The sequence below is a fragment of the Thermodesulfovibrio aggregans genome, from assembly GCF_001514535.1.
Classification (GTDB): domain Bacteria; phylum Nitrospirota; class Thermodesulfovibrionia; order Thermodesulfovibrionales; family Thermodesulfovibrionaceae; genus Thermodesulfovibrio; species Thermodesulfovibrio aggregans.
In genome coordinates this window covers 445,001-560,343 of sequence record NZ_BCNO01000001.1, presented here as the reverse complement: position 1 = coordinate 560,343, position 115,343 = coordinate 445,001, and the positions used below count along the sequence as shown (strand labels likewise).

At 34.6% G+C, this 115,343-nt stretch carries 118 protein-coding genes, 1 tRNA gene and 1 pseudogene (2 of these 120 running past the window's edge); 48 read left to right on the top strand and 72 right to left on the bottom strand.

What is annotated here, in order from left to right; translation table 11 throughout:
• Positions 1–646, bottom strand: the 5' portion of a protein-coding gene (gene phoU / locus TAGGR_RS02815; protein ID WP_059175844.1) for a phosphate signaling complex protein PhoU. Its footprint begins 59 nt before the window's first position; 646 of the gene's 705 nt are visible here — the first part of the coding sequence; its start codon is at positions 644–646; the stop codon falls past the left edge of the window.
• 171 nt (positions 647–817) lie between these two features.
• Between phoU and pstS the strand changes: the two genes are divergently transcribed.
• Positions 818–1,822: a phosphate ABC transporter substrate-binding protein PstS gene (pstS, locus tag TAGGR_RS02810; RefSeq protein WP_059175843.1), complete on the top strand. Its 1,005-nt coding sequence runs from the start codon at positions 818–820 to the stop codon at positions 1,820–1,822.
• A gap of 45 nt (positions 1,823–1,867) precedes the next feature.
• Here pstS and aroD read toward each other — a convergent pair whose 3' ends face one another.
• From aroD to TAGGR_RS02785, 5 genes are all read right to left on the bottom strand, one after another.
• Positions 1,868–2,548 (bottom strand): type I 3-dehydroquinate dehydratase, encoded by a 681-nt coding sequence (aroD, locus tag TAGGR_RS02805; protein ID WP_059175842.1) that lies wholly within the window; start codon positions 2,546–2,548, stop codon positions 1,868–1,870.
• Positions 2,549–2,639: 91 nt separating this feature from the next.
• The gene (locus tag TAGGR_RS02800) at positions 2,640–3,014 is read right to left on the bottom strand and encodes a response regulator (protein ID WP_059175841.1); all 375 of its coding nucleotides are present in this window, start codon (positions 3,012–3,014) and stop codon (positions 2,640–2,642) included.
• 10 nt (positions 3,015–3,024) lie between these two features.
• Positions 3,025–3,741, bottom strand: coding sequence for a metallophosphoesterase family protein (locus TAGGR_RS02795; protein WP_059175840.1), 717 nt, complete (start codon positions 3,739–3,741; stop codon positions 3,025–3,027).
• Between the two features lie 8 nt (positions 3,742–3,749).
• The gene (locus TAGGR_RS02790; RefSeq protein ID WP_059175839.1) at positions 3,750–4,919 is read right to left on the bottom strand and encodes a ceramide glucosyltransferase; all 1,170 of its coding nucleotides are present in this window, start codon (positions 4,917–4,919) and stop codon (positions 3,750–3,752) included.
• Between the two features lie 2 nt (positions 4,920–4,921).
• Entirely contained in the window at positions 4,922–5,611 is a 690-nt protein-coding gene (locus tag TAGGR_RS02785; RefSeq protein WP_059175838.1) for a PHP domain-containing protein, read from the bottom strand.
• 161 nt (positions 5,612–5,772) lie between these two features.
• Between TAGGR_RS02785 and TAGGR_RS02780 the strand changes: the two genes are divergently transcribed.
• The 4 genes from TAGGR_RS02780 to TAGGR_RS02765 are packed head-to-tail and all read left to right on the top strand — an operon-like array spanning position 5,773 to position 9,420.
• Entirely contained in the window at positions 5,773–6,516 is a 744-nt protein-coding gene (locus TAGGR_RS02780; protein WP_059175837.1) for an EAL domain-containing protein, read from the top strand.
• Complete coding sequence (locus tag TAGGR_RS02775; RefSeq protein ID WP_059175836.1) at positions 6,506–7,510, top strand: GGDEF domain-containing protein; 1,005 nt, start codon at positions 6,506–6,508, stop codon at positions 7,508–7,510. The genes TAGGR_RS02780 and TAGGR_RS02775 overlap by 11 nt, the downstream gene beginning before the upstream one ends.
• Positions 7,503–8,198: a sensor histidine kinase gene (locus TAGGR_RS02770; protein ID WP_153000424.1), complete on the top strand. Its 696-nt coding sequence runs from the start codon at positions 7,503–7,505 to the stop codon at positions 8,196–8,198. Before TAGGR_RS02775 ends, TAGGR_RS02770 begins: the two co-directional genes overlap by 8 nt.
• Positions 8,146–9,420: a glycoside hydrolase family 1 protein gene (locus TAGGR_RS02765; RefSeq protein WP_059175834.1), complete on the top strand. Its 1,275-nt coding sequence runs from the start codon at positions 8,146–8,148 to the stop codon at positions 9,418–9,420. Before TAGGR_RS02770 ends, TAGGR_RS02765 begins: the two co-directional genes overlap by 53 nt.
• A 16-nt stretch (positions 9,421–9,436) precedes the next feature.
• On the opposite strand, the gene TAGGR_RS02760 is transcribed toward TAGGR_RS02765, so the two are convergent.
• Entirely contained in the window at positions 9,437–10,039 is a 603-nt protein-coding gene (locus TAGGR_RS02760) for an IS256 family transposase (protein WP_059175833.1), read from the bottom strand.
• A 161-nt stretch (positions 10,040–10,200) separates the two neighbouring features.
• Here TAGGR_RS02760 and pstC point away from each other — a divergent pair, with 161 nt between their 5' ends.
• From pstC to pstB, 3 genes are read left to right on the top strand one after another with little or no spacing between them, the layout of a single operon-like run.
• The gene (gene pstC / locus TAGGR_RS02755) at positions 10,201–11,130 is read left to right on the top strand and encodes a phosphate ABC transporter permease subunit PstC (protein WP_059175832.1); all 930 of its coding nucleotides are present in this window, start codon (positions 10,201–10,203) and stop codon (positions 11,128–11,130) included.
• Positions 11,127–11,966, top strand: a complete 840-nt coding sequence (gene pstA, locus TAGGR_RS02750; RefSeq protein ID WP_059175831.1) for a phosphate ABC transporter permease PstA — start codon at positions 11,127–11,129, stop codon at positions 11,964–11,966. The genes pstC and pstA overlap by 4 nt, the downstream gene beginning before the upstream one ends.
• A complete protein-coding gene (pstB, locus tag TAGGR_RS02745; protein ID WP_059175830.1) occupies positions 11,963–12,721 on the top strand; it encodes a phosphate ABC transporter ATP-binding protein PstB in 759 nt (252 codons plus the stop codon). The genes pstA and pstB overlap by 4 nt, the downstream gene beginning before the upstream one ends.
• Here pstB and TAGGR_RS02740 read toward each other — a convergent pair.
• The 8 genes from TAGGR_RS02740 to TAGGR_RS02705 are packed head-to-tail and all read right to left on the bottom strand — an operon-like array spanning position 12,718 to position 18,634.
• On the bottom strand, positions 12,718–13,137 hold the full coding sequence (locus TAGGR_RS02740; protein ID WP_153000423.1) for a Tim44 domain-containing protein: 420 nt from the start codon (positions 13,135–13,137) through the stop codon (positions 12,718–12,720). The genes pstB and TAGGR_RS02740 overlap by 4 nt on opposite strands.
• A gap of 20 nt (positions 13,138–13,157) precedes the next feature.
• Positions 13,158–14,120: a DUF814 domain-containing protein gene (locus tag TAGGR_RS02735; RefSeq protein ID WP_059175828.1), complete on the bottom strand. Its 963-nt coding sequence runs from the start codon at positions 14,118–14,120 to the stop codon at positions 13,158–13,160.
• On the bottom strand, positions 14,113–15,108 hold the full coding sequence (rfaE1, locus tag TAGGR_RS02730; protein WP_059175827.1) for a D-glycero-beta-D-manno-heptose-7-phosphate kinase: 996 nt from the start codon (positions 15,106–15,108) through the stop codon (positions 14,113–14,115). Before rfaE1 ends, TAGGR_RS02735 begins: the two co-directional genes overlap by 8 nt.
• Complete coding sequence (gene hisS / locus TAGGR_RS02725) at positions 15,095–16,354, bottom strand: histidine--tRNA ligase (protein WP_059175826.1); 1,260 nt, start codon at positions 16,352–16,354, stop codon at positions 15,095–15,097. The genes rfaE1 and hisS overlap by 14 nt, the downstream gene beginning before the upstream one ends.
• Positions 16,344–16,817 (bottom strand): DivIVA domain-containing protein, encoded by a 474-nt coding sequence (locus tag TAGGR_RS02720; RefSeq protein WP_059175825.1) that lies wholly within the window; start codon positions 16,815–16,817, stop codon positions 16,344–16,346. Before TAGGR_RS02720 ends, hisS begins: the two co-directional genes overlap by 11 nt.
• Complete coding sequence (locus TAGGR_RS02715; protein WP_059175824.1) at positions 16,814–17,122, bottom strand: YggT family protein; 309 nt, start codon at positions 17,120–17,122, stop codon at positions 16,814–16,816. The genes TAGGR_RS02720 and TAGGR_RS02715 overlap by 4 nt, the downstream gene beginning before the upstream one ends.
• A 9-nt stretch (positions 17,123–17,131) precedes the next feature.
• Positions 17,132–17,920: a pyrroline-5-carboxylate reductase gene (gene proC / locus TAGGR_RS02710; RefSeq protein WP_059175823.1), complete on the bottom strand. Its 789-nt coding sequence runs from the start codon at positions 17,918–17,920 to the stop codon at positions 17,132–17,134.
• Between the two features lie 15 nt (positions 17,921–17,935).
• Positions 17,936–18,634, bottom strand: a complete 699-nt coding sequence (locus TAGGR_RS02705; RefSeq protein ID WP_059175822.1) for a YggS family pyridoxal phosphate-dependent enzyme — start codon at positions 18,632–18,634, stop codon at positions 17,936–17,938.
• Between TAGGR_RS02705 and TAGGR_RS02700 the strand changes: the two genes are divergently transcribed.
• From TAGGR_RS02700 to TAGGR_RS10800, 3 genes are all read left to right on the top strand, one after another.
• Complete coding sequence (locus tag TAGGR_RS02700; protein ID WP_236698887.1) at positions 18,625–20,064, top strand: sensor histidine kinase; 1,440 nt, start codon at positions 18,625–18,627, stop codon at positions 20,062–20,064. The genes TAGGR_RS02705 and TAGGR_RS02700 overlap by 10 nt on opposite strands.
• 3 nt (positions 20,065–20,067) lie before the next feature.
• Positions 20,068–21,453 carry a sigma-54-dependent transcriptional regulator gene (locus tag TAGGR_RS02695; protein ID WP_059175821.1) on the top strand — a complete coding sequence of 462 codons (1,386 nt, stop codon included), beginning with the start codon at positions 20,068–20,070 and terminating at the stop codon, positions 21,451–21,453.
• Positions 21,454–21,588: 135 nt separating this feature from the next.
• A complete protein-coding gene (locus tag TAGGR_RS10800) occupies positions 21,589–22,008 on the top strand; it encodes a hypothetical protein (RefSeq protein WP_059175820.1) in 420 nt (139 codons plus the stop codon).
• Positions 22,009–22,058: 50 nt separating this feature from the next.
• On the opposite strand, the gene TAGGR_RS02685 is transcribed toward TAGGR_RS10800, so the two are convergent.
• The 3 genes from TAGGR_RS02685 to TAGGR_RS02675 form a co-directional block, all read right to left on the bottom strand.
• Positions 22,059–22,442 carry a hypothetical protein gene (locus TAGGR_RS02685; protein WP_059175819.1) on the bottom strand — a complete coding sequence of 128 codons (384 nt, stop codon included), beginning with the start codon at positions 22,440–22,442 and terminating at the stop codon, positions 22,059–22,061.
• A 44-nt stretch (positions 22,443–22,486) separates the two neighbouring features.
• Positions 22,487–23,635, bottom strand: coding sequence for an MFS transporter (locus tag TAGGR_RS02680; protein WP_059176540.1), 1,149 nt, complete (start codon positions 23,633–23,635; stop codon positions 22,487–22,489).
• 77 nt (positions 23,636–23,712) lie between these two features.
• Positions 23,713–23,976 (bottom strand): hypothetical protein, encoded by a 264-nt coding sequence (locus tag TAGGR_RS02675; protein ID WP_059175818.1) that lies wholly within the window; start codon positions 23,974–23,976, stop codon positions 23,713–23,715.
• Between the two features lie 47 nt (positions 23,977–24,023).
• Between TAGGR_RS02675 and TAGGR_RS11130 the strand changes: the two are divergent.
• The 3 genes and pseudogenes from TAGGR_RS11130 to hisD form a co-directional block, all read left to right on the top strand.
• Positions 24,024–24,563, top strand: a pseudogene (locus TAGGR_RS11130) (cation:proton antiporter); the annotation flags it as partial.
• Positions 24,511–24,990: a universal stress protein gene (locus TAGGR_RS02660; protein WP_059175815.1), complete on the top strand. Its 480-nt coding sequence runs from the start codon at positions 24,511–24,513 to the stop codon at positions 24,988–24,990. The pseudogene TAGGR_RS11130 and the gene TAGGR_RS02660, both read left to right, overlap by 53 nt.
• A gap of 34 nt (positions 24,991–25,024) precedes the next feature.
• A complete protein-coding gene (gene hisD, locus TAGGR_RS02655) occupies positions 25,025–26,296 on the top strand; it encodes a histidinol dehydrogenase (RefSeq protein WP_082673529.1) in 1,272 nt (423 codons plus the stop codon).
• Here the strand turns inward: hisD and TAGGR_RS02650 are convergent.
• From TAGGR_RS02650 to cutA, 3 genes are read right to left on the bottom strand one after another with little or no spacing between them, the layout of a single operon-like run.
• Positions 26,289–26,471: a DUF6800 family protein gene (locus TAGGR_RS02650; RefSeq protein WP_059175814.1), complete on the bottom strand. Its 183-nt coding sequence runs from the start codon at positions 26,469–26,471 to the stop codon at positions 26,289–26,291. The two genes, hisD and TAGGR_RS02650, sit on opposite strands and share 8 nt — an antisense overlap.
• 14 nt (positions 26,472–26,485) lie before the next feature.
• Positions 26,486–26,791: a hypothetical protein gene (locus TAGGR_RS02645; RefSeq protein ID WP_059175813.1), complete on the bottom strand. Its 306-nt coding sequence runs from the start codon at positions 26,789–26,791 to the stop codon at positions 26,486–26,488.
• Entirely contained in the window at positions 26,788–27,102 is a 315-nt protein-coding gene (gene cutA, locus TAGGR_RS02640) for a divalent-cation tolerance protein CutA (RefSeq protein ID WP_059175812.1), read from the bottom strand. Before cutA ends, TAGGR_RS02645 begins: the two co-directional genes overlap by 4 nt.
• Positions 27,103–27,164: 62 nt before the next feature.
• Here cutA and TAGGR_RS02635 point away from each other — a divergent pair, with 62 nt between their 5' ends.
• The 3 genes from TAGGR_RS02635 to TAGGR_RS02625 are packed head-to-tail and all read left to right on the top strand — an operon-like array spanning position 27,165 to position 28,730.
• Complete coding sequence (locus tag TAGGR_RS02635; RefSeq protein WP_059175811.1) at positions 27,165–27,452, top strand: GYD domain-containing protein; 288 nt, start codon at positions 27,165–27,167, stop codon at positions 27,450–27,452.
• Position 27,453: 1 nt separating this feature from the next.
• Entirely contained in the window at positions 27,454–28,341 is an 888-nt protein-coding gene (locus tag TAGGR_RS02630) for a KaiC domain-containing protein (RefSeq protein WP_059175810.1), read from the top strand.
• 2 nt (positions 28,342–28,343) lie between these two features.
• Positions 28,344–28,730 (top strand): hypothetical protein, encoded by a 387-nt coding sequence (locus TAGGR_RS02625; RefSeq protein ID WP_059175809.1) that lies wholly within the window; start codon positions 28,344–28,346, stop codon positions 28,728–28,730.
• Here the strand turns inward: TAGGR_RS02625 and TAGGR_RS02620 are convergent.
• Complete coding sequence (locus TAGGR_RS02620) at positions 28,703–29,725, bottom strand: small ribosomal subunit Rsm22 family protein (RefSeq protein WP_161936158.1); 1,023 nt, start codon at positions 29,723–29,725, stop codon at positions 28,703–28,705. The genes TAGGR_RS02625 and TAGGR_RS02620 overlap by 28 nt on opposite strands.
• Positions 29,726–29,916: 191 nt before the next feature.
• On the bottom strand, positions 29,917–30,189 hold the full coding sequence (hbs, locus tag TAGGR_RS02615) for a non-specific DNA-binding protein Hbs (RefSeq protein WP_059175807.1): 273 nt from the start codon (positions 30,187–30,189) through the stop codon (positions 29,917–29,919).
• A gap of 95 nt (positions 30,190–30,284) precedes the next feature.
• Here hbs and TAGGR_RS02610 point away from each other — a divergent pair, with 95 nt between their 5' ends.
• Together TAGGR_RS02610 and TAGGR_RS02605 are read left to right on the top strand one after the other, a co-directional pair.
• Complete coding sequence (locus TAGGR_RS02610) at positions 30,285–31,418, top strand: metallophosphoesterase family protein (RefSeq protein WP_153000422.1); 1,134 nt, start codon at positions 30,285–30,287, stop codon at positions 31,416–31,418.
• A complete protein-coding gene (locus TAGGR_RS02605; RefSeq protein ID WP_059175805.1) occupies positions 31,411–33,420 on the top strand; it encodes an ATP-binding protein in 2,010 nt (669 codons plus the stop codon). Before TAGGR_RS02610 ends, TAGGR_RS02605 begins: the two co-directional genes overlap by 8 nt.
• On the opposite strand, the gene TAGGR_RS02600 is transcribed toward TAGGR_RS02605, so the two are convergent.
• The 5 genes from TAGGR_RS02600 to TAGGR_RS02580 are packed head-to-tail and all read right to left on the bottom strand — an operon-like array spanning position 33,413 to position 39,147.
• The gene (locus TAGGR_RS02600; protein ID WP_059175804.1) at positions 33,413–35,482 is read right to left on the bottom strand and encodes a thioredoxin domain-containing protein; all 2,070 of its coding nucleotides are present in this window, start codon (positions 35,480–35,482) and stop codon (positions 33,413–33,415) included. The genes TAGGR_RS02605 and TAGGR_RS02600 overlap by 8 nt on opposite strands.
• 6 nt (positions 35,483–35,488) lie before the next feature.
• Positions 35,489–36,202: a c-type cytochrome gene (locus TAGGR_RS02595; RefSeq protein WP_269083319.1), complete on the bottom strand. Its 714-nt coding sequence runs from the start codon at positions 36,200–36,202 to the stop codon at positions 35,489–35,491.
• An 8-nt stretch (positions 36,203–36,210) separates the two neighbouring features.
• Positions 36,211–36,897 (bottom strand): ABC transporter ATP-binding protein, encoded by a 687-nt coding sequence (locus TAGGR_RS02590; protein WP_059175802.1) that lies wholly within the window; start codon positions 36,895–36,897, stop codon positions 36,211–36,213.
• Complete coding sequence (locus tag TAGGR_RS02585; RefSeq protein WP_059175801.1) at positions 36,894–38,147, bottom strand: ABC transporter permease; 1,254 nt, start codon at positions 38,145–38,147, stop codon at positions 36,894–36,896. Before TAGGR_RS02585 ends, TAGGR_RS02590 begins: the two co-directional genes overlap by 4 nt.
• Positions 38,107–39,147 carry an efflux RND transporter periplasmic adaptor subunit gene (locus tag TAGGR_RS02580; RefSeq protein ID WP_059175800.1) on the bottom strand — a complete coding sequence of 347 codons (1,041 nt, stop codon included), beginning with the start codon at positions 39,145–39,147 and terminating at the stop codon, positions 38,107–38,109. The genes TAGGR_RS02585 and TAGGR_RS02580 overlap by 41 nt, the downstream gene beginning before the upstream one ends.
• Before the next feature lie 311 nt (positions 39,148–39,458).
• Between TAGGR_RS02580 and rpsO the strand changes: the two genes are divergently transcribed.
• The 3 genes from rpsO to TAGGR_RS02565 are packed head-to-tail and all read left to right on the top strand — an operon-like array spanning position 39,459 to position 43,068.
• Complete coding sequence (gene rpsO / locus TAGGR_RS02575) at positions 39,459–39,728, top strand: 30S ribosomal protein S15 (protein ID WP_059175799.1); 270 nt, start codon at positions 39,459–39,461, stop codon at positions 39,726–39,728.
• 17 nt (positions 39,729–39,745) lie between these two features.
• Positions 39,746–41,839 carry a polyribonucleotide nucleotidyltransferase gene (pnp, locus tag TAGGR_RS02570; protein WP_059175798.1) on the top strand — a complete coding sequence of 698 codons (2,094 nt, stop codon included), beginning with the start codon at positions 39,746–39,748 and terminating at the stop codon, positions 41,837–41,839.
• A complete protein-coding gene (locus tag TAGGR_RS02565; RefSeq protein ID WP_059175797.1) occupies positions 41,836–43,068 on the top strand; it encodes a M16 family metallopeptidase in 1,233 nt (410 codons plus the stop codon). The genes pnp and TAGGR_RS02565 overlap by 4 nt, the downstream gene beginning before the upstream one ends.
• A gap of 26 nt (positions 43,069–43,094) precedes the next feature.
• On the opposite strand, the gene qmoC is transcribed toward TAGGR_RS02565, so the two are convergent.
• The 9 genes from qmoC to TAGGR_RS02520 all read right to left on the bottom strand — a co-directional run bounded on the left by qmoC (position 43,095) and on the right by TAGGR_RS02520 (position 53,549).
• Complete coding sequence (gene qmoC / locus TAGGR_RS02560) at positions 43,095–44,246, bottom strand: quinone-interacting membrane-bound oxidoreductase complex subunit QmoC (RefSeq protein ID WP_059175796.1); 1,152 nt, start codon at positions 44,244–44,246, stop codon at positions 43,095–43,097.
• A gap of 11 nt (positions 44,247–44,257) precedes the next feature.
• Positions 44,258–46,492 carry an FAD-dependent oxidoreductase gene (locus TAGGR_RS02555; protein WP_059175795.1) on the bottom strand — a complete coding sequence of 745 codons (2,235 nt, stop codon included), beginning with the start codon at positions 46,490–46,492 and terminating at the stop codon, positions 44,258–44,260.
• Positions 46,493–46,495: 3 nt separating this feature from the next.
• A complete protein-coding gene (locus tag TAGGR_RS02550; protein WP_059175794.1) occupies positions 46,496–47,749 on the bottom strand; it encodes a CoB--CoM heterodisulfide reductase iron-sulfur subunit A family protein in 1,254 nt (417 codons plus the stop codon).
• Positions 47,750–47,889: 140 nt separating this feature from the next.
• Complete coding sequence (aprA, locus tag TAGGR_RS02545) at positions 47,890–49,878, bottom strand: adenylyl-sulfate reductase subunit alpha (RefSeq protein WP_059175793.1); 1,989 nt, start codon at positions 49,876–49,878, stop codon at positions 47,890–47,892.
• Between the two features lie 28 nt (positions 49,879–49,906).
• Positions 49,907–50,335, bottom strand: coding sequence for an adenylyl-sulfate reductase subunit beta (gene aprB / locus TAGGR_RS02540; RefSeq protein WP_059175792.1), 429 nt, complete (start codon positions 50,333–50,335; stop codon positions 49,907–49,909).
• Between the two features lie 24 nt (positions 50,336–50,359).
• Entirely contained in the window at positions 50,360–50,761 is a 402-nt protein-coding gene (locus tag TAGGR_RS02535; protein WP_059175791.1) for a DUF6955 family protein, read from the bottom strand.
• A 12-nt stretch (positions 50,762–50,773) separates the two neighbouring features.
• Positions 50,774–52,174 (bottom strand): sulfate adenylyltransferase, encoded by a 1,401-nt coding sequence (gene sat / locus TAGGR_RS02530; protein ID WP_059175790.1) that lies wholly within the window; start codon positions 52,172–52,174, stop codon positions 50,774–50,776.
• Positions 52,175–52,191: 17 nt separating this feature from the next.
• Entirely contained in the window at positions 52,192–52,839 is a 648-nt protein-coding gene (locus TAGGR_RS02525; protein ID WP_059175789.1) for an adenylate kinase, read from the bottom strand.
• 107 nt (positions 52,840–52,946) lie between these two features.
• Positions 52,947–53,549 (bottom strand): XTP/dITP diphosphatase, encoded by a 603-nt coding sequence (locus TAGGR_RS02520; RefSeq protein WP_059175788.1) that lies wholly within the window; start codon positions 53,547–53,549, stop codon positions 52,947–52,949.
• A 43-nt stretch (positions 53,550–53,592) separates the two neighbouring features.
• On the opposite strand from TAGGR_RS02520, the gene TAGGR_RS02515 reads away from it, so the two are divergent.
• Positions 53,593–53,666, top strand: a tRNA-Met gene (locus TAGGR_RS02515).
• A 1-nt stretch (position 53,667) separates the two neighbouring features.
• Here the strand turns inward: TAGGR_RS02515 and ftsY are convergent.
• Complete coding sequence (ftsY, locus tag TAGGR_RS02510) at positions 53,668–54,573, bottom strand: signal recognition particle-docking protein FtsY (RefSeq protein ID WP_059175787.1); 906 nt, start codon at positions 54,571–54,573, stop codon at positions 53,668–53,670.
• A complete protein-coding gene (locus TAGGR_RS02505; RefSeq protein ID WP_059175786.1) occupies positions 54,573–56,312 on the bottom strand; it encodes a hypothetical protein in 1,740 nt (579 codons plus the stop codon). Before TAGGR_RS02505 ends, ftsY begins: the two co-directional genes overlap by 1 nt.
• A 143-nt stretch (positions 56,313–56,455) precedes the next feature.
• On the opposite strand from TAGGR_RS02505, the gene TAGGR_RS02500 reads away from it, so the two are divergent.
• From TAGGR_RS02500 to nusB, 8 genes are read left to right on the top strand one after another with little or no spacing between them, the layout of a single operon-like run.
• Complete coding sequence (locus TAGGR_RS02500) at positions 56,456–56,863, top strand: RDD family protein (protein ID WP_059175785.1); 408 nt, start codon at positions 56,456–56,458, stop codon at positions 56,861–56,863.
• 52 nt (positions 56,864–56,915) lie between these two features.
• Positions 56,916–57,950 carry a rod shape-determining protein gene (locus tag TAGGR_RS02495; protein ID WP_153000421.1) on the top strand — a complete coding sequence of 345 codons (1,035 nt, stop codon included), beginning with the start codon at positions 56,916–56,918 and terminating at the stop codon, positions 57,948–57,950.
• Complete coding sequence (gene mreC / locus TAGGR_RS02490) at positions 57,947–58,711, top strand: rod shape-determining protein MreC (protein ID WP_059175783.1); 765 nt, start codon at positions 57,947–57,949, stop codon at positions 58,709–58,711. The genes TAGGR_RS02495 and mreC overlap by 4 nt, the downstream gene beginning before the upstream one ends.
• Complete coding sequence (locus TAGGR_RS02485; protein WP_059175782.1) at positions 58,708–59,193, top strand: hypothetical protein; 486 nt, start codon at positions 58,708–58,710, stop codon at positions 59,191–59,193. The genes mreC and TAGGR_RS02485 overlap by 4 nt, the downstream gene beginning before the upstream one ends.
• Positions 59,190–60,941 carry a penicillin-binding protein 2 gene (gene mrdA / locus TAGGR_RS02480; RefSeq protein ID WP_059175781.1) on the top strand — a complete coding sequence of 584 codons (1,752 nt, stop codon included), beginning with the start codon at positions 59,190–59,192 and terminating at the stop codon, positions 60,939–60,941. The genes TAGGR_RS02485 and mrdA overlap by 4 nt, the downstream gene beginning before the upstream one ends.
• Positions 60,928–62,055 (top strand): rod shape-determining protein RodA, encoded by a 1,128-nt coding sequence (gene rodA / locus TAGGR_RS02475; protein ID WP_059175780.1) that lies wholly within the window; start codon positions 60,928–60,930, stop codon positions 62,053–62,055. The genes mrdA and rodA overlap by 14 nt, the downstream gene beginning before the upstream one ends.
• 11 nt (positions 62,056–62,066) lie before the next feature.
• Entirely contained in the window at positions 62,067–62,531 is a 465-nt protein-coding gene (gene ribH / locus TAGGR_RS02470; protein ID WP_059175779.1) for a 6,7-dimethyl-8-ribityllumazine synthase, read from the top strand.
• A 20-nt stretch (positions 62,532–62,551) separates the two neighbouring features.
• Positions 62,552–63,019: a transcription antitermination factor NusB gene (nusB, locus tag TAGGR_RS02465; RefSeq protein ID WP_059175778.1), complete on the top strand. Its 468-nt coding sequence runs from the start codon at positions 62,552–62,554 to the stop codon at positions 63,017–63,019.
• A gap of 167 nt (positions 63,020–63,186) precedes the next feature.
• On the opposite strand, the gene TAGGR_RS02460 is transcribed toward nusB, so the two are convergent.
• The 11 genes from TAGGR_RS02460 to lnt all read right to left on the bottom strand — a co-directional run bounded on the left by TAGGR_RS02460 (position 63,187) and on the right by lnt (position 77,620).
• Positions 63,187–64,728: an IS1634 family transposase gene (locus TAGGR_RS02460; protein ID WP_439950933.1), complete on the bottom strand. Its 1,542-nt coding sequence runs from the start codon at positions 64,726–64,728 to the stop codon at positions 63,187–63,189.
• 143 nt (positions 64,729–64,871) lie between these two features.
• Positions 64,872–66,365 (bottom strand): phosphoenolpyruvate carboxylase, encoded by a 1,494-nt coding sequence (gene ppcA, locus TAGGR_RS02455; protein ID WP_059175776.1) that lies wholly within the window; start codon positions 66,363–66,365, stop codon positions 64,872–64,874.
• Positions 66,355–67,146 carry an indole-3-glycerol phosphate synthase TrpC gene (trpC, locus tag TAGGR_RS02450; protein ID WP_059175775.1) on the bottom strand — a complete coding sequence of 264 codons (792 nt, stop codon included), beginning with the start codon at positions 67,144–67,146 and terminating at the stop codon, positions 66,355–66,357. The genes ppcA and trpC overlap by 11 nt, the downstream gene beginning before the upstream one ends.
• Complete coding sequence (locus TAGGR_RS02445; protein WP_059175774.1) at positions 67,143–67,409, bottom strand: EscU/YscU/HrcU family type III secretion system export apparatus switch protein; 267 nt, start codon at positions 67,407–67,409, stop codon at positions 67,143–67,145. The genes trpC and TAGGR_RS02445 overlap by 4 nt, the downstream gene beginning before the upstream one ends.
• Complete coding sequence (locus tag TAGGR_RS02440) at positions 67,406–68,581, bottom strand: hypothetical protein (RefSeq protein ID WP_059175773.1); 1,176 nt, start codon at positions 68,579–68,581, stop codon at positions 67,406–67,408. Before TAGGR_RS02440 ends, TAGGR_RS02445 begins: the two co-directional genes overlap by 4 nt.
• Entirely contained in the window at positions 68,578–69,852 is a 1,275-nt protein-coding gene (gene serS, locus TAGGR_RS02435) for a serine--tRNA ligase (RefSeq protein WP_059175772.1), read from the bottom strand. The genes TAGGR_RS02440 and serS overlap by 4 nt, the downstream gene beginning before the upstream one ends.
• A gap of 8 nt (positions 69,853–69,860) precedes the next feature.
• On the bottom strand, positions 69,861–72,092 hold the full coding sequence (gene gyrB, locus TAGGR_RS02430; protein ID WP_059175771.1) for a DNA topoisomerase (ATP-hydrolyzing) subunit B: 2,232 nt from the start codon (positions 72,090–72,092) through the stop codon (positions 69,861–69,863).
• A 50-nt stretch (positions 72,093–72,142) separates the two neighbouring features.
• Positions 72,143–73,234 carry a DNA polymerase III subunit beta gene (dnaN, locus tag TAGGR_RS02425; RefSeq protein WP_059175770.1) on the bottom strand — a complete coding sequence of 364 codons (1,092 nt, stop codon included), beginning with the start codon at positions 73,232–73,234 and terminating at the stop codon, positions 72,143–72,145.
• 53 nt (positions 73,235–73,287) lie between these two features.
• Positions 73,288–74,604: a chromosomal replication initiator protein DnaA gene (gene dnaA, locus TAGGR_RS02420; protein ID WP_059175769.1), complete on the bottom strand. Its 1,317-nt coding sequence runs from the start codon at positions 74,602–74,604 to the stop codon at positions 73,288–73,290.
• 334 nt (positions 74,605–74,938) lie between these two features.
• Positions 74,939–76,052, bottom strand: a protein-coding gene (gene prfB, locus TAGGR_RS02415; RefSeq protein WP_439950931.1) for a peptide chain release factor 2 whose coding sequence is annotated in 2 segments (ribosomal slippage) — positions 74,939–75,982 and positions 75,984–76,052 — 1,113 coding nt in all. Because the reading frame shifts where the segments join, the coding sequence is not laid out codon by codon here.
• The gene (gene lnt, locus TAGGR_RS02410; protein WP_059175768.1) at positions 76,031–77,620 is read right to left on the bottom strand and encodes an apolipoprotein N-acyltransferase; all 1,590 of its coding nucleotides are present in this window, start codon (positions 77,618–77,620) and stop codon (positions 76,031–76,033) included. The genes prfB and lnt overlap by 22 nt, the downstream gene beginning before the upstream one ends.
• 32 nt (positions 77,621–77,652) lie before the next feature.
• Between lnt and kdsB the strand changes: the two genes are divergently transcribed.
• Together kdsB and pyrG are read left to right on the top strand one after the other, a co-directional pair.
• A complete protein-coding gene (gene kdsB, locus TAGGR_RS02405) occupies positions 77,653–78,426 on the top strand; it encodes a 3-deoxy-manno-octulosonate cytidylyltransferase (RefSeq protein ID WP_059175767.1) in 774 nt (257 codons plus the stop codon).
• The gene (gene pyrG / locus TAGGR_RS02400; RefSeq protein ID WP_059175766.1) at positions 78,405–80,066 is read left to right on the top strand and encodes a CTP synthase; all 1,662 of its coding nucleotides are present in this window, start codon (positions 78,405–78,407) and stop codon (positions 80,064–80,066) included. The genes kdsB and pyrG overlap by 22 nt, the downstream gene beginning before the upstream one ends.
• 45 nt (positions 80,067–80,111) lie before the next feature.
• Here the strand turns inward: pyrG and dsrP are convergent, their stop codons facing one another.
• From dsrP to TAGGR_RS02355, 9 genes are all read right to left on the bottom strand, one after another.
• On the bottom strand, positions 80,112–81,302 hold the full coding sequence (gene dsrP / locus TAGGR_RS02395) for a sulfate reduction electron transfer complex DsrMKJOP subunit DsrP (RefSeq protein WP_059175765.1): 1,191 nt from the start codon (positions 81,300–81,302) through the stop codon (positions 80,112–80,114).
• A gap of 13 nt (positions 81,303–81,315) precedes the next feature.
• Positions 81,316–82,086: a sulfate reduction electron transfer complex DsrMKJOP subunit DsrO gene (dsrO, locus tag TAGGR_RS02390; protein WP_059175764.1), complete on the bottom strand. Its 771-nt coding sequence runs from the start codon at positions 82,084–82,086 to the stop codon at positions 81,316–81,318.
• Positions 82,083–82,484, bottom strand: a complete 402-nt coding sequence (gene dsrJ, locus TAGGR_RS02385) for a sulfate reduction electron transfer complex DsrMKJOP subunit DsrJ (RefSeq protein ID WP_059175763.1) — start codon at positions 82,482–82,484, stop codon at positions 82,083–82,085. The genes dsrO and dsrJ overlap by 4 nt, the downstream gene beginning before the upstream one ends.
• 1 nt (position 82,485) lies before the next feature.
• On the bottom strand, positions 82,486–84,099 hold the full coding sequence (dsrK, locus tag TAGGR_RS02380; RefSeq protein ID WP_059175762.1) for a sulfate reduction electron transfer complex DsrMKJOP subunit DsrK: 1,614 nt from the start codon (positions 84,097–84,099) through the stop codon (positions 82,486–82,488).
• Positions 84,100–84,103: 4 nt separating this feature from the next.
• On the bottom strand, positions 84,104–85,093 hold the full coding sequence (gene dsrM / locus TAGGR_RS02375) for a sulfate reduction electron transfer complex DsrMKJOP subunit DsrM (RefSeq protein WP_059175761.1): 990 nt from the start codon (positions 85,091–85,093) through the stop codon (positions 84,104–84,106).
• A gap of 19 nt (positions 85,094–85,112) precedes the next feature.
• Positions 85,113–85,637, bottom strand: a complete 525-nt coding sequence (locus TAGGR_RS02370) for an RsbRD N-terminal domain-containing protein (RefSeq protein WP_059175760.1) — start codon at positions 85,635–85,637, stop codon at positions 85,113–85,115.
• An 89-nt stretch (positions 85,638–85,726) separates the two neighbouring features.
• Positions 85,727–86,062, bottom strand: a complete 336-nt coding sequence (locus TAGGR_RS02365) for a TusE/DsrC/DsvC family sulfur relay protein (RefSeq protein WP_059175759.1) — start codon at positions 86,060–86,062, stop codon at positions 85,727–85,729.
• Between the two features lie 139 nt (positions 86,063–86,201).
• Positions 86,202–87,179: a DVU0298 family protein gene (locus TAGGR_RS02360; RefSeq protein WP_059175758.1), complete on the bottom strand. Its 978-nt coding sequence runs from the start codon at positions 87,177–87,179 to the stop codon at positions 86,202–86,204.
• A complete protein-coding gene (locus TAGGR_RS02355; protein WP_153000418.1) occupies positions 87,172–88,545 on the bottom strand; it encodes a cobyrinic acid a,c-diamide synthase CobB in 1,374 nt (457 codons plus the stop codon). Before TAGGR_RS02355 ends, TAGGR_RS02360 begins: the two co-directional genes overlap by 8 nt.
• 38 nt (positions 88,546–88,583) lie before the next feature.
• Here TAGGR_RS02355 and TAGGR_RS02350 point away from each other — a divergent pair, with 38 nt between their 5' ends.
• From TAGGR_RS02350 to TAGGR_RS02320, 7 genes are all read left to right on the top strand, one after another.
• On the top strand, positions 88,584–89,444 hold the full coding sequence (locus TAGGR_RS02350) for a glycine--tRNA ligase subunit alpha (protein ID WP_059175756.1): 861 nt from the start codon (positions 88,584–88,586) through the stop codon (positions 89,442–89,444).
• A complete protein-coding gene (gene glyS, locus TAGGR_RS02345) occupies positions 89,428–91,464 on the top strand; it encodes a glycine--tRNA ligase subunit beta (RefSeq protein ID WP_059175755.1) in 2,037 nt (678 codons plus the stop codon). The genes TAGGR_RS02350 and glyS overlap by 17 nt, the downstream gene beginning before the upstream one ends.
• A 68-nt stretch (positions 91,465–91,532) precedes the next feature.
• Complete coding sequence (gene pal, locus TAGGR_RS02340) at positions 91,533–92,078, top strand: peptidoglycan-associated lipoprotein Pal (RefSeq protein WP_059175754.1); 546 nt, start codon at positions 91,533–91,535, stop codon at positions 92,076–92,078.
• A complete protein-coding gene (ybgF, locus tag TAGGR_RS02335) occupies positions 92,075–92,926 on the top strand; it encodes a tol-pal system protein YbgF (protein WP_059175753.1) in 852 nt (283 codons plus the stop codon). The genes pal and ybgF overlap by 4 nt, the downstream gene beginning before the upstream one ends.
• A complete protein-coding gene (gene moaA, locus TAGGR_RS02330; RefSeq protein WP_059175752.1) occupies positions 92,923–93,888 on the top strand; it encodes a GTP 3',8-cyclase MoaA in 966 nt (321 codons plus the stop codon). Before ybgF ends, moaA begins: the two co-directional genes overlap by 4 nt.
• 6 nt (positions 93,889–93,894) lie before the next feature.
• Positions 93,895–94,644, top strand: a complete 750-nt coding sequence (locus tag TAGGR_RS02325) for a glycosyltransferase family 2 protein (RefSeq protein ID WP_059175751.1) — start codon at positions 93,895–93,897, stop codon at positions 94,642–94,644.
• Positions 94,635–96,401 carry an ABC transporter ATP-binding protein gene (locus TAGGR_RS02320; RefSeq protein ID WP_059175750.1) on the top strand — a complete coding sequence of 589 codons (1,767 nt, stop codon included), beginning with the start codon at positions 94,635–94,637 and terminating at the stop codon, positions 96,399–96,401. Before TAGGR_RS02325 ends, TAGGR_RS02320 begins: the two co-directional genes overlap by 10 nt.
• Here the strand turns inward: TAGGR_RS02320 and TAGGR_RS02315 are convergent.
• The 8 genes from TAGGR_RS02315 to TAGGR_RS02280 form a co-directional block, all read right to left on the bottom strand.
• Complete coding sequence (locus TAGGR_RS02315; RefSeq protein ID WP_059175749.1) at positions 96,382–97,293, bottom strand: lysophospholipid acyltransferase family protein; 912 nt, start codon at positions 97,291–97,293, stop codon at positions 96,382–96,384. The two genes, TAGGR_RS02320 and TAGGR_RS02315, sit on opposite strands and share 20 nt — an antisense overlap.
• Positions 97,294–97,350: 57 nt before the next feature.
• Complete coding sequence (locus TAGGR_RS02310; protein WP_059175748.1) at positions 97,351–98,049, bottom strand: type 1 glutamine amidotransferase; 699 nt, start codon at positions 98,047–98,049, stop codon at positions 97,351–97,353.
• Positions 98,033–99,568: a sigma-54 interaction domain-containing protein gene (locus TAGGR_RS11060; protein ID WP_059175747.1), complete on the bottom strand. Its 1,536-nt coding sequence runs from the start codon at positions 99,566–99,568 to the stop codon at positions 98,033–98,035. Before TAGGR_RS11060 ends, TAGGR_RS02310 begins: the two co-directional genes overlap by 17 nt.
• A 126-nt stretch (positions 99,569–99,694) precedes the next feature.
• Positions 99,695–100,120 carry a type VII toxin-antitoxin system HepT family RNase toxin gene (hepT, locus tag TAGGR_RS02300; protein ID WP_059175746.1) on the bottom strand — a complete coding sequence of 142 codons (426 nt, stop codon included), beginning with the start codon at positions 100,118–100,120 and terminating at the stop codon, positions 99,695–99,697.
• Between the two features lie 4 nt (positions 100,121–100,124).
• Positions 100,125–100,553, bottom strand: a complete 429-nt coding sequence (locus TAGGR_RS10575; protein ID WP_059175745.1) for a nucleotidyltransferase domain-containing protein — start codon at positions 100,551–100,553, stop codon at positions 100,125–100,127.
• A gap of 114 nt (positions 100,554–100,667) precedes the next feature.
• Positions 100,668–101,006 (bottom strand): P-II family nitrogen regulator, encoded by a 339-nt coding sequence (locus TAGGR_RS02290; RefSeq protein WP_059175744.1) that lies wholly within the window; start codon positions 101,004–101,006, stop codon positions 100,668–100,670.
• Positions 101,007–101,020: 14 nt separating this feature from the next.
• Complete coding sequence (locus TAGGR_RS02285) at positions 101,021–102,343, bottom strand: ammonium transporter (protein ID WP_059175743.1); 1,323 nt, start codon at positions 102,341–102,343, stop codon at positions 101,021–101,023.
• Positions 102,344–102,354: 11 nt separating this feature from the next.
• Positions 102,355–103,191, bottom strand: a complete 837-nt coding sequence (locus TAGGR_RS02280; protein WP_059175742.1) for a hypothetical protein — start codon at positions 103,189–103,191, stop codon at positions 102,355–102,357.
• 327 nt (positions 103,192–103,518) lie between these two features.
• Here TAGGR_RS02280 and TAGGR_RS02275 point away from each other — a divergent pair, with 327 nt between their 5' ends.
• A complete protein-coding gene (locus tag TAGGR_RS02275) occupies positions 103,519–104,067 on the top strand; it encodes an SRPBCC family protein (protein ID WP_059175741.1) in 549 nt (182 codons plus the stop codon).
• Entirely contained in the window at positions 104,064–104,813 is a 750-nt protein-coding gene (locus TAGGR_RS02270; RefSeq protein WP_059175740.1) for a carbon-nitrogen family hydrolase, read from the top strand. The genes TAGGR_RS02275 and TAGGR_RS02270 overlap by 4 nt, the downstream gene beginning before the upstream one ends.
• Positions 104,814–104,816: 3 nt before the next feature.
• Here the strand turns inward: TAGGR_RS02270 and TAGGR_RS02265 are convergent, their stop codons facing one another.
• A complete protein-coding gene (locus TAGGR_RS02265) occupies positions 104,817–105,221 on the bottom strand; it encodes a hypothetical protein (protein WP_161936156.1) in 405 nt (134 codons plus the stop codon).
• A gap of 85 nt (positions 105,222–105,306) precedes the next feature.
• On the opposite strand from TAGGR_RS02265, the gene TAGGR_RS02260 reads away from it, so the two are divergent.
• The 6 genes from TAGGR_RS02260 (at position 105,307) to TAGGR_RS02235 (ending at position 112,350) form a co-directional block, all read left to right on the top strand.
• Positions 105,307–106,566: a helix-turn-helix domain-containing protein gene (locus TAGGR_RS02260; RefSeq protein ID WP_059175738.1), complete on the top strand. Its 1,260-nt coding sequence runs from the start codon at positions 105,307–105,309 to the stop codon at positions 106,564–106,566.
• A 122-nt stretch (positions 106,567–106,688) separates the two neighbouring features.
• The gene (locus TAGGR_RS02255; protein ID WP_059175737.1) at positions 106,689–108,272 is read left to right on the top strand and encodes an FMN-binding glutamate synthase family protein; all 1,584 of its coding nucleotides are present in this window, start codon (positions 106,689–106,691) and stop codon (positions 108,270–108,272) included.
• A gap of 130 nt (positions 108,273–108,402) precedes the next feature.
• Complete coding sequence (locus TAGGR_RS02250) at positions 108,403–109,470, top strand: 4Fe-4S dicluster domain-containing protein (protein ID WP_059175736.1); 1,068 nt, start codon at positions 108,403–108,405, stop codon at positions 109,468–109,470.
• Positions 109,452–110,288: an FAD/NAD(P)-binding protein gene (locus TAGGR_RS02245; RefSeq protein ID WP_059175735.1), complete on the top strand. Its 837-nt coding sequence runs from the start codon at positions 109,452–109,454 to the stop codon at positions 110,286–110,288. Before TAGGR_RS02250 ends, TAGGR_RS02245 begins: the two co-directional genes overlap by 19 nt.
• Positions 110,288–111,034 (top strand): NADH-quinone oxidoreductase subunit B family protein, encoded by a 747-nt coding sequence (locus TAGGR_RS02240; protein WP_059175734.1) that lies wholly within the window; start codon positions 110,288–110,290, stop codon positions 111,032–111,034. Before TAGGR_RS02245 ends, TAGGR_RS02240 begins: the two co-directional genes overlap by 1 nt.
• Positions 111,031–112,350: a Ni/Fe hydrogenase subunit alpha gene (locus TAGGR_RS02235; protein ID WP_059175733.1), complete on the top strand. Its 1,320-nt coding sequence runs from the start codon at positions 111,031–111,033 to the stop codon at positions 112,348–112,350. Before TAGGR_RS02240 ends, TAGGR_RS02235 begins: the two co-directional genes overlap by 4 nt.
• Here TAGGR_RS02235 and TAGGR_RS02230 read toward each other — a convergent pair.
• The 4 genes in view from TAGGR_RS02230 to TAGGR_RS02215 are tightly spaced (each overlapping or abutting the next) and all read right to left on the bottom strand, a layout consistent with a single transcriptional unit that may run on beyond the window.
• Positions 112,343–113,191 carry an ATP-binding protein gene (locus TAGGR_RS02230; RefSeq protein ID WP_059175732.1) on the bottom strand — a complete coding sequence of 283 codons (849 nt, stop codon included), beginning with the start codon at positions 113,189–113,191 and terminating at the stop codon, positions 112,343–112,345. The genes TAGGR_RS02235 and TAGGR_RS02230 overlap by 8 nt on opposite strands.
• Positions 113,188–114,027 (bottom strand): ATP-binding protein, encoded by an 840-nt coding sequence (locus TAGGR_RS02225; protein ID WP_059175731.1) that lies wholly within the window; start codon positions 114,025–114,027, stop codon positions 113,188–113,190. Before TAGGR_RS02225 ends, TAGGR_RS02230 begins: the two co-directional genes overlap by 4 nt.
• Positions 114,021–114,677 carry a class I SAM-dependent methyltransferase gene (locus tag TAGGR_RS02220; protein WP_236698884.1) on the bottom strand — a complete coding sequence of 219 codons (657 nt, stop codon included), beginning with the start codon at positions 114,675–114,677 and terminating at the stop codon, positions 114,021–114,023. Before TAGGR_RS02220 ends, TAGGR_RS02225 begins: the two co-directional genes overlap by 7 nt.
• Positions 114,670–115,343, bottom strand: partial view of an MBL fold metallo-hydrolase gene (locus tag TAGGR_RS02215; protein ID WP_059175729.1) — the 3' portion only. It continues 55 nt past the right edge of the window; 674 of the gene's 729 nt are visible here — the last part of the coding sequence; the start codon falls outside the window, past its right edge — the gene reads right to left on this strand; it ends in the stop codon at positions 114,670–114,672. The genes TAGGR_RS02220 and TAGGR_RS02215 overlap by 8 nt, the downstream gene beginning before the upstream one ends.

Sequence of the window (115,343 nt, the reverse complement as noted above, 5' to 3'; positions counted from 1 at the left end):
AGCTACCTCTTATCATTTTTCCCTCAACCATGTAAATAACCATTTCAGCTATGTTGGTTGCATGATCTGCAATTCTTTCGAGATATTTAGCAATAAACATTCTTTTAAGGGCGAGCGGGATAATATTTGGATTCTTTATCATAAGTCCAAAAAGCTCATTATGATTATTCTGCAGTAGTTCGTCAACTTTATCATCTCTTTTTATGACATCATAACACATATCAACATCTTCCTTAACAAAGGCATTTATTGCATCTTCTACCATGCTTTCTGTGATTTCAGCCATTTTAGGGATATTTACAAAAGGTTTTAAAAAAGGCTCCTGCGCAAGTTCAATTGCTCTTTCTGCAATATTTACTGCAAAGTCACCCATTCGCTCAAGATCAGTGCTTATTTTCATTGCAGTGGTAATAAATCTCAAATCCTTTGCCATAGGCTGCCTCAGAGCAATAAGTCTAATGCATTCTTCATTTATATCAACCTCAAGTCCATTAATTAAATTATCCCTTGATATGACCTGTTTCGCAAGATTAATGTCTCTATCAATCAATGCTTTAACAGATTTCCTTATTCCTTCTTCCACAAGGCATCCGAGTATAAGTATTTTCTCCTTGAGTTTTCTCAGTTCATTGTCTAAAATTCCCATTACTGCCTCCTTGTTTGGGTAATTTAAAGCATTTTAACAATTTTTAGTGTCTAATTGGTAGCCTTTTAACAAAAATTTAATTTTGCTGTAACTTTGTTTTAACAAAGTCTGTGATATTATTTAAAAAAGAAAGGGACATGATCCCGGAAAAATATCAAAAAGGAGGGTTTTATGCGGTACTTATCCTTAGTTTGTTTCATTGTATTGCTTTTTAGTTTCACGCTGGCACATTCTGCAGAAATGATCAATGGGGCTGGAGCTACTTTCCCTTATCCACTTTATTCAACCTGGGCAGCAAATTATCACAAAGTAACAGGAATTAAAATCAACTATCAATCAATTGGCTCTGGTGGCGGAATCAGACAGATTACAGAAAGAACAGTTCATTTTGGTGCATCTGATATGGCACTTAAACCTGAGGAATTAGAAAAATCAGGTCTTCTTCAGTTTCCTGCTGTGATAGGTGGAGTTGTGCCAGTTGTTAATATTCCTGGCATTACTTCTAATGCTCTGGTTCTTGATGGAACTACAATGTGTGAGATATTTCTTGGTGAGATTAAACAGTGGAATGACCCAAAAATCAAGGCATTGAATCCAAATCTTCAGTTGCCTGAAAAACCTATCACAGTTGTGCATCGCTCTGATGGTTCAGGAACAACTGCCATTTTTACGCATTACCTTACAACTGCATGTAAAAAATGGGCAGATTCAGTAGGTTATGGAACATCTGTAAGCTGGAAGACAGGTCTTGGTGGCAAAGGTAATGAGGGAGTGGCCAATTATGTAAAAAGAACTCCCTATTCAATTGGATATGTTGAGTTTGCATATGCCCTTCAGAATAAACTTTCTACCGTAAAGCTTAAAAACCCAGCAGGGCAGATTGTAACACCTGATTTTCAGAGTTTTGCTGAAGCAGCAGCCACTGCAGACCTTGACCCTAAAAAACACTTCTATGCCTGGATGACAAATGCACCTGGTAAGAAAGCATGGCCAATCACTGGTGCGACATACATTCTTCTTGCAAGAGAGAAAACAGATGTTAACAAATCCGTAATAAAATTCTTCGACTGGGCTTTTACAAATGGAGATGAAACTGCTAAAAAACTTGATTATGTACCTTTGCCAAAATCTGTTAAGGATAAAATAAAAGCTTACTGGAAAACATACATAAAGTAATATCCCTTTCTTTAAGCCCGAAGATGTCCTCTTCGGGCTCGTTATTTACTTTCTCAACCCAATTTTTTTAAAGATACTCGCCATATCACTCAGAGAAATCTGTCCTGGAGCTGAAGATATATTCAAACTGGCATAAGTAATAAGAGAGCCCAAAAAAGGGAAGATTACTCTCGTTGGTTTTCCTTTCTCTCCCATTCCAATTACAACAATGTTCTCATGTTTTTGTTTCAATAGAAAAATGGTAAGTCTTTCAATATCCTCTTTTTCATTTACCATTGTGGCAATCTTAACAATATCTGCACCAAGCCTTTTGCCTTTTTCAAAGACCATTTCCAGTTCATCTAATGAAGGAGTCAAATCAAATCTATGATAGGAAGCTATGAGTTTTATGTTGTGTTTAAAACTAATTTTGCGTAGAGTCTCTGCTTCATCAGAGAAAATCTCTATATCAAAGAAGTCACAAAAGGGAATTAATCTAACATATACATCAAGTCTATCAGGAATGTCTCTTTTGCCACCCTCTTTTATTGCTCTTATTGTACAGAGAAGAGGAAGATTAAACTTTGTTTTTGCAATAGAAAAAATTTTCTCAACTTCCTGAGTATTCTCAAACATATCAACCCGCAATTCAATAAGATCAGCTTCAGTTAATAATTTTCTGTCTAAGGATAAAACATCTCTATCATTTAAAACTACAGCTATAGCTGGTATATTTATTAGACTCATACTGAAAAGTTTATCAGTTTAACAAACAAAAATCAAATGAGATCACTCGGGAAAAAACCCGAGCAATCTCTTCTGTTGGGAGGAGGGGGGGCTAATGGGCTTTTTTGATGTGATGGGAAATTTTTTTATAAAGCAGGAAAACATCACCCTTTGCAATGTAGTCTCTAACCTGCTTCTGAAGAACCAATCTTTTCAACAAGCTCTCTTCAAGAGATGAATAAAATATAACTGGAATTCCGTCTGCCCTTACACTTTGTTCAAACAAATCGTACAGTCTATCTCCTGAAAGAGCTGGCATATTTACATCAAGAAGAACCAAATCAGGTTTAAATGTCTTAATCATTTTTGTTGAGCCTAACCAGCCCAGGTTCTCAATAACGGTGTAACCAGCCTTTTCAAGAAGTTCTTTTGTAACTCTCAGGTCTTCTTCTTTGTCATCGATTAATAAAATTTTTCCTCTGTTCATTTTTGCCCTCCTATTTTGCTTTCATAAGTTTTATAGCAAAGTATGTGGGGAGACCCCTTTCAATGATTGAATCAACAACTTTTTTAATGTCATACTCTTTTCTGATGAATTCTACCTTGACAGTATCCCTTAAAATATCAATAATGCAAACACAGGTTCTCGGATCACCATCCTTTGGTTTTCCTACACTTCCAGCATTTATAAAGTATTTTCCATTGAGCTGTTTAAAATAGGGTATATGTGTATGTCCATAAATCATAACATCTGCTCCAGCTTTTTTAGCCATGAGAAGAAAAAATTTGTCCTGCCTTTGTTCATACCAGTAAAGATTATTCTTGGTAGGTGTAGCATGAAAGATACTAATTTTTTTACTCTCAACTTCAAAATCAACCCTAAAAGGAAGACTCTTCATGTATTCTCTTGCCTTTTCATTTACATTTTTCTTTGTCCATTCAAAGGAAAGATGAGCCATCTCTGCCTGAAAGTCATCTTCATACTTACAACCACAGTGCTCTTTATTAAAGGCAACTGCCTCATCATAATTACCTTGAACTCCAGGGATATTATTCTCAATTAAAAAATCAACAACCTCATTTACAAAAGGGGCATATCCACCAAGGTCACCAAGATGAAAAATTTTCTCGGCACCACTTTTTTGAGCAACCTCATAGGCTACTTTGAGTGCTTCCATATTGCCATGAATATCTCCAATAACTGCAATTCTCATCTTGTCTCCTAAGAAATAAATGCTTCCTTGAATTTAACAAATATATTCTTTATACTCCAAGAGTTTCTTTGCTCAAAAAGCACTGTATCTTTTCCAATTTTATAGATATTATCCCTCCACATTAACCTGCTTGAAAAAAGCGGAACAACCCATAAAAAACCAATTAAAAGATCTTTAATGGGAATAAGTAAGCTGGAAAAACCAATTTTGAAGTTTACAAGCCTGGCTACATATACATCAATCAAAATCTTGTATAGACAGGCAATAAAGAAAAAGGCTATTGATAGTCTTGTAAAACCTTCCAAAACAGGAACAAGTGCTGCTAAAAATAAAGGATTATTTATTGGCTCTACAAAATACTTAAAGCCAGCAATCTTCCATCTGATTTTTGCCCACCTTGTGTGTCTGTTCAAAAACCTTCTAATTGACCAGTATTCGTTTACATTTTTAATTAAATAATTTGAGAGAACTACCTTTTTACCATGCTCATGAATTAATTTTCCGATAATGTAATCTTCTGCAAGAACATTACTTACAGCATTGAGTCCGCCAATCTCTTCAAAATCTCTTTTTCTCATTAGCATTGATTTACCGATGCTACAGGGCATTTTCAAAAACTTGTCAAGAAAACAAACACTTAGCAGAATAAAGGAATTAAGCTGAAGATTTTCAAGTAGTGCACCAATGCTTTTACCTCTAACTCCTACTATTAAATTTGTAACAAGTCCTGTGTTTTCATCCATTGCAGAAACTGTTTTTCTTAGATAATCCTTATCCACATATACATTGCTATCACTTATTAAAAAATATTCATACTTTGACTCTCTGTAGGCAGATAGCATGTTCTTTACCTTTGGATTTAATGCCCTTGAAGAGTTGTCAACTACGATCCTGACAATATCTGGATACTTCTTTCTGATTTTTTCTGCTACCCTGTAAGCTGGATCGTTGTGATCCTGCAAAGACAGTATGACCTCATAAACCGGATAATCCTGCTTACAGAAACTCTCAAGATTGTCAAAAAGATTATCATCAAGCCCTTTAAGAGGCTTGATAATTGACACGGGCGGATTAAAATCAGATGAATGACTCTCTTTTAGTTTTTTTCTAAGTGCTAAAATCTGAACCAGATAGGCTGTGAAACTCAGAGAAATAACTAATAAAATAATCGTTAACATTTTTACCCCCTAAAAAGTGTTATTGCTACGCCTTTGTTGTTCTTTATACAGTTTTTGACTGACTCGACATTTTTATCGCAATTAAGAAGTGTTTTCCAAGAGTAAAGATGTCTTGGTTTGTGAAAATCGCTATTTGCTATATAGGGATATTTTTTTAGGCTTACAACCCTGAAAACATCATCTCTGTTTGCAATCTCCCAGGCATCTATGTATTTGCCGTATTTTTGTCTGTTTTTCCATAGATAAAGCGTATTCCTTATCTCACCTTTCATGTGATGGGGATGGCAGGCAATCACAAGGGCATTCTGTTTTTTTGCTTGCAGAAATATTGACTCATAACTGTCACAGGCTGGAATAAAATCCTTTATATCAATTATCAGTAAATGAGCTGATTTTTCAGAGGAAAGATAGTTCTTGCTTATCTCAACTCCTGGAATAACGAGCATTTCATATTTATTCCATGCTCTTTCTGCTTCATATTTTATGTTTTCAATGTATTCGTCAAAATTTTTCTCAGTAATTGTAAAGCGGAATCTGTATGCAAGTTTGCCAATCATGCTGTCCCCATTTACGACATGATCTGTGATGGCAATTACATCAAAACCTGCCTGTCCAAAAATATCAATGACTTTTCTTAATTCCATTGAGCCATCTGAGTATTTGGTATGAATATGAAAGTCGCATAAAAGCATATTTTTAGTTTAATGATAGCTAATTCAGGTTACAGGAATATTAAATTAATATTAAATTTCTGTTAAATTTTTGCGAAAAATTAACATTTTTTTAACATTTTTTTAAAAATGCTGTAACAATTTTCTGCTATCATCTATAAAAATGCTCTTTGGAGGGAAAAATGCTACAACTACAGGCTGAACTAAATGAAGTCAAAACTACTTATGCTGCGCTAACAGTCCACTTTCAGCCTATTTTTGCAGCAAAGACAGGCAAAATCTTCGGATACGAAGCTCTTGCAAGGCACAGAACAAAACGAATTGATATTAAAAAATTATTTGAAAATGCGAAGACAGATGGTTCTCTTTATTTTCTTGACATGATATGTAGAAGAAATGCAATGAAAGAGGCAAAAGCTCAAAAATTAGAAAACTATCTTTTTATAAATGTTTGTCCAGAAACTTTACTTCATCCCAATCACGAAATAGGGTTAACCGATAGATTTGCTGAGGAGTTTGAGCTTTCAAAGGAAAAAATCGTGCTTGAGATTACTGAACATACAATGATTGAAAACTATGAAGTTTTTCTTAAAGCCATAGATTATTACAAAATCCGAGGATATAAAATAGCAATTGATGACTTTGGTGCGGGTTTTGGTGGTCCAAAGCTTTTTACTTTAGTCGAGCCAGATATGGTAAAGATAGATAGATACTTCATATCAGGTTTAAAGAAAAACTCTTTTTGTAGAGATTTCATTGCCTTCACAGTAGATATTTGCCATAAAAAGGACATAATGGTATTAGCAGAGGGAATAGAAACCCAGACAGAGTTAATTGAAATTTTAAAGCTCGATGTTGACCTTCTACAGGGTTATCTTCTTGGAATGCCAGCTCCAAATATCATAAAAAAAAGCAATGGTAGTTAAGAGTGAAATAGACATTCTCAATCTACTAATCGGTGATATTGCTGAAAGCATTTCTCCAATTCTATGGGATTGTTCAGTGACAGACGCCTTTTTTAAATTTATGAAAGATGAAAAGTTAAATCTGATTTCAGTAGTAAATGAGAAGGGAGAAGTAGTTGGTCAACTAGTTAGAATGAGATTTCTTGAGAAAACTGTACTCGGGAGATTCGGTTACGGAATTCATCTTAATGCAAGAAAAAAGATATATGAAGTTATGGAAAAACCCTCTTTGATTATTGATTATTATCTCACCATAGAAGAAGCTTCCATGCTTGTTCAGACAAGAAAAATGGAAAACATTTACGATGATATAATAGTTACAAAAAATAATGTTTATTACGGAACTCTTCCAATAAATATTCTTTTGAATTTTTTAACTCAAAAAACCATTATGCTTGCAAGAGAATCTAATCCTCTCACAGGTTTGCCTGGAAATTGGGCAATAAAGAGAGAGATTGAAAAGAGAATTTTATATGGAAAATTATTTGATATAGCTTACATAGATATAAATAACTTCAAACCCTATAATGACTACTACGGATTTGAAAAGGGAGATAAAGTAATTATTACACTTGGAGAGATTCTTCATAACATATCAAAGAAAAATCCTTTAATATTTGTTGGACACGTAGGTGGAGATGATTTCATTATTCTTACAGATGTAGATGAAGCAAAAACCATATGTGAAGAACTCATAGAAGCCTTTGAAAAAAATTTATTTTGTTTTCATGGTGATGATTTTCATAAGGGATACTACATATCAAAAAATAGGAAAGAAGAGACAGAAAAGTTTCCTCTTCTTTCCATTACCTGTGCTATTGTAAGCAACAGAAATGGAAAAATATCTTCATTCGCCCATTTAGCATCAATTGCTTCAGAAGTTAAAGCTGAAGCAAAAAGAAGGTCAAGATTACATAAAAGATCAATAATTTTTGAAGATAGAAGAAATGACTGAGAGAAAAACATCTGATTTATCACTTTTCTTTCATGAACTTAAATCACCAATAAATGCAATAATTAATGTTGCAAAATTACTTGAACTAAGCCTGACTGAGATGGATAAAGATAAAATAAAAAACTACATATCTTTGCTACTTTCTCAGGCAGTTTACATGAAAAATTTAATAAGTAATACATTGGAAATAGGCAAAATTCAAAGTGGTAAGACAGAGTTATTTCTTGAAGAATTTGATATTGTTGAACTGCTTTACGAAATCTACGAGTGGACTAAAATTTTAGTTGCCACTAAACCCATAGAAATTGTGTTGAATTGTAGTGTAAAGAATTTTTCTGTCTATTCAGACCCCATTAAACTAAAACAGATTCTATTAAACATAACATCAAACGCAGTGAAATTTACTGATAGAGGCTTTATTACAATCACTCTGGTTGTTGAAGAAAATTTTGTCAAAATAGTTATATCTGACACTGGAAAGGGAATTAAAAATTTAGACACTAAAAGTCTATTTCAGCCTTACTGCTCACTTGATTCCTTTAATAAAAAAATGCATGATAGCACAGGACTTGGATTATATATATCCAAATCTTTACTTGATTTAATTGGAGGAAAAATTTCCATTGAAAGTGAATATGGCAGGGGAACAACAGTCTCAATCAGAATACCTAAAAAATTCAAAGCGTAACTTTCTATGGGGAGTTGCTACATCAGCCTTTCAACTTGAAGGCTCTCCCTATGCTGACTGGTCTACCTGGGACAGTATATTTAATCTGAATCCAAAGGTAACGAATCACTATGAACTATATAGAGAAGACATCAAACTAATTAAAAACCTTGGTGTCAATGCCTACAGATTTTCCATTGAATGGAGCAGAATTCAGCCATCAGAGGACTACTGGAACAAGGATGTAGTCAAACATTATCAGAAAGTTATTGATCTTCTTAATGAGAATAATATAATTCCGATGATTACTCTTCATCACTTCACTCATCCAGTTTGGTTTATAAAAAAGTATCCATGGCACACAAAAAAATCTATTGAAAAGTTTAAGGAGTATGCGGAAAGACTTATTGAAAATATTAAGGGAGTTGATTATTGGATCACCTTCAATGAACCCTATCTTCTTATTCTGGGAGGATATATAGAAGGATGTATTCCTCCAGGGTATAAGGATTTAGAGCTTGCTTTAAAAGCCTTAAGAAATATTCTAATATGTCATAGTGAAATTTACGAACTCCTTCATATGAACAACAAAAATGCCATGGTTAGTATAGCCCATAACATGGCGGTCTTTGCCCCCTGGCTTAAGTGGAATCCCTTTGATAGATTAATAAAAAAAATAGCAAAACACTTCTATAATCACTCAATTATAGAGGGATTTCTCACTGGCAAAATAATTCTGCCTATTCCATTCAAAAAAACAGTGGAATTAGACCTACCAATTAAAAATAAACTTGACTTTTTTGGAATAAACTACTACACAAGGGTCCACATGCGATTTAATCCCCTGAAAAAACTTTTAATAGAGTTAAGACACAGAGATATTGATGGATATGGACTTACTGATATGGGATGGGAGATATATCCAAAGGGTTTGAAAAAAGTACTCAGATATGCTTCAAAACTAAATGTTCCCCTCATTATTACTGAAAATGGAATTGCCACAAAAGATGATAACAAAAAAATAAAGTTCATTAAAGCCCATATTGATGTCCTTGAAAGTGCAATAAAAGAAGGAATTGATGTAAGAGGATATTTTTACTGGTCATTGATTGACAACTATGAATGGCTTCACGGTCTTGATGCAAGATTTGGACTTTACAGAGTTGACTTCAGAGACTACAAAAGAATTCCAACCAAAGCTGCTGCCTTTTATTCTTACATCATTAAATCAAGAAAATTCTAAAAATTAGTCGGTAATGTCAATAATTTTGTGTAAATTCATAAATAGGTGTATTCCTCCATTTTTCGTTTAAATGGCTTATCACTGCAAAAATTATTCTTTCAATACTTTCAACATTATTAAAACAACTCATAGTTCTCGTTCTTCGCCTTACTTCCCTAAATGCCCTCTCTATTATGTTTGTTGTTCTTAACTTCTTCCATAAACTCTTCGGAGTCTTGTAAAAAGCTGTCAATTGCTCCCAGTTCTTCCTTATACACTCTACTGCTTTAGGATAAAGTCTACCCCACTTGCTCTCCCATAACTGAAAGTTTCTCTTTGCCTCTCTTAAATTCTCTGCACTATATATTTTCTTAGCTTCAAAAAGACATTCCTTTTCATCTTTCAGGATTATGTATCTCTTCCAGTATCCATTCCTACGGTAAACTCTCTCTGGGGTTCTTTCATATTTTTGAGCCCCTGTAAGTGCTGTTATCTCCTCTTGTAATGCTAATTCAATAAACTTTTTCTTCATTAACTTCATTTTTTGTTCAAATTCTTCCCAGAAAGATTCATTAAAATTACTGTTGAATTCTTTCCATAAATCTGGTAATCTTAAATTAGTTAAAGGTTTTTCTTTCATGGATGTATTCCTCCTTTCTTTGTTTGATTTTTGGTTAATTTAATGGAGGATACACCCTCTTTTATTGCTCTGTCAATTTTACACATAAAAAATTTTACACTACCAATTAGTCCCTCAGATTGTAACATTGCTGTAACATAATTTTAATATAATAGTAGGAAATGTCCATACAAAAAAGCAAAATTCTTGATTTCGGATTTCTGGTATTTACAGCAGTTACAGCTTTTAGTGTTATTATAATCAGTGCTGGAATTTTTTTAGTTCTTTTCAAAGAATCTCTTCCCGCAATGAATAGGTTCGGATTTGAAGAATTTATCTTTTCAACTGAATGGGACCCAGTTCAGGAAGTCTTTGGTGCATTGCCTGCATTAACTGGAACACTGATTACAGCTTTTTTAGCCCTGCTTCTTGCTACACCAATAGCAATCGGAATAGCAATATTCATCACTGAAATAGCACCTCCTTTTTTGAAAGGCATCATAGGCACGAGCATAGAGCTTTTAGCTGCAATCCCAAGTATTATTTACGGAATGTGGGGACTTTTCACCCTTGCCCCAATAATGAGTCAGTATATAGAGCCCTTTTTTCAGTCAACAATCGGTAAAGTCCCCTTAATTGGAAAACTTTTTGAAGGAACACCTCTTGGTGTTGATCTTTTTACTGCAAGCATCATTTTAAGTATCATGATTATTCCTTTTACAGCATCATTAGCAAGAGATTCTTTTAATCTTACACCGGCAGTGCTTAAAGAGTCTGCATATGCAATGGGAGCTACAAAATGGGAAGTAGTAAAAGATGTGGTCATGCCCTATTCAAAATTAGGAGTTCTTGGTGGAGTTGGACTTTCTCTTGGAAGAGCGTTGGGAGAGACAATGGCAGTTGCCTTTGTTCTTGGAAACTTGAATCAGATTCCGAAATCTCTTTTTGAAGCTGCAGCAACAGTTACCGTAAAGCTTGCCAATGAATTTACAGAAGCTGATAAAGACATTTATTTAAGCTCCCTTTATTATCTTGCCTTTCTCTTATTTATTATGAGCTTTGCAATTCTTGCAATAGCAAAAGCTTTTCTTGTAAGGGCAGAGAAAAGATGATCATGAAGAGAAGAAAAATATTGAGCGGCATAGCACTTTTTGTATGTTTTCTTACAGCTTTGTGGGGTATATTCTGGTTATTTTTTATAATCATTGATGTTTTAAGACACGGTATAACTGCAATAAATCCTGCTTTATTTCTAAATGACCCTGCTCCACCAGGTGAACAAGGTGGAGGCTTACGAAATGCCTTTGTAGGACACCTTATGATTACCATATGTGCAACACTAATTGGTGTTCCAGTGGGAGTTCTCGGAGGCACCTTTCTTGCAGAGTATGGAAGAAAGTATAAAATTTCAAAAGTAATAAGCACTCTTGCTGATATTATGGTCAGTGTTCCTGCAATAATTGTTGGTGCTTTTGTCTATGCAGTTATAGTTAAGCCTCTTGGACACTTCAGTGGATGGGCAGGTGCTGTATCTCTTGGTATCATTATGATTCCTACGGTATTAAGAACAACTGAAAACATGCTCTCTCTTATTCCCTGGACATTAAGAGAAGCTGCCTTTGCTTTGGGAGCTCCGTACTATAAGGTAATTATTCAGGTTGTTTATCGTGGTGCAGCAACTGGAATTTTAACGGGAATTATTCTTGCAATTGCAAGGGTTACAGGAGAAGCAGCTCCACTTCTGTTTACATCATTTAATAACACATTTTTCTCACTAAATATGAATGAACCAATAGCATCCCTTACTGTAACCATATTCCAGTATGCAATGGGACCCTATGAAGACTGGCATACCCAGGCATGGGGTGCCTCTTTGATGATAACTGTTTTTATTTTACTGGCAACAATAACTGGAAGATTGCTTATAAAAAGGAGGTATAAAGATTGACACCGGAAATTGTGGTAAAAGATCTTAATTTTTACTATACTGGAAACATTCACACTCTTAAAAACATAAATATGACGGTTTATAAAAATAAAGTTACAGCACTTATCGGACCAAGTGGTTGCGGAAAGACAACTTTGCTTAGATGTTTTAATAGGATGCATGACCTTTATGCAGGCAATAGATATGTAGGGGAAATAATTTTTCAAGGAAAAAACATTCTTTCAAAAGATACAGACCTGATTGAATTAAGAAGCAAAATTGGTATGGTATTCCAGAAACCTACGCCTTTTCCTATGACAATCTTTGAAAACATTGCCTACGGATTAAAACTTAAAGGAATAAAAAACAGAACAGAACTAAAACACAGGGTAGAAAAAGCTTTGAAAGATGCAGCATTATGGGATGAAGTAAAAGACAAGCTTAATACAAGTGCCTTTGGACTGAGCGGAGGACAGCAGCAACGCCTCTGCATTGCAAGAGCACTGGCAGTGGAGCCTGAGATTATCCTATTTGATGAGCCAACAAGTGCCCTTGATCCTATTTCAACAGGAAAGATCGAAGAACTTATTGTGTCATTGAAAGACAGAGTAACCATAATAATTGTTACCCACAATATGCAGCAGGCAGCAAGAATTTCTGACTGGACTGGATTTATGATGCTTGGTGAACTCATTGAATACGATAAAACTGACAAAATATTCACTGTTCCATCAAACAAATTAACAGAAGAATATATCACTGGTAGATTTGGTTAATCAGGATATCTAAAAGGATTTCCTCTAAGAATTTTTTCAACCCGTGGTGGATTACCTTTCATCAAAAATATTGCAAGTCCTCTCTCTTCTGTCTCATTGCCAATATAGCTCCATTTTCCATTCCATGAAACATAAAGTCTGTAGCCATCATTTTCCATCTCTACAAGAACTGGTGTGAATTCAAGCTCTGCCCTGTCAAAAGGCTTTATTGATGCAACTATCTCTCTGTATGCAGACTCAGAACAGTATTGTCTTATGCCAGAGTTATCTTTATTTTGATAGGCCTGCCTTATTTGCTCTACAACTTTAAATGCCTCTGTTGTATAAAGATACTCGGTAGATGGCTGTTTAGTCTGTTTTTTGCCTCCGCAAGCAAAAAGAAGTAAGATTAATAAAAAGATCATAATTTTTTTCATAACTGCCTCCAAAAGTTTTGTCATAGTCTGTATTTTAATATCTCCTCTTCAGTAATTGCACTATAAATTTTTATTTCCTCCTGAGTGGCAGTTTTAATAACAACTTCCAAAGTCTTTCTTTTTGAGTAATATGCACATATTGATGCTGCCATATCAATATTTTTTTCTGAACAGTTTCCAGTTAATAAAACAACAGGACCTTTAAAATCTTTGGGATAGATAAATGTTCCATAATGGTTGTTTAATAAAAATTCGTTTTCTTTTTCATCTCTTCCAACAATCACCTTGCAGTGTTCAGATACTCTAAAATGTCTTCCTATTTTCAGCAGTTCAATATTTTGCACTGTAAGTTCATCATATTCGATAAGGTCTTTAACTTTCCTACAAAAGCTTGGCTCTGTAAGTAAACATCCACCTGCTGGCTGTGGAGGTTTTTCAATCCCGTATTTTTTTGCTAAATTAAGCTGAGGTTTTCTTGTTCTCCCCCAGATATCATATAAAAGTTCTCTATTTACAATTCCTTCTGCTTCAGGCTTTGTTGGAATAAGTAGCTTTGCCGATAAGGGTCTTAAGATTAGACCATTTAATGTTGATTTATTTTCAATAAGTTTTAAAACTTCTCTTTTCTGTGACATAGGTCTTTGATTAAGCACTTCTCCAGTTATTATGAATGATGCATTATACTTTGAAAGTCTCTCTTTTGCTTCTTTTAGCATAAGAATTTTACAGTCTATACATGGATTAAGATTTTTCCCATATCCATATTCAGGATTTTTTAAGACTTCAATAAATTTTTCTCTTATATCAATTTCTTCTATTTTAAAGCCAAATTTTTTAGCATAGTTTAAGTCATTTTCATTTAATGGAGCAGTAAAACCTGTAAAAAATTTTAAAGCAACTACATCAATACCCTGCTCTTTTACAATAAGTATGGAGAGAAGACTATCAAGTCCTCCAGAATAAAGTGCGAGAGCTCTATGCATAGGGATGTGTTTTCAGTATTTCCAATATCTCTTTAGGTGTAGCAGTAGCAGTTCCAATCTTGCCTACCACAATTCCCGCTGCTACATTTGCAATTTTTGCTGCAGAAACCATATCAGCACCAGAAACATAAGCGAGAGTTACAGTAGCTATAACAGTATCTCCTGCACCTGTAACATCAAATACTTTTTTTGCAACTGTTGGTAGATGAGTAACAGTTACATCTGAGCCCTTCTTTTCAAAAAGGCTCATTCCTTCTTCTCCCCTTGTTATTAAAACAAAGTCACACATAAGCTTTTTTAAAAGATTGTTTCCAGCTTTTATAAGAGTTTTTTCATCCTTAATCTCAACTTCTGCGCCATGAGAAGCTTCAACGATATTTGGTGTGATAATTGATACATGCTTGTAAAGTCTAAAATGGCCTATCTTTGGATCAACTGCAATAAAATTACCATTTTTCTTCTTACGCTCAACTAAAATCCTTAGTAGTTCTTCAGAAACAACTCCTTTCCTGTAATCAGATACTATCACAGCATCAAAGTCATTCAATGAACTCTTTATCATAGAGAGAAAATTCTCTTTTGACTTACCTTCAAGTCTTCTGCGATCTTCTATATCAAACCGCACAATTTGTTGATTCCCAGCAATAACTCTTGTTTTAACTGTTGTTCTTCTTGAATCTTCAAAAATATAGTCAAGTCCTATGCCTCTTTCTTCTAATAAATCTCTTACAATTTTGCCTGTTGTACCTTTGCCAATTATTCCTGAAATGTAAGCTTTTCCACCAAGAGCAATGATATTATTAGCCACATTTGCTGCTCCTCCAAGTCTGTAAGACTCCTCTGTAACTTCAACAACAGGAACAGGAGCTTCAGGAGAAATTCTTGAGACTTTACCAAAGATATATTTATCAAGAATAATATCACCAATTACAAGGACTTTTTTATCTTTAAATTTCTTTAAAATTAGTTCTGCCTTACTTTTGGTCATTAACCCTCCTCACTAATTCAATTAATTCATTGAAAGAGCACTCTCCCTCCACACCTGTCTTCATGTTTTTCCATCTATAGATTGATTTTTTAATCTCATCCTCACCGATAATTATAACAATGTTAACGCCTAATCTGTCTGCTCTTCTCATCTGGCTTTTTAGAGAAACTTCTTCATATGCAGTTTCTGTAGTTATGCCATTTTCTCTTAGAAAATTAATAATTCTCTTTGCTTCTTTTTTTGACTCACTTCCAATATAAGCAACATATACAAAAGCTGTATTTGGAGGTATTGATAATGCGGTTGAACAAAGCTCTATTAATCTCTCAATACCTATGGCAAATCCAGCTGCAGGAGTTGGAGGTCCACCAAAGAACTCAACAAGATCGTCATATCTTCCTCCTGCGGCAATTGCATTTTGGGCACCAAGAGCATTGGTTGTAACTTCGAAAACAGTTCTTGTGTAGTAGTCAAGCCCTCTTACAATTTTTGGATTAACAGTATATGTTATATTGAAATCTTCAAGTTCTCTCTGTAACTGAAAAAAATGTTGTTTACAGTCATCACATAAAAAGTTAAGAATTAAAGGAGTTTCCTTAAGAACTTCCTTACAGGATTCTACTTTACAATCGAGCACTCTTAATGGATTCCTTTCAAATCTTCTCTGACAGTCATTGCATAAATGGGGCACTTTATTAGATAAAAAATTAAAAAGCTCTTTTCTGTATTCGGGTCTGCAGTTTTTGCATCCAAGAGAGTTTATCTCATAGTTTAAGTCTCTGATTTTTAGCCTCTCAAAAAAATTTTTAATCATATAAATTAACTCAGCATCTACCCATGGAGAGCTTATTCCAAAGCATTCTGCACCAATCTGATGAAACTGTCTGAATCTTCCTTTTTGAGGTCTCTCATATCTGAACATGGGACCGATATAGTAAAATTTCTGAGGGACAGGTTTATTAAAAAGGTTGTGCTGAATGTAAGCTCTAACTACAGAAGCAGTTCCTTCAGGTCTTAAGGCAACAGTTCTTCCTTTTTTATCCTTAAAAATATACATCTCTTTTTCAACTATGTCTGTATCTTCACCAATACTTCTTAAGAAAACTTCAGCATTCTCTAAGATAGGAGTTCGTATTTCCCGAAAATTAAAGACTTCAAAAATTTCTCTAACAATCTTTTCAATATACTGCCAAAGTTGAACCTGTTCTATTATGTCCTGCATTCCCCGAAGAGAGTTATACTTCACTTTCTTCTTCTCCTTCTCTTTCCTTATCAAACTCAAGCATTCTTAAATGACTCTCAATAAGCCTTTTTATCTCTTCTTTAAAATGCCTTCTTATTCCCTTAAGATCAACTATGTCTTCGTGAATTTTGACAACTTTTTCCTGTGCTTCTTTAATAATGTTCTCTGCTTTTAGTTCTGCCTCTTTAATTATAAGCTCTGCTTCTTTTTTTGCATTTGTTTTATAGTCTTCAACAAGTTTCTGTGCTGTCATTAGTGTATCTCTAATTGATTGTTCAATTTTTCTGTATTCCTCTAACTGATTCTCGAGAATCGCAACCTTCTCCTTAAGCATTGAATTCTCTTTCAAGAGTTCTTCTAACTCTTCTCTTATAAGTTCAAGAAAAGAATATACCTCTTCCATGTCAAAGCCTCTGAGTCTAACCTTAAACTGCTTCTGTTGAATGTCTAATGGAGTAATTCTCATATGTTTCCTCCTTTTATTCTATAACCAAGCTCAATAAGGCTTGATATTAAAAAAATCTGTAAAAAATATATAATTAGCAATACAATTATTGGTGAAATATCAATAGGTAGTCTAAAAGGCAGTAACCTTCTTATCGGTCTAAAAACAGGCTCTGTTACAGAATGTAGAAATCTAACTACTGGATTGTATGGATCTGGATTTACCCAGCTCAGTACTGCTGAAATAATTACGATAAGGCTATAAATTGTAAGAGAAATATCTAAAACATTTGCCAGTGCAATTATAAGATTACCAATTATAAACATTTTTTATCCTCAGTCCTGCATGCTAAGTTCTTGAGCTCTTCTTGCTGCTGCCTGCAATGTTTTAAAAAGCACTTCTTTCAGTGTTCCATCAGATAAAATCTTTAATCCTGCCTCTGTTGTGCCCCCTGGAGATGTCACCTTCTGCCTGATTTTATCAGGTGGAAGTCCGCTATCAAGAAGCTTTGCTGTTCCAATAAATGTCTGAATGATTAACTCCCTTGCCACATCTTCAGGGAAACCTGCTTCTGTTGAAACATTGATAAATTCTTCAACTATATAGCATAAAAATCCAGGTCCACTACCAGACAATGCAGTAACAAGATTCATATAGTGCTCTGGTAGTGTTATTACTTTTCCCACACTCATGAAGATATCTCTTACTGGAGCTACCACTTTCATCTCAAGGCATTCACAGAGAGCAAGAACAGTCATGGCTTCTCCAACAGTAGCTGCAAGGTTAGGCATAGCTCTTATAAGTTTATCTGTTTTTAGATGTTTCTGTAATAAACTTAAAGGAATTCCTGCAGCAATAGAAACCACAGTATGTTTCTCTGTAACAGTATCTTTAATCTCTTCAAGCACTTCTTTTATGTTTTGTGGTTTAACCGCAATCACTACAATGTCAGCTAAATTAACAACTTCTGGATTTGATAGAGTTGTTTTAATTCCATAGCAGTTTTCAAGATATCTCCTTCTTTCCTCAATTGGTTCGGATACAACAATATTTCTCTTACCCTGTTTAACAAGCCCTCTTATAAGGGCTTCTGCCATATTACCACCACCTATAAAACCTATCATCTTTATCTTACCTCCCTAATTTATTCTTTCCCCAAAAAGGGCTGTGCCTATTCTTACCATCGTAGCACCTTCCTCAATTGCTACTTCAAAATCATGAGACATACCCATTGATAACTCTCTGAGAGAGTATCCTTTTTGAACTAATTCCTCTTTCATTTGTCTTAGTTTTTTGAAATAGGGTCTTACATCTTCAGGATTTTCAAAATATGGTGGAATTGTCATAAGCCCTTCTAATTTAATATTGGAAAGTTTAGAACAAAATTCTATTAATTTTTCAGTGTCTTCAGGTTTTATTCCAAACTTTGATTCTTCGTCCGATAATTTTACCTGAATTAAAATTCTTTGAACTTTACCAATTTTTTCTGCTTCTCTATCTATCATTGATGCAAGCTTTTCAGAATCGACTGAATGAATTAGTTCAAAAAGTCTCACAGCATCTTTTACTTTATTACTCTGGAGATGCCCTATCATGTGCCATTCAATGTTCATTCTCCATTTATTAAAAAATTCTTTTAAATCTTCTATTTTATCCTTTGCTTCCTGAACCCTGTTTTCTCCAAAAATTCTTAATCCAAGCTGTGCTGCCTCTTTTATTTTATCAATACCATGGGATTTTGTAACAGCAATAAGTTTAATCTCTTCTGGATTTCTTCCTGCCCTAAGTGCAGCATAGGTTATTCTCTTATAGACAGATGATATTCTTTGTGAAAGCATACTATAATACATTATACATGATTATGAATATCCTTGATAGATTATCCTTGAAGTGGAAGTTTATATTACTTTTGCTTTTACTTAACTTCACTTTAATGTCCATGCTCTATTTATTTTATACTCAGACTGAGAGAAGACTTTTAAAGGAAATAGAAAATCAAACCGCTGATCTTACAAAGGCTATTCAAATAGGAGTTGAAGAGGTGACTCGTGGAGGGTCAAATAAGCTTGCAGAATATGTCAAAAAACTCAATACAAAAGGCATAAAAGAAATCTCTATAATTAGCAATCAACAGGAAATAATTGCAAGCACCAATCCACAAAATATAGGGAAACCAGTAACTCACAGGAAGAAAGAATTAATAATTAAAGCTGAGCTTGGTGAACCAGTTTTTGAAGAAGAAAATGTATATAATGTAATAGTTCCTGTAATAGCTGGCAATGTTCAATATGGTTATATACATTTGAGAATTAATAAAGACGATTTTTCAAAAATCCTTAAAACAAATGCAATTAAAAGAATGATAACAACTTTAATTATATTTTCCTTAGGAATAATCGTGACTTATATAATTTCTTCGAGATATACAAGACCAATTGATACTTTAACTGAAGCTGCTATAAAAGTTGCGCAGGGTGACTTTAATTACAGACTTAACATTAACAGAAAAGATGAAATAGGTAAAATAGCAGAAAGTTTTAATTTTATGATTCAGAAACTTCAGGAAAACCAGATGCTACATGAAAGACTTAGAGAGGCAGAACATCTTGCAGCTATTGGACAACTCAGCCGCACAATCGCTCATGAAATAAGAAATCCTCTTAATTTCATAAATTTAAGCATTGATCATCTAATAGAAAAGCTAAAAAAAGAAGATAAAAACAACAGCAACCATATAAATTTACTTGAAAAGATGAAACAGGAAATCTATAGAGTAAACAATCTAATCACTGAATATCTTGAATATGTAAAACCCTTGAAACTAAATAAAAAAGTTGCAAATATTATCGAAATAATTGAAGATGTTGTATCAATTATTGAAGCAACAGCAGAAAAGGAAGGGATAAACATTTACAAAGATTATACGGTTGATTTTACTGTAAATGTAGATGTAGATTTGATAAAAAGCTGCTTCTTAAACATAATAACAAATGCGATATATGCAATGAGAGACTCTGAAGTGAAAAATCTCTTTATTAAAACAGAACTTGTAGATGACAATATTTTAATTAAAATATCTGACACAGGTTCTGGGGTACCTGAAGAGGTTATTGATAAAATTTTTGAACCATTCTTTTCTACTAAACGAGACGGATTAGGACTCGGGCTTCCTTTAGCAAAAAAAGTTATAGAAGAGCATGGTGGAACAATAGAATTTTCAAGCAAATTAGGACAGGGCACCGAAGTAAAAATCTATATTCCGGTTTAATAGATGACAACAATACTTATTATAGATGATGAGCAGTTACAGAGAGAAATTTTAAAAACTATTCTTTCAGAAGAAGGTTATAATGTTTATACTGCCTCTTCTTTAGAAGAAGCAAGAAAAATAATTAATGAAATAAACCCGGAGATAATTCTTACTGATCTTAAACTGGGAAATCAAAATGGAATTGAAATACTTAACAGTCTTCCCCAGGAACCATATATCCCTGCTGTAATTGTCATCACTGCCTTTGGAACTATTTCATCTGCAGTTGAGGCAATTAAAAAAGGAGCATTCGATTATCTTACAAAACCTCTTGATAAAGAAGTACTTTTAGTTACTATAAAAAAAGCAGAAGAAAGAATGAATCTTATTAAGGAAAATCTGATGCTAAGAAAAGAGCTTTATGAAAAATTTAAAATAGATGGTATAATTGGAAAATCAAAAAAGATGCTTCAGGTTCTTGACATTGTAAAAAAAGCTACTCCAACAAATGCAACAGTCCTTATATATGGAGAAAGTGGAACGGGTAAAGAGCTTATTGCAAAGGCAATTCATTATAATTCTCCAAGAAAAGACAAACCTTTCATTGCAATAAACTGTGCAGCAATCCCTGAAACATTGATAGAAAGTGAACTATTTGGCTATGAACCAGGAGCTTTTACAGGTGCAACTAACCGGAAAATTGGACTTATAGAAGCTGCAGACAAAGGAACACTTTTTCTTGATGAAATTGCTGAACTTCCACTTGCCACTCAGTCTAAACTTCTCAGAGTGCTTCAAGAAAAAGAAATAAGAAGAATTGGCGGCAAAGATACTATTAAAGTTGATGTGAGAATCATTGCAGCAACCAACAAAAATCTCTCTGTAGAGGTAGAAAAAAATAGATTTAGAGAAGATCTTTTCTATAGACTAAAGGTCATAACAGTTGAAATACCTCCATTGAGAGAAAGAAAAGAAGACATACCGGAGTTAGTAAATTTCTTTATTGAAAAATACTCAAAAGAATTTGGCAAAAGGATTAATGGAATTGACAATTCAGCATTGGAAGCATTAATGTGTTATCACTGGCCAGGAAACATCAGACAACTGGAAACAGTTATTGAAAGAGCAATAATTATCTGTGAAGGAGAAAAAATCAGATTAAAAGATATTCAGGATGAACTAAAAATTTCCATGCCAAGAAATGTCTTTGAAATAGATATACCTGATGAAGGAATAAACTATGAAGAGCTTGAAAAAGAGCTCCTTAAAAAAGCACTTGTTAAATCTAACTATGTTATCGCAAAGGCTGCGAGATTACTTGGGATGAGCTACAAGACATTCTGGTACAGACTTGAAAAATTCGGTCTTTCTGAAAATTTCCCTAAAAAGGAAAACTTCCTTAAATGAGGAAATTTGAATCAAGAAAAACTCAAGTATTTAGCTTTAAATATTTTGGCATAAAATTTGTATTAAATAACTTTTAGCTAAAAACTGAAATCCCTTTAAAAGAAAAACTTAAAAGAAAGGAGGTGACAAAAAGGTATGAAGAAAATTTTAGCAGTAGTAATGGCTTTGGTATTTGCTTTCACAGTAACAGCAGCTTTTGCAGAGCAGCCTGCAGCAAAACCAGCCGAGCCAGCAAAGAAAGCTGAGCCAGCAAAGCCAGCTGAAAAGCCTGCTAAGAAAGAGAAAGTAAAACAGATTACCGGTGAGGTTACAGCTGTTGACACAGTTGGAAAAACCATCACAGTAAAGAGCAAAAAGCAGGAACTCACAATCGGCGTAACAGATGAGCAGATCAAGGATGTAAAGGCTGGTGACAAGGTTGTAGTAAAATATACCGAGAAAGACGGCAAGCTCACAGCAAAGAGCGTAAAGAAAGTTGCTCCTAAAGCTGAGAAAAAAGGTGAAGTAAAGAAAGAAGAGAAGAAAGCTGAAAAACCAGCTGAAAAGAAACAGTAATCTTTTTTAAGCACAAAGGTGGAGGAGTGCTCCTCCACCTTCTTTGTTTTTTATACCTCTATACCTCTTCTTCTTAATTCATCTAATTTTCTCTCCCTGCATTCTTTGCATCTAAATTCAGGCTCAGGATCATGAAGTCTATCGTAGTTTTTTGTTTTTACAACTCTGTAACCTTCGCAAATCTTTCCACAGTCAGCACATACAACATTCTTCCTGATTTCCCATAGAGGATAAAACGCAGGAATATTGAAATGGGATTTAAAGATTGCTTTGTCAACGAACCAGAATACATTGGCAAGCAAAAACTGATTTAGCAAAAATGCTGGAATTGTGTGAATCCTGAGATAGTCACTTAGAACAAACTGTAAAAGTGCTCCTGCAATACCTGAGAGAACAATCCATCTGCCAAATACATATACAAACCATGTTTTCATATTACAACCTCCATTAGCATAAATAAAACTCTAAAAATTAATTTTTAGTGTAACATTTTTCTTACCCTGAAAAGAAAGGGTATGGAAGAAAACTGAAGAAGAACTGAAAAAACTATCAGAACAGAAACCGAAAAATCATATAAAAAACCTAAAGCAGTGCTACCCAAAAACCAGAATACACCATATCCTGTATTAAATACTCCATATCCAACTCCTCTTTTTTCCTTTGGAACTAAAACCGCAACAGCAGCTCTCATAATGGACTCCTGTGCTCCCATCCCTATCCCCCACAGAAGCATTCCCATAAAAGCAGAGTAAAATCCTCCAAGAAAACAAAGAGGTGCAAAGCCTGCTGAGATAATCACTGAAAAAATAAGAATTGAAAGTCCTTTTTTATCAAAAAAATGTCCAAAGATTAAAGCAGCCATAGCATCAATACCCATTGCCAGAGCATAAAAAACAGGTATCCACTGTTCAGGCACTGTGGCAACTTTCTTAAAATGATAGGTAATCAATGGAAAATCAGCATATCCTGCACCATTTAAGGCAACTGCTATTAGATAAATCCAGTAAACTTTGCTCAACCCCTTTGTTTCAATCTGAATCTTTGATATTTCTAAGTCTCTTGGGGAAGGATAAAGAAACCTTGCAAAAACTAAGATACCAATGGCTATAACAGCTGGAATAAGCAACACTCCGAAAGCTTCTCTGTATCCACCGTGAAAATAAAATACCGCTGCCACTATCAATGGACCAAGCATTGCTCCAATCTGATCCATTGCCTCATGAAGTCCGAAACCCCATCCACGCCCAATCTCTGCTGTGGCATGACTTAGCATAGCATCCCTTGCAGGCGTTCTTAAAGCTTTGCCAACTCTTTCAGCCATGATTAAAACTGCCGCCAGCTGCCACTGTCCCACTAAAGCAAGCGCAGGAACGCTTAAGAGATTAATTAGATATCCTACAATGGTTATGCTCCAGTATTTACCTGTTTTATCAGCAAGCCATCCTGAAAAAAGCCTTAATGCATATCCAATAAACTCTCCAAGCCCTGCAATAAAGCCAACTAAAGTCGCACTTGCTCCTAAAAATGCAAGAAAAGGACCAGTAATGCTTCTTGCAGCCTCATAGGTCATATCAGAAAAAAGACTTACGAACCCAAGCAAAACAATAAACACAGTGGCTGGCTTCAGAGCTTTCACCTCATTATTTTGAAATTATGCTACAATTTTCTATGAAGTCAGACCAAAAAAGCAAGAAAATTTCTCATTTAAACTACTATGAAGAGAGATTCATTTGCTGTTCCGGGTTCAGGTAATTTCCCTATATCAGATAGATGGAAATTTATTAGTTCTGAGATTTTTGCTAAATAATATGCTCTTTCCAGCGTTACTGTGCCTGCTCGTTGAGAATTCTTAAATTGTTCTGAAAACTTTTTATCAACTTTAATATTACAGAGCATGGATATTCTTAAAAGCTGATAAAACACTTTTGGTTCATTCCATTTTTTATTTGAATAAAGCCATAACTTCAAAGTCTTATCTTTATCAGGCTGATAATCAATATTTAAACCAAACTTTTTCAGAGTTTGAAACTAAATATCTTTTATTCATACTTTTTGGACTTGGTGCAATAGCCATATGGTCAGGCAGTGAAGCAGTACTTCCTGCTTATATTGTTGGTATGGTTTTAGCAGGAACAGCCGGAAAAGACCATCAACTTATAAGAAGATTATGAACACTTACAATAGGATTTCTCACTCCTGTTTATTTTTTAAGAGCAGGATATTTTGTATCAATTCCTTCAATTATTACAGCACCTCTGGCACTTCTGGTATTATTAGGCGGAAAAATAATAACGAAGATAGCTGGTGTTTATCCTGTAACCAAAATTTTTAAATTCAGACATAAAGAAGGAATGTATACAACACTTCTTATGTCAACAGGTCTTACATTTGGCTCTATTTCAGCATTATTTGGATTAACACATGGAATAATTGACCAGACCCAGTATTCACTTCTAATTGCAGCAGTAATTGGTAGTGCTGTTATCCCAACAATTATAGCCAATGCATTTTATTTACCAAAGTATTTGTTGCCTAAAACCAAAAAGGAGGATTAAGAATGTTGAAAAAATTTTAGTTGCCTTTGACGGTTCTCAAGAATCCTACAAAGCCTTTGATTTTGCTTTAAAACTCTCGAAGGAATGTCCGGAAAAGGAAAGAGAAATTGTTCTACTATCTGTAGCCCAGCCACCAGAGCCTGCTGATATTTTAGAAGTTAAAGCAGTTATTGACAGTGCCACGGAATACTATAAGAAGGAATTTGAGAAGATATTGTCAATTGCAAAAGAATATGAAGTGAAAATAAAAACAGAGATAGTAGCCGGACATCCAGCAGACCAGATTGTAAGATATGCTTCTGAGAATGATTTTGACATAATAATCATGGGGCAGAGAGGGATGTCAAAAATTGAAAGATGGCTTCTTGGTTCAGTATCTCGTAGAGTAGCAACACATGCAACATGCCCGGTGGTTATAGTAAAGTGATTGAAATTAGTAACGTTTTAGGGTATAATTTTCTATGCTGACTATCAAAGATAAAACTGAGCTTCAAAGATTTATAAAAAAACTCCGTAAAAGGTCAACATCTGAGCCTGAAATTGAGACCAATGTTAAGAAAATCCTCAGTGAAGTTAAAAAAAGAGGAGATAAAGCTCTAATTAAATATACAAAACTGTTTGATAAACACACCCTTCCACTTAAGATTGAACCTGATGAAATTAAAGAAAAGACGAAGGAAGTATCAAAAGAAATAATTGACGCACTCAGGTTTGCTGCAGAAAGAATCCGCAGATTTCACGAGCGACAGCTTGAAAAATCATGGCAGTACGAAGAGGAAGATATTACACTTGGACAGCTAATAAGACCTATTGAAAGAGTTGGAGCCTATGTTCCTGGTGGTAAAGCATCTTATCCATCAACGGTTCTTATGAATATTATCCCTGCTCAGGTTGCAGGAGTAAGAGAAATTGCAGTATCTGTGCCTACCCCACATGGTGAGCTTAATTCAACTGTATGTGCAGCCTTACATCTTCTTGGAATAAAAGAAGTTTACAGAGTAGGTGGAGCACAGGCAGTAGCTGCAATGGCTTATGGAACTGAAACAATTAAGAAAGTTGACAAAATTGTTGGACCCGGGAACATATATGTGGCAACAGCAAAAAAACTTGTTTTCGGTGAAGTTGACATTGACATGATCGCAGGACCGAGTGAGATACTCATTATTGCAGATAGTTCAGCAAATCCAGCCTTTGTAGCTGCCGATATGCTCAGTCAGGCTGAACATGATGAGATGGCATGTAGCATCCTTGTCACAACTTCAGAAAAAGTCGCATTAGAAGTAAAAAAAGAAATAGCAAGGCAGATTAAATCTTTACCAAAGTCGGAAATAGCCAAAAAATCACTAAAAAATTTTGGTGCAATTATAGTTGTTAAATCTTTGAATGAAGCCTGTGATGTTGCCAATGAGATTGCACCAGAACATCTTGAGGTTATGACAGAAAAACCTGACAACCTACTGCCACTTTTGAAAAATGCTGGAGCAATATTTTTAGGTCAGTGGACTCCTGAACCAATAGGGGACTATGTAGCAGGACCCAATCATACTCTTCCAACCTCTGGAACTGCAAGATTTTTCTCACCTTTGGGTGTATATGATTTTCTTAAAAGAAGCTCTTTAATAAAAGTTGGCAAAGAGGGATTCAATAGACTTGCCTCATATGTTGATGTGCTTGCAACCCTTGAGGGACTGCAAGCACATGCCAATACAGTAAAAATTAGAAAGACTACTTAACAGATGCTATGAACTGCTCAATTTTTAATGATGGAGAAATCTTTGATACCTTTTCAAGAATCCTCTTCTTTTCATCCTCGCTTTTTGCTTCTTTAAACTTTTCTCTAAGTTTTTTTAATTTTTCTCTGCGAAGTCTTCTTTTTCTTAGTTCTCTGTCAATAAGCCTTTTTGACATAAATTCCTCCTCTGTTAGAAATTTAGATAACCAAGGAGTCTGCTGATTATTAAATATCCTCCACAGGGTATATGGCTTTGATTAACAAAGAAATCACATCCATCTTCTCTAAAATCGCACTTATCACATATAAAGGATAGTCCTTTAGTTGCCTCTGATTCATTGTTTAGATGAAATATCTTAATTATGCCATCTAACTCACGGGATGTTATATACTTTTGAAGATAAAAATATCCTCCGCAGAATTCAGTTTCTTTATTAGGTTTGTAGTAGTTGCAGAATTTCTTACAAATTATAGAAGTATAAACCTCTTCTTTCATTTTGTAACTTCATCAAGCCAGTTTAAATAATTTTCAGAGCCTTTTTTAATTTTTATTCCAATGATCTCAGGTACAGTGTAGGAATGAAGAGACTTTACTCTTTTTTCAAGCTCTTCAAATAGGTCAGAACGAGTTTTAACTATCATTAAAACTTCTTGATCATCCTCAACTTTACCCTGCCAGAAATAGATTGAACGAACATTTCTGATAATATTTACACAACCTGCAAGTTTTTCTTCAACAAGAGTTTTTGCTATTTTTACTGCTTCATCTTCACTTGAGGCGGTTATAAAAACTACCATGTAATCCATAATTTAATTATAAAAAAATTTGCAAAAAATTGGTATAATTGAAAAAAAAGAGGAGGTGTCACATGCCTTACTATGTAATTTTAAGCACACTTACAGATGATGGAAGGGAGACATTAAAGGAAAATCCTGAGAGAATTCTTGAGGTGAACAAAGAAATTGAAAAGATGGGGATAAGAGTAATTCAACAGTTCGCAGTGCTTGGTCCATATGACTTCGTAAATATTGTGGAAGCTCCGGATAATATTACAGTAATGAAAATGTCTGTTGAACTTGGTTCAAGAGGCACAGTTCAACTTATGACAATGCCTGCCATTTCAGTGGAGGAATTGATTAAGAGTTTAAAAGTTTAAAATGAAAAGAGAAACTGAAATTACAGAAAAAGAATTTAAAGAATATCCTGAGCCTGCACTAAAAGCTATATTTACTGCCAGAGAAGCATTAGAGAGAGCTCCAGAAATAGTAGGAGTTCCAACAGGAATTGAAGGGCTTGATGAACTTTTTTATACTACTACATCAAAAGGCGGTAAACTTATTAAACAACCTCTTGGCGGAATACCTGCCTACTCAGTATTTAATATTACTGGAGTTTCTGATACAGGAAAATCCTTAATGGTTGAACAGTTTACTGTACAGCAGGCAAAGAAAGGAAATAAAGTAGCATTCATAACTGTTGAAGCTCCTGCCAACTTTCTTGTTGCAGGACTTAAGCTGAGAGCACAGGCAATGGGATATGACTTTGAAAAATTTGAAGATAACATAATTTTGATCGATGCTGCATCCTATGGAAGCTTACGGGATAACATTCCTGAACTTCTCTCCACTCTTGCCTATGTAATTCAAAACTATAAAGTCAAATTTACAGTGATTGATTCTGTTACTGGACTTTTTGAAAACAGAGAAATGCTTGCAAGAGTGGTAGTAAGGCAGATATTCAACTTTCTAAAAAAATGGTATCAAACAGCTTTACTTGTATCACAAAAAAGAAGTGGGCATGAAGAGCTTACAGCAGAAGCTGCTGGTGGATATGCAGTTGGACACATTGTTGATGGAACAATTGTATTAGCTAAAGAGCTTGTTGATTCTGCATACAAATCTAAACTTTATAAAAAAGAAATCGGTGAAATAGTAAGACTTTTCAGAATTGATGGATGTAGACTTTCAGGACATGATACAAAAACTCATTTTCTTGAGATAACAGAAACAGGACTTGTAAAAATCCTTGAACCAATTGGAGGGTAAAGGTGGTAATTGAAGTTAAGCCTAAAAAAGATGAGTCTTCTGATATTGAAAAGCTCACACAACAAGTTTTTTTCAAAACAATTGAGCTTTTGGGAGGGATTAGAAAACTTGCTGAATACAGAAGCCTTACATGGCTTCCGGCTTTAGCAAGAGCTGCTTACACAATAGTGCTTAAAGAAAAATTTTTAAAAACTGAAGAAGAAATAGCAAGCCTAGTGGGAATTACAAAAAATACTGTAAGAATGATACTTCGTGCAGACCCTGAGATAGCTTTGAAAAAAATTAAAGAGCTTGAAGAGGGATTTCCAGAAACTAAGAAAGAACTCAAAGTTCATACAGCAGGAGCAATTGCCCGTCTTGCTTACAAAGAAATTAGTTCAGGGCAGTAAAGGATTTTTATTTTTGAGTTTTTAGGAAGGCGAACCTTTTTTTCTGAGATTTCTACATAACTGTCAACAGAAAAATAACATCCTTTTTTAATTTTCAACCATTGGTCATCTTCAGTATAGTCTCTTTTCAGTCTCTCAATATCAACTAATTTTCCATTCCAGCATCCCCAGAGCCTGCTTTTTCCTTTTTCATTTAGAAGATGAGAAGTATTCTTTATGATTACTTCACGTTCTGAAAAAGTATCCCCTATATTTAATCCATCCTTTCTTAAAATTACATAGCTAAATTTAAGATAATTTATCTGTAAACCCACAGAACTCAGGAAAGAAAGATATTCTGGAGCAATCCATTTTCTCTCTTCGTAACACCAATTATCTGCCTGAAGAGCAGAACAGGGAAGATTATTCAGGCAGGGGCTATAAGGATAAAGTTTGAGTTCATTAATCAGGTAATCTCTGAGTTTATGAAGTCTCATAGAACTTCTTTTAGTGGCAGGCTCAATAATAATCAAACTAAAATTTTCATTGCGATAGGTAAAATACTTTATGAATTTTACAAAGTCTTCCTGAGTTATCCCCTTTTTATCAAATATTTCGCCAAGAGAATTTGAAAAAATCATTATATCAGGCTTTAATTCTTTCAACTCAACGTACGTCTTTAAATCAGATGCATCAGTTTTTAAAAACTCATACTTAACGGAGAGGTTATCTGGTTTAAATTTTTCAATTATTTCTTTCCCAAAACTTATAGCCTTCTCTTCTAACTCAACTCCTGCATATCTAATGTAATCAGATGAAATTATCCCTTCCTCAAATAACTTAAAAACCGGAAGAACTGCTGGAGAAGGACCACAGCCTATATCAATTATTTTTAAATCTTTTTTATTAGAAATTAAAGGATGTCTGAAAAATTCCTTTAAAATGCTGTATATCTTCGATAAATTGACAGGAACAAAATATAAGAGATAACCTTTGAGGAAATCCTCATCTTTCATATAATCTACGGGCCTTTTAAAGTCTGAAAAAGTAAAAAAATCTGAAGCTTTTAAAACTAAATTTTTTAACTGCTGTTTTGTTGGTAACTTACTTTTAAAAATCTGTTTGAAAAGAAAATCAGACCAATTCTGCACTTTTTAAGAAATTTTTAGGGGGAGAAATCTCTCCCCCTAAATTAATTTTTTAGAGATTACTTTACTGCTTCTTTTAAAGATTTTCCAGCAGTAAATTTGGGAACCTTTGTTGCAGGAATCTTAATTTCCTGGCCGGTTCTTGGATTTCTTCCCTTTCTTGCCTTTCTCTTTGAAACATAAAAGCTACCAAAACCTACTAATGTAACCTTGTCACCTTTCTTGAGAGCTTCCTTAATAGCTTCAATTGTAGCATCCAATGCCTTTGCTGCTTCTGCCTTTGTGAGCTCTGCTTTGCTCGCAATTTTGCTTACCAAATCTGCCTTTGTCATAACTGCTTACCTCCTTTTTTATTGATAAATTAAGGATTTGATGTAAACAATACCAAATTTTTCATATAATGTCAAGTATTTTTTATAATAAAATTATGAAATTTAGTTTCTTGCATCTTTCAGACCTACATTTAGGTCTAAAAATCAAAGGGACAGACAGGCTTAAATACTGTAAAAAAGCTCTATTAAAAGCTATAAATGTAGTCAGAGAAAACAATCTTGATGCCTTAATAATTGCAGGAGATTTTTTTGAAAATGACAAAGTTTACAGAGAAGATATTGAATTTTTAAAAGAAGTCTTTGATTTAATCTATCCCAAACCAGTAATTATTTCACCGGGAAATCACGACTTTTTAGGACCTGATTGTCCATATAACGAAAAACTTCTCCATATACTGAGAGTCAAAGGATTTAAAGACAATGTAAAAATATTTAAAAAACCCGATTTCTCAATTTTTTCTTTTGACGATGTAAATATTTATGGCAAGCCCTGTTTAAACAGACAAACAAGAGCTTTTGAAAAACTCTACAAAATCAATCCATCAAAAATCAACATAGCAGTTATTCATGCATCAAGAATTAACTTTAATCCCGAAGGTAAAGAACTATGGCATCCTTTTGAAGACAGTGAAGTATTAAAATCTAACTTTGATTATGTTGCTTTCGGACATTATCACAGTTACTCAGAAATATCTGATAGTTCAGGAATAAAAGCAGCCTATTCAGGTAGCATGGTGCCTGCTTCTATCTATGAATACGGCAAAAGAGGGGGACTGATTGTTGAAGTTCTAAAAGAAAATAACAGAGCAAGAACTGAATTAGAATTTGTACCACTAAGTGATTTCTCAATTAAAAAAATCGATATTCCTGCCTCTCAAAACATGGAAAAAATTAAAAATATCATATCTGATGAAATCTCAGAAAGTAACAACTCCAAGGATACCCTTTTTATTTTAAAAATCACAGGTATTGGAGATTTAAATATAAACTATTTGAAAGAACTTTTTTCTGAATATAAAATCTTATTTGATCTATCTGACTTCATAAAATTTGATATGGAAAAATTAGAAGAGACATCAACGGAGACTACAATCGGGATATTTATCAGAGAAATCTTTAAAATGATGGACAAAGCAGATGAAAGGGAAAAACAAATTCTTAAAGATGCTTTGATATACGGACTTGATGCCTTTGCTGGTAAACAAATAACTCCACGATTTTATGATTAAAATTAAAAGAATATTCATAGAAAATCTTGGAATATATAAAAACAAAGAATTTCTATTTGACCATCCTTGCTGTCTTATTGTTGATAAAAATGAAGCTGGCAAATCACTTCTTGCAAATTCTATACTTGAAACTCTATATCCCTCAAAACAAACTCAAATTCCTTTAATCAATGGAAAGATTACTGTAGATATTGAATCTGACTCTGATTTTTATCAGATTGTAAGAAATTATAGTGAATACAAAATATTTAAAAATGGAAATCCTGTAAAATATGAAACTAAAAATAGAGGAAGAATTATAAAAAAATCACCGGGAGAGCTCATATTTAATCTTTCGAGAGAAGTTTTTATCAACACTTCTTTTCTAACACAGAAAGCTGGATTAAATCTTAAAGAAATTTATTCAGTTACAGCTTTTTTAGAAAAAGCTATAGACACAGGTTTTCAAGATGCTTCAGCCTCTATGGCTTTAACTAAAATAAAAGAAGCTCTCTTTGATAGCATTCATAGTGGCACACTCTTCCCTTTTACTACAAGAGGGAAACTTGATACAGCAATAAAAACATGGAAGGAAAAAATAGTTGAATATGAAGAAAAAAAATCACATTTAAAAATTTCCTTAGAAAAGCAGGCTGAAATTATAGAAAACTATGCTCAACTGATGGACGAACTTGGAAATATTAATGATAGCTTAATCAAGCTTGAAAGTAATTATTTTAAATGGAAAATTGATAGAGATAATGTTTATAGGAAAGAAATAGAAAAACTTGAAAAAAGGAATCAAGAACTAAAAGATGTAAAACCTCTTTTGAGCTTTTACATAAATTTTGAAAATCTGAAACCTGAAGAGCAACAATTTATAATTCTTTATGAAAATGAAATGCAGAGTTTATTGCAAAATTTAAGACTAAAACAGCAAAGACAGAGAGAGATAACAGGATTATCCAGAAAAATATACTTTCTAAGCATCTTATTAGCTCTATTAAGCATCATAGCAGGATTTATAAATAAGACATTCTTTTATACAATAACAATCTGTATTCCATTACTTTTTTATTTAGGTAAGCTTTACATTGAAAATAAAAAATTACAGCATGAAATAAGGGAACTCAAATTTAAGAATGAAGAACTTTCTCAGCACATAGACCAGCTAATTTCAAAATTTTCAATTAGTGACCGCGAAGAATTTTTAAACATTTTCAAAAAGATGAATATACATAAAATCCATATTAAAGAATTCATAGAAAATTCCAAAAAAATTGAAGAACTGAAAAAAAATCTTCTTTCAAATGAAGAATTAGACTTTTATAAATCCCGAATTTTTATTGAGACTGAAATAAATGAAGAAGATATTGAAAAATATGAGCAAAAAAGAGAAGAACTACTGAAAAGGAAAGAACAAATAAAAGATGAACTCCACCAGCTACAAAGCGAGTATGAAAAAATTCTTCAGTCCAGAAAAGAAATTGAAAAAATAGAGGAACAGATAGAAATTTCATCAAGATATTTGGAAACTCTTGAAAAATTTAAAAAAGCCTTGCAAAAATCTTATGAGATAATTGAAAGTATTACAAAGAAACATCATAAACTATGGGCTGAAAGATTAAACACTGCAGGTTCTAAGCTTTTGAGTAGAATAACAGGTAAAACAGTAGAAATCTTTTTCAATCAAGACCTTTCCTTTATTGTAAAAATTCCTGAAATTGAGTATCCCTTAGCTGATAAAGAGATTGAAAAAAAACTAAGTGGAGGCATGGCTGAACAGATATATCTCACTGTAAGACTTATTCTTTCTCAAGCCTTAAGTAGTAATGTAAAAGTTCCTATAATACTTGATGAACCATTTGCGCACTCAGATGATGAGAGATTTGTTAAAGGCATGAAATTTTTAATAGAAGAGATTGCAAAATCAAATCAGGTAATTATAATTAGCTGTCATCAACATAGATTGAGTCTTCTTAAGGAATTGGAAGGCAGTTTTAAGCTTATTTCAGTTAAATAGATGAAATTAAATGCCTTAGTTTTTCTCTATCTGTTATTGGAGGCTCACATGTAAAGTTTTTACATAAATAATAAGTTGAATTTTCTCCAATATTTTTAAATGATTTAATCATTTCAAATATGTTTTCCATTTGAGAATCCTTTATTAACAGGAGAAAATTGGGCAGAAACTGGCTCTGTAAGTTTTTTAAAAATTTTATTTCTTCTTCAGAATTGTAGGGAACTGTAATTAATTCAATGCTTCCATTGATTAGCAAATCAAGTGTTATTATGGAGAAAACATGGGAAGAAGGCATTTTTTCAATGTTGTTGCTGAAGAAATTAAGAACTTTTTGTGCAAGCTCTTCATAATCTTTATTATGTGTTAATCGAGCTAATCTTAAGAGATTGTATGCCATTACTGAATTGCCCGAGGGGATAACACCATCATATATTTCTTTAATTCTCTCAAGAACTACTTCAGCATAGTCGGCAGTATGATAAAATCCTCCATTTTCACTATCATAAAAGTGTTTTATTGTGAAATCGGTTAATTCTAACGCTTTCAATAAATACTGACTTTTGAATGTTGCGAAATAGAGTTCTGTCAAAGCCCAGATTAGATAGGCATAATCCTCAAGATATCCAAATATAGATGCCTCACCATCTGAGTATCTATGAAGAAGTTTGGCAGAAGGGTCAAACATGTTCTTTAATATAAAATTCATGCACTTTTCAGCGACATCTATATATTCATCTTTTTCAAAGGCAATACCTGCTTTGCAAAAAGCAATGATTCCGAGAGAATTCCAGTCTGTTAGAATTTTCTCATCCCTTAATGGTCTAACTCTTGATGCTCTTCTGTTTAAAAGTTTATTTCTGATTATTTCAAGCTTTCTCATTAAGTCTTCTTTTTCAATGTGCAATTCCTCTTTTAACTGGTCAAAAGATTTAGATATGTACAGAATATTTTTACCATTTTTCTTTCCTGTTGCTTCTTCATAAAAGTTACCTTCCTTCTGAAAAGAATAAACAATCTCTGCTATTTTAAACTCTTCTTCGGTTAAATAATTCTTTATCTCATCATAGGTCCATAGATAAAACTCTCCCTCTTTCCCCTCACTGTCAGCATCCTCTGCAGAGTAAAAAGCTCCAAAAGGACTGTAAAGGTCTTTCAAAAGATAGGTTGCTATTTCTTGAGCGACTATTTTAAAGAATTCATCCTTTGTGATTTGAAATGCTTCAGTGTAGGCAATCATTAAAAAAGCGTTGTCATAGAGCATTTTTTCAAAATGGGGAAGTAACCATTGCCTGTCTGTTGAGTATCTGTGAAAACCAAAACCAATTTGATCGTAAATACCTCCCATTCTCATTCTCTTTAATGTTTCAAGAGACATCTCTAAAGCATTCTGATTTTTGTATCTGTAAAAATACCTGTGAAGAAAAAGGGAATTCGATGGCAAAGGAAATTTGGGTGAATTTCCAAAACCACCAAAGCTTTTATCATATATTGTTCTCAATTCTTCATAGGCTTTATGAATGGTAGCCTCAGACAAATTACTCTGCTCACCAAAAATTTCTGTAAGATTTTTTAGAGTTTCCCTTATCCCCTCAGAGACTTCCCTTATTTTATCCCTGTTTTTATCCCACAGTTCTTTGATTCTCAAAAGCAAAGTTTTTAAACCGATCTTTCCATAGCGGTCCTCCTTTGGTATATAGGTATCAGCAAAAAAGGGTTTTTTATCAGGCATCATGAATATGGTTAGGGGCCAGCCTCCTCTGTTTTGAAATAGATAGCAGACTTTCATGTAAATGCTGTCTATGTCAGGTCTTTCTTCTCTGTCAACCTTTATTGATACAAAAAATTTGTTCAGTATTTCAGCGACTTCCTCATCCTCAAAAGATTCCTTTTCCATAACATGACACCAGTGGCAGGTAGAATAGCCAATTGATAGAAATATGGGTTTGTCCTCTCTTTGAGCTTTTTCAAAAGCCTCATCACACCATGGATACCAGTTTACAGGATTATAGGCATGTTGACGCAGATAGGGACTCTTCTCATGAATGAGTCTGTTCGGTTTCATCTGGTATTAAAGAGTTTTTAGATAACTTATTATATCCCTTATCTGAGCATCTGTTAAATCATTAAAAGAAGGCATGTATCTATAGGGATTTTTAATCTGTAAAGTCACATTTTCATCTGTTACTGGTCTTTTGCTTACAGGAAGAGTTTTTTCTTTAAACAAACCCTTTAATCCTGGTGCAGCTCTTCTAAAGTCCCTTCTGTCTGTGTAGTGACAGGAAGAGCAAAGTTGGCTAAATAGTCTTTTACCATTTTCAACGTTACCATCTTTGCTTGCGATAGTCTCTACATTTGCTTCCTTTGTTGATATAGCTCTGTCGCTCTGACCTGTTACAAGGCTGTAGCCTGTTGAAAATGCCAGTAGATTGAATGTTAAGAGCACAATTAAAACTCCCATCAACTTTGCATAGGAATAAAACTGTCTGTAATACTTTATGAAAAGGATTTTAAGAGAAAAGAGCAAAAAAATAGCAACTGCTGAAAAGGCATGAAGTGTGGCTCTTGGAGTGAGCTCTGCCTTTGATTGAGACAGCATATAAATGCAAGCTATAGCACCAAAGAGAAAAATCATAAAAAACAATCTTCCATTAATTCGGTGAATCTTTTTTAATATGTCCATGTTTTTCCTCCCTTCTGTTTTACCAAATATTTCAAACATTGTATAGGTTGCTATGAAGGATAGAATAATTAAAATCAGAGATATGGATAGCTTAAGAAGCATATCAAAGTTTAACATTTTTTCTTTGCAAGTGCAATGTCATCTATAATACTTCCATCCAACATCTTTACAATTCTCTCTGTCCTTTCAGTGAGCTCTATTTCATGGATTACCATTATTACTGTTTTACCTTCAAGATGTAGCTTACAAAAAATATCCATGACAATTGCCGTATTTTTTGAATCAAGATTTCCAGTGGGTTCATCAGCTATCAAAACAATTGGGTCATTGGCAAGGGCTCTTGCAATCGCCACTCTTTGCTGTTCTCCTCCTGATATCTGAAAGGGTTTTCTCTTTGCTTTTTCACCTAAACCAAGATTTTTTAGAAGCTCATAGGCTCTTTCTTTTGCTTCTTCTTTTGTTTTTTCTGCCTTTAACATGGGGACCATAACATTCTCAAGTAAACTGAATTCTGCAATGAGATAATGAAACTGGAATATAAAACCAATCTTCAGATTTCTCAAGTGCGAAACCTTCTGTGTTTCATTAAAATCTATCCTTTCTCCTTCAATAAATACCTCACCTTTGCTTGGCTTGTCTAAAAGTCCTATAATGTAAAGGAGAGAGCTTTTACCTGAACCAGATGGTCCGATTATACTGATGAATTCGCCCTTATTTACAGAAAGATTTATGTCTCTGAGGATTATCTCATCTCTGATTTTTTTACTTATATTTTTAATCTCAATTATACTGCTCAAGCACTGCTCCTGAAGATATCCACAGGATTTAGTTTAGAAGCTTTGTAAGAAGGATAAAAGGCTGCAAAGGTAGAAAAAGTAAAAGCAAATAAAACTCCGTACAAAAAGTAAAGGGGATTTCTGTCAAGTGCAAATCCCTTTGTTCTAACCAATCCCTCTACACTAACATTCACAGATGCAAGGAATTCCTGAAGACCATAACCTAAAATACATCCAAGCAAAGCTCCTGAGAAACCTATTGTAATTCCATGGAAAACAAATATTTTTATTATGTCACTACTATCATAACCTAAAGCCTTCAGTATGGCTATGTCCCTTTTCTTCTCAAGAACTGTCATCATTATGATATTAAAAATTCCGAAAGCAGATACAACTAAAATAGCAAAAACAATCATATAGGTTATGTAATTCTGTATTTTAAAAAGCTGAAGGAAGTTTCTGAAGGCTTTCTGCCAGCTTTCTGTATAATAACCTGTTTCCCTCTTTATTCTCTCTGCAATCTCATTTGCCCGATAGACATCCTTTATTTTGAAGATTATTTCATTGACTTCATTGGGTTTATTCATAATAGTCTGAAGAGTTTTTAGATTCATATAAATTCTTGTTTGATCAAGCATGGTAATTCCAGATTCAAAAAAATCAACAACTTTAAAAAGATGAGTAACACCATTGGGTGTGGTTACAATAACCTTTTTCCCTACCTCATCAATCCCAAGGTCTCTTGCAAGAAGTTTACCTATGATAACGCTATCTCTATCAGAGATGAGTATGTCAAGTTTTTTATTGGAAATAAACTTGTCAATAACAGATGCCCTTCTCTCCAATACAGGGTCTATTCCTATAAGAGAGGCTGATTTATCAACTGTTCCATACCTTACAATTCCCTGTCCTGTAAGATGAGGTGCAATCCCAGCTATTTCTGAATCTTTTTCATATTTTGCTATCAAAAACTTATAATCAACTATTTTATCTTTCAAATCTTTTGGTTTTGCCCCATAAACATGAAAATATATATCTTCACCATAGACTTTTTTCAGTATCTTCCCCTTATCTGGCTCATCTTTTACCTTCAGAGTTACATGAGCATTCAAGTCCAAAGCCTGCTCAATGAAGTACTTCTGAAAACCGTTCATAAGAGAAGCCATTGCAATGAAAGCTGCCACACCAATTGATACTCCAACTATAGCTATTATTGTCTGCCTTTTTCTCTCAAAGAGTAACTTCAGGGTAACAAAAGCGATATGTTTCATTTATTATGACTTCCTGTCCTTCCCTTAAACCATCTAAAACAAGAATGTAACCATTGTATCTTTTTGAAGAAATATTTACCTTTATTTTTTTAGTTTTTCCCTTCTCTATAACTTCCACATAACCATTCCTGTATGCCCTTTCTGGAATAAAAATTCCTTCAACTTCCTCAATGATTATGTTTCCCTCCACAGTTAATCCAAAGAATACAGATTTCCCGTAGTTGACATCAGCCTTTACTTTAACTGTTCTTGTAGTTCTGTCAGATTGACTTTCAATCAATTTTATCACTCCCTCAAAAACCTCTCCAGGATAAGAATCAAGCGTTATATAAACCTTCATACCTGGCTTGACCATTGGAATGTATTCTTCATCAACCATTAAAACGGTTTCAAGATTTTTTTCATTCCCTACAGAAAATAAACCATTGCCTTGTTGCATTGGATTAACATAATCGCCTTCATTAACAAATTTTCTTAATATTTTTCCGTTAATGGGAGATTTAATGAAGTATTTATCAAATTCGGATTTAATAGCCTGTCTCTTTGCCTTTAGACTTTCTAATTGATAGTTTAGATTTCTAATTGTGTCATTGTATAGATTAATCTGCCTTTCATAATCTCTTTTTGCAACCTCGTATTCTCTTTTGATTTCTTCAAACTTTTCTTTTGAGATTAATTCTTCTTCATATAAGGCTTTTCTTCTATTAAAGTTTTTTTCAACACTTTCAAGAACAGCTTTTTTTATCTCAATGTTATGAAGCAATTCTTTTCTGTAATCTGAATCGGGCATCAATCTATCTTTGACTGAAGCAAGCTGAGCCTCCACTTCTCTTAAATTCTCCTTGATAGTTTCATTTGATATAATCAAAAGGAGTTGACCCTTCTTAACTTCTTCACCTTCATGTACAAAAATTTTTTCAATATAACCAGAAACTTCTGCTCTAATTGTTACACTGTCTGAAGAGTCAATAAAACCTGAAGCATAAACAGACTGAACCATTTTTTTCTTCTCTACCCTGTATTTTTCAGTTTTTGAGGGTTGAGATAAAATAATAAATAAAAATAAAGAAGAAAAAGATAAGAAGTAACTTTTTCCTTTTAAGATTCATTTACAGTATAAATTTTAACACAAATTTTTGTATATCTTGAATTTCTATAAAAATTTTTTGATTGATCACATTTTTAAAATCTAAACTTTAAAAGCTTTGAAAATTGCCTGCTCCTCCGTTTTTTTATAACTAAAAACTTTACTAAATCTTTAATTTTATGTTAATTTTTAAAGTTAATCCTTTTAAGAAAGGTGGTGAAAGCATGGGAATTTCTCCAGAAAGAAAAAAAGAAATAATTGAAAGCTTTAAAATGCATCCAACTGATACAGGTTCACCTGAGGTTCAGATTGCTTTAATGACTGAAAGAATTAACTACTTAACTGAACACTTTAAAATTCACAAAAAAGACCATCACTCAAGAAGAGGACTCATTAAGTTAGTCGCTCAAAGAAGAAAGCTTTTAAATTATCTTAAGAAAATTGACAAAGAAAGATATAACAAACTTATTGAAAGGCTTAGCCTCAGAAAATAAGAAGAAAGAGGTAGAATGTGGAAGTAGAACTTGAAATTAAGGGGAAGAAGCTTGTTTTACAAACAGGAACCCTGGCAAAACAAACAAATGGCTCAGTTTTAGTAAAATATGGTGATACCTATGTATTATGCACAGTAGTTGCAGAAAAAATACCCAAAGAGGGATTGGATTTTGTTCCACTGACAATTGATTATCAGGAAAAAGCATACTCTGCTGGAAAAATCCCAGGAGGCTTTTTTAAAAGAGAGGGGAAACCAACAGATAGAGAAATTTTAGTCTCACGCCTGATTGACAGACCAATAAGACCTCTTTTCCCTGAAGGATTTAACTATGAAACTCAGGGTATTGCCTCTGTGCTTTCATACGGAGATGAAAATATTGCTGATATTCTAAGTATAATCGGAATTTCAGCAGCTCTAACTATATCTGACATTCCGTTTAACGGACCTGTTGGAGCAGTAAGAGTTGGAAGAATTAATGAAGAATTCATTTTAAATCCCGACAATGAAGAATCTGAAAAAAGTAGTCTTAATCTCGTTGTTGCGGGAACAGAAGAAGCTGTAACCATGGTTGAAGGTGGTGCAGCAGAGTGCTCTGAGGAAATTCTGGTAGAAGCTTTAAAGTTTGCTCACACTCATATAAAGGGAATAATAGCTTTACAAAAAAAACTTGGCTCTATAGCAGGAAAACCAAAGAGAGAATTTAAGGTTGAGCATGGAAACCTCAAAGATGCAATTTTTAATATCATTTCAGGAAAAATTGAAAATGCATTATTTCTTCAAAAGAAACTTGAAAGGCAGCAAGCTCTCGAGGCACTGTTTAATGAATGCATACAGAACTTAAATACAGCAGATAAAGACATTTCCCTTGAGATTGCCAATGCTTTTGATAAAGTAGTCAAAAAAATTATGCGTGAAACAATTATAAGAAAAGGCGTAAGAGTAGATGGTAGAAAACCCGACGAAATAAGACCCATTACATGCATGATTGGAATACTTCCAAGAGTACATGGTTCTGCATTATTTACAAGAGGAGAAACTCAAGCATTAGTTGCTACAACTCTTGGTACTTCAGAGGATGAACAAAAGATCGACTCTCTTGAGGGAGAAATATATAAAACATTCATGCTTCATTATAACTTCCTGCCTTTTAGTGTTGGAGAAGTTAAACCTCTGCGAGCACCTGGAAGAAGAGAAATTGGTCATGGTTACCTTGCAGAAAGGGCACTTCAGTTTGTAATTCCTTCAAAGGATGAGTTCCCCTATACAATAAGAGTTGTCTCAGACATTCTTGAATCAAACGGTTCATCATCAATGGCAACTGTATGCGGAGCCAGTCTTTCTTTAATGGATGCTGGTGTCCCAATAAAAGCTCATGTTGCTGGAGTTGCTATGGGACTCATTAAAGAAGACGATAAAGTTGTAATACTTACTGATATAATCGGGATGGAAGACCATTATGGTGATATGGATTTCAAAGTAGCAGGAACTGAAAAAGGTATCACAGCCTTTCAGATGGATGTAAAGATCCCGGGAATAGATTATGAAATATTCAAAAAAGCTTTAGATCAAGCACGGCAGGCAAGATTATTCATACTTAAAAAAATGTATGAAACTATCAGTCAACCTAAAGAGTTATCTTCCTATGCTCCAAGAATATATAAAATTCAGGTTAAACCTGAAAAAATCAGAGATATTATTGGGATAGGAGGAAGAGTAATTAAAGGAATAATAGAAGAGACAGGCGTTAAAATAGATATTGAAGATAAAGAGGGAATTGTAAGAATAGCATCATCCAATGAAGCTTCTGCTTTGAGAGCTATTGAAATTATTAAAGGAATTACACAGGAAGTTGAATTGGGAAGAATTTACATGGGTAAGGTATCAAGAATAGTTGATTTTGGAGCTTTTGTTGAAATTATGCCTGGAATTGAGGGATTACTACATATATCTCAAATTGCAGATAAACGAATTCAGAAAGTATCGGAAGTATTAAAAGTAGGAGACCAAATTCCTGTAAAAGTCATTGAAATAGACGATCTTGGAAGACCTCGCCTAAGCAGAAAAGAAGCACTAAAAGAGATTGAGGGCAAAAACATTTCAACAAAATGATAAAAAAAATCCATCTATCTTCAAACATCCCTCTTCTAATGAATAAAATGGATAACTATCGCTCTTTTGTTCTTAGTATCTGGATAAAACATGGCTCAAGACATGAAACTTCTTCTAAAAATGGTCTCTCTCATTTTATAGAACATCTTTTTTTTCAGGGAACTGAAAAAAGGAATGCTCAAATGATTTCCCTTGAAATAGACAGCATCGGTGGAGATATTAACGCTTTTACATCAAGAGAGTTTACTTCAATCTATATAAAAGTTCTTGATAGTTACTTATCTAAAGCTATAGAACTAATTGGAGATATTTATTCAAATCCTCTTTTTCCAGAAGAGGAAATAGAAAAAGAACGGGCTGTTATTCTAGATGAAATAAGAACAGTAAACGATACTCCAGATGAGCTTGTTCATGATCTTTTTATGGAAAATTCTTTTCCGGATGGTTTAGGACAACCTATTCTTGGAAAAGAAAGTGCAGTATCAGCAATAACCAGAAAAGACATCATTGATTGTTATAATGAATTTTACGGAACTAACAACTGTATCATAAGCTGTGCGGGAAGCTTTGAAGAGAAAAAATTAATTGATAGTCTTGAAAAAAATATAATACCAAAAGTTTCTAAAAAATCAGCTATCACAAATAAAGCTAATTTTTCACCATCCCTAAGAGTTCATGAAAAAAATTTAAATGAAATCCATCTATGTATGGGGACTGAAACTTTTCCATTCAACAGTCATTATAGACTTCCTTTGATATTACTTAACTGTATTATTGGTGGAAGTGTAAGCTCAAGATTATTTCAGGAAATAAGAGAAAAAAGAGGCTGGGTTTATAATATATATTCTTTCACTTCTTTTTATTATGATACTGGTTTATTTGGAGTTTACACTGCCTCCGAACCCAAAAAAATCAATAAAATATTGGAAACCATATTGAAAATACTTAAAAAAATTTCAGAAAATTTAAAAAAAGAAGAAATTGAAAGAGCAAAAGCTCAAACAATATCTCAACTTATTTTTTCTAATGAATCACCAAGTTCAGTAATGAATAATTTAGCATATCAGGAACTTTATCTTGGTCAGTATTTTACTCTTGAAGAGCAGATAAAACAAATTGAGAAAGTTTCATTTAATGATGTAATGGATGTTGCAAATATTTTACAGGAAAAAAATTTCTCTATAACTATATTAGGACCTGTTAGTGAAAAAGATCTTTCTGTAAAATAAAAAAGGGCGGTTAACCCGCCCTTTTTTCATGCTGCCTCTTCCTGCTTTACCAAAGATTCTTCTCTTAATGAAGCTTTTGCAAATACCATTGCAGTTGCTCTATAGACCATGTGGGCCATTTTTGAGTGGGGTGCATAAGCAAAAAGGGCGAATACGAATACAAGATGAGCAATATATGAGGCGTATCCAAGAGTTTCAACTTCAGCAAGTCTCAAGATTTCAGCAAGAAATCCTGTAACTCCAACACCAGCAATTATTGTAATAAGTAACCAGTCAAAATAGCTTCCTATTCCCTGTTTTGCTGAATTCTTGCTTCTATTGACAATAATCAGGAACATTCCTATTATGAGTGCTATTCCGCTGACATTTCCAATAATTTTCACAATATTTGTCTGCGGATAAGGAGATTCCCATCTCAAAACCCACTCATAGAAAGCAGCTATACCTGTTGTGATTGCCAATCCAATAAAAGCATAAAGTACGAGGATATGAGCTGTATATCTTCCTTTATTTAAACCGCAGAGTTGAAACTTTTTGTGTAAAAGTATGTCTTTTATTGTTTCATAAATACAGTTATATATATCCTTCCGTTTAATCTCAGTTCCAGCTGAAAGATCAAGCCAGTATCGCTTGACACCATTGTAGAAACAGATTATTGCAAAGGCTGCTAAAGCCATAAATGGAACATCAATCCAAGGAACAGCAGGTAAGAACGCTACATATGACATCTCACCGTTTTCACCCCTTGGAATTTCCACTCCACTGAAATATCCCAGAACTGCCATCTCACCAAGGAAGAAAAGCAATGGTATAAGGAAAATGAGCAAGATGTACTTTGGATCTGCAACCCATTTAGCAAGGAATTTTGGTGGTGAGTAATGCTGTATCATAAGTTTTCTTACAGCACCTAACACCTCACCTGGTTTGGCTCCTCTTGGACAGTATGCTGTGCAGTCACCGCAGTGATGGCATAACCATATGTCCGGATTCTGAAAAAGTTTCTCTTTAATTCCCCACTGAGCATAAAGCATCTCTTTTCTTGGGAATGGTGCTTTGTCAGGTGAAAGCTGACACACAACTGTGCAAGTGGAACATTGATAGCATTTCTTTAAAGATTCTCCACCTGCTTTTATAATTTCTTTTGCAAACTGTAAATCTGGTTTTAGTGGTTTGTCCATCTCTCTCCTCCCTAAAAGCCCTTAAATGGATTAGGACCGATTTCTCTAATTTTTTCCATAAATTCATTTACTATATCAGGAATTCTCCAGTACTCATCAATTGCTAACTCATACATCTGAACTCTGTCTGACTCAAGTTGAAGTCTATCAAGAGTCTCCTGAACCTTACCAAGTCTGTATTTTGCAAGCTCGCTTCCTTTTGCAAAGTGACACTGATAGTTTTCACCAAATTTACAACCGAGTAACAACATTCCATCAACACCTCTTGAGAGAGCATCTGCAATCCATACAAGGTTCATAGAACCAAGACATCTGAGTTGAATAAATCTTAATGCAGGGTCAAGTTTGAGCCTGTTAAATGCTACTGTCTCTATTGCAGGAAATGCGTCATTTTCACAACAGAGCACTATAATACGAGGTCTGTCATCTTCACTTGGCACAGAGACATTCTTTAACATTGAACCAATCATATCAACGCTGTAATCTTTGAAAGAAACGATTCTTTCAGGACATGCACCCATACAGGTTCCACATCTACGGCATCTGTTGGGTTTATAAAAGGGAGTACCCTTTTCATCCTCATCAATTGCACCAAATGGGCATTCCTCTGTACAACGCTTGCATGCTGTACATTTTGAAAGATTTGGTTCAGGATAAGAGGTATCCCATGCTCTTGGATGAACTGCCATTCCTTTTTCAACATGTTCAAGAACCTGGATTGCCTTTAATGCGGCACCACGGGCATCTTCCTGCGCTTCTGTCATGTTCATAGGCTGGCGAACAGGTCCAACAGCGTATATTCCGGTTCTTCTTGTTTCATACTGGAAACATATAAAGTTTGAATCGACAAAACCAAACCCACCTTCAAGGAAAGGAAGTTCAGGACCCTGACGATATCCAAGATTAAGAATAAACTCGGGTTTTTTAGTTGTCTCAATATACTTTGCCTTTGCTTCATCTCCTTTTGCAGCAGCTTCCTGAAGTCCAATAAGATAGTCCTGTGGTTCCTTTGTTGTTGGGACCATTCCGGTCGCTAAAACTACCATCTCTGTCTCTATCTCAGCTTTCTCACCAAGTAAAGAATCCTCTACAGTCACAATCAATTTATCCCACTCTTCTCTTATCCCTGTTACTTCTCCCTTGGCAAGCATCACTCCAGGTGTATTCTGTGCTTCCTTGTAATAATACTCAAGTTTTCCAGGAGTACGAATGTCTTTATAAATAACCATAGCCATCGCATCTGGATTTCCATCTGTTACATATCTTGCCTGCTTAAGTGTAGTAGCACAGCACATTCCAGAACAGTAGGGTAGATGCTCTGGATCTCTCTGTCCAGCACACTGTATAAAGAGAACAGATTTTACCACCCTATGATCAGAAGGTCTCTTGATCACACCATTGTTATTTTTTGCAATCTCTTCAAACTCAAAATTAGTAACCACATCTTTGAATTTGCCATATCCATATTTCTTGGTAAGTTTTTTAGCATCATAGGGTTTCCATCCAGTTGCCTGAATTATAGCACCAACCTTGAATTTTTCTGTTGAGCCATTCTTGGATATTGTCACATCAAAATCACCAGGTTGGCCATCAATCCTTTCAATTTTTGATGAAGTATAAACCTTTATTTTTGGATTTGATGTTACTTCATTTATAAGTGGTTCAAGATTTACATCTTCAAGAACTCCTTTTGTAAAGTCATCTGTTGGTACTCTTTTGTAAAGCTTTTTTGCAAAACCACCAAGTTCAGGCTCTTTTTCAACAATAAAAACATCATAGCCTGCACGAGCTGCTTCCAGTGCAGCAGTCATTCCAGAAATACCACCACCGACTACAAGAATTGATTTAGTAATCTCAATAACATAGGGCTCAGGAACCTCACCTTTTTGTGCTTTAATTACACCCATTTTGATGTAGTCTTCAGCAGCCTGTTGCTGTTCTTCAGGTGATTCAATAGTCCATACTGCAAGCTCTCTTACAGGCACTCTTTCTACAAAACAACCGGGAAAACTAAACTCATAGGTTTTAACTCTTGGTGAGCATCCAGCAATAACTACACTGTTTACCCCCTGCTCAGCAATGTCTTTTTTAATTAAATCAATACCCTCTTTGCTACATAAAACATCACTAACTGCTACAACAGGTACTCTTAAAGCATTCTTTGCAATATTTGAAATTTTTTCAACATCAATCGCATCTCCTATACCACAGCCTTTGCAGATATATAGTCCTATTTTCTTTTCCATAACTTACCTCCTTAAACCTATCTGAATTGCCTTGAGGGCTGCAGCTGTGGCATCTTTTCCACAACCTGCTACATCCATTGGATTTTTTGCACAGCCTGTAGAATATATGCCTTCAGTATCAATGACAAATCCATCTATTGCATATTTTAGACCTGGAACTTTGATGTCAAAGCCCTCTGGTTGCATTCCTGTAGCAAGAACTACCATATCTACCTTCTTTCTTATCTTTTCACCACTAAGCATATCCTCTGCAGTTACAACAACATCATCTGAATCTTTATCCTGCTCAATTGCCGCGACTTTACCTTTAACTAAGTTCACACCTGTTTGTTCTTTAACCTGATTGAAAAACTTCTCATACCTTCCTGGTGTTCTTATGTCAATATAAAAGATTGTAACTTCAGCCTCAGGATTCTGTTCTTTTATATATAAAGTATGTTTTAGAGAAGCAAGACAACAAATATATGAACAGAAAGGAAGATGATTCTCATCTCTACTTCCAGCACACTGAACAAATGCAACAGATTGCACAGGCTTTCCATCTGATGGTCTAAGAATTTGTCCTTGAGTTGGTCCATTTTTTGAAGCAAGTCTTTCAAGCATCATGTTTGTTATTACATTTTTAACCTTTCCAAATCCAAGATTGTCTATTTTTGTAGCATCATAGGGTTTCCAGCCTGTTGCAACTACTATGGAGTCAACCTTAACCTCAATAGTTTCAGGTTGCATATTAAGGTCTATTGCATTGTATTTACAGGCTTCCACACACGGAGCAGGACAATCCTTTGGACAGGTGTTTCTATCAACAACATATCTTAAGGGAAAAGCCTGTTCAAAGGGGATATAAATGGCTTTAGTTTTGTTCAAACCAAAGTTGAAATCACTATCCCTTTCCTGAGGACATGCTTCTGTACAGGCATTACAGGCAGTACAATTTTCATTAACATATCTTGGATTAACTTTTATTTTTACAGTATAGTCTCCAGGTCCGCCAGAAATAGATTCAACCTGTGCCATAGTGTAGAATGTTATCTTAGGATTTGTTTTAATACGGCGAAAATTAATCTCAAGTCCACATAGAGGTGGGCAGATTTTAGGAAAATATTTATTTAACTGGGCAACTCTTCCACCGAGATAGGGATTTTTTTCAACAATTATCACCTCTGCACCTGTCTCGGCAGCCTCAATTCCTGCAGTCAAACCGCTAAATCCCCCACCAATAACCAAGACTCTGTTTGGGCTACCATTATGATGCATTCTCAGCCTCCTTTATCGAATTATCTTAAACATAAAAATTCGTAATACAGTTTTAAAACTGCATTACGAATTTTTAATTTAAACCAAAAACCAAGAATTTAAAGGGAGGGAGTTGCCTCCCTCCCTTATTCACCCTCATATTAATCAGGAATGATCTGGACGTATGGAACTTTCTTAAGTGTAAATGTGTCAGTAGCTGGATCATATACTGAATTGACAAAACAACGCCAGTTATTATCATCAACAAAGTCAAAGTCGCCTCTGTAGTAGTAACCAGGATATCTGGATTCCTCTCTGAAGAGGATATGTCTTGCATGAGCCTCAAGGGAGAGTGCTCTGTGATAGTTCTCCCAGCAACGGAGAAGCTCATGGAGATTGGCTGCTGCAAGTCTTGCAGCGTCTTCCTTAAGAAGTTGAAGTTTTCTAAGACCTTCCTCAATCATTGTCTTTGAGGTCATGTACCAGGTGCTGACTCCGCCGAAGTATTCGTCAGCAATCTTCTGAAGTCTTGCCTGATACATATTTGGTCTGATGTAGTATGGATTGACTGCTGGGTCTGTAGAATATGTCTTGTATTTTTCATAAATTTCAAATGGCAGATAAATCTCAGCAACAAGTTCATCTATATTTGCTGCTAATTCAGGTGTATAGCTGGCATTGTCAAGTATAAAGGCAATGGCTGCTTTTGCAGCTATTCTACCCTCAGCATGTGAACCAGAGGAGAATTTATGTCCGGAAGCTCCGACAATGTCACCAGCCATGAATAGACCTGCTACTGTGCTCATTCTGTTGTAGCCCCAGAACCACTCAGCAGGTGTACCTGGTATATCTCCAGGTCCGCTTACCCAGAAGCCTGCGCAACCTGCATGTGAACCGAGGAGATAAGGCTCTGTTGGCATAATTTCAGATGGAACTTTATCTGGTTCAACGTTATTGGCTGCCCAGAGTCCTGCCTGGGAGATACACATGTCAAGGAAGTCTTCCCATGCTTCTGCTTCAAGGTGTTTAAGTCTCTTTGGATCCATCTGTTTTGCAAGTTCCTGCATGGCTGTGTGTGTATTCATGAGGATAGGACCTCTACCTTGCCTCATAGCCTGCATCATAAGATGGTTTCTTATTGCTGTTCCAAGAGCATCTGCCCACTTTCCGTATTTCTGGAGAGCATCTTTAAACTCTGGAGTTTCTTTTGAACAGTAATCATTACCAAGGGCATCTGTAGCTTTTGCTTTGAAGAAGAGGAACCAGGCACCAACTGGTCCGTATCCATCTTTGAATCTTGCAGGAACGAATCTGTTTTCCATCATTGTCATCTCAGCGCCAACGCTCATGCCAAGATAGTATCCAGAACCAGAGTTCCATACAGGATACCAGGCTCTACCCTGTCCTTCACGTGTTGATCTTGGTCTAAATACATTAACTGCACCACCAGATGCATTGAGTATTGCCTTTGCTTTAAATACATATACTTTATTTTCTCTAACACTAAAGCCAATTGCACCAGCTACTCTGTTTGCCTCTTTTGCATCTTTGATGAGTTTAACAATAAATACTCTCTCAAAATGGTTCTGTGGAATGTTGAGAGCTTTTCTATTGTATTCAAGGGCTGCTTTTGCTGCCTCTGCAACGATGACTTTGTAAGATTCACCGTTGATCATTATCTGCCATTTTCCAGAACGGCATGGAACTCCACCATCTTTAAGTTTTGGTTTGCCCTGGTCTCTTGCCTGAAAGCCATCAAGTGACCATCCATCATCGCTCTTTTTCCAAATTGGAAGACCCCATTCCTCAAACATGTGAACAGAATTGTCTACATGTCTTCCAAGGTCATAAACAAGGTCTTCTCTGATGATTCCCATGAGGTCTGCACGGACATATCTTACATAGTCCTCAACTTTATTCTCACCAATGTAGGTGTTGATAGCACTGAGACCCATGGCAACTGCACCAGAACGGTCTGTTGCAGCCTTGTCAACCATTGTTACTTTAATTCCCTTTGGTGTTGCCCATCTGCAAGCCTCAAATGCAGCACCACAGGCAGCCATACCACCACCGATTATGAGTAAATCGGTCTCAACAACTACTGTTTCTGGCTTCTGACAGTATGAAAATGTGCAAGTCTCTTTTTCCATTTTAATACCTCCTTTTTCTTAATATTTTTTACTCTTTTCTGGCTTCATAATTGAAGTAGCCAGGACCTTTAATCTTTGAGTAGTCAGGCTCAGGTAATCCCTCATAAATGTTTTCAGCCTTCCAGTATCCCTCAGGTGTAAGTCTTATTGGGAATTTGAATCTCTTAATTGCGCCATTTCTGAACTTAATTGTCCACATAATGGCATCCTGACCTCTCATTGGGATAACGCTTGCTCCGAGTGGGAAGAAATCTGCGTAACCTCTGATTTCAATTGCCTGTTGAGGGCAGATTTTTACACAGTTGTAGCACTCCCAGCACTGATCTGGCTCCTGATTGTAAGCCTTCATCTTTTCTCTGTCCAGTGTCATAAGGTCATTAGGACAGATGTACTGACATGCAGTCTTGTCCTGTGCCTTGCAACCGTCACACTTTTCTTGAATTACAAAACTTGGCATAGCTTAACCTCCTTTTTTGTTTTTTTATGCTGGTTTTTGTACTGGATTTTTCTGTAATTCCAGCACATCACTTATATCAATATCAGGAACTGGAAGCTCTCTATCTTCCTTTTCAATATCATCTTTTATTGATGGAATCTCAGCAACAGCAGCTTCTATGACTTCTGGTCCCAAAGACTTCATCTCTACAATTTTCTTAAAAACAAGTCTTTTAAATGCAGCTGGTGTCTCCTCAATGAAGCCTCTGGCATCAAATCTTGCCTTAGAGAACTGCTCAATAACCTTCTGCCCGAGGTCATCAGGAACTTCAATTACGAGTCTTTTTAATGCTCCACCAAAAATTGGCTCAACTTTTTCTTCAAGGGGTGTACCCTTTATAGCTGCCAATCTCTTTTCATCAATTACTACTCCAAAAAACTTAGCCATTATTCACCTCCTTTATTTTTTTAAGTGAGCTGGAAGTTCCATATGAGAGAGATCTACCTCTAATCTCTCCTCTCTCTCTTTGAGATACTTCTCATTGTTAAATGGATATCCAAATTTCTGCCACCACTTTACCACAACCTTGTAAACTTCAGGTCTGTATATTTCAGGTGGCGGCATTACGCCTTCATTAATAAGTCCTCTAATAAAGCTTCCAGAGTATCTTGAGTAGATACCCTTATGAGTACAGTTTTCAGAGTATGCAAACTCTTTACATTTTGGACAATACCAGAACTCAGCAATGTTCTGTGGTCTTATATAGAATCCACCGTCAACCTCGTATGGTGGAGCATCAAAACCAAAGCTTGGAATTCCCTTCGACCAGAGTATCTGAGTTGCATAAATATCATAGTACTCACCAAGTGCTGCATGGTCTCTTCCAAACATGTGGAATGAAATACCCATGTTCTGTCTTATTACTGCGTGAATAAGAGATTCTATCGGGTTTCCATATCTCATATCCCAGAGTGTGAAGGTTACAAGATGACGCTCTGGCTTAATGTAGCCAGCAAGATGAATCATCTCATGTCCTTCAACTATTGCTTCATCTGGGAAGTCACCGATTCTCTTTGCACCAACTATTGCATTAACGACAATACCATCGCATGGTTTAATATCACCAATATATGCTGCATTCTTCATCAATGCTTCATGTCCTGTGTGAGGAACATTTCTTGTCTGATGGGCAATAACTGTTGTCCATCCTCTCTTTTCAAACTCCTCTCTTGATCTCTTTGGTGGATACCAGAATCTGTCAAAAGGTGGTCTAAATTTAGGCTCATTGATAATTGTATATTTTCCTGCAAGAATGATTGGATTCAATGAACAGTAAATATTGTATCCAGTGTGTTTCTGGTCAAATGGAACCTTTACAACCTCTGGGTTTTTCTCTGGAGTACCAAAGGTTCTAACTGCTACATCGCCAGGAACAATTTCATAGATTTCTTCAATCTCAAGAATTGCAAAAGGCTCACCCTTTAATCTTAAAAGGAGCCAATCACCAGGTCCGATATCTCCATATTTTTGACGGAGTTGCTTTAAATCATCTTCTGAAATATCAAAAAGGATTGGATATGGGAAAACCCAGCCACTCAGAAGTCTTCTTTTTTCAAGAACACTCTCAAGTTCTGCCTTTGTCATTGAACCTTCAACTGGACTGAAGAAACCGTAACATACGGACATAATCTCTCTGTAAACATTTCTTACAGGATTACCTTTGAAAAGTGTTGGTTTAATGTCATAAACTGCTGAGCATTTCTGCATCAGCTTTCTTGCCATCTCAGGGTCACGTACAACCCTGTCAACGAGTTTTCCACCATGAGGTGGGGGTAGAGTTTTAATTCTTACTTCTGGCATACCTTTCCTCCTTTAATTTACTTTTTTTCTAAGATTGCACAGATATTGTTAAATATTTCATCTATACTACCTGTGCCAGCTACACTCTTTAAAATTCCTTTTTTAGAATAGTAATCAATCAATGGCTCAGTCTGAGCTTTATACACCTCAAGCCTCTTTCTGATAGTTTCTTCTTTGTCATCATCTCTCTGGAAAAGTTCCCCACCGCATTTATCACATTTACCTTCTACCTTAGAGGGAGAGTAATAAATATTGTACATCTGTCCACAGGACTTGCAGGTCCTTCTTCCTGTGAGTCTTTTCATCAAGTCATCAAAAGGGACATCCAGATTTAATGCAAGGTCCAAAGGCATATTCATCTCAGCAAGCATTTTATCAAGGGCTTCTGCCTGAGCAACGTTTCTTGGGAAACCATCAAGAATAAACCCTTTTTTACAATCATCCTGAGAAAGTCTCTCTTTAACCATTCCTAAGACAACACTATCAGGGACAAGTTCTCCTCTGTCCATATATGCTTTTGCTTCTTTACCAAGTGGAGTTCCTGCAGCAACAGCTGCCCTTAGAAGATCGCCAGTGGATATCTGGGGGATACCATACTTTTCTACAAGCCTTTTTGCCTGGGTGCCTTTTCCTGCTCCTGGAGCACCTAAAAATACTAATCTCACTTTTTCCTCCTTTTTAGTAGGGGTTAGAATTAAGCTTTTGGTTTATAATTTAACTTATTATTGCTTAAAAAGCAACTTAAATTTTATAATTTTATAATAAGTTTTGCTTATAAAATTGGCGCACATTTTACCAAAAAATCTCTTAATTTGTCAAGAGCTTCTTTTCTGTGACTTATCTTATCCTTTTCATGAGATGGCATCTCAGCAAAAGTCTTCTGAAATCCTTCAGGTATAAATACAGGATCATATCCAAAACCATGAATTCCTCTTGCAGTTTCTGCAATTTTACCTCTTACATAACCCCAGAACAAATATTCTTTGCCATCTGGAAAAACTAAAGCTATGCAGCATACAAATCTCGCATTTCGTCTTTCTAAAGGAATTCCTTCTAATTCTTCCAAAAGTTTTCTTATATTATCTTCATCAGTAGCATTCTCTCCTGCATATCTTGCTGATCTTACACCTGGAGCTCCACCTAATGCATTAACCTCCAATCCTGAATCGTCTGCCAAAGCAGGTAGTCCTGTATGGCTAGATACATATCTTGCCTTTTTCAAAGCATTTTCCTCAAAAGTCAAACCATCTTCCACAACTTCTTCAAGATTAGGGAAATTATCAACAGAGAGCAGTTCAATATTTAGTCCTTCAATAATTCTTTTTATTTCCTCTATCTTTTTCTTATTTCTTGAGGCAATTACAATCTTTTCCATACAATTGACATAATCTCACTTTTTAAGTTATATTAAAAATGTTCGCGGGGTGGAGCAGTCTGGTAGCTCGTCGGGCTCATAACCCGAAGGTCAGAGGTTCAAATCCTCTCCCCGCAATTTAATCAAACAAAGCTTCTACAAATTCGTGTGGATTAAATTTTTTCAGGTCATCAATATCTTCGCCTATACCGATTAACTTAACAGGAATACCTATCTCCTTTTTAATTCCAAAAATAACGCCCCCTTTTGCTGTTCCATCAAGCTTTGTAACAACAACGCCTGTTAAACCTATAATTTCATTAAAAAGAGAAGCCTGCCTTATTGCATTTTGTCCGGTAGTAGCATCCAGTATCAGTAAAGTCTCATGCGGTGCATCTGGAATTGATTTTTTTATAACTCTGTTTATTTTTCCTAATTCTTCCATTAATGGTTGTTTTGTATGTAATCTCCCTGCTGTATCTATGATTACTATGTCTTTATTTTTTGCTTTAGCATGCTCAACTGCATCAAAAGCAACAGCAGCAGGATCAGCTCCACTTTTATGTTTAATAATATCTGCTCCTACTCTTTTTGCCCATATTTCAAGCTGTTCTATAGCTGCAGCTCTAAATGTATCTGCAGCTGCAAAAACAACACTTTTACCTTCCTGAATAAATTTATGACCGAGTTTTCCTATTGTCGTTGTTTTTCCAACCCCGTTTACTCCTACAACAAGAATGACTGATGGCTTACTCTTTAAATTCAGAAAATTATTGTTTTTTAGAAGATTTACAAGCTCTTCCTTAAGAATAATTTTAACATCAGTAAAATTTTTAACATTACCTTCTTTAACTTTTTTTCTCAATATACTTACAATTTCATCTGTTGCCTTAACTCCCACATCTGAAGAAATAAGAATTTCTTCAATTTCTTCTATGGTTGATTCATCTATTTTCCCACCTGTGGGGATTACTGCTTCTATCTTTTCAACAATACTTTTCTTTGTTTTTACTAATTTTTCTTTGAGTTTATCGAATAAACCCATTAAGGTCTCCTGAACTCTACAACAAGTTCATCTTTTTTCTTTACAAGATGATATTTAAGAGGTTTTTTAAGGATTATATTAGCTATAACCTTGTTATCTTTTTCAGATACAGAAACTTCTTTTATAAAATCAGATTCAATTTTAACAGGAGTTTCTAATTTGTTTTTAACAGGATAAACCTCAACTATTACTGACATTATCTTGCCTTCTTTTTTTGTTTTTGGTGAGTAACCTCCATATTTGTCAATATCTGGTATGAAAAGAGTTAATGTAGCAGCATTTTTTGTTTCAACAAGAGAAATATTTTTAAGATCCAAAACCTGACCTTTGCTTACAGATTTTTTCTCTGTTCTCTTCGATTTTTTTGTTTTTTTCTTGTCAGCTACTTTTGGTTTTTCTACTTTTTTTTCAGTAGTCTTAATTTCTGTGGAAGGGATCTCCTTTTCTTCTAATGTAGCAAAAATATTAAATTTCTCGGCTTTATCATACATGACTTCTACAGTAGCAACTCCATTTATAAATTCTGATGGAGGAATTTTATTTGGAGTAATACTACCTGAACCTGATGTTTTCAATATAACTGTGCTACCATATAAATTATAGTTTGACATAATCTTATCAAGCTGATTGTAAGCTATAATTTTTACTTTAAATCTTTGTCCTGCGATGACTGTCTCAGGGGATATTACCTCAAATCTTTTTACTTTTGGTGGAGTAACTTTTATAATCCCGCTTTCTCCTCTTATAGAACTGTCACTGGAGACCTTAACTAATATTTTTATATCTTCAGGTCTATCATAACGTAGGCTTATTTTTGCCTTACCTTCTGAAAAAGCATAAGATGATAACTCAGTAGGAAAGATATAGCCTTTCCCTTGTACTTCTATTATTACTCTTTCTTTTTGTGTAGCAAAATCTTTAACAAAATTATTGAATTTATCAATTGCTAATATGGTTATATCAAATGGCTCATCTACAATAGCAGTTTCAGGTGCATTAACAATAAATGAATTTACAGGACCATTTAAAACCTCAATTTTTTCGCTTTTACCTGTGATGTTTTTATTTAATAAATCTGCTTCAATATAAATATTTCCAATTTTATCTGAAACAAGTTTAACTTTTACATTACAGTTCTCTGGGGAATATTGAATTTCCTTTATCTGTGGAGAAACATCGCCTTTAAAAAATAAATTCAAATCTTTAGGGTCAAAATCCTTACAAACTGTATTATTAAAACGATCTTTACCTGAAATCGATACTTCAAAATCACTTCCAGCTCTTACTGAAGCAGGACCTTTTATATCAAGTTTATTTATCTCTGCTGGTAAAATTTTTATTCTTTTTTCAGTTACAGGGAAAGGACTGTTAACTTCATAGAGTGATATCTTAACCTCTTCTGCCTTTTCATCTTTAAACTTAACTGCCAAACCTGATATAGTTATTTCATTCGCCTTAAAATGATCAGGAAAGATTACAGCCGAACCAGTTACAGTTATTTTATATTCTTTAAGACTTTCCGAAGGCATGGTAACAGGATTACCAAAGGCATCAAGAGCATAGATAAATATTTTATATTCATTACCAGCTATAAATACATCGGGTGCATCAATCTGATAGTGGTCAAAAGTACCTGGTTTAGCAATAATTTCACCATAACTCGACGATATAAAGCAAAGAGAAAACAAAAAAATAATAAAATTTAAAAAGCAACTTCCCTTTGCGGTTTTATTATCCATCTTACCCTCCTGAAGTAATTTCTATTATTTTCAATTTTGCTTTATCAACAAATTTTATTGTATCCTATCATAATTGTTTACATTAAAAAGAGGCAAGTGCTAAGATATTATAAAACATTTAAAATAATAATAGAACAATAAAAATGGTTAATACTCAACCAAACTACAGCAATATTTTCTTTAGATCAATATCTAAATTAATTGATATCTTAATTGTTGTAGTATTTTGGAAATTTCTTCATGAAGGAGGACTTTTTATAGGAATTTTTTATCTATTAATTAGTGACGGTTTGTTTAAGGGATGTAGTATTGGAAAAAAACTTTTAAGACTAAAAGTTATCAATATAGAAAGAAATGTTAATGCAGACTTTAGAGATTCTATCCTCAGAAATTTACCTTTAGCGTTTTCAACACTTTTTTTATTGATACCCATTCTTGGCTGGATAGTCTGTATTGCATTTTTTGCTTTTGAATTCATACTTATGATAGGAGATCCAGATGGCAAAAGATTAGGCGATCATCTGGCTAACACTTCGGTCATAGAAGAATAAACATTAAATATTATAAAATAAAAATAATCAAAGTCTTCAGGGGAGGATAATTGTGTTTATTCAAAAATTAGCAGGAAAATTTTCCAATGATCTGGCAATTGATCTTGGAACAGCAAATACTCTGGTTTATGTAAAAGGCAAGGGGATTGTATGCGATGAACCATCAGTTGTTGTAATGAGAAGAGATAATAAGAAAGTTATTGCTGTTGGAACAGAAGCAAAAGAAATGATGGGGAAAACTCCAGCCAACATTATTACTATAAAACCCCTTAAAGATGGTGTTATAGCAGACTTTGATGCTACAGGAGAAATGCTCAAGTATTTTATTACAAAAGCTCATAATAGAAAATGTTTTATCTCTCCGAGAATTATAATTGGAGTACCATCAGGTATAACTCAGGTTGAACAAAGAGCTGTTAAAGATGCTGCAATTGCTTCAGGTGCAAGAGAAGTTTATCTTATAGAAGAACCAATGGCTGCAGCAATCGGGGTTGGACTTCCTGTTGGCGAGCCTTCAGGTAATATGATTGTTGACATTGGTGGAGGAACCACAGATGTTGCTGTAATTTCTCTTGATGGTATTGTATGTTCAAAAGCAGTAAAAGTTGGTGGAGATAAAATGGATGAAGCAATAATAGCTTATATCAAAAGAAAGTATAACCTGATGATAGGAGAAAGAACTGCTGAACTGATAAAGATAAATATCGGCAGTGCTTATCCTATGAATTCAAATAAAACTATGGAGATTAAAGGAAGAGACTTGATAACAGGAATTCCAAAAGCAATAACTATCACTGAAGAAGAAATACGAGAAGCTTTACAGGAACCTATTACAATTATTCTGGAAACAATTAAAGTTACCCTAGAAAATACACCGCCTGAACTTGCCTCTGATATAGCAGACAAAGGAATAGTTTTAGCAGGTGGAGGAGCTCTATTGAAAGGTTTAGATATTCTTATAAGAGAACATACTGGTGTTCCTGTAGTGATTCCTGATGATCCCCTTAGAGCAGTTGTAAAAGGATGTGGCGCAATGCTTGACAAACTTGATCTTCTCAGTAGAGTTTCTCTTAATGTTAATTTATGATAAAAAAAACAACTATTTTAATAGTAATTGGTATATGTTTAGTCTGCTTTTTTTTGATAAGTTATCAATCAAAAAGAGCTATAAGCTTTAATAAATTTGATGTTTCGCCCTTAATATCACCTTTACAGTATTTAAAAAACTTTTTTGTTGAACTTTACTCTTTTAGAGAAGAAAATAAGAAATTAAAACAACAGTTGTATCAAATGATTTTGGAACAGAAATCTTACTATGAACTTATACAGGAAAACAGGAAACTAAAAGAGCTGTTAAACTTAAAAGAAAAAAAGAAAGAAGTTGTAACAATAGCAAAAGTAATTCGTACAGGCTCAAATAGATTTTTAAAAACTCTATGGATAGATAAAGGAAGTGAAGATGGAATTAAAACAGATATGCCAGCAATAACACTCAACGGATTAGCAGGTAAGGTTATTTCTACATCTCCTCACTTTTCAGAAATACTCTTACTAACTGATACTAATTTTTCAGTAGCTGTGAGAGTGGAAAGGACTCGTTCAGAAGGTATAGTAAGTGGCACAGGAACAAATATGTGTATTCTTAAATATATTCCTGTAGAAGAAGACATAATGGTTGGAGACAGATTAATTACCTCTGGAACAGACGGTATTTTCCCTGAAGGAATTAAGGTTGGAGTTGTAAAAAAAATAGAAAAGAAAAAGGGATTTTTTCAGAATATAGATGTTGTACCCTACCAATCAGACTTAACAATTGAAGAAGTCGCTATAATTAAAAGCCTGATATGAGACATCTAACCAAGTGGAGCGTACTTATATTTTCCGCGTTTTTTATTGAACAGATTTTTACAATTGGAAATATAAGTTTTAATTTCTCATTTTTACTGATTTATCTTTTTGTTATAGACTACTTCTTCCCTGAGGTAGAACAAAAGAAAATAGCACCTTCAGAAGTATTACCTGTTTTATTTTTTGTAATGATCGGACTAATAGAAGACTTTTTTCAAGGAATAATTGGTCCCGCGGTAATATCAAAAACAATTACAGGTGTTTTGTTAATAGTATTGGTAAGACAACTCTTTTTTCACTGGACAGAAATTTTTAAGGCTCTTGTGATATTTGTTTTTACTATAATTGATGAGATTATTAGCAGTTTGATTATGATATACTTTTTTGATTTTAGCTTTAATACCCAGCTTTTTAAGGCCGTATTTCTTAGAGGACTTATCAATATCCCAATTGGCTTGATTTTAAGCAGGAGAAAGCCATGAAAAAAAAAGATTTCCTATTTTTAGGTACCATATTTGTAATATTTTTTATACTTTTACTGAGACTCTGGCAAATTCAAATTCTTAACGCAGATAAATACAAACAACTTGCAGAACAAAACAGAATCAGAATAATAAAAATCCCTGCTCCCCGGGGAATTATCTATGATAGAAATGGAATCCCTCTTGTTGAGAATATTCCTTCATTTGCAGCATTAATTTCACCTGAATATGCAGATAAAATAGACTTAAATTTACTATCTAAAATTTTAAACATTCCTCAAGAAGAATTACAGAATAGACTTAACACAAAAACTGAAAGTATTTATATTCCTATAAAAATAAAAGAAGATCTAACATTCAAAGAAATAGCTATGCTTGAAGCAAGACGTTCTGAAATACCGGGGTTGATAATAGAAACAGAACTTAAAAGACATTACCCTTTTGGTCATGCAACTGCTCATTTACTGGGATATCTCGGTAAAATCACAGAACAACAGATAAAGAGTAATCCTCAATATCAAAAATTACCATCCTATTTTCAGGTAGGGCAAACTGGACTGGAAAAATTATTTGATGATATTCTGATTGGAATTCCGGGAGAAAAAATTATTGAAGTTGATGCACTTGGCAGAGAACTAAGGCTTATTAAAGAATCACCACCTATAAAGGGTGAAGATCTATACTTAACAATTGATGCTCTACTTCAGGAATCGGCATATAGAGCTTTTGAAAACTACTCAGGAGCTTTTGTTGCTATAAAACCTGATACTGGCGAAGTATTAGCATTAGTAAGTTCTCCATCCTTTGACCCTAATAAATTTGTGGAAGGTGTCCCACCGCAATACTGGAATGAATTAACAAACAATCCCAAAAATCCTTTGCTTAATAGAGCAACTCAAGGACTATATGCACCGGGCTCAACATTTAAAATAATTACTGCGCTTGCTGGACTTGAAGAAGGAGTTATAACACCTGATAGAGTCTTAGTAAATTGCACAGGAGGTGTAACTCTGGGGAAATGGACTTTTGGTTGCTGGAGAAAAGAAGGACATGGAGCTGTAAATCTTAGAAGAGCTCTTATTGAATCCTGTGATGTCTACTTTTATGAACTTGGTAAAATACTCGGGATAAAAAGAATATATAAATACGCTACCTTATTAGGATTGGGAAGCGTTACAGGATTTAGTGCAGATGAAAAATCAGGACTTGTGCCTGATGAAGAATGGAAAAAAAGTGTAAAGAAGACTTCCTGGTTTTTAGGTGATACCTATAACACAGCTATTGGACAGGGATTTCTGAAAGTAACACCCATACAGATGGCTCGGGTTATGGCTACGATAGTTAATGGAGGAAACAAAATTACTCCATATTTAGTTAAAGGAAGTAAATCTGAAAAAGAAAATTTGAATCTTGATGTTAAAAATCTTGAAATAATCAAAAATGCACTATCTGGAGTAGTAAATGAACCAGAAGGAACAGCTTCAGGTGCTCGTTCTTACATTATAAAGTTTGGTGGAAAAACAGGAACAGTTCAGGTAGTTAGCAAAAAACTTAAAGAAAAGTTATCATATAAAAATATTGAACATCATGCATGGTTTATTGGCTTTGCTCCAGTGGACAGCCCAGAGATGGCTTTTTCCGTAATTATTGAACATGGAGGAAGCGGAGGTGCAGTAGCAGCCCCTGTAGCAAAAAACATACTTGAAGGTTACATTCTTAAAAAGAGGCAACTGAATGTTAAAAATTGATAGAAGATTAATAACATACTTTGACTGGATTACTTTTGCTGTAGTTCTTTTTATATGTATTATTGGGATACTGACAATTTATAGTGCCACAAGACCACCTCTCGATGAAGGAGAACACCCTCCTTTTTATGTAAAGCAACTGATTTGGCTTATAATAGCTGTGGTATTTTTGTTTATCTTTGTAACGTTTGATTATACAAAACTAAAAAATTTCTGGTTAATATTTTACATTACTGGAGTTTTGCTTCTCATTATAGTGCTTTTTGCAGGTAAAACAGCAATGGGAGCAAAACGTTGGATAAATCTAGGATTTTTCTCTTTTCAGCCTTCTGAAATATTCAAAATAGTCTCTATAATATGCCTTGCAGCTTTTCTTGACAATAAACAATCGCCATTGTCAGTAAAGGATACAATAAAAACTCTAATTATTTTTGGAATAATACCATTTATACTTATTATCAAACAGCCTGATCTCGGAACAGCTATTTTACTTTTTACAATCACATTTATAATGATTATTTATAAAGGAGTTCCTCTAAGATTGCTAGTACTTCTTTTTTCTCTGTTAATTATCTCAATATTTTTTCTGTGGGAGATTTTTTGGGAAGGACTGAAGGAATACCAAAAAAACAGACTAATTGCTTTTATTGATCCAAGTATAGATCCAAAGGGGATTGGTTACAATATTATGCAGTCAGTCATAACCATAGGCTCTGGTGGACTATTTGGTAAGGGATTTCTTGAAGGTACGCAGGGTCCTTTAAAATTTCTTCCAGAAAGACACACTGACTTTATATTTCCCATTTTTGCAGAAGAATGGGGATTTATAGGGTGCACTATACTTTTAGCACTTTATTTAACTATTTTTATCCGACTTTTTCACACATCTGTAATTGCAAAGGACAATTTTGGAAAGCTTCTTTCAATAGGTTTTACTTCAATTTTTGTTTTATACTTTTCTATAAATATTGGAATGACTCTTGGAATTATGCCAGTAGTAGGAATTCCTTTACCATTCATGAGTTACGGGGGTACAACATTGGTTGCTAATTTTATAGGAATTGCTTTAGTAATAAATGTTAGAATGAGAAGATTTGAGTTATTTTATCCATAGGAGGAGGAAAAATGAAAATTATTGAAGGAAAACTTGATGCTCAAGGTTTAAAATTTGGTATTGTTGTAAGCAGATTTAATGAATTTATCACTTCAAGGCTTCTTGAAGGAGCTCTTGATGCTCTGGTTAGACACGGAGCATACGATACAGATATAGAAATCGTAAGGGTTCCTGGTTCATTTGAGATTCCTTTAGTTGCAAAAACATTAGCCCAATCAGGTAAATTTCATGCAATTATATGTCTTGGTACTATAATTAGAGGTGCAACTCCTCATTTTGACTACGTTGCCGCTGAAGTATCAAAAGGTATTGCTCTTGTCTCTTTAGAAACAGGCATACCTGTTTCATTTGGAATAATTACAGCAGATACTATTGAGCAAGCAATAGAAAGAGCTGGTTCAAAATCAGGTAATAAAGGCTGGGATGCAGCTATGGTTGCCATTGAAATGGCTCAAGTCATGAAACAGCTGAAATAATTTTAAAATTAAGACATAAAATGAAGCGGAGAAAAGCAAGAGAATATGTTTTACAGTTTCTTTATGCATGTGAAATGAATGAAAATACAAAAAAAATGTGTGATTATGACTTATTGCAGGAAGAAATTGAAAATTTTTGGGAGAGAAATAATGAACAGGATCATCATATAAAAACTTTTGCAAATCAGTTGATAGAGGGAACAATTGAACATATTGAGACTATTGACAAAACTATTCAAAAATACGCCGAAAAATGGAATTTAGAAAGAATTATACCAATAGACAAAAATATTTTAAGATTTTCAATCTACGAAATACTATATCGGAACGATATTCCCTATCAGGTCACAATAAATGAAGCTGTGGAGATTGCAAAAAAATACTCTACAAAAGAAAGTGCTGCCTTTATTAATGGAATTCTTGATAGAATTGCAAAGGAAGAAATCTCTCGGAATGCAACAACCGATTCAAAACTGAATCAAACATAGTCAAATTTAATATTGTAACCACAAACCTAAGAATTTTCCTTTCAATTGCCCATTTTCCTGAGTTTATCAATTAAATTTTATAACTCATTGAAAATATTGAATTTTATTTTTAAAAATGGCAATTTTTTGTACAACAAAACTCGTAGTTTTTTGATTTTTAAGCAGGTTTATATTTTGAAATCTTCTCTGGCTGTTATATTGGCTGGCTCTTTTACTTTTAATGCTCTGAATAGAGACTTAGCTACTCTGTCAATCTTGTTCTTTAAGTAATATACCTGTCCATCAAGACTAAACTCTGTCAATGTGACACTCCTTAAGGCTTCCTTTATTCTTTCAGATGTGGCTGCTCTGTCTGTTGCATCCTCCAGCATCCTCATAAATAAAAAAGCTAGAAAACACACAACCAGATGCCCCCTTATCCTTCTCTCTGTCCAGTGATATACAGGTCTTACCTCTATGCTGTGTTTCATTATCCTGAAAGACTCCTCTATCTTCCACAGGCTGTGATAGGCTTTGAGAACTTGCTGTGCTGTCAGGTTTTCCTCTGTGCTCTGAACACAGTAGTATCCATCAAAAAGGCTGTCTTGCTCTATCAGAGCCTCATCAAGACTGTATCCTCTTTTCCCTTCCGCTTTTATGTATTTCTTGCCACCTCTTTTGTTTAATCCTTCTATGACAGAGGGACTCTCAAGCAGTCTTAAGGCTTTCTGTATCAGCCTGGCTCTCTCTGCCCTGTCTTTTTCTGCTCTCTTTTCTGAATAGCTTATTACTACTGTGTCTGTTATCTGTCCTGTTCTGCCTCGTTCATCCTTAACTTTAAATGTATGCTTGATCTGTTTGTATTTGAACAATCCCGCCTCTGTCTGTATTTCTACAAATCCCTCTGGATTAAATACTTCTTTTAAAAGCTCTCCATCTGCACTCTTAAGTCTTAATCCCACTATGTAGCCAAATCCAAGCTCTCTTAGCTTAAGTAAGTTGAGCCTGCTGTTTATACCCCTGTCTGCTACTATTATTATCCTGTTTAGTGAAAATCTCTTCTTTATTTTCTCTAAAAAGGGTATCAATGTCTTTGCATCAAAGGTGTTTCCAGGAAATATTTCATATCCTATTGGAAATCCTTCCATGTCTATGAGTAATCCAAGCACTATCTGAACACTGCCAATTTTACCATCTTTGCTGAATCCATACTTCCTTAACACATCCTCTTGCTGACTCTCAAAATATATGGTCGTTACATCATAAAACACAACATCCACTGATGAGTTAAAAAGATTATATCTCATATTGAATAGATGCTTCTCAAGACTGTCTTTAAAATCTGCTAAAACATCAAGTGCCCTGTACAGATGATTTATCCCAATACTTTCAAATCCAAGATACTCTTGCTTTGTCTCATACATTCCAAGTTTACTGTCTGATGAGATCATATGCCTTGTTGTCATGTAAAATACTGCCTTTGCAATATCAGCCCTTTTGTTTTCTGTCACAGAGTTGAAAAATTCATCAAGACTCAATCTATCCCAGAGTTTCTTTATCAGACAATGTCCATAGTTGAGTATTCTTCCCTCTGAGATTTTTCTAAGTTCAAGCTTTTGTTCTTCCTGCCCTAATGCTCTCTTTGCAAGTTTTTTAAATGACTCTGTGTTCAGGAAATCTTCAAGCCTGCCAAGACTGAATAGATACCTGTGCCTTGTTTTTCCAGAAATGAAAATAAAAAATAGGATTAAGTAAAATCAAGGGTTTACGAGGCTAAAATGTCAATTTTCGGGGTCTAATTGATAAAGTCAGGACTTGGACATTTTTATATGATAAGAAAAATTTAAATTCTGTTGCAACGGCAATTTTATCCTCAACCAAGAAATTTTCTTATATGGGCTGCCTCTATTAGAATATCAGCAATAAAATGATTAATACCATTTTTTATAATTTTTACAATCTGTGATGTTTTTTCTCTATGATTTAAATCAGGCTCATAAGAAAGGTTTAACGAATTAACCAATTCTATGGATGTTAATAAACTTTCTCTAACCTCAGAGGATAAAATTTCAAAGCACTTGGGATTAAAATATTGCATTGCTATTGACAGGTCGTATTCAATATTTTTATAAATATTTTTGATTTCTTCAAATTCTTTTTTACTTAAAATGCTTAATCCTAACAACTCTGGAGGAAGTCCTATTGAATAACAGACACAGCAGAAGGATATAACTCTGGGCAGTCTTACACTTCCCAGACTTCTTGAATAACCAAAAAGTCCTACATGCAGTTTTCTCATTCTTCGTTTAGGCACATATTTAGCTACTTCATTAATTAAAGGAGCTATATATTCAACCTCTTTTCTATATTGAGTGGAGATTTTATCAATAAAATAAACTGCAAGATTTTCATCAAAATCCTTTAAAGGATATCTCACAAAATTTTTAATTTTTCTTATTGCTTCAATAACATGTTCAACTGGATTGTCATATTTAAAAGCAGACTGAACTGTAAAAGTCTCAACTGAGGAGTATTCTGATAAAACTTTGTCAACTGTATAAGGGGTTAAATTACCTCTGAATGGTGGTGAACCTGCTCCTAAAATTGGATATATCTCTACTTGTCTTTCTTGAGAAAGTTTTTCTAATTTTTTTAAAGCAATCTTATTAGCAAGAATAGCGCTTATTAATCCATAGTTCATCGCAGGATCAGAACGAGCTAAAAAGACTCTTACATTAGATATTTTTTTATTTTTTAAATATTCAGAAACAATTTTATCGCAATCTAACATGGAGGGTATATCTTCAAAAAGAGGAATTACATTTATTTCCTCTGGCAAAAACTTTCCTATCCATTCAGCTAAGGTTATGTCATTTTCATGTATATTTTTATGCTGTCTTTCATAAATGAAGTTTTTGTAAAAGTAATAAATTCTATTTAGCTCTACAGCGGATGTTGTAAGAGGCAGAATTACTTCAAAAACAGGAGGAAAAACCTCATCTCCATAAAAAATTTTTGCTAAATCAAAAGACCGAGGAATGCTTTCTAAGGTTTCTAGCAAAATTTTTGCCTCTTCCTTTTCAACTGCAGGATTAGGAACTCTCAAAGTAAGAAAAACATCTCTTCCCAGTCTTTTTTGTTTAAAAAAATAAGCATAGTTAGTTAAAAGCTTTTTTACCACATAGTTGTCAACTTCCTTTCCTTCACTATCCCACATCTGTTCACAGCACCCAAGATGAGAAAAAGCATAATAGGCTTCCTGAATTTCGTCCTCTCCTGACATATCTGATGTCTCTGCAAAAAAAGGAATAGAGACATTGTCAGGATGTTGAGTTGACATAACTTTTGGAATTCTTCTATTTTGCATTTTTGAGCTCCTTTATCTTATCTGCTGGATTACTGCTCAAAATAATTGATGTTCCTACCAATATCGCATCAACACCATTTTTAACAAGTTCCTGAACATGAACTTTTTCAGAAATCCCTGACTCACTAACTACCACTTTATCCTCAGGAATTAATTTTTTAAGCCTGAAAGTAGTATTAAGCTCAACCTGAAAAGTTTTAAGGTTTCTGTTGTTTATTCCTATTATGTCCACTCCTGCAAAAAAAGCTTTTTCTAAATCTTCTTCATTGTGTATTTCAAATAAAACATCCATTTGAAGAGACTTTGCAACTTCATAGAGGGTTTTGCACTGCTGTTTACTCAAAATGCAGGCAATTAAAAGAATAGCATCTGCTTTGAGCATCTTTGATTCATATATCTGATATTCATCAAAAATAAAGTCCTTTCTTAAAACCTGGACATGAGGATATTTTTCTTTTATCTTTGTTAAAAACTCTGGACTTCCAAGAAAAAAATCCTCTTCAGTAATCACTGAAATAGCATCAGCACCAGAGGATATATATAAATCAGCCATTTTTAAAACATCATACTCTTTAAGCAGTCCTTTAACTGGAGATGCTTTCTTTATCTCTGCAATAAGCTTTATTGGCTCATGGGGTAATTTTTTTATGGCTTTATAAAATTTGGAGACAGTTTTAATGGTCTGTGCCTGTTTTTTTATTTCTTCAATGGGCTTAATTTTCTTTAACTCACTTACTCTTATTTTTTTAGCCTCAACTATTTTATTTAAAACATCCATCATTTAATTTTTCCCTTAATCTGATAAACAAAAACAAGGATTTCAGCTACTGCTTTGTATAATTCAACAGGAATCTCCTCATAAAGGTCAAGCTTTGAAAGAACCTCTACAAGAGTTTCATCTTCCTTTAAAGGAACTCCATGATGTCTTGCAAGCTCTATAATTTTTTCGGCAATCCAGCCTCTTCCCTTTGCTACAACCTTTGGGGCTGAGTCTTTATCTTTTTCATATCTTAATGCTACTGCCTTTTTAGTCTCTTCTTTCATATTACTACACTAACCAATCCTTCCTCTATTCCCCACTGTTTTAAAAGTTCTTCAATTATTGTAACATAGTTTATACCCGAAAGAATCAAACCCTGCTTATAAAATCTTTCTTTTAAATCTTCCTCGTAACTTTTAATAATATCAACAAATTCAGGCTTTCCAGAAAAACTTATAAAAAAACTTCTATTAATCATCGTAACAACAAAGGATAAAAAGTCTTGTTTTATTTTAAGATTTATAAAAACAGAATAATACTCTTTCCCCTGTTTTTTTAATGACTTGAATGCAAAGTTTCCACCCTCTATATCCTTCCATAAAAGAGGAAGAAATGTAAAAAAACTTTGAAAGGTTTTTGAAAGAACTTGATAACCATCAATATGTCTGAGAATATTCTCAACTTTATCAGCTACCTCATATATTCCCTTTTCTTTTGCTTCTCTGAGAATTTGATTAAGTACCACTTTTAGATCTTCCTGTATGTTTTGAATTCTTTCAGGGGCTGAAATAAAACTTCTTAGTTTTGCTTCAAAACTAACTCCTGTATTTAAAAGAACTTTCTGAAGTTTCTCGGCAATTTCATCACGGGATACTAAAAGACTATTCAGTAAAGTTACTTTCTCTTTAAATAGGGATTTATTTTCAAGCAAATTTATCAGTTCTTTTAAAGAATCTGTAGTCACCTCTTGTGATAAAAGAGTCTGAGCCAGCTTTTTCAGTAAACTACTCTTTTCTGAATGAGGAAGCTGTTCTAATGGAAAATTTAAGATCTCTTTAATTTGATTGAGATATGATGATTCATTAAGGCTTTGAGTTGTTTTATCAGTGAATATAACTTCTATAAGTTTTAAGATTTTTTCCGAGATTTCCCTATTTGAAAAAGGTTGCTGAGTTGTCTCTAATTCAGAGGTAGATAAAATTCTTAGTGGGATAGTTCCGTCAGAAAGAGGTTTTTCAACTTTTAGATAAACGGTATCTCCTTTATTCAATGGAAGTTCTCTTTGTGGCTGAGCAACAAGAATTCTGTCATTTATCTTTATCTGAACATTTCCTGTTGGAAATATGTCCATTATCTCAGCAGTTAAAATCTCTCCAATTACGAGTTTAATCGGCTCTGTCTGTTTACCTTTAAAGATATGAATAATGCCAGAGCTGTCAATTACAGGCTGAATCATCTTATAACATCAACACCCATATAGGGTATTAAAGCCTCAGGGACCCTAACAGAACCATCCTTTTGTTGATAATTTTCCAAAATGGCAACAACTGTTCTTCCTATTGCCAATCCTGAACCATTTAATGTATGAACAAACTCTGTGCCCTTCTTACCTCTTCTACGGAATCTAATATTTGCCCTTCTTGATTGAAAATCCTCAAAATTAGAACAGGAACTGATCTCTCTATAACGCTTCTGTCCAGGAAGCCATACTTCAATATCGTATGTTTTAGCAGCAGAAAAACCTAAATCTCCCGTACAAAGTGCTACAACTCTATAGTGCAGTCCAAGCCTTTGAAGAACCTCTTCTGCATCCCTTGTAAGTGATTCAAGCTCTTCATAAGAGTCTTCAGGTTTCACAAACTTTACAAGTTCCACCTTATTGAACTGATGCTGCCTGATAAGTCCCCTAACATCTTTTCCGTATGAACCTGCTTCACGCCTGAAACAGGGAGTATAGGAAACATAGTAGATTGGTAAATCATCTTCTGATAAAATCTCCTCTCTATGAAGATTTGTTACAGGAACTTCTGCAGTGGGGATAAGATAGAATTCAGGCTCAACTGTTCTAAATAGATCCTCTTCAAACTTGGGAAGTTGTCCTGTTCCTATCATTGTTTCTCTATTTACAAGAAGAGGAGGGAAAATCTCAATATATCCTTTTGAAGTATGTAAATCAAGCATAAAATTGATCAAAGCACGTTCAAGCTTAGCACCTAACCCTCTCATTACAGCAAATCTACTTCCTGCAATTTTTCCAGCTCTTTCAAAATCAATTATTCCAAGAACTTCTCCAATATCCCAGTGATTGAGAGGTTCAAAATCAAACTCTGGTGGACTTCCCCACTTTCTTACCTCTACATTTTCTGTTTCATCTTTACCAACAGGAACTGTATTATGAGGTATATTAGGAATGTAAAGAATAAACTGTCTTATCTGATCTTCCAGTTCTTTAAGTTTTTTTTCCATTTCACTAAGTTCTTCTCCTAATTGACGCATTCTTTGAATGAGAGTTTCGACTTCTGAACTATCAGTATGTGATTTTTTTAAGTTCGCAATTTCCTGAGACACAGAATTTCTTATAGCTCTCTTATTCTCAATCTCTCTTAAAAGGCTAAGCCTTTTATCTTCAAGAGATAGAAATTCATCAAAATTAATCTCATATCCTCTTTTTTGAAGTGCATCTTTTACTTTTTCTGGATTCTCTCTAATAAATTTTAAATCAAGCATGCTTTCTCCTAAATATCAAGATTTCGTACTTCAAGAGCATGTTTTACAATAAACTCCTTTCTTGGCTCAACTTCATCTCCCATAAGTATGGTAAATATATCATTTGCCTTTTGAGCATCCTCAACTGTAACCTGCATTAAAGTTCTCTTTTCAGGATCCATTGTCGTCTCCCACAGCTGTTCTGGATTCATCTCGCCAAGTCCCTTATATCTCTGAATTGTAAGACCTTTTTTAATAGATTCCATAATTTTGCTGTAGAGTTGCCAAAGAGAAGATGTTTTGATCTCTTCGTTTTTAATCTGAATTACATAATTCTCACCTTCTCTTATCTCTGGAATTGATTGAATTTTGTCAAATATGTCTTTAAGAACTACATAATCCTTTAAATTAGAAAAGCCTTCTTGATGCTCGGCATTTAGCATCTGTTCTATGTAGGACGGTGAAAATCCTTTTCTTTCAAAATCTTCAAGAATTTTTCCGTACTCAAAAAGTAACCTGAGAAAACTCTTTTTTTTCTCTAAATCTGTACTACCGTGTAATACAATTTCATCAACTGCTATCTCCATCAAAAATTCCTTCATCTCATTCTCTGTTTGTATGTATCTTTCCCATTTACCTCTTTTTACTCTATAAAGTGGTGGTTGAGCTATGTAGAGATAACCTTTTTCAATTAAAGGAAGCATCTGTCTGTAGAAAAAGGTCAAAAGAAGAGTTCTTATGTGAGCACCATCTACATCTGCATCTGTCATGAGAATTATTTTATGGTATCTAATGTTTTCTGGATCAAAGTTTTCCTTACCAATACCACCTCCAATTGCTGTAATAAGTGTTTTTATCTCTTCAGAGGTTAACATCTTATCAATTCTTGCTTTTTCTACATTTAGAATCTTACCTCTTAAAGGAAGCACTGCCTGAATTCGTCTGTCCCTTGCCTGCTTTGCTGAACCTCCTGCTGAATCACCCTCAACAATAAAGAGTTCTGCTTGACCGGGATCCTTTTCAGTGCAATCAGCAAGTTTTCCAGGAAGAGTTGTATCCTCAAGAATGCCTTTTCTTCGAGTAAGTTCCTTAGCCTTTTTAGCAGCTTCACGGGCACGGGCAGCTTCTTTTGCTTTTTCAACAATCTTTCTCGCATAAACGGGGTTTTCCTCAAGCCATCGTGCAAGTTTTTCATTAACTATTGTTTCTACAACGCCTTTTACTTCACTGTTGCCAAGCTTCATCTTTGTCTGTCCTTCAAACTGAGGCTCTGGAATCTTTACACTTATCACAGCTACAATGCCTTCTCTTACATCCTCACCTGAAAGAGACTCTTTACCCTCTTTTAAAAGTCCATTGGCAATGGCGTAACTATTTATTGTTCTTGTGAGAGCAGACTTAAATCCTACTAAGTGGGTGCCACCTTCTTTTGTATTAATGTTATTCACAAAAGTAAGAATTTCTTCTGAGTAACCTTCATTGTACTGAAGAGCAATTTCCACAATAATTCTGTCTTTTTCTCCAGAAATGTATATTGGTTTTGGATGTAAAATTTTCTTTCCTTTGCCTAAATCCTCAACAAAAGATACAATTCCTCCTTCTTTTATAAAATCTTCCCTAAATCCGTCTCTTTCATCAATAAGAGTAATCTTTAATCCTTTGTTTAGATAAGCTAATTCCTTAAATCTCTCTGCAAGAATCTCTCTTGAAAACTCTGTAACTTCAAATATTTCAGGGTCAGGTTTGAATCTTATGGTAGTTCCGGTAGAAGTTGACTGACCTACAACTTCAGGTCTGCCCTGAGGAATACCCCGACAATACTTCTGTCTTACCAGTTTACCTTCTCTTTTTACTTCAACCTCAAGCTCTTCAGAGAGGGCATTAACAACGCTAAGTCCTACTCCATGAAGTCCACCTGAAACCTTGTAAGCTTTAGACTCAAACTTTCCTCCTGCATGAAGTTCTGTAAGCACGATTTCAAGGGCGGTTCTACCTTCAGGATCATCAGGATGAACTCCTATTGGAATACCTCTACCATTATCACTTACAGTGCAACTTCCATCTTTATGCAAATAAACCTCAATTTTATTACAAAAACCTGCCAGAGCTTCATCCACACTATTGTCCACTACTTCATAAACAAGATGATGAAGTCCTTCAATTCCTGTTGAGCCAATATACATTGCAGGACGAGCTCTTACACCTTCAAGCCCTTTAAGAATCTTTATATCTTCAACTCTATAAGTCTCTTCCTTGTTCACTTTACTTCCTCCTCCGCACTTTTGGCGATTTAAAATTCAATATTCAAAGTTTAAAGTCTCAGTGGCATAACAACCGCTTCATATACAAAAGAAGTCTCATTAACATCTGTTATATATACAGCCTTATCTGGCTCACTCATAGTAATTTTTGCTTTATCTGATGTGAGTCTCTCAAGAGCATCTACTAAATACTTTGCATTAAAACCTATAACAATTGGTTCGCCCTGATAATCAATACTAAGCTCATCTTGAGCTTCTCCAACTTCTGGATCATATGAAGAAACAACGACTAAGTCTTCACTCCATTCTGTCTTAACAGCATTCTGTCTATCTCTACTTAAGACAGAAACTCTTTTAAGTGAATTTATAAACAGACCTTTATCAACAATAGCCTGTTTATCATTATCTCTTGGAATATATAGTTCATAATTGGGATATTCACCTTCTATCATTCTGCTAAGAAAACTTACTCCATCCATCTCTATCATTACATGTGTTTTACCAATTAGCATTGAAACATTTTCCGCTAAAGACAAAAACTTTTTTAGTTCATTGAGAGATTTTTTTGACAGTATAACTTTCTGCTCTGTTAAACCACTTGGAGCAGTTGTTATAAAATGAGCAAGTCTATGTCCATCAGTTCCCACTACATGAAGTTCTGAGTTTTTTATCTCAAAAAGAAGTGTATTTAGAACATATCTTGCATCAGCCTCTCCTGAAGCATAGATTGTTTTGTCTATTGCTGTTAGAAGCAAATCTCTTGATAGATTAATCTGTGTGACATCTCCAATCTGAGGCCAGACAGGGAACTCAGAAGCATCCAGTGTTGCAAGCCTGAAGTTTGATCTTCCCGATTGAATTTTAAGCCATTGTTCTGAAAGCATAATTTCAATGTCTTCATCAAGTTCCTTTACAATCTCATAAAATTTTCTTGCAGGTATACAGGTTTTTCCTGGCTCAAAAACTTCTACTTCAATTGGTAGTTTTACAGCTGTCTCAAGATCAGTAGCTAAAATATGTGCAGAGTCAGACACATCCATAAGAAAATGATTCAATACAGGCATTATACTCTTTTTCTCAACTATGTTTTGAATCTTTGCAAGAGCTTCTTGTATTTTCTGTTTTTTTAGCCTTATATGCATTTCATCCCTCCTACATTATATTAGAACTTTTTTAAAACAGATGCTTTTCAATTTTATTTATTCTCCTGTAATTTTCTTACTATGCTATCTATAAGTTTTGCCAGAGCTTCATCTTTTTGTCTTTCCTTTTCTATCTGCTTGCAGGCATATATCACAGTTGCATGATCCTTGCCACCAAAGGCATTACCTATTTCAGCAAGTGATAAATTTGTTAATTTTTTTGTTATGTACATAGCTATTTTTCTTGCATTAGCGATCTCTTTAGTTCTCTTTTTTGACTTAATATCTTGAACTCTTATACCTAAAGCTTCGCAGACATGTTGCTGAATTAAATCAATTGTTATTGGTTTGTTTTCATCGGGAAGTAAGTCTCTTAAAACATGTTTTGCCACATCCATAGTTATTGGAACCTTTGTAATAGAAATATATGCACATAACTTTATTAAAGAGCCTTCCAGTTCTCTAACATTCGATTTAACTCTTGATGCTATAAAATATGCAACATCTTCAGGAAGTTTAATTCCTTCAATTTCAGCTTTTTTATATAAAATAGCAAGTCTTGTTTCTATTTCTGGTGGCTGAATATCTGCAATGAGTCCCATTCCAAATCTTGAACGAAGCCTATCTGTAATATCTGAAATCTCCATAGGTGGTCTATCGCTTGAAATAACTATCTGTTTTTGATTGAAATAAAGCTCATTAAATGTATGAAAAAACTCTTCCTGAGTTGAGTCCTTGCCAGCAATAAATTGAATATCATCTACAAGAAATACATCAAGAGTTCTGTATTTTTGTCTGAACTCTGGCATCTTTTCATGTCTTATTGCAGAAACAAACTCTCCTGTAAACTGTTCTGAAGACATGTAACACACGTTCATATCTGGATTTTTATCAAGAATATAATTCCCAATTGCTGTTATTAAATGAGTCTTACCAAGACCAACTCCACCATATATAAAAAGAGGATTGTAGGCAAATCCCGGATTCTCAGCAACTCTTAGTGCTGCAGCATGAGCAAACTGATTTGATGGACCTACAACAAAGGTGCTGAATGTATATCTCGGATTTAAGTTTCCTCTTTTTACTACCTGCCTTTTTTCCTCAACTAAAACTTCCTGTTCCTTTCCTGTAATAATATAACGAACAGATATTTGATTTCCTGTAATCTGATAGAAGGCATCACTAATAATTGAGGGAAAGTTGTCTTCTATCCAATCCTTAAAAAATCTATTTGGTACCTCAATAAAAATCTCTGAATTTTTAATATCAATAAGCTTTATAGGAGAAAACCACAGTTCAAAAGTTGATTCTCCTACTTTCTGTGCAATGATTTCAAGAATTTTTTGCCAAATTTTATTTATTCCATCCATTTTTCAACAACTTTTTAACATTTGTTAAAAACTTTACTGTTAAAAGCGTGTTAATTTAAAAAATCTTTAAAATCAAAGAATTATATAAACACCACCAATTTTAAACCATTTCATTATATCCTATTATTAACAAACTGAGCAATAAAATGTTTAAAACCTCAAAGTTATTAACATTTAATGTTTTTATAAAGTTAGCTTAAACAAGCTTTGTTAAATTTGTTAAAAACCTCGTAAAAATTTAAACACTTAAAAAACAAATAAAACAAGCTTTTTAATTAAATTTAAACAAAAAAACAAAACCTATAACTACTTCTAAACACTAAAAACAAAAAAATTAAGGAGTTGAAGAAAACTTTTTAAGATAAGCCTTAATAAATACATCTATATCTCCATCCAGCACTTCTTCAACATTATAAACCTCAATATCAGTTCTATGATCTTTTATTAACCTATAAGGATGAAGAATATATGATCTTATCTGATTACCCCAAGCTATTTCTTTTTTATCGCCTGTAATGGATTTAATTTTTTCTTCTTTTTCTTTTTGTAATAAAGCATAAAGTTTTGATTTTAAAATCTTCATAGCAATTTCTTTATTTCTATGTTGAGACCTTTCTGTTTGACATGTAACAATAATACCAGTTGGAATATGAACAATTCTAACAGCTGATGATACTTTATTTACATGTTGACCACCTGCTCCTGAAGCTCTAAAAGTATCAATTCTCAAATCTTCATCTTTTATCTCAACCTGAATATCATCCTCAATCTCAGGCAAAACTGAAACAGCCACAAAAGAAGTATGCCTTCTTTTATTGGCATCAAAAGGTGAAATTCTTACAAGTCTGTGAACTCCTGACTCTGATTTTAAATATCCATAAGCATACTGTCCTTCAACAATAAAAGTTACATCCTTAATTCCAGCTTCTTCACCTACCTGTAAATCAATTATATTAACATTAAATCCTTTTTTTTCAGCCCATCTTAAATACATTCTCATAAGCATTTCAGCCCAGTCTTGACTTTCTGTTCCACCAGCACCAGGATGAATTGATACTATTGCGTTATTTTTATCATGTTCTCCACTTAGTAAAAGCTGTAATTCAAGATTATCAACTTTATTTTTTATCTCTTCTATTTCACTCTCTAAATCTCTTAAAAGAAGATAGCCTTCCTCTTCTGACTCAGCAATATTCAGAGCTTCTTCAAGGTATAGAAAACGGTTTGTAATACTTTCAATAGGTTCGATTATTTCTAAAAGCTTGTTTTTTTCTTTTTGAATTTCTTTTAATTTTTCTATATCCTGCCAGATTTCTTCTTTTTGAAGACTTTTATCTAGATCTTCCAATCTCTTTTTAAGTTTATCTATTTCAAAGACAGTCCCTTAATGAAAAAATTTTTTCTTTATTTTCTTTTAAAACAATTTTTAAATCTTCATATGTAACCATTTTTTACCTCCAAAACTTATATTTCTTATAATAAAAATCAATGAAAAAACAACACATAAATATGCAAATATATCTCCATATTTGGTATAAAAGCTTAATTTTTCATTAACCTGAATATTTTTAACTATATAGGTCCTTTCAAATAGATTTGTTTTATCTATTATTCTTCCTTTACTGTCTATAAAACCAGAAATACCAGAATTAGCAGCTCTTATCAATGGTTTTCTATTCTCAATGGCTCTAAAGACAGACATTGAAAAATGTTGATAGGGTCCTGATGTATTTCCAAACCATCCATCATTTGTAATATTTACAATAAAATGTCCACCTTTTTGATAAAATTTTCTTACCTGTTCTGGAAAGATAATCTCATAACAAATTAATGTTGCAAACTTTCCAAATGGTGTGATTGCTACGTTGTAACTACTGCCAGCTTTATAGTCTCCTATACCAACTGTTAATTTGTTAACAAAAAATAAAATTTTTCTAAGAGGAACATACTCTCCAAACGGTACTAAATGTATTTTATCATAGAAATATGCAATTGTTCCATTTGAGTCAATCAAAACAGCACTATTTGTGTAATGGTCATTTTGTCTTTCCATTATACTTCCAAAAAGCAAATATATATTTTGTTCTTTAACAAAGCGTATTAAATCTTCGGTGAAATATTTATTTTTCTCAAATACAAATGGGACTGCTGTTTCAGGCCAGACAATAATTTGTGGATTATAGGTTTTAGCCTGTATTGTAAGATTTTTATAAATACTTAAGATTTCATTGACTTTATTAAAATCCCATTTTTGATTTTGAGGTATACTTCCCTGAATTACTGCTACTTTAACTTCTTTACCATCAACATGCTCATAAAGTCTTTTTATCCCGTAGGTTACACATAAAATAAAGATTAATAAAACGGCAATTACAGTTATAATACCTTGAATATAAGGTAAAAGGGGATAGCGGGTCTTTTTCTCTTTAAAGTTCCATAGGTCAAAGATAAAACAGTTAAATAAGAGAACAAGATATGAAATTCCATAAACTCCTGTAATATCAGCAATTTGAGTAATTAATAAAAATTTATATTGACTATACCCTATCAATGCCCATGGAAAGCCAGTAAAAAGATAGGTTCTTAAAACTTCAAGGCTAACCCATATAAAAGGTGCATAAAATGAGGTAAATAGTATATTATTTGATAAATTTTTATATACTAAAGAAAAGAAGGCAGAATATAAAGCAAGATATAAAGCTAGAATTCCTACAATAATATAGCTTAATAAAAGAGGAACAGAACCATAGTAATAAAGAGAGTGGTATATCCAGTAAACATTTCCTAAAAAATATAGAAAACCAAAAATCAAACCGCCTTTAAATACTGTCTTATAATCATTAACTTTATTTAAAAAGAAAAATAATGGTAAAAAAGAAAACCAGGCAAGAAAAAAAAGATCAAATGGCGGGAAACTCAATACAAGTAAAAAAGCTGACAAACTTGGTAAAAAATATCTTTTAATTGTTATTTTTAAATAATTTTTAATCTCTTCTATGAAATCTGGTAACAACATTAGATATTTATGTTATCATAAAAATTAAATTTATGGTTATAATTATTATCCCAGCAAGATTTTCATCTACAAGATTTCCTGGTAAAGTCATAGCACTTTTAAAAAATAAACCTATTATTCAACATGTATATGAAAAAGCAAAGGCTTCTAATCTGATTGAGGATGTTTTTATAGCAACAGATGATGAGAGAGTTTTTCAATGTGTTAATAATTTTGGTGGCAAAGCTCTAATGACATCAAAAAATCATCCCTCTGGAACTGACAGAATTGCTGAAGCAGTTGATATATTAATAAAATATGGATATAACTTAAAAAATGATTCAATTGTAATTAATCTTCAGGGAGATGAACCTTTGATAAAACCTCAGATGATTGACCAGCTTGTAAGTCTTATGAAAGACAATATAGATTCAAATCAATTCATTGGAACTCTTGTAAAAAAAATTGACAATGAAAGTGAGTTCACCAATCCCAATATTGTAAAGGTTGTATTTGACAGCAATAAATATGCTCTTTATTTTTCCCGTTGTCCAATACCTTTTGATAGAGAAAAATATTTAAAAGGTAGTTCAACCAATCATTTTATGTACAAACACATAGGAATCTATGGATATACAGTTGAGACTCTTAAAAAGTTTGTAAGTCTTCCTCAATCAAGGCTTGAAAAAATAGAGGCTTTAGAACAGTTGCGAGCACTTGAAAATGGTATTAAAATTAAAATAGCAATCACAGAATATGATTCCTTTGGAATAGATACACCAGAAGATCTGGAGGTAGCTGAAAAATGCCTAAATACATATTTATAACTGGTGGTGTAGTATCAGCTTTAGGAAAAGGAATAGCCGCAGCTTCCATTGGTGCTCTACTTGAGTCAAAGGGTTTTAAAGTAACTATCCAAAAGCTTGATCCCTATATAAATGTTGACCCTGGAACTCTGAGTCCCTTTGAGCATGGAGAAGTTTATGTAACTGATGATGGCTGTGAAACTGATTTGGATCTTGGACATTATGAAAGATTTACTCATCTTAAAACTTCCCATGTAAATAATTATACTTCAGGTAAAATTTATTTTAATGTAATTTCCAAAGAGAGAAAAGGAGATTATCTCGGACATACAGTTCAGGTTGTTCCTCATATTACAGATGAGATAAAAGATGCTATAAAAAGTGCAGCAGGAGAAAATGATTTTGATGTGGTTATTGTAGAAGTAGGTGGAACAGTAGGAGATATTGAAGGACTTCCTTTCCTTGAAGCCATAAGACAGTTTAGATATGATGTTGGACGGGAAAATGTTTTATATATCCATCTTACTCTTGTTCCTTATGTAAAAAGTGCTGGTGAGCTTAAAACAAAACCAACTCAGCACAGCGTAAACAGTTTAAGAGCAATAGGAATTCAACCAGATATTCTGCTGTGTAGAGCAGACCGTCCCCTGCCACATGCACTTAAGAAAAAGATAGCTCTTCACTGTAATCTTGATTTTGACTCTGTTATTTCAGCTCATGATGTTGAAACAGTTTATGAAGTTCCTTTGAACTTTAAACAGGAAGGACTTGACCTTCTAATTGAAAAGAAACTCGGTTTACCTCATAGATTGGGTGATCTGACTGCATGGGAAGATGTTGTCAATAGAATCAAGAATCCAAAAACAGAGATTAATATAGCTGTTGTAGGTAAATATGTAGGATTAAAGGACTCTTATAAGAGTCTTAACGAAGCTCTAATTCACGGTGGAATCGCCAATGAAGCAAAGGTTAATATCTTATGGGTTAATGCAGAGGACATAGAAAAAGATGGGGCAAAAAAACATCTTTCAGAAGCCCATGGTATTTTAGTTCCAGGCGGATTTGGTAGTCGTGGAATAGAGGGCAAAATTGAAGCAATCAAATATGCCCGTGAGAATAAAATTCCTTTCTTTGGAATATGTCTTGGAATGCAATGTGCTATAGTAGAGTTAAGCAGAAATCTTGCAGGACTAAAGGGTGCTCACTCAACAGAGTTTGAACCTAATACAGAACATCCAGTAATTTATCTTATGGAAAGATGGTACAATCCAAAAACTGGTAATTTTGAAATTCGTTCAATTGACTCTCAAAAAGGTGGAACAATGAGGTTGGGTGCATATCCATGTATATTGAAAGAGGGCACAAAGGCTTATGAAGCCTATAAAACAAAAGAGATTTCAGAGAGACACAGACACAGATATGAGTTTAATAACAAATACATCTCTGTTCTTGAGGAAAAAGGTGTTGTATTCAGTGGTACTTCTCCTGATGGTCAGCTTGTTGAAATAATAGAATTAAAAGAGCATCCATGGTTTTTAGGATGTCAGTTTCATCCAGAGTTTAAATCAAAACCTTTTATGCCTCATCCTCTATTTAGAGATTTTATTAGAGCTTCATTGAAGGCAAAGGCAAGAAACAGTCTTTTTGGCCTTTATGAATAAAAAAAGCGGGCTTTAAAGCCCGCTTTTTTTATTTACTTTAGAATATTAATCTACTACCTGTTTCTGACCGTATTTGTCAAAAACTGCCTTTTCTTTTACTGTGATTGCTATCTTATAAAGCACGGTTATTACAAGTGCACCTACTGACCATACTCCAGCAGCTACCAGAAATTCATTTAGAGCAATCCATGCCTCTGTAACTCTGTCAAATGGATTTGGGATGAAACCACTGACTACAAAGGCAAATCCTTTATCCATCCATATAGAGAAAAATATACAGGCTGCTCCAATTACTTTAGTCACATTCCACTTTCTTAGTGGTGGGAATATGAATATGATTAATCCAGTGAATGCTAAAAGTGTAGATACAGCCATCCATGGAACAAGTCTGTTGTGTCCCTCAAGCCCTTGGTAGAGATATATTAAAGACTTCATGTGATCTGGAATCTGGCTGTAGAAAGCAGTAAAGAATTCAAGACCTATGAAGAATAGGTGAATTATTAAAGCATATGTAGCTATTTCAGCAAGTTTATTGATTGCCTGCTGACCGGGATCAAATTTTGAGACCTTTCTAATTATCATACTGAGAATTATGAGCAGTGAAGGACCTGCGGCAAAAGCTGTTGCAAGGAAGTGAGCTGCCTGAAGTGCTGTCATCCAGTGAGGTCTTCCTGGTAAACCAGCATAGAGAAAAGCAGTTACTGTGTGAATTGAGGGTGCCCACAGAATTGCCCAGTAAATAAAAGGTTTAATCCATTTTGGCGGTGGAGCACTCTTTTTCTCAGCATGAAGAATTGTCCATCCGCATAGCAAATTGAGTGATAAATAGGTTATAAGAACAACCATATCCCAGAAGATGATTGAATGAGGTGTAGCATGAAGCAAAACATTCCACACACGGGAAGGCTGTCCCATAATGACAAAAACAGAAAGCATTGCTATAAGAACACAACCTACAGCAAGAAATTCTCCAATTACAGTAATTCTTCCAAATACTTTATAGTTGTGGAAATAGTATGGAAGAACAACAAGAACAGCAGAGGCTGCAACACCAACAAAGAATGTTAACTGACCAACATGAAATCCCCATGTTACATCTCTACTGAGTCCGGTGGTAAAAGCGGCACCAATGTGATGTTCTCTCATCCAGCATATAAAACCAATAAGTATCATGGTTATTAAAAAGGATACCCAAATCCAGTATCTTGGTCTACCTTTTAACGCTAAATCAAGCATTTCTTACCTCCCCTTAAATTATGTAGAAAACCATAGGCTGTGTGCCGAGTTCAACTTTTCTGCGAATAACGATATTTTCAGAAAGCACCTTTCTAATCTCAGAATTAGGGTCATAGAGATCTCCAAATATAATCTTACCCTCTGAAGCTTCTACACAGTATGGAAGAAGTCCTCTATCTATGCGTTCATTACAGAATGTGCATTTTTCAACGACTCCAAGCGTTCTTGTAGGATACTCTGGATTTAGCTCTTTAATGTAGTCTCTTGGTGGAAGGAAGTTGTAGTTTCTTGCACCATAGGGACATCCAGCCATGCAGAATTTACATCCAATGCATCTATGCATATCCTGCATTGTTATTCCGTCTTCTCTTTTAAATGTTGCTTTAACAGGACAGACTCTGACGCATGGAGCATTGTCACATTGATTGCAGAGCAGGAGAAATTTTCTTTCTTTTACCTCTTTTGAGATATATTCTTCAGCAGTGCCTGCAAATGTGTGCTCATAGTCATCAGTCCATATCCATTTTACTTCATGAAGAGGGTTAGCAATTTCAGGAACATTATGGGCTTTATGGCATGCTCTTATAACTTTTTCAAAGTCCTCTTGAGTTTTAAACTTCCTTGTATCAATTGCCATTGCCCATCTTTTACCTTTTAATGCTTTGATATCTTTTAATACTTTCTGTCCTGACTCTTTTTCAAATGCATTAATTGTGAGAGCACCACCTAATCCGAGTAGTGATGAAAAAGCAGCTATTTTGAGAAAATCTCTTCTTGTAATCATTTTAACCCTCCAACCTTAGGCTCAATGTGGCAATCCCAACAATAGGGCTTAACATTAACATAGTTATGGCATTCGTCACAGAATTTTTCCTTGTTAGAATGGCATTTCATACAGGTATTTTGTAAGCTTACTGTATATGTTTTACCATCACTTGCTACATAAACTCTTTTTCCCTCTCTTGTAGCATAATCTTTCCAGGAATAAAGAATTTTAATATGAGCTTCCCGCATATATTGCTTTGGCTCAATGCATTGTTTCTTTTCCATTTTCTGGATTTCAGGAGTATCAATACTTGGTTTTGGCTGGATATAATCTCTTCCAATGCTCATTGTGAAAGGCAGAGTTACTATTAATACAAAAACTATCAAGCCAATAATTATTTTCCATCCGTCATACATTTTATTGTTCCTCCTTTCCAGGTAGTGGCTCCATCCTTAAATTCATTGTTCTTTCCTTTTCGCCCTTCATTATCAAAGCGTTAGCAACAAGTTCTGTAACTCCACTTACTCTAACTCCTGGTACCCAGTAGTCCATTAGTGGCGGTAGGGTTGCTCTATCAATTGCACAGATATTGGCAAGCATGTTTACACCAAATTTTTCATGAACATATCTTACAGCATTTGCTCTTGGGAATCCGCCTCTCATTCTGAGTTCCATTATTTCACCGGCATTTAATCCAGACCCACCACCACAGCAGAATGTTTGTTCTCTTATTGTTTCGTCTGGCATTTCATAGAAGTGATTGCAGACATTTTTAATAATGTATCTCGGTTCTTCAAATAAACCCATTGCTCTTGATGGATTACATGAGTCATGGAATGTAACAATAAGGTTATCATTCCTTGATTTGTCAAATTTAAGTACACCGTGCCTGATGAGGTCTGCAGTAAATTCGCTTATGTGTACTATTTTGTTTGATTTTGCATTTTCAAACTTTGTTCCAGTAATTGGAGAGACAGGTTCTTCAAGAAAGTCTACAGGTCCATACCAGGTATTATGATACTGATGCCAGACTCTCCACATGTGTCCGCACTCGCCACCAATTATCCATTTAACTTTAAGGCGTTTTGCCTCTTCATATATCTTTGTGTGGAGTCTTTTCGCCATTTCAAGTGAGGTAAAGAAACCAAAGTTACCACCTTCTGAAGCAAAGGTGCTCCATGTGTAGTCAAGCCCGATTTCATGGAAAAGCATCATGTATCCCATACAGTTGTATATACCGGGGTCTGCAAAAAGGTCACCTGAAGGAGTTACAAATAGGATTTCTGCACCTTTTCTATTAATTGGAGGTTCGATTTTTATACCTGTTATTTCCTCTATATCATTGCACATAAACTCAAGAGTTGACTTCATTGTATGTGGCTCAATTCCAAGATGGTTTCCAGTTCTGTAACAGTTTGCTACAGGACCGGATATCCAGTCAGTATTCAGTCCAAGAAGATTCAGGAGTTCTCTTGCTATTATTGTTATTTCTGCTGTATCAATTCCATATGGACAGAAAAGAGAGCATCTACGGCACTCTGTGCATTGATAGAAGTAGTACCAGAGTTCTTTTAAGACATCAAGGTCAAGGTCTCTTGCTCCACCATATCTTCCAAAGATTTTTCCACCAGTAGTAAAGTATTTTCTGTAAACTGATCTTAAAAGCTCTGCCCTGAGAACCGGCATGTTTTTAGGGTCTCCAGAGCCAATGAAGAAATGGCACTTATCAGCACAGGCACCGCATCTTACACAGATGTCCATGAATACATGAAATGTCCTGAATCTTTCAAGTCTTTGCCTGATTCCTTCAATTACTATTTTTTTCCAGTCTTCGGGAAGTTTCCAGTCAGGGTCTGTAGGATGAAAATCTCTTGCATTAGGGAAATCAACATATTCAAGGTTTTTTCCCTTAGCACCGTAACAGTAAAAGCCAGGCTTAAATTCTACAGGTAAAGTATCCATCCACCATTTGGATGGCATCTTTTTTAAATTAACTGTTGAGATTAATTCTTCTGGTTTTGGCAGTCCCATAGTCTCACTCCTTTTCTACTGGTATTCCAGCTTTTTTCATTTTTTCTCTAAATTCATCTTCATATTCTTCATAGTGACGATGTTTAACTGGATAATCCCATGGATTGACATGTCTTTTCATTCTGTTATTATTGGCAAGATTTCTTGTAGGGCTTAAAAATACTCCACCCATATGCATTAGCTTGCTAAATGGAAAGTATGCAAAAAGTACACTTACAAGGAACAGATGAATATAGAAAAGACTTCCTATACCATCAGGTACAGTTGGTTTAAGATAAGCTAATCCAATGGCAAGTTCTTTTATGCTTGTTATATCAACTCTTGCAAAATATCTCATTAGAATACCAGTTGCAACTATGCCAATTATAAGGAAAAGAGGGAAGTAGTCAGATGGAAGAGAAACATATTTTACTTGAGGATTAAATATTCTTCTTCCTAAAAGATAAAGAAGAGCAGCAGCAATTACAATATCTGTCATATAAAGCATGGGTAAACCAATCTGCCAGAAAGAGTCAACAGAGTCAATCACAGAAATACACCAAGGAGTTTGAGCAGTAAAGAACCTTAAGTGTCTTATAAGTATAATTAAAAATGAGTAATGAAAAGCTATTGCTCCAAGCCAGAGCCATTTGTTTGAACCTAGGTAAAGTCTTCCATTAATTATTTCAGATTTTGTGTTTCTAAAGAGAGATCTGAAAAAGGCAATTTCAAAAAACATTCTCAATGCTACGCCCCAGCCAGTCACAGGATTTTCAATTTTGCTATACTTAATCCATGGAAGAGAGAATTGTTGCCCAGCTGTTGTTGGAATTCTAAATGGAACAGGAGATTTTCCCCATTTGACAACCCTATAGATGAATCCAATTATAAATATCACCAGAGCTGCATAGGGGAAAAAAATCGCAAATAAGCCATTCAGCCCTAAAATATCAGTACCAATGTAAGCAAAAATTATTAATCCTAAAACTACTATAAAAGCTGATCCTATACCCATTTCACCCTACCTCTCTTTATTAGTTTTTTGTTTTTTCTACAGTTTCATTTTCAATTTCTGAAACTATATTCCATTTCTTCAGAATCCACCATGTTCTGTCAATCAATTCTTTAGCCTTTAGGTCGTAGATTTTTTCTCTATACTTCATGAAGATATCAAAAGCCACAAGAGCAAGAGAGTCAATTTGGGCAAGAAAATCTAAGAGTTTTTCAGGTTCTGCTTCTTTACGAAGTTCTTCATAAATTGCCTTCTTTAAGAGAAAGATGAATCCAACTGCCTGGGAAGGAGTAAAATCCTGTACAGCTCTTATTTGGATGATTTCTTCAAGTGGAGGGATAAAGCTGTCTAAAGATTCATCGTTAATTAATTTGTCAACAATTTTTTCAATCCCTTGATAGATAGTATAACCTACAGGATTTGTAAACTGTTTTTTCTTTTCTTTGAAAAAGGCTTGACTGTCTTCCGGATAAGTTGAGATAGTTAAATTAAAAGATTTTTCAATTACATTCTCCTTTTTCTTTGAAAGGAGGTCGTTAATGGTCATTTTTTTCTCCTGTAATTTTTAATCTTTTGATCTAGTATCTGCCCCCTTTCAAAAAAAAGGGGCAGTTGCCTGCCCCTTTATAATATGAATTACACGCATCCTGTTGGCTTTGGAAGTCCTGCATATCTACAGGCTTGTTTTGCCGGTCCATCTGGGAAGAGACTGTAAAGATATTTTGTATTTCCTTTTTCAGGTCCAAACATCTTAGCCATTTCTTTAACAAGAATTTTAATCATAGGAGCAATCTGGTATTTCTGATAGTAATCTCTTAAAAAGTTAATTACTTCCCAATGTTGCTCAGTAAGGGTAATTCCATCCTGCTGAGCCATATACTCTGCAAGCTCTGGTGACCAATCATCAAGCTTCTGGATGTAACCATCCTCATCAAGCTCAATTTGCTTCCCTTTGAATTCAATGTAAGGCATTTCTAACCTCCTTTTTAGTTTTTTGCAAATATTTTAACTTCTTTAAAAACACAATTTCAAGCTAAATTTGTGTTAATTAAAGGTAAATCAACTTTAAAGTATAATGAGTTTTAAAGTCAAATAAATTTAGTTTATAAATTTATAAAAATTTTTCAGCTTTTGCAGCTTTAACTTTAATTATCTTGCCCCTGTTAGTATATACTGGAAGCAATAGTTCTTCAATATTTTTAGGTATGTGTAATGGGCTTTTAATCTTTTTTATTAGGATCGATGTAAGTGCTTTTATCTCATCTTTTTCATGATTTAAAAGATTTTCCAGTTCTTTGTCTTCTATTGAGATGTATTTTTTTAAATCTACCTTTTTTGAGAGCTTAATCATGCTTCTTAAAACACTCTCAAGAAAACTCTCTTCTTCTCTTTGAGACCAAAGTATTGGAATTATATCTTCAAAAAGTGAAGGCTCTGCATAAATTATTTCTCCAATTAATTCAGCTGCTCGCCAACCAATTCCACCCGATTCATCGGTCATTGACCATAAAAGCTTTCTTATTGTATTTCTAAGGGGTTCAATCTGTTCTGCATCTACATAAGCCTTTGCAACATGTCCCATTGCTTCTATTGCTTTCCATGAAATAGGATTTTCTTTGTCATAGGAAAGGGAAATAAGCCATCCAAATATATTTTTATTATGCAAAGAAGCTTTTTCAATTGTTTCAAACTCTAAATTTTCAACAAGATTAACGAAATCTTTTTTGTTAATATCAATCTTTTCATAACTTCTTTGTTTTGCTCCAGCAGTTAATGGTCTGATAAAGAAGAGTCTTCCCACAAATGGGGAGGTTTTAATATAGATATACTGGTGAGTCCTGTAGTCATAATCTCTTTCTCTTAATTCAAAGTTTACACCAATATCAATATTGTCAATTCCCTGAGGTGAAGCAATTAGCATGGCATCAACAAGAGCATCGCCCTGATTATGGCCTGTAGGTTCACATACATAAACTGCACCACACTCACATTTTCCATAAATTATCTCTCCAAATTCTGTAAATGTCTCCTGTGGAGGCTCTATTATTCTTCCACAGAAAAGGCATGTTGGTAATTCTCTCTTAGGCATTTTTGTTCTCCTTATAGATTTTTGCTACCCTTAAAATACCTTTTAACCATTCCATACATCCAAGAGCATGAACATGAACATATGTACCCAGTGTATTTTTATAGAGAGCTCCATCTCTGCTATCAATAATTCCTTCACCTCTATCCATCTTAAAGCAAAAACATGGTAGTTTGTCATACTCAATAACTTTTGAGTAATGAAATTCGTGTCCTCTTATTTCTAATCCCTTTTCATAAAATGGATTTGATTCATCAACTCTGGCAACAACATATCCATGTGCCTGAGGTTTTTTATACATACATAGAGTTAAAGGAAAAATGCCAATCATTGGAAAACTTCCTTCCTGAGTGATCAGAGTTTTACATAGATACATTAAGCCACCACATTCAGCATAAATGGGAAGTCCCTCTTCTGCCTTTTGCTTTATCTGATTCATCAGAGAAGAGTTTTTAATGAGATATTTCACATTGGTTTCTGGAAAACCTCCTCCAATATAGAGAGCATCAATATCAGGTAGGGTTTTATCTTGTAATGAGTCAATAAAAACAACTGAAGCACCTGTTTTTTTTATTTCTTCGAGATTTTCTTCGTAGTAAAATTGAAAAACTCTATCTCTTATAACACCTATCTTTAACCCTTTTCCATCTAGACAGGACGAGCTTTCTATATTGCTTGCATATAATGAGTTTGCCTCCTTGGCAATTTTAATTATTTTTTCTCCATCAATGTATTTAGATGCTTTCTCTATAAAATGTCTTGCCTGTTCGGTTTCTTCATGTTCCTGGTATGGTAAGAGTCCCATATGTCTTTCAGGCATCTTTATATCTTTGAATCTTGGGATTGAGCCAACGATTTCTACCTTGCAGTATCTTTTTATTGATTCAGTTATTATTTTTTCATGTCTTGAATTAGCAATCTGATTTAACACAACTGCTTTAATATTTACTTCTCTGTCAAAATCAGTAAATCCATTAATAAGAGCTGCTACTGAACGGGTCATCTTTGTGCAGTCTACTACAAGAATTACCGGACAACCTAAGAGTTTTGCAAGTTCTGCTGATGATACTGAGCCTTCTGCATCTAATCCATCATAAAGTCCCCTGTTTCCCTCTATAACAGCAATATCTCCTCTTGCTCTCTCTAAAAAGGATTGAATGACTTTTTGTCGAGGAATCATGAATGTATCAAGGTTGTAACAGGGATTTTTTGAAAAAAGACTTAACCAGCCACTGTCTATGTAATCAGGCCCTTTTTTAAAGGCAACTACATTTAGTCCCTTTTTTGTAAGAAGGTCAATTACTGAAAGGGCTACTGTTGTTTTTCCTGCTCCTCCACGAACACCTGCTATGAAAACTCTTGGATACATTTGACAATAGTTTATGCTGTAAAGTATCATGAAAATCTATGTATTTTCAAGATATAATTTTTACACTCAATAAATACTGGGCTGAGAAAGGATGTGTTATACTTCAACCTTATGACATGGAGGTTGGAGCAGGAACTTTTCATACTGCTACTTTTTTCAAAGTATTAGGACCAGAGCCATGGAATACAGGATATGTTCAACCCTGTCGGAGACCAACTGATGGAAGATATGGAGAGAATCCAAACAGGCTTGGACAGTATTATCAGTATCAGGTTATTCTGAAGCCATCACCAGAAAACTCACAAGAACTTTATCTTGAAAGCCTTAAAGCTTTAGGAGTTCAGCTTAACAGGCATGACATAAGATTTGTAGAAGATGACTGGGAAAGTCCAACACTTGGTGCCTGGGGACTTGGCTGGGAAGTATGGCTTGATGGAATGGAAATAACACAGTTTACCTACTTCCAACAGGTAGGAGGAATTGATCTAAATCCAGTCTCTGTTGAGATAACCTATGGGCTTGAGAGAATTGCCATGTATTTGCAAGAGGTGGATAATGTTTTTGATATAAAGTGGAATAAACATTTTACCTATGCTCAGATTCATCGTGAAGGTGAGATAGAGTTTTCATATTTTAATTTTGATTACTCTGATCCAGCACTAATAAAAAAGCACTTTGATGATTTTGAGAGGGAATCAAAAAGAATGATTGATGGGGGGCTTATTTTGCCTGCCTATGAATTTTGTCTTAAGTGTTCACACATGTTTAACCTGCTTGATGCAAGAGGAGTGCTCTCAGTGGCAGAGAGAACAAATTATATAGCAAGGGTAAGAGCTCTTGCAAAAGCCTGTGCTGAGTCTTATTTAAAGAAGAGGTATGGTAATGAATCTACTATTTGAAATAGGCGTTGAAGAGATTCCAGCAAGATTTATTCCAATGGCACTTAATCAAATAGAAGAAAACTCTAAGAAAATTTTTTCTCAATTTAGAGTAGAAGTTGAAAAATTAAAAGCTTTTGCCACACCACGAAGAATTGCACTTATGGCAGAAGTTTCAGAAGAGCAATCTAGTGAAGAAAAAATAATCTGGGGACCACCTGCCCATGTTGCCTTTGATAATGAAGGGAAACCAAAAGAGCCTGCCTATGCTTTTGCAAAAGCTCATGGATTAGAAGTTTCTCATTTAGAAGTTAAACAAAAGGGAAAGGGAAATTATGTCTGTGCTGTTATCAAGGAAAAAGGTAAGAAAACAGAGGAGATTTTACCGGATGTTTTAAAGGAAGTTTTCTTTTCTCTCAGTTTTCCAAAGATGATGAGATGGGGAAGTGGAAGTATAAAGTTTGTTAGACCTGTAAGATGGCTTATGTGTTTATATAATGATAGACCAATTTCATTTGAGATAGACGGTTTAAGATCAGAGGGAAAAACCTATGGTCATAGATTCCTTGCAGGAAATCCTTTATTTCTCTCAAAAATAAAAGAATATGATGAGGCACTTAATGATGCTTTTGTAATTATTGATCAGGAAAAAAGAAAACAGATAATAGTTACTCAGGCTACAGAACTTGCTAATAAAGTAAATGGAAAGGTTTTATGGGATGATGAACTTCTTACAGAGGTAAATTATCTCGTTGAGTTTCCAAATTCTGTTTTATGCAGTTTCTCCGAAGAGTATCTCAGTCTTCCAGAAGAGTTACTAATCACAGTTATGAAAGATCACCAAAGATATTTTGCAGTTACTGATTGGGATGGGAAATTGAAAAACTACTTTGTAGTAGTAAGTAATACAATAGCAGAAAATGAAGAAAATGTGCGAAAAGGTGCTCAAAAAGTTATAAAAGCAAGATTTGAAGATGCAAAGTTTTACTATGAGGAAGACCTAAAAAGGGGATTAGACAGTCTTCTTAATGCAACAAAGGGAATAATTTATCATGAAAAACTTGGAAGTCTTTATGATAAAAGCTTAAGAATCTTAAAGATAGCAGAAAAGCTTGTCAATAGACTTTTCCCTGAGAAAATTGAATTAATAAGAATTGCTGCTAAATACTGTAAGGCTGATCTGGCAAGCGGTGTTGTTGGAGAGTTTCCAGAACTTCAGGGAATAATGGCTGGCTATTACACTAAGAAGGCAGGCTTACCTGAGGAAGTGGCACTGGCAATTAAAGAACATTATCTTCCAAAAGGGTTTACAGATGTTTTGCCCTCTTTAGAAGAGGGTTGTATTCTAAGCATAGCTGATAAACTTGACCATATTGCATCTTTCTTTTATCTTGGTGAGATTCCATCAGGAACAGAAGATCCCTTTGGTTTGAGAAGATCCGCCAATGGAATTTTAGCAATACTTTTAAGAAAAAGATACTCTTTAACCATAAAGGAGTGTGTCGATACCTTAGAAGATTTCGCTGATGACAAAATAAAACAACAGATCTCAAACTTTATAGCCCAGAGATTAGAAAGTTACTTAGAGAGTTCTGGTTATGAGGTAAATTTAATAAAAACTGTCAGCGATTTAATTCTTGATCACCCTGTACACGAAATTTTGGAGAGACTTGAGGCAGTAAAACTATTTTGTAAAAGAGAAAACTTTGATTCCTTTTTCCTTGCTTTAAAAAGAGTTTCAAACATAATTAAAAACCATGAGAGATTTGAGCTTAATCCAGTTTTTTTAATTACCGATGAAGAGAAGAATCTATACAATGCAATGATAGAAAAAAAACAAAAGCTTGATGAATATCTCATAAAAGCTCAATTTCTTGATGCTTTAGTTTATCTTGAAACTCTCACACCAATCATAAATATCTTTTTTGACAGAGTGCTAGTTATGGATAAGGATGAAAACATAAGAAAAAATAGAATAGCCCTTCTACAACAATTGGCTCAAATGTTGAAGTCCGTTGCTGACCTTTCAAAGCTTTATTAATTGTTGTATTATATAAGTATGAAAAAATATGGCGAGACTGCCATAAAAACTCTCTCCTGGAGGCAAAAATGAAAATAAAATATTTCATTATGATTTTTTTCTGCCTGTTATTTATCTTTGCCTGTACTGAAAGAAAAATTTATTTACCAGAAGCACAACCAGAAAAAGAAGGACAAATTCCAAAGAAAGAAGAAAAAGTAGAGGATGAGAAATACTCACAAAAAGAGGAATTTTCAGCTACTCAGATGTCAGAACTTATAAGAAAAATTCAGGATGAGATAAAAGACATACATTTTGATTTTGATAAATATGAAATAAGACAGGAAGATATTCCTACATTGAAAAAAGTTGCATCATTACTGCAGAAATATAAAAATTTGAAAGTTATAATTGAAGGTCACTGTGATGAGAGAGGTACAAATGAATATAACTTTGCTCTTGGGCAAAAAAGAGCAAATTCGGCAAAACAGTATTTGATTACTCTTGGCGTTTTACCATCAAAAATTGAGATAATAAGCTATGGTGAAGAAAAACCTTTGTGCACTGAGCACAATGAATCTTGCTGGCAGAAAAACAGAAGAGCACACTTTGTATTTATCGAGGAGGGCAAATGAAAAAGATTAAAATAGCACTTACAGGTATCATAGCCTCAGTATTTTTATCAGGATGTGTTACAACAGATGAGTTTCAACAGATGAAAGCTGATATTGCAAGGCTTTATGTGGAAAACAATCAACTTAAAAATGAAATTTCAGACCTTAAAACAAGGGTTGACAAAATGTCATCAGACCTAAACACAGCAGTGGCATTAAAGGAGGGACAACTTACACTTCTTGCTCAAACTCAGGATTATGTAAAGGAACTTCAACTTCTTAAGGGAAGATTTGAAGAAAACTCTTTTCAGAATGAAAGAAAATTTAAAGAATTAAGCGATAGAATATCAGAATTACAGGCAAAACTTACTCAACCAACTACATCAACAACAAAAGAAGAACAACAAGTTACAAAATCTACTCAGGAAACATTAAAAAATCCAAAGTCAATTTATGATTCAGCCCATATTGATATGAAAAATAAAAATTTTGCCTCTGCAAGACAAAAGTTTCAGGAAATTATAAAAAACTATCCAGATTTTGAGCTTCTCCCTAACTCTTACTTCTGGATAGGTGAGACTTATTACAATGAAAAAAAATATGAGGATGCTATTCTTGCCTATGAAGAATTCTTAAAAAAGTATCCAAAACATGATAAAGCACCAGGTGCACTTCTTAAAGAAGGAATGGCATTCCTTGAATTGAAAGATAAAAAAACAGCAAAAGTGGTTTTTGAGAGAGTTATTGAAAGATATCCTCAGTCTAAGGAAGCTGAAATTGCTCAGCAGAAAGTAGCAGAAATACTAAAAAGTCAAAATTCTGGTAAAAAGACTACGACTAAAAAAACAAAAACTAAAACAAATAGATGAAGGATAGTTTTAACAGAAAAATTGATTATTTAAGAATTTCAGTTACTGATAGATGTAATCTAAGGTGCATTTACTGTATGCCTGAAGAGGGAATTAAAAACCTGCTTCCCCATGATGAAATTTTGAGTTATGAGGAAATACTTCAGATAATTAAAGTTGCCACAACAATTGGAATATCTAAAATAAGAATAACAGGAGGAGAACCACTTCTAAGAAAAAATATAGAAAGTTTTATTGAGAGAGTCTCAAGAGTTGATGGCATAAAAGACATAGGAATAACAACAAATGGCGTGCTTTTGAAAAAGTATGCAAAAGTTTTACATGAAGCAGGACTGAAAAGAGTGAATGTTAGCCTTGATTCACTGGATCAAAATAAATTCAGAAATATAACAAGATTGGGCTCATTGAAGGAAGTTCTTGAAGGAATTGAGGAAGCTCAAAGGGTCGGGCTAAATCCTGTAAAGATAAATGTTGTCGTAATGAGAGGGATAAATGATGATGAAATAGAGAAATTTGCCATGTGGAGTATGGAGGTACCATACCAGATAAGGTTTATAGAGTTTATGCCAATAGGACATAACAACTGGAAAAAGGAACTTTTTATCTCTACGGAAGAAATAAAAAATAAAATAGAAAGTACGGTAGGAAGTCTCATGCCTGTACAAATAAAAAAGTCAGGACCGGCAGAATATTTTATGCTTGAAGGTGCAAAAGGATTAATTGGATTTATAAGTCCTCTTTCAACGCATATATGTGTAAGATGCAACAGATTGAGACTGACTCCTGAAGGAAAATTAAGGCTTTGTCTTTTTTCAGACAAAGAAATAGATTTAAAAGGAGCTCTAAGAGGTGGAGCATCAGAAGATGAAATAAGACAGATTTTAATAAAAGCAGTTCAGCTTAAACCTCAGAGAGCATCTCAACCAAAGCCTTTAAGACCTATGTCAGCAATAGGAGGCTGAGTCTTTTTGAAAATTCCTGTATCAGTTGCATTAATAACGAAAAACGAAGAAAGTAACATAAGAGATGCATTGGAGTCTGTTAAAGATTTTGAAGAGATAGTGGTAGTTGACTCTTTTAGCAATGACAAAACAGTCCAGATATGTAGAGAATATACAGATAAGATTTTTCAGTTTGAATGGCAGGGTTTTGCCCGACAAAAACAGCTTGCCATAGATAAGACAACACTTGAATGGGTTCTGGTTTTAGATGCAGATGAGAGAATAACAGAGTCTTTGAAAACAGAGATAATGGATAAGATAAAAGAAGACAAAGATGGATATTTTATTCCAAGAAAGAACTTTTTTCTTGGTAAATGGATAAAACACAGTGGATGGTGGCCCGATTATACACTTAGGCTTTTTAAAAAAAGTAAGGGAAAAATGCAGCAGAGAGAGGTTCATGAAAAAATTTTAGTTGAAGGTAAAGTGGGATATCTAAAAGAACCAATGCTTCATTATAGTTATCATAGTATTGAGGATTTTATCAGAAAAATGAATAAATATGCTTCTTTGTCTGCAGAGTTAATTGTGAAGTGTCATCCTTCAAAGTTCAGAGTAGTTTTCAAGATGCTTTTTTCTCCTTTGTTTACATTTTTTAAAATGTACATTTTACGATCAGGATTCCTTGATGGACTGAGAGGTTTTATTCTTGCAGTGCTGTATAGTTTTTATTCATTTTTAAAATATGCCAGAGCATGGGAAAAACTATGGAAATAGAGAAACAGTTTAAAATTAAGTTTAAAAAACAATGGATTGATGATCTTGCAGTTTTCTGGAGACTCATAAAGGAGCATCGCTTAAGACTTTTCCTGGCACTTCTTTGCGGATTTGCTATCTCAGGAATAAATGGAGCTATTGCATGGAGTGTTAAACCTGCCATGGATCAGATTTTTATTAAAAAATCATCGGAGTATCTTTATTTTATTACTGCTGGAGTAATTATTCTATTTACCTTGAGAGGTATTTTTACATTTTTAAATAACTATCTTATGAATTCAATCGGTGCAAAGATAGTGAAAAGTGTAAGAGATATGGTTTATGAAAAACTTCTGAAACTTCCTTTTTCATTTTTTTGCAAAGATTCTTCAGGTAATCTTATCTCAAAAATTTTAAATGATGTTGATTTACTTAAAAGTACAGTGTCTAATACAATTAAAGACTTCATTGTAGAAGGATTGACAGTAGTTGTTTTAGCTGCTGTTGCCTTTTATCGCAGGTGGGACCTTGCCATTCTTTCTTTTGTGGTTATACCTTTTATGATTTATGCTATGACAGAACTGGGGAAAAAGATGAAACAGGTAGGAATGAAAACAAGGTTGAGAATTGCTAAAGTGACCAGTCTTCTTCATGAAACACTACATGGAATAAAGATTATTAAGGCTTTTACAATGGAGAAAGACATGAAAGAACGATATAAAAAGGCTCTTACAGAACATTATCGTAACATAATGCGTGAGGTGAGAATAGAAGAATTTACCAATCTTTTGACAGAAGTGATTGCTGGATTTGGTGTTGCAATGATACTTTTTTATGGTGGATGGCTAGTAGTTAATGACAAAATTTCTTCGGGAGACTTTTTTTCCTTTGCCACAGCCGTTATTCTAATGTATACTCCCCTTAAAAGATTAAGTAGAGTGAATGCTTCATTTCAGAGAGGAAGAAATGTTGTTGAGAGATTGAGAGAAATAATATTTGTTGAACATGAGCCTGAAAAAGGTATTGAAAAAGAGATAAAAGGTCATATTGTATTTAAAAATGTTTCTTTTAAATATCCTTTAGCAAAAGATTATGCTTTACGGAATGTTTCCTTTGAGATAAAGCCTGGTGAGACTGTGGCAATTGTTGGACCATCGGGTGCAGGAAAAAGTACAATAGCTGACCTGATTGCAGGATTCTGGTATCCAACAGAAGGAGACATATTAATTGATGGAATAAGCATTAAAGAGCTTTCTCTTCGTAGTTTGCGTTCGCAGATTGCTGTTGTAACTCAGGATGTTATTTTATTTAATGATTCTGTGATCAACAATATCAGATTTGGCAATATATCATCTACTTTTGAAGAAGTTCTTTCTGCGGCAAAGATGGCAGATGCTCATGATTTTATTGTGAAACTGCCTCAGGGTTATGATTCTTTGGTAGGTGAAAAGGGAGTTTTGCTTTCAGGTGGGCAAAAACAGAGAATAACTATAGCAAGGGCGATTTTAAGAGAACCGAAGATTTTAATATTTGATGAGGCAACTGCCTCTCTTGACACAGAATCAGAAGAGAAAATTCAAAGAGCTCTTGAACAAATGAGAAAGGGAAGAACAACTGTAGTAATTGCACACAGGCTTTCAACAATAAAAAGAGCAGATAAAATTATTGTTATGGATAAAGGACAGATTATTGAACAGGGAACTCATGAAGAGTTGCTTTCTCTTGGAGGACTTTACAGTGAACTATGGCATCTTCAGTTTACGGCAAGCTCTTCTTAAATCTTCTATGAAACCAGTAATACTGCTCAGGATGCTGACTAATTAATTTTTCAAGAAGTGAGTTATATTCTTCAATCATATCCACAATAGATTTATCAGAAAGTGAAAAGCTGTCATTTCGAGACAGAGCTGGCAACTGCAAAAATTTTTCCTTTTTATAAATTTTTATTCTGTGTCCTTCATTTTCTCTTACTATAAAAACAGGAACTATGGGACAGCCCTTTCTTAAGGCAATAACAAACGCACCTTTCTGGCACTGAACTTTCTTACCAAAAAATTTAGCATAAACTCCTGGTCTTGCCTGATCAGCTAAAATAAAAACTATCATGTTTTTGTTTAATGCTTTAATAATCTCTTTTGGAACTTCTCTGTCAGAGCGGAAAGGAATTGGAAAGATTTTATATGAATTTATCAAGTTGTAAAGAAATCCCCTCGGTAGATACTTTCCTTCTTTAAAAAGAACAGCAACAGGATAACCTTTTTCAGCAAGCCATGCAAGCATAACAGGAATATTGCCAATGTGTCCGCTTAGTGCAATAACTCCTTTTTTTTGTTTTAGTGCTTCATCAAGGATTTCAAGACCATCTGCCTTTGCCCATGAAGCAAGTTTTTCTTTTTTTTTGACGATAAAGGCAATTTCAAGTGCGGTTAATATAACTTCCTGAATAAAATTTTTTAGAATTTTCTTAAGTTCTTTTTTGTTGTATTGTACTTGAAAGGCAATTTTTAAGTTTTCAAAGGCAATTTTTTTTCTTGACCAGGGAATAAAGTAAAGAAAACTTCCTAATAGTTTTGAAAAATTCTGAAGGTGATGCCTTTTTAATATTTTTCCTAACCAGAAAAATAGCTTAAGCCCGTATTTGAAGATAGTATGTTTCATAAATGATTTCATAAATGAGCTCAAAAATTAATTATAATATTCTTTCTACGAATTTGCCGAGAGGGATAATCAAAAAGGTTTTATTTTGAAAAAAGCCTGATAAAAATTTCTTGCCCTTTGAGAGTATTCTGAGATAATTTTTTCTGCTTCACTGAGTATTTGTTCTTTGAGAGTATGTTCTTCAAACCACTCTTCAAGAAGTTCTTTTGTTACCTCAATATGAAACTGTAAAGCATAAACATTTTCTCTGTATCTGAATGCCTGATTTTCATAAAGAGATGATCTTGCAAGATGTATGGCACCAAATGGAAGTTCAAAGGTGTCTCCATGCCAGTGAAAGACTTTGAATTTTCTCCATACATCACCAACAGAAGGATGCCTTGCAAGAGCAATCATTAAAGGGTCTCTTAATCCATCTCCTGTTAATTCTATGTCAAGCCAGCCTATTTCTTCACCATGTCCCTTATAAACTCTTGCACCGAGTGTATGAGCAATTAATTGAGCCCCAAGGCATATCCCTAAAACTTTAAGGTTTCTGTTTATTGCCTCTCTTATAAGCCTTGAGACTACTTTTAGATGGGGATAAATATCCATCTCATAAACACCCATTGGTCCACCCATAACTATTAATCCCTTAAAGTCTTCAAGAGTTGATGGAAGGTCTCCTTCTTCTGCTTCAAAGATTTTGTAGGGAATTGAGTTTTCAATAAAATAGTTCTCTATGCTTCCCGGTCCTTCTGATTTAATATTTTTAATTATTGCTATCATTGAGATTCACTCCCTTTTTTATTTTTATCCCGTATTTTTTTATTCTGTAGTTAAGCTGTCTTTCTGTTAAACCTAAAGCCTGCGCAGTCCTTCTTATATTGAAGTTGAACTTTGGAAGTGTATCCATTATGCGTATTCTTTCAAGTTCTTCAATCTCTGCAGGAAGCTTGCTTTCTCCAGAAAATGTTGATTTAATTTTTAAATTTCCTCTTACAGTATCAGGAAGATCATAAAGTTTTATTTTGTTGCTTTCTGTCATTACAACAAGTCTTTCAATTGTATTTGCAAGCTCCCTCACATTTCCAGGCCAATCATAGGATACAAGCACGTTCAGAGCTTCGTTATCAATGGTGACAGATTTTTTATAAATACTGCAATACCTTTTAAGATAGTACTCAACGAGCAAAGGTATGTCTTCTTTTCTTTCTCTCAAAGGTGGGATATATATAGGTATCACATTAAGCCTCCAGAAAAGGTCTTCTCTGAATGCTCCTTTTCTTATTTCATCTGAAAGGTCCTTGTTTGTAGCTGAGATAATCCTTACATCAACTTTTACTGTTTTTGATGAACCAAGAGGCTCAACTGTTTTTTCCTGAAGAACTCTCAACAATTTTGGCTGAAGTGAAAGAGGCAATTCACCTACTTCATCAAGAAAAATGGTGCCTCCATTTGCCTGTTCAAACTTTCCAACCCTTTTTACAGCACCCGTGAAAGCTCCTTTTTCAGAGCCAAAAAGCTCTGCTTCAAGAAGAGCCTCAGGTATTGCAGCACAGTTTATGGCAACAAAAGGTTCCTTTGCTCTCTTGCTCTGAAAATGTATTGTCTTCGCTATAAGTTCTTTACCTGTTCCAGACTCGCCAAAAAGAAGGACTGTGGCATCTGTGCCTGCCACTTTCATAACTGTTTTAAGCACTGCCTGAAATGAAGGTGACTGACCTATAAGATTGGGGAAGTTGTATCTGTCTTTAAGCTGAGTTCTTAAAATAAGATTTTCATCTTCCATACTTTTATAAGTTTCCCATAACTTAAGGAATTGACCTATTAATGAAGCAACTATTGAGAGTACTCGAAGATCATCATCAACATCTCCCTTTTCATCAGCATAAATCCTGTCAGCAGATAAAACGCCAAGAATTTCCTCCTCTATTTTTATTGGAACACATAGGAAAGATATCCCTTTTTTATTTGGTCTGCTACCTGTTTTATTGAGAAATTGAGGTTCTTTCTCTATATCTGGAATAAACATCGGTAATCCAATTTCTATAACTTTACCCACAATACCCTCACCAATTCTGTATATACCTCTGCTAATTTCTTCCTGAGTCATTCCATAGGCAGCAACAATACTGATTTCTTCTGTCTTTTTGTCAAGAACAAAGATGCTTCCTCTCCGCATGTCAAGTTCTTTTGATAAAATCTCAAGAACAGAGTAAAGATTTCTTTCAAGGTCAAAAGATGAGGTCAAAACCCTGCTAACTTCAAAAAGTGCTTTTAATTCTATGTTTTCACTTTTGTTCATATTATAGACGGCAAATAATTGCCGTTAAAATATTATAACATTTGAGCAATACAGTGTCAAATAATCTCTCAGGAAGTGAAAAACAGTATTTTCAATTGACAAATTTAGGATTAATAAATACAGATTTCAATCATATTGAAGAAGTTTTTTTATTGATTTTATAAATTTATCAATATCTTTTAAATCCTCGGTTATTATCTCATAAAGTTCATCTTCTGTTACCGTATGATACATATGAACCAGCCTGTTTCTGTATCCAGCCATCTGAATAAGTTTTGCACTGAGTTCATCGTCTACTGCACCAATTTTTGATAAGCCCGATGCAATAGATTTGTATTCCTTTGATATGTCTATGTAACCCTTTTTTGCGAGTATGTGTCTTCCAATATCAAAAATTGCTTCAAGCGCTCTTCTAAGAAAACTCTCAGCAGCAGCTGAATATACCTTATTTTTTGTAAATGTTTCCTTATCCAGTTTTGACAAATTTTTTAATTCTTCAGTATAACTTTTTATTAAAACAAGCCTTTCCTTTATGAATTGTTTGTTCAACATTTATTTAATACTCTTCAAGAGCCTCTTCAAAATATCTGTCAAATAAATATTTAACATCGGCATATTTTCTTAGAATTCGCATTTCATAATTCTCTTTAAATTCTTCAGAAATTTTATAAATACAATAACCCTCTATTGCTTCCATCTGAAGTAAACTATGACATTCCTGAAGAAAAACCAAATCCAATGAATAGGGTTTAAAAATTTCAGATATTTCGTTATATAAATTTGAATAGAGCTTACGCCTATCTTTAATTTTTTCTATGTCTATTTCAAATACTACTCCAATATCTATATCTGTCAGAGGATCATGAATATCAACTTTCTCAAAGTTCAGTATCTTAATTGCATTGTCCCTCTGTGAACCAAAGGCATACAAGAGTGCTATATGGAATTTACGGCAGATTTCTAAGAGTTTTTCAGATTTTTTCATTCTATGAAATTATAGCATAATGGGAATCTTTCAGACATCGCTTCCTGCTGAATTTTTAAAAACTTTAAAATAAAATCGGCAGGAACTTTCCTGCCGATTTTATTTGCTTAATTTTCATATTGCCTGTTCACCCTTTTCCTTTGTTCTTATTCGCACAGCATCTTCAACGGGTATTACGAATATCTTTCCATCACCAACACTTCCTGTGTAAGCCTTTTCCATTATGGCATTTATAACCTTTTCAACAAGGCTGTCAGGTACAACAATTTCAAGCTTTATTTTTGGTATAAATAGAACCTCGAGCTCACTGCCTCTGTAAATCTCTACATGACCTTTTTGCCTGCCAAAACCCTTTACATCTGTAATGGTCATTCCCTGAATGCCTGCTAAAACAAGTGCTTCCTTTACTTCTTCAAGTTTAAAGGGTTTAATTATTGCCTCAATCTTTTTCATCTCATTCCTCCTTTTTATAGGTTATAAGCTCTTTCACTGTGCTGAGATGAGTCAAGCCCTATAATTTCTTCTTCTTCACTAACTCTGATCTTCATGAATATTCTGATCACCAAGAATATTAAAGCAGTCATTATACCTGTGTAAACTATTGTTATAAGCACGGCAATTGTCTGTGTCCAAAGCTGCCCGGGATTCCCATAAAGAAGCCCTTTCCCAGCCTCATTGATTGCAGGGTCTGCAAAAACTCCTGTAAGAATTGCGCCCAGAATTCCTGCTACACCGTGAATTCCAAATACATCAAGGGCATCATCATAGCCTATCTTTGGTTTCATTGAGGTAACACTGAAGTAGCAGATAAATCCTGCAACAGCACCAATTATAACTGAACCAACAATATTTACAAATCCAGCTGCAGGTGTTATGGCAACAAGACCTGCTATCATTCCTGATGCAAGACCAAGCACCGTTGGTTTCTTTGTTACTGCCCACTCTGTAAACATCCATGCAAGGGCTGCCACTGCTGTTGCTGTATTTGTGTTAATGAATGCCTGAGCAGCCAGACCATTTGATGCGACTGCACTTCCTGCATTGAATCCAAACCATCCAAACCACAAAAGCGCTGCACCAATTGCAACCAAAGTCAAGTTGTTTGGCACAAGCAGAGTATTTTTTCTTTTACCAAGAATAAGTACTCCAACTAAAGCCGCAATACCAGCATTTATATGGACAACTGTCCCACCTGCGAAATCAAGAGCACCCATTTTTGCAAGAAATCCTCCACCCCATACCCAGTGAGCAACAGGAACATAAACAAGGCTCATCCATAGAATTGAAAAGAGCACCCATGCTGAAAACTTCATTCTTTCAATGTATGCACCACTTATAAGTGCTACGGTGATTGCAGCAAAAGTAAGTTGGAATATGGAGAACAAAACCTCAGGTATAGTTCCCTGAAGTGAGTCCACTTTAACTCCTGATAAAAATACCTTATCAAGATGCCCGATTATTCCTGCGACATCTCCTGAAAATGTAAGAGTATAGCCATAAAACACCCAAAGAAAGCTCACTATGCAATAAGTCACAAAGCTCATTGCTATTGTATTGAGAACATCTTTTCTCTTTGCCAGTCCACCATAAAATAGAGCAAGCCCGGGGACTGTCATAAGCATAACCAGAGCAGTTGCCACTATCATCCATGCAGTATCACCTGTGTCAAGCTTTGACTGAGGCTGAACAACTTCTGGCTGAGCAGGTGTTTCTGTTTCTGCAAATATTAAATTTGCTGAAATCGCTAATATCATCATTATCAATATAAATATGCTCAATAACTTTTTCATTTTGTCCTCCTTTAAAAGCTAAATGTAATGTTAATTCCCGTTACCCAGGTATCATCAAGATGTCCATTGGGATTGTACGAATGACCATCAACAATTCTTTTTGCCTTACTTGAAAGCGGAAACCAGTACTGAACCACAGGTTGGACAGTTAAATTCTTTGTAACAGGAATTGTAAATCCAGCCTGAAGTTTGCCATCATGAAAGCCGCTGTATTTCTTGCCTGTGTAGTCTCCTGTATTACTTTCGTAGGTTCTCCAGTAAGAGTCATCACCTTTGAAATAACCAAATGATGCTGCAAGATCAAGTGTGATATCTTTGTAAACCTCAAAGGAATGAGAGAAGGATAAATTAAAATAAGTACCCGGGTAAGTTGAGATGTCTCTGTAAATCGTAAGAGTTGGCTTTGAAATAATATCATAACTTGCACTAAGAAAAACCTCTTCAGTTTCATCAGTGTACTTGGTTCCATAGTAAATGTAACCAGCCGTCAGAGAGAGTTTATCAATTGCATACGTGTAACTGAGCGTCAAATCAGACTCATTAAAGCTTTTTCTGCCCGGTCTATCTGGCACAAAACTCTGCGTTGCTCTTTCATTGGTATCAATATTTCCCCAGTAGTTAAGAGAAAATCCTTTGTAAGAAACTGTAACAGAAGGTTGAATAACCACACTGCCAGAACTCAACTCATAACCACGAAAGATGTACCTGTTGTAAGCACCTAAAGAGACGCTGCCTGTAACCTTTTCATCTTCCTGCTTTGGCTCCTCCTTTTTAACTTCCTCTGCTTTAACCAACGACACTGACATCAGGAAAACTAAAACTACCGCTAAATACTTTAAACTTCTCATACAAGCACCTCCATTTAAAATTTTGTTTTTATAAGTACCAAAATCTATGCCAAAATCTAATATGTTGAAATATATAGACTTTTTTTAAAAAGGAAATGACAATTATGTAAGACTTTACAATTTTGTAAGATTTTATGTTTTGATTGAGACTTTTAAAAAAATTTGTTTATCTTTGTCTCATGATTTAAGTCAAACTGTAAAATGATGGGACACAATTTATCAATACTTCAGTTTCAGATCCAGCTAAATAGACAAATAGGCGAATTTTATATTTGATTGTCAAGAAAATTAGTTAGTATAATTTTAAATAAATCTCGGTAATTAATAATGGTAGAACGAATCAAAGAATCTATTGAGATAAAAAGTGCTCCTGAAAAGGTTTTTCAGTATCTTAAGCTTGTAAAGCCAAGACTGAGATTGAATCCAGCTTACAAACTAATAGAATTTGAAAAACTCACAGAGGGTCCTATTACAAAAGGTTCAAGATACAGAGTAAAAGCAATTGCAGGTGATAGGATAATAGAATATGAAAGTGAGGTTGTTGAATTCATTGAGAATGAGAAGTTTTCTACCCGTGATACTCGAGGAAGACTGAAAGTTTCTCTTACATTGAAACCTACTAAAGAGGGCACTCTTCTTGTCCATGAAGAGGAGTTTACTCTTTCTGAGGAAATGCTTTATCCTGAAGGACAGGAGCCAGAACCCCCCTTATGGCAGAAGATTATTAAATTAATAATTGATGTTGAAACTGCACGAATAGATGAAAGGCAAAGAAGAATACAAGAATTACTGCTGAACCTGAGGCAAAATCTAAGAGTTTGGTTAAAGAGGATAAAAGAAGAGATTGAGACCTATAGTGAGATAGCTGAAAGATGAAGTTGGCATTGATACAGATGAATATTTTATGGCAGAAAAGGGAGGAAAATCTTAAGCGTGCAGATTTTTTTATCAAGACAGCTGCAGATGAGGGTTGTGATGTAGTTGTATTTCCTGAAATGTTTGATACAGGTTTTTTCCCTCCTCTTTCAACAATAGATGAAGGTTTAGTTACGGATTTTTTTCTTTCCAATGCTGCAAAAAAATATAGAATAAATATAATTGCAGGATTTGCAGTAAAAAAAGAGAACAAGGCAAGAAATATTGCAAGAGTTTATAACAGATCAGGCAGTATTATAGCTGAGTATACAAAGATAAATTTATTTTCATTTATGAATGAAGACAGATTTTTCATTGCAGGTACTGAGCCGGTTATATTTGAGATTGATGCTTTACCTGCAAGCGTATTTATATGTTATGATCTGAGATTTCCTGAAGTTTTCAGAAAGATAGCAAAGGATGTGGTTTTGATTTTTGTGATTGCCAACTGGCCCTCTTCAAGGATTGAGCACTGGAAGACACTCCTTCAGGCAAGGGCAATAGAGAATCAGTGTTTTATGATAGGAGTAAACAGAACAGGAAAAGATAGTGATGGAGTTAATTTTTCAGGCTCTTCCTGCATATATGATCCTTGGGGAAAGCCTGTATTAATTGGAGATGAAGAAGAGTTCCTTTTAGCAGATATTGACCTTTCTCAGGTCGAAAGAATTCGTAACGAGTTTCCCTTTATGAAAGATATGAAATAAATTCTATTCAATCAGGATGGTGTATCCGTAAAACTCCTCTGTATTTTGAAGTCTTTCCTTGAGCCCTTTGTCATTGAATCTTCCGTATGCCATTGAGTCATCGTATAGCTTCAGTTCCTTTTTTATTCTGTCTATTTCAAACTTTCCTCCACCTAAGATATACCACTCGGGTTCAAGAATATCATAGCGTTTATTCTGGGTATCATAATTGCCAACGAGGTTCATCTCTTTTGAGAAGTGTTCTAAAATATTTGAATGGTATTTGGCAAACTCTTTTGGTGCAAATACAAGATATTCATTGTCATTATGACTTAACTGGACAAATTTCCCACTATATTTATCAGGTAAACTTTGAAATGAAATTTTTAAATAATATAACTCAGCATAATTAACTATGATGGTTTTCATGATATTAATTATATAAATTTTCATTAGTTCTTGACAAAAAAATTCAGTATTACTAAAATTTAATTGTAAGAGGTAACCGTTTACCGTGCAAAAAATATCTTCTGGCATAAGAGATTTAGACAATCTTATTGATTATATTTATCCTGGCGATAATGTGGTATGGGAAGTTGATTCAGGAACTTCCTATGAAATTTTTATAAAAAAATTCATTGAATCCTCTTTCTCTGAATCAAAAGACATAGTATATATTAGCTTCAACAAATCAGCTCACACGCTTTTAAAAGAATTCAGCAATTATATAAACGATAAATTCCATATAATTGATTGTTTTACCTCAGGAAAAGGCAAAAATGATGCTACTTTTTTGAGGGACTATGAAAAAATTAGCAAAAAAATTGATATCACCAGACTTTCAAATCCTTCAAATCTTGAAGAGCTTACAAATGCCATAGCTACTGTTGAAAGCAAAACATCCTCTCAAATATCATACATATTTGATAGTTTAACTGGAATCCAAAATCTTATTAAAGACGAGAGTCAGACTTGCAGTTTTTTTACATATATGTGTCCGAGACTTTTTGATCTTGACAGTGTAGCCTACTGGATTTTAGAGAAAGATGCCCACAGTCAGAAGTTTAAAGCAAACATCAGGCATATAACTCAGGTAGTTCTGGAGCTATATAGAAGAAAGGATAATTTTTTCCTTAAGGCACTTAAACTTTCAAGAAGAAAAAATAGTGAAGCTTTCAAACCTCATATTTATGAAATAACTGATAACGAAGAAATACAGATTAAAAAAATAGTCCAAACACCCTCACTGGATATAGGTAGTAAGTTAAGAGAAATAAGGCTTTCAAGGAATATGAGTCAGAAAGAACTGGCAGAAAAGGTGAATCTTACACCTGGGTTTATCTCCCAGATGGAAAACAATCAGATAGTTCCCTCTATTACATCTTTCATACAGATTTGTGAAGCTCTTGGAGTTAAGCCAAGTGAGATATTAAGTGAAAATAAAACAGAGGAAAAACCTATCATAAAAAAAGAAGAAATATTGAGAAAGATTTCTCAGAAAATTTCTACTGCAGATGTTTATAAGGTTTTATCCGATGATAATTTCCAAGTCCATATTGTTGTAATGCCTCCAAATTCTTCTGTAAAAGCACATTTTTTAAAAAAGAAAGACCCCGAGATTGCTTTTTTGATAAAAGGAGAACTTTCTTTGACTTTAAATGGCTCCAATTATAGTCTCCGGGAAGGAGACTTTCTCTATATAAAAAAATCTATTCCAGAAAACTGGCAGAACAAAGGAGGTGAGAAGGCAGAGCTTTTACTCATAAGCAGATAATTAATTGTTTTCTAAAAATTTTTAAAAGAGGGCAAAAAATATCATTGATATTTTTTTGCCCGGAAGAGTTAGTAAAACTAAACCAACTCTTCAAAAATTTACTATTACTTTAGGAGGTTATTATGAATGTAATTCCAGGTCAACCAAATGCAAGTTCCGCAACAGGAACCCGAAACAGGGTATCTGATCCTGCACCTTATTCAGGTATCTGTTCAGTCTGTCTTGATGGATGTCCGGGATTCTGCGAGGTTGGAAAATCCTCTTTCAGAGGAAGAGAAGTCGTCTATCCAGGACCTTTTGGAAAGGTCACAGCAGGTGCAACAAAAAAGTATCCTGTTGATTACTCACATCTCAATATTCAGGGAACATGCGTGGGCGCTGTGGGTGTTGAGCCAGACCCCGACAAAGCCACATTCCCGGCTGTCAATATTGAAAGGGAAATTGGAAAGGATTACAAGATTAAACTTAGTATTCCTATTTTTACTGGTGCTCTTGGTTCAACGGATATTGCAAAGGACAACTGGGAAGGTCTTGCCATAGGTGCGGCAATTTCAGGAATTATGGTTGTAATCGGTGAGAATGTCGTTGGAATGGATCCAAAAGCTGAGTTTGACGACAAAGGTAAGGTAGTCAAGTCTCCTGAGCTTGAAAGAAGAGTAAAATGCTTCAAGGAATGGTATGATGGATACGGTGAGATTATTCTTCAACAAAATGTTGAAGATACCCGCCTCGGATCAGCTGAGTATGCCATTGATAAACTCGGTGTAACATGCATTGAGCTTAAATGGGGACAGGGAGCAAAAGATATCGGTGGAGAGGTTAAGCTTAAAAGTTTAGAAAGAGCCCTTGAACTAAAAAGAAGGGGATATATAGTTCTTCCTGACCCTGAAGATCCTGTTGTCCAGAAAGCTTATAAAGCTGGTGAATTTAAAGAATTTGAGCGTCATTCAAGGCTTGGCATGGTAGATTATGAAAGCTTTGAAAAGGCTGTAAAACATTATAGAAAAGCTGGTGCAAAGTTTGTATCACTAAAAACTGGTGCATACAGAATTACTGACCTTGCAAGAGCATTAAGGTTTGCCTCAGATGCAGGAATTGACCTTGTAACAATTGATGGTGCTGGTGGTGGAACAGGAATGAGCCCATGGAGAATGATGAATGAGTGGGGTATTCCAACAATTTATCTCCAGTCAATTGCCTATAACTTTGCAAAGCAGCTTGCTGAAAAAGGAAAATATGTCCCAGACCTTGCAATAGCTGGTGGATTCTCTCTTGAAGACCACATATTTAAAGCACTTGCACTTGGTGCGCCTTACTTTAAAGCTGTATGCATGGGTAGAGCATTAATGATTCCAGCTTTTGTTGGCAAGAACATTCAAAAATGGCATGAAGATGGCAAACTTCCTGCCGATATAGCAAAATATGGAAACTCTGTGGAAGAAATCTTTATAACTGCCGAAGTTCTTAAGAATAAATACGGTAAGGCATTCAAAAAGCTTCCATGGGGTGCTATTGCCATGTATACATTTGTTGACAGACTCACTCTTGGACTCAAACAGCTCATGGCTGGTGCAAGAAAGTTCTCCATTGAGTATCTTGACAGAAATGACATCGTTGCTCTTACAAAGGAAGCCTCTGAAGTAACTGGAATTCCTTATGTAATGGAAGCTGATATGGAAGAAGCCCAGAAAATTCTTTTAGGCTAATCTTTCCAAAGGAGAGGCATTGCCTCTCCTTAAATCAAAATTAACTTTCCATATGGCAATTTTATGCCGTCTATTGACAAATTACTTAAAAAAAAAGTATAATGCCTTATCTTTTATCGGGGCATAATTTATGAAAATTGAACAGTACAGAATACTTGAAAAATCAAAAATTGAGGACTTCATAGATAGCCTCATCTCAATATCAAAAGTAGTTGCACCGGTTTATAAGGGATTTAAAAATTATGCTTTTCAGAAGATAAAATCTTCTGAGGAGGTTAGCCTTAAATATATTCCTACTATAATTCCACCAAAAAAATACTTTATGCCTCAAAGAGAAACTTTACTGAAGTTTGATATAAAAGAAGATTTAAAAATTGAGCCAGTTGTAGAGTATGAAAATTTAATACTATTTGGTGTACATACCTGTGATATAGCCGGAATAAAATGTCTCAATATGGTTCTGTCTGATAACCCTAAAGACACAGGATATCTTATCAGGAAAAAACATATAACAATAATTGGGCTTGAATGCAATGATTATTGCGATGAATATGCAAGTTGTGCATTTGTCGGTGCTCACATGCCAACAACAGGATATGATTTAATGTTCACAGAACTCAGTGAGTATTTTATTGTTCATATTCATTCCTCAAAAGGCTCTGATATTGTTGAAAAAACCGATTTATTTAAACCTGCAGAAGCAGTTCATATTGAAGAACTTAAAGCATTGAGAAATAATAAACTGAAAATATTTAATAATGAAGTTCCCACAGAAAGAAGATATCTTCCTGACCTGTTTGATCGTTCCTTTAATGCATCTGTATGGAAAGAACTTGAACAGAAGTGCCTCAGTTGCGGAAACTGCACAGCAGTATGCCCAACATGTTACTGCTTTGATATAAAAGAAGAAGTTGACTTAACTCTTAAGGCAGGTGAAAGATACAGAGTATGGTTTTCCTGTCAGCTTGATCCATTTGCAAAAGTTGCAGGTGGAATAGACTTCAGAAGGGAGCGCTCAGCAAGACAGAGACATAGATTTTACAGGAAATTCAGGTATCACATTGACCGTTATGGCATGGTTTTTTGCACAGGTTGTGGAAGATGTTCCAGAACATGCATGGCAAAAATTAATCTTAAAGAAGTTTTGACATCTCTCATAAAGGAGTCAGAGGCAAAAATATGGCGCAAGTGGTTATAAAGGATTCCCCCTATAATCTTAAAAGAGCAAGGATACTGGATGTAAAACCATTAACCGAGAAGGAAAAATTATTTAAATTGGTATTTGAAGATAGCACATGGCTTGATTTTGAACCCGGTCAATTTATAATGGTTTCTTTGATGGGAATCGGTGAAATCCCTGTTTCTGTATGTTCCTCACCATTGAACAGACATTATTTTGAAATTTGTGTTAGAGCTGTAGGAAAGGTTACAAATTCTCTACATAAACTTAATGTAGGAGATGTAATAGGAGTAAGAGGTCCATATGGGAATGGTTTCCCAATCAAAATGATTGAAGGGCATGATTTATTAATAATTGCAGGAGGATTGGGACTTGCACCTTTAAGGTCTCTGATTCTCTATGCCATTGATAATCGCAGAGATTTTGGTGAAATACATATACTTTTTGGATGCAAAACACCTGGAGAACTTCTTTTCGTGGATGAAATAGATGAGTGGGGTAAAAGGCTTGATATACACTTTGCCTGCACTGTTGACAGGGCAGATCCTGACTGGAAGGGAAATGTAGGACTGATTACCTCTTTAATCCCTGGAGTTGATATAGACCCGATAAGAACCTATGCGGCTGTTGTAGGACCTCCTGTTATGTATAAATTTGTAATAAAAGAGCTTCTTGCAAAGGGACTGCCTGTTGATCAGATTCTTCTCAGTTTTGAAAGACACATGAAATGCGGAATGGGTAAATGCGGAAGATGTCAGATTCAAAATCTTTATTGCTGCAAAGACGGTCCTGTTTTTACTTTTAAAGAAATAATGGATATGGCAGAGGCGCTATAATGAGTAAACCAAAGGTTGCATTTTTTGATTTTGCCTGCTGTGAAGGATGCCAGTTACAGGTTGCCAACATAGGTGAACCGCTTCTTGATGTTCTTGATATTGTTCAGGTTGTTGAATTCAGAGAGGTAATGTCTGAAAAATGGGATGGAGAGTTTGATGTAGCCTTTGTTGAGGGAAGTATTACTGATGAGCATGCTGTGCAGAGAGTTAAAAGGATAAGAGAGCGCAGTAAAATCCTTGTTGCTCTTGGCTCCTGTGCCACAATTGGTGGAGTTAATGGAATGAAAAACTCCTTTCAGCTTGAAGAAGTGGGTAAATATGTTTATGGAGAGTCATATAAATTTTTCCCCACAATTCATACAAAAGCTGTCCATCAGGTTGTGAAGGTGGATTATTTTATAAATGGATGCCCCATATATCAGCCTGAATTTCTTACTGTTCTTAAATGCATACTTCAGGGAATTCCATACTATGTGCCTGAGTATCCTGTTTGTGTTGAATGTAAACTAAATGAAAATGTCTGCATGTATGATAGAGGACTTACCTGCATGGGACCTGTTACAAAAGCAGGATGTAATTCATGGTGCATAAATAATGGAAATATCTGCTATGGTTGTAGGGGGCTCACCATAAATCCAAATACAGAGGGTTTTAAGGAAGTTCTAAAAAAATACAATATTCCTGAAGACTTTTTAATGAAAAAGATTGAGATGTACAACAAGTGTAAGGAGTTGGATAAATCGTGAGTCAAAACATTAATATTAATGTGAATTATCTAACGAGAGTTGAAGGACATGGCAATATTGTAGTTGAAGTCAAAGATGGAAAGCTTGAGATTTGCAGGCTTGAAATCGTTGAATCTCCAAGATTTTTTGAAGCTTTCCTGAGAGGTCGCTCAATCTATGAAGCACCACATATAACAAGTAGAATTTGTGGAATTTGCGCCTGCGGACACACTCTTGCATCAATTCAAGCAGCAGAGGATGCCCTTGGAATAAAGCCATCTGAGCAGACAACTCTTTTAAGAAAACTTTTACTTCATTATGAGCATCTTGACAGCCATCTTCTTCATATATATTTACTTGTTGCACCAGATCTGGTTGGTGTGCCAAGTTTTGTGCCGCTTATAAAAACTCATCCTGATGTTGTAAGGCGTGCACTTAAAATGAAAAGACTCTGCAATGAACTTTGTGACATACTTGTTGGAAGACATGTTCATCCAATTTCTACAGTTGTAGGTGGATTTACAAAACTTCCTAGAGTAAATGACCTTGAGGAGATGCATAAGAGACTTTTAGAACTTCAGAAAGACATGGAAGCAACCGTAGAGCTTTTTAGCAAGCTAACTTTCCCTGATTTTGAAAGAGATACAGAGTATGTAGCCCTTGTAAATGATGGAGATGAATACCCACTTCTTTATGGAGACATAGGCTCAACTGATGGATACAGAGTGAGTAAGTATGAATATAAAAATGTTACAAATGAATTTATAGTTCCCTATGCAACTGCAAAAAGGACCCGCTGGCACAGAGACTCCTACGCTGTGGGAGCACTTGCAAGATTCAATCTCAACCATGAAAAACTTCATCCAAAAGCAAAACAAGCAGCCAATGTTTTGAATCTGAAACCAAAATGCATAAATCCCTATTTTAATACCGTTGCTCAGATTGTGGAATGCGTCCACTGTGTTGAAGATGCCATAAGAATTGTAGAGACTGTGTGGCAAAATGGAATAAACTACGATGAGATAGTTGTTCCTGATATAAATGAACTGGGTAAACTTCCCCAGCGTGCTGGTGAAGGAGTTGGTGCAGTTGAAGTTCCCCGTGGTTTATTGATTCATCACTATGAGTGTGATGAAAGAGGAATATTCAGAAATGCAAACTGTGTGATTCCCACAAATCAAAACACACACAACATAGAGCTTGATATGTTAAAGCTCGTTCCAGAAATCATAAATAAGTCTCAGAAAGAGATAACTTTAGCACTTGAAATGCTTGTAAGAGCCTATGACCCCTGCATATCATGCTCAGTTCACATGGTGGAGGTTAATTTTAAGTAATCTTATCTATCAGTTCTTCAATCTCTATTGTTAAACTGTTTTTTGTAAACTCTAAAAAAGGCTTGCCTGCTTTCACTGATGCTAAAATATCTTCTGAGAATGGAATTTTACCACAAACTTCAATTCCTGAACTCTCAACCATCTTTACAATATCTGAACTCATCTCAGTATTCAGGTCATACTTGTTTATCACAACCTTTACAGGTATATTGAAATGTTTTGAAAGCTCAATTACTCTACTGAGGTCATGCATTCCTGAGACAGTTGGCTCTGTTACTGCAACAACAAGATCAACGCCCGTCATTGAAGCCATAACAGGGCATCCAACTCCTGGAGGTCCGTCAATCACTATATAGTCAGCTCCTTCTGATTGAGCAGTCTCTTTTGCAATCTCTCTCAGCTTTGTAACGAGCTTTCCTGAGTTTTCCTGAGCAATACCAAGCCTTGCATGAATCAATATTCCGTACTTTGTTTCAGAGAGAAAATACTTGCCTGAAATTCTGTCTTTGAGAATTATGGCTTTCTCCGGACATACATAGCTACATATTGTGCAGCCCTCACAGGAAAAATCTTCAACCTGAAATCTGTCATTTATTGCATTGAATTTGCAAACCTCTTTACATGCTCCACATTGAATGCATCTTGTTTCATCTATTGATGCAATTTTACCTCCTATGAAATCATATGTCTGTTTTATCTCTGGATGCAAAAGCAAGTGAAGATTTGCAGCATCAACATCGCAATCAACAAGAATTTTATTATTCAATGAAGTAGCAAGACATCCAGTAAAGAATGTTTTTCCTGTTCCACCTTTTCCGCTTATTATCAAAATTTCCTTCATATGATTTCCCTTATATCTCTATAAAGTCTCTGAAAAATCTCTTTATATTCAGGCATTGCTTTTATAAGGGGAATGCCTTTTGAATAAGCTTCTGCTATTTTTCTGTGAAATGGAATTTTCAGTAAAACAGGGATTTTATTTTTTCTACAAAAATCTTCTATAAGAGCATCATCTCCACTTTTGTTTATAATAACGCCTGCTTTTATATTTAAAGCTTTAGTTACTTCATAGGCAAGCTCAAGGTCATGAAGTCCAAAAGGAGTTGGCTCTGTAACAAGAATGCAGAAATCCGAGCCTTTGACTGCTGTTACAGCAGGACAGGAAGTCCCAGGAGGTGCATCAATTATTGTAATTTTATCCTTTTTTGCGTAAGCCTTTGCTTCTTCAATAACCTTTGGAGCAAGCACTTCTGAAATATTAAGCCTTCCCTCAATAAATTCAATACCCTCAAAGCTACCGATTTTTATCATCCCAATACCTCTGTGAGCAGGCTTCATTGCTTTTTCCGGGCATAGCAAAATGCATCCATCACATCCATGACATAAATGGGGAAATAATAGAACATCGCCTGAACTGTCAAGCTTAATCACACTTAAAGCATTGTAAGCACAGACCGTGCTACAGTAACCACAAAGATTACATTTTTCTTTATCAACTTCAGGAACAACAGAAAAGACTTTAAGTTCCTGTTTTATCTCAGGATTTAAAAATAGATGAACATTTGGCTCTTCCACATCACAGTCAATTAGCTGAGAGTTCTCAATGCTTAATGCAAGAGACACCACAACTGTTGTTTTTCCTGTTCCACCTTTCCCGCTTGCCACTGAGATTACCATTTTTTTATCTCCATGCAGACAAAAGCGGGTAAATCACTAAAATTTTTCATATCTATTTCCTCAGCTTCTTCACACTCAGGATTCTGAAAAGGATATTCTTTTAATGTTCCAAAAACCTTTTCAGATTTTAAACCGCATTGATAAAGTATTTTCTGAAACTCTGTAAAACTATAAAATTTTGCCAATCTATAAAAGGGATGTCCTTTGGTTTTCTTTTCTTCATAAACTGAACCTAACTTAGAATCAAGAAAAACTTCTCCAACAATTATTCTGCCTTCATCCTCTAAAACTCTTTTTGCCTCTTTAAGTGTAAGATAAATATTCTCAACAAAAGGAAGTGTTACAATGAACATTACACAGGAAAATGTTTTATCCCTGAAAGGTAAACTCTCTGCCTTTGCCTGCACTACTGGAATGCCTCTTTGTTTTGCTATTTCAAGTGGAGAAAACGCCCTGTCAACTCCAAAAACATTTTTAGACAAAACTGCGAATCTTCCAGTTCCAACTCCTACTTCAAGAATCTTGTCTTTACAACAGCTTTCAATAAGTTTTTTAATACATCTTGCTTCATTTTCATATATAGTTTTCCCTTTTTCTGAGTCATACCATCGGTCATACTCGGCAGCACAAGATTCAAAAGGATCAGACATAGTCACAGGAGCCTCCAATGTAAATGTGTGTGCCTGCTCCTGCTTCTATAAAACCTTTACCAAAAGCTTCTTTAAATAACATTCTTGCAAGGTCTCCTGTACAATGTGAAGGGGCTATATATTTGATTCCCTTGTTTTTTAAATAAGTTGCCAGATCAAGAATTTCATCTTCTTTTTTGTCTTTAAGATGGAGTCCTCCTACCAGTGCAAAAATTTTATCATCAATTATTCTACATGCTTTCTCGAAAATTTCCTTTACTCCTGGATGAGCACAACCTGTAACAATAACCAATCCTCCGCCTGTATCCATAAGAAGAGATACTTCCTTTATTCTGTCTCCGAGTTCACCTGTAAGATAGACTCCATTCATTATCTCAACATGCTCAGAAGATACTTTATGAATTCTTGAATCAGGCAAAAGAGATTTAACTTCATCGTAAATTGAAGCCCCAACATAAATTTCAGCCTTGCAGCCTGATTCTACAATCTCTTTCAATCCACCTGAATGATCCTTATGAGCATGGGAGATGACAATTCTTGAGATTGTACTAAGCCTTATGCCTGCTTTTTGAATATTTCTCAGTAGTTTCTGCCCATCTGCTCCTGTGTCAAAAAGAATTCCACCATATCCTTTTTTTATAAAGCAACTATATCCCCAGCCCGTTT

What these genes read in the sequence shown, in the direction of transcription:
- dsrM (WP_059175761.1), bottom strand. Translation starts at nt 85,093, where the DNA reads ATGGGTATAGGATCAGCTTTTATAGTAGTTTTAGGATTAATAATTTTT.
- TAGGR_RS02535 (WP_059175791.1), bottom strand. Translation starts at nt 50,761, where the DNA reads ATGGCTAAGTTTTTTGGAGTAGTAATTGATGAAAAGAGATTGGCAGCT.
- hbs (WP_059175807.1), bottom strand. Translation starts at nt 30,189, where the DNA reads ATGACAAAGGCAGATTTGGTAAGCAAAATTGCGAGCAAAGCAGAGCTC.
- nusB (WP_059175778.1), top strand. Translation starts at nt 62,552, where the DNA reads ATGAAGCGGAGAAAAGCAAGAGAATATGTTTTACAGTTTCTTTATGCA.
- aprB (WP_059175792.1), bottom strand. Translation starts at nt 50,335, where the DNA reads ATGCCAAGTTTTGTAATTCAAGAAAAGTGTGACGGTTGCAAGGCACAG.
- ybgF (WP_059175753.1), top strand. Translation starts at nt 92,075, where the DNA reads ATGAAAAAGATTAAAATAGCACTTACAGGTATCATAGCCTCAGTATTT.
- TAGGR_RS02255 (WP_059175737.1), top strand. Translation starts at nt 106,689, where the DNA reads ATGAATGTAATTCCAGGTCAACCAAATGCAAGTTCCGCAACAGGAACC.
- TAGGR_RS02605 (WP_059175805.1), top strand. Translation starts at nt 31,411, where the DNA reads ATGATTAAAATTAAAAGAATATTCATAGAAAATCTTGGAATATATAAA.
- TAGGR_RS02800 (WP_059175841.1), bottom strand. Translation starts at nt 3,014, where the DNA reads ATGAACAGAGGAAAAATTTTATTAATCGATGACAAAGAAGAAGACCTG.
- mreC (WP_059175783.1), top strand. Translation starts at nt 57,947, where the DNA reads ATGATAAAAAAAACAACTATTTTAATAGTAATTGGTATATGTTTAGTC.
- TAGGR_RS02620 (WP_161936158.1), bottom strand. Translation starts at nt 29,725, where the DNA reads ATGAAAGATGAGGATTTCCTCAAAGGTTATCTCTTATATTTTGTTCCT.
- TAGGR_RS02580 (WP_059175800.1), bottom strand. Translation starts at nt 39,147, where the DNA reads ATGGTTCAGTCTGTTTATGCTTCAGGTTTTATTGACTCTTCAGACAGT.
- TAGGR_RS02285 (WP_059175743.1), bottom strand. Translation starts at nt 102,343, where the DNA reads ATGAAAAAGTTATTGAGCATATTTATATTGATAATGATGATATTAGCG.
- TAGGR_RS02370 (WP_059175760.1), bottom strand. Translation starts at nt 85,637, where the DNA reads ATGACCATTAACGACCTCCTTTCAAAGAAAAAGGAGAATGTAATTGAA.
- TAGGR_RS02550 (WP_059175794.1), bottom strand. Translation starts at nt 47,749, where the DNA reads ATGCATCATAATGGTAGCCCAAACAGAGTCTTGGTTATTGGTGGGGGA.
- TAGGR_RS02780 (WP_059175837.1), top strand. Translation starts at nt 5,773, where the DNA reads ATGCTACAACTACAGGCTGAACTAAATGAAGTCAAAACTACTTATGCT.
- TAGGR_RS02230 (WP_059175732.1), bottom strand. Translation starts at nt 113,191, where the DNA reads ATGAAGGAAATTTTGATAATAAGCGGAAAAGGTGGAACAGGAAAAACA.
- TAGGR_RS02740 (WP_153000423.1), bottom strand. Translation starts at nt 13,137, where the DNA reads ATGAAAAAAATTATGATCTTTTTATTAATCTTACTTCTTTTTGCTTGC.
- TAGGR_RS02220 (WP_236698884.1), bottom strand. Translation starts at nt 114,677, where the DNA reads ATGTCTGATCCTTTTGAATCTTGTGCTGCCGAGTATGACCGATGGTAT.
- pal (WP_059175754.1), top strand. Translation starts at nt 91,533, where the DNA reads ATGAAAATAAAATATTTCATTATGATTTTTTTCTGCCTGTTATTTATC.
- TAGGR_RS02695 (WP_059175821.1), top strand. Translation starts at nt 20,068, where the DNA reads ATGACAACAATACTTATTATAGATGATGAGCAGTTACAGAGAGAAATT.
- TAGGR_RS02500 (WP_059175785.1), top strand. Translation starts at nt 56,456, where the DNA reads ATGGTTAATACTCAACCAAACTACAGCAATATTTTCTTTAGATCAATA.
- trpC (WP_059175775.1), bottom strand. Translation starts at nt 67,146, where the DNA reads ATGATGGATGTTTTAAATAAAATAGTTGAGGCTAAAAAAATAAGAGTA.
- TAGGR_RS02440 (WP_059175773.1), bottom strand. Translation starts at nt 68,581, where the DNA reads ATGATTCAGCCTGTAATTGACAGCTCTGGCATTATTCATATCTTTAAA.
- aroD (WP_059175842.1), bottom strand. Translation starts at nt 2,548, where the DNA reads ATGAGTCTAATAAATATACCAGCTATAGCTGTAGTTTTAAATGATAGA.
- dsrK (WP_059175762.1), bottom strand. Translation starts at nt 84,099, where the DNA reads ATGGGACTGCCAAAACCAGAAGAATTAATCTCAACAGTTAATTTAAAA.
- aprA (WP_059175793.1), bottom strand. Translation starts at nt 49,878, where the DNA reads ATGGAAAAAGAGACTTGCACATTTTCATACTGTCAGAAGCCAGAAACA.
- rfaE1 (WP_059175827.1), bottom strand. Translation starts at nt 15,108, where the DNA reads ATGACCAAAAGTAAGGCAGAACTAATTTTAAAGAAATTTAAAGATAAA.
- ftsY (WP_059175787.1), bottom strand. Translation starts at nt 54,573, where the DNA reads ATGGGTTTATTCGATAAACTCAAAGAAAAATTAGTAAAAACAAAGAAA.
- ppcA (WP_059175776.1), bottom strand. Translation starts at nt 66,365, where the DNA reads ATGCAAAATAGAAGAATTCCAAAAGTTATGTCAACTCAACATCCTGAC.
- TAGGR_RS02715 (WP_059175824.1), bottom strand. Translation starts at nt 17,122, where the DNA reads ATGTTTATAATTGGTAATCTTATAATTGCACTGGCAAATGTTTTAGAT.
- rpsO (WP_059175799.1), top strand. Translation starts at nt 39,459, where the DNA reads ATGGGAATTTCTCCAGAAAGAAAAAAAGAAATAATTGAAAGCTTTAAA.
- rodA (WP_059175780.1), top strand. Translation starts at nt 60,928, where the DNA reads ATGTTAAAAATTGATAGAAGATTAATAACATACTTTGACTGGATTACT.
- TAGGR_RS02595 (WP_269083319.1), bottom strand. Translation starts at nt 36,202, where the DNA reads ATGCTTCTTAAGCTATCCATATCTCTGATTTTAATTATTCTATCCTTC.
- TAGGR_RS02520 (WP_059175788.1), bottom strand. Translation starts at nt 53,549, where the DNA reads ATGGAAAAGATTGTAATTGCCTCAAGAAATAAGAAAAAGATAGAGGAA.
- TAGGR_RS02250 (WP_059175736.1), top strand. Translation starts at nt 108,403, where the DNA reads ATGAAAATTGAACAGTACAGAATACTTGAAAAATCAAAAATTGAGGAC.
- hepT (WP_059175746.1), bottom strand. Translation starts at nt 100,120, where the DNA reads ATGTTGAACAAACAATTCATAAAGGAAAGGCTTGTTTTAATAAAAAGT.
- TAGGR_RS10800 (WP_059175820.1), top strand. Translation starts at nt 21,589, where the DNA reads ATGAAGAAAATTTTAGCAGTAGTAATGGCTTTGGTATTTGCTTTCACA.
- proC (WP_059175823.1), bottom strand. Translation starts at nt 17,920, where the DNA reads ATGATAGGTTTTATAGGTGGTGGTAATATGGCAGAAGCCCTTATAAGA.
- TAGGR_RS02315 (WP_059175749.1), bottom strand. Translation starts at nt 97,293, where the DNA reads ATGAAATCATTTATGAAACATACTATCTTCAAATACGGGCTTAAGCTA.
- TAGGR_RS02790 (WP_059175839.1), bottom strand. Translation starts at nt 4,919, where the DNA reads ATGTTAACGATTATTTTATTAGTTATTTCTCTGAGTTTCACAGCCTAT.
- pstC (WP_059175832.1), top strand. Translation starts at nt 10,201, where the DNA reads ATGTCCATACAAAAAAGCAAAATTCTTGATTTCGGATTTCTGGTATTT.
- lnt (WP_059175768.1), bottom strand. Translation starts at nt 77,620, where the DNA reads ATGTTGTTACCAGATTTCATAGAAGAGATTAAAAATTATTTAAAAATA.
- dsrP (WP_059175765.1), bottom strand. Translation starts at nt 81,302, where the DNA reads ATGCTTGATTTAGCGTTAAAAGGTAGACCAAGATACTGGATTTGGGTA.
- TAGGR_RS02635 (WP_059175811.1), top strand. Translation starts at nt 27,165, where the DNA reads ATGCCTTACTATGTAATTTTAAGCACACTTACAGATGATGGAAGGGAG.
- TAGGR_RS02485 (WP_059175782.1), top strand. Translation starts at nt 58,708, where the DNA reads ATGAGACATCTAACCAAGTGGAGCGTACTTATATTTTCCGCGTTTTTT.
- TAGGR_RS02645 (WP_059175813.1), bottom strand. Translation starts at nt 26,791, where the DNA reads ATGAAAGAAGAGGTTTATACTTCTATAATTTGTAAGAAATTCTGCAAC.
- TAGGR_RS02565 (WP_059175797.1), top strand. Translation starts at nt 41,836, where the DNA reads ATGATAAAAAAAATCCATCTATCTTCAAACATCCCTCTTCTAATGAAT.
- TAGGR_RS02775 (WP_059175836.1), top strand. Translation starts at nt 6,506, where the DNA reads ATGGTAGTTAAGAGTGAAATAGACATTCTCAATCTACTAATCGGTGAT.
- TAGGR_RS02735 (WP_059175828.1), bottom strand. Translation starts at nt 14,120, where the DNA reads ATGCATAGAGCTCTCGCACTTTATTCTGGAGGACTTGATAGTCTTCTC.
- TAGGR_RS02630 (WP_059175810.1), top strand. Translation starts at nt 27,454, where the DNA reads ATGAAAAGAGAAACTGAAATTACAGAAAAAGAATTTAAAGAATATCCT.
- kdsB (WP_059175767.1), top strand. Translation starts at nt 77,653, where the DNA reads ATGGTTATAATTATTATCCCAGCAAGATTTTCATCTACAAGATTTCCT.
- pstS (WP_059175843.1), top strand. Translation starts at nt 818, where the DNA reads ATGCGGTACTTATCCTTAGTTTGTTTCATTGTATTGCTTTTTAGTTTC.
- TAGGR_RS02610 (WP_153000422.1), top strand. Translation starts at nt 30,285, where the DNA reads ATGAAATTTAGTTTCTTGCATCTTTCAGACCTACATTTAGGTCTAAAA.
- TAGGR_RS02685 (WP_059175819.1), bottom strand. Translation starts at nt 22,442, where the DNA reads ATGAAAACATGGTTTGTATATGTATTTGGCAGATGGATTGTTCTCTCA.
- TAGGR_RS02795 (WP_059175840.1), bottom strand. Translation starts at nt 3,741, where the DNA reads ATGAGAATTGCAGTTATTGGAGATATTCATGGCAATATGGAAGCACTC.
- TAGGR_RS02770 (WP_153000424.1), top strand. Translation starts at nt 7,503, where the DNA reads ATGACTGAGAGAAAAACATCTGATTTATCACTTTTCTTTCATGAACTT.
- TAGGR_RS02270 (WP_059175740.1), top strand. Translation starts at nt 104,064, where the DNA reads ATGAAGTTGGCATTGATACAGATGAATATTTTATGGCAGAAAAGGGAG.
- pstA (WP_059175831.1), top strand. Translation starts at nt 11,127, where the DNA reads ATGATCATGAAGAGAAGAAAAATATTGAGCGGCATAGCACTTTTTGTA.
- TAGGR_RS02280 (WP_059175742.1), bottom strand. Translation starts at nt 103,191, where the DNA reads ATGAGAAGTTTAAAGTATTTAGCGGTAGTTTTAGTTTTCCTGATGTCA.
- serS (WP_059175772.1), bottom strand. Translation starts at nt 69,852, where the DNA reads ATGCTTGATTTAAAATTTATTAGAGAGAATCCAGAAAAAGTAAAAGAT.
- TAGGR_RS02585 (WP_059175801.1), bottom strand. Translation starts at nt 38,147, where the DNA reads ATGAAACATATCGCTTTTGTTACCCTGAAGTTACTCTTTGAGAGAAAA.
- pyrG (WP_059175766.1), top strand. Translation starts at nt 78,405, where the DNA reads ATGCCTAAATACATATTTATAACTGGTGGTGTAGTATCAGCTTTAGGA.
- TAGGR_RS02320 (WP_059175750.1), top strand. Translation starts at nt 94,635, where the DNA reads ATGGAAATAGAGAAACAGTTTAAAATTAAGTTTAAAAAACAATGGATT.
- ribH (WP_059175779.1), top strand. Translation starts at nt 62,067, where the DNA reads ATGAAAATTATTGAAGGAAAACTTGATGCTCAAGGTTTAAAATTTGGT.
- TAGGR_RS02355 (WP_153000418.1), bottom strand. Translation starts at nt 88,545, where the DNA reads ATGTATCCAAGAGTTTTCATAGCAGGTGTTCGTGGAGGAGCAGGAAAA.
- TAGGR_RS11060 (WP_059175747.1), bottom strand. Translation starts at nt 99,568, where the DNA reads ATGAACAAAAGTGAAAACATAGAATTAAAAGCACTTTTTGAAGTTAGC.
- TAGGR_RS02650 (WP_059175814.1), bottom strand. Translation starts at nt 26,471, where the DNA reads ATGTCAAAAAGGCTTATTGACAGAGAACTAAGAAAAAGAAGACTTCGC.
- TAGGR_RS02265 (WP_161936156.1), bottom strand. Translation starts at nt 105,221, where the DNA reads ATGAAAACCATCATAGTTAATTATGCTGAGTTATATTATTTAAAAATT.
- TAGGR_RS02660 (WP_059175815.1), top strand. Translation starts at nt 24,511, where the DNA reads ATGCATTTTATTTACCAAAGTATTTGTTGCCTAAAACCAAAAAGGAGG.
- TAGGR_RS02720 (WP_059175825.1), bottom strand. Translation starts at nt 16,817, where the DNA reads ATGAGAATTACTCCATTAGACATTCAACAGAAGCAGTTTAAGGTTAGA.
- TAGGR_RS02275 (WP_059175741.1), top strand. Translation starts at nt 103,519, where the DNA reads ATGGTAGAACGAATCAAAGAATCTATTGAGATAAAAAGTGCTCCTGAA.
- TAGGR_RS02310 (WP_059175748.1), bottom strand. Translation starts at nt 98,049, where the DNA reads ATGATAGCAATAATTAAAAATATTAAATCAGAAGGACCGGGAAGCATA.
- TAGGR_RS02245 (WP_059175735.1), top strand. Translation starts at nt 109,452, where the DNA reads ATGGCGCAAGTGGTTATAAAGGATTCCCCCTATAATCTTAAAAGAGCA.
- dsrO (WP_059175764.1), bottom strand. Translation starts at nt 82,086, where the DNA reads ATGATTACAAGAAGAGATTTTCTCAAAATAGCTGCTTTTTCATCACTA.
- TAGGR_RS02290 (WP_059175744.1), bottom strand. Translation starts at nt 101,006, where the DNA reads ATGAAAAAGATTGAGGCAATAATTAAACCCTTTAAACTTGAAGAAGTA.
- TAGGR_RS02600 (WP_059175804.1), bottom strand. Translation starts at nt 35,482, where the DNA reads ATGAAACCGAACAGACTCATTCATGAGAAGAGTCCCTATCTGCGTCAA.
- dnaN (WP_059175770.1), bottom strand. Translation starts at nt 73,234, where the DNA reads ATGCATATAAGGCTAAAAAAACAGAAAATACAAGAAGCTCTTGCAAAG.
- dsrJ (WP_059175763.1), bottom strand. Translation starts at nt 82,484, where the DNA reads ATGTATGACGGATGGAAAATAATTATTGGCTTGATAGTTTTTGTATTA.
- TAGGR_RS02445 (WP_059175774.1), bottom strand. Translation starts at nt 67,409, where the DNA reads ATGAAAGAAGAGACTAAAAAGGCAGTAGCATTAAGATATGAAAAAGAT.
- mrdA (WP_059175781.1), top strand. Translation starts at nt 59,190, where the DNA reads ATGAAAAAAAAAGATTTCCTATTTTTAGGTACCATATTTGTAATATTT.
- TAGGR_RS02360 (WP_059175758.1), bottom strand. Translation starts at nt 87,179, where the DNA reads ATGCCTAAGAGAGAATTACCAACATGCCTTTTCTGTGGAAGAATAATA.
- qmoC (WP_059175796.1), bottom strand. Translation starts at nt 44,246, where the DNA reads ATGGACAAACCACTAAAACCAGATTTACAGTTTGCAAAAGAAATTATA.
- dnaA (WP_059175769.1), bottom strand. Translation starts at nt 74,604, where the DNA reads ATGGATGGAATAAATAAAATTTGGCAAAAAATTCTTGAAATCATTGCA.
- TAGGR_RS02350 (WP_059175756.1), top strand. Translation starts at nt 88,584, where the DNA reads ATGTATTTTCAAGATATAATTTTTACACTCAATAAATACTGGGCTGAG.
- glyS (WP_059175755.1), top strand. Translation starts at nt 89,428, where the DNA reads ATGAATCTACTATTTGAAATAGGCGTTGAAGAGATTCCAGCAAGATTT.
- TAGGR_RS02225 (WP_059175731.1), bottom strand. Translation starts at nt 114,027, where the DNA reads ATGGTAATCTCAGTGGCAAGCGGGAAAGGTGGAACAGGAAAAACAACA.
- moaA (WP_059175752.1), top strand. Translation starts at nt 92,923, where the DNA reads ATGAAGGATAGTTTTAACAGAAAAATTGATTATTTAAGAATTTCAGTT.
- TAGGR_RS02365 (WP_059175759.1), bottom strand. Translation starts at nt 86,062, where the DNA reads ATGCCTTACATTGAATTCAAAGGGAAGCAAATTGAGCTTGATGAGGAT.
- TAGGR_RS02555 (WP_059175795.1), bottom strand. Translation starts at nt 46,492, where the DNA reads ATGGAAAAGAAAATAGGACTATATATCTGCAAAGGCTGTGGTATAGGA.
- TAGGR_RS10575 (WP_059175745.1), bottom strand. Translation starts at nt 100,553, where the DNA reads ATGAAAAAATCTGAAAAACTCTTAGAAATCTGCCGTAAATTCCATATA.
- cutA (WP_059175812.1), bottom strand. Translation starts at nt 27,102, where the DNA reads ATGGATTACATGGTAGTTTTTATAACCGCCTCAAGTGAAGATGAAGCA.
- TAGGR_RS02705 (WP_059175822.1), bottom strand. Translation starts at nt 18,634, where the DNA reads ATGCTTTCACAAAGAATATCATCTGTCTATAAGAGAATAACCTATGCT.
- TAGGR_RS02765 (WP_059175834.1), top strand. Translation starts at nt 8,146, where the DNA reads ATGGCAGGGGAACAACAGTCTCAATCAGAATACCTAAAAAATTCAAAG.
- TAGGR_RS02240 (WP_059175734.1), top strand. Translation starts at nt 110,288, where the DNA reads ATGAGTAAACCAAAGGTTGCATTTTTTGATTTTGCCTGCTGTGAAGGA.
- TAGGR_RS02760 (WP_059175833.1), bottom strand. Translation starts at nt 10,039, where the DNA reads ATGAAAGAAAAACCTTTAACTAATTTAAGATTACCAGATTTATGGAAA.
- hisD (WP_082673529.1), top strand. Translation starts at nt 25,025, where the DNA reads ATGCTGACTATCAAAGATAAAACTGAGCTTCAAAGATTTATAAAAAAA.
- sat (WP_059175790.1), bottom strand. Translation starts at nt 52,174, where the DNA reads ATGCCAGAAGTAAGAATTAAAACTCTACCCCCACCTCATGGTGGAAAA.
- TAGGR_RS02785 (WP_059175838.1), bottom strand. Translation starts at nt 5,611, where the DNA reads ATGCTTTTATGCGACTTTCATATTCATACCAAATACTCAGATGGCTCA.
- TAGGR_RS02505 (WP_059175786.1), bottom strand. Translation starts at nt 56,312, where the DNA reads ATGGATAATAAAACCGCAAAGGGAAGTTGCTTTTTAAATTTTATTATT.